Origin of the sequence: Marinobacter sp., from assembly GCF_041686475.1 — a bacterium.
Classification (GTDB): domain Bacteria; phylum Pseudomonadota; class Gammaproteobacteria; order Pseudomonadales; family Oleiphilaceae; genus Marinobacter.
Genome location: NZ_JAWLDU010000001.1, coordinates 1 through 115,343, shown reverse-complemented (window position 1 = coordinate 115,343; position 115,343 = coordinate 1). Strand labels below are relative to the sequence as shown.

The 115,343-nt window shown below is 56.7% G+C and carries 95 protein-coding genes and 4 tRNA genes (1 of these 99 running past the window's edge); 48 read left to right on the top strand and 51 right to left on the bottom strand.

Features of this window, described 5'->3' with window-relative positions; genetic code table 11:
- The 5 genes from mnmA to ACESMB_RS00475 all read left to right on the top strand — a co-directional run.
- Window positions 1–351: the 3' end of a tRNA 2-thiouridine(34) synthase MnmA gene (mnmA, locus tag ACESMB_RS00495; protein ID WP_372925746.1), read on the top strand. The gene continues 810 nt to the left of window position 1, outside the view; 351 of the gene's 1,161 nt are visible here — the last part of the coding sequence; its start codon lies off the left edge, out of view; it ends in the stop codon at window positions 349–351.
- The gene (hflD, locus tag ACESMB_RS00490; protein WP_372925745.1) at window positions 348–992 is read left to right on the top strand and encodes a high frequency lysogenization protein HflD; all 645 of its coding nucleotides are present in this window, start codon (window positions 348–350) and stop codon (window positions 990–992) included. The genes mnmA and hflD overlap by 4 nt, the downstream gene beginning before the upstream one ends.
- A gap of 73 nt (window positions 993–1,065) precedes the next feature.
- Window positions 1,066–2,433, top strand: coding sequence for an adenylosuccinate lyase (purB, locus tag ACESMB_RS00485; RefSeq protein ID WP_372925744.1), 1,368 nt, complete (start codon window positions 1,066–1,068; stop codon window positions 2,431–2,433).
- A 3-nt stretch (window positions 2,434–2,436) separates the two neighbouring features.
- Window positions 2,437–3,597 (top strand): JmjC domain-containing protein, encoded by a 1,161-nt coding sequence (locus ACESMB_RS00480; protein WP_372970688.1) that lies wholly within the window; start codon window positions 2,437–2,439, stop codon window positions 3,595–3,597.
- A 23-nt stretch (window positions 3,598–3,620) separates the two neighbouring features.
- On the top strand, window positions 3,621–4,586 hold the full coding sequence (locus ACESMB_RS00475; protein ID WP_372970687.1) for a GNAT family N-acetyltransferase: 966 nt from the start codon (window positions 3,621–3,623) through the stop codon (window positions 4,584–4,586).
- Here ACESMB_RS00475 and ACESMB_RS00470 read toward each other — a convergent pair.
- Complete coding sequence (locus ACESMB_RS00470) at window positions 4,575–5,585, bottom strand: LysR family transcriptional regulator (RefSeq protein WP_372925741.1); 1,011 nt, start codon at window positions 5,583–5,585, stop codon at window positions 4,575–4,577. The two genes, ACESMB_RS00475 and ACESMB_RS00470, sit on opposite strands and share 12 nt — an antisense overlap.
- Before the next feature lie 259 nt (window positions 5,586–5,844).
- Between ACESMB_RS00470 and ACESMB_RS00465 the strand changes: the two genes are divergently transcribed.
- On the top strand, window positions 5,845–6,618 hold the full coding sequence (locus ACESMB_RS00465) for a hypothetical protein (protein WP_372970686.1): 774 nt from the start codon (window positions 5,845–5,847) through the stop codon (window positions 6,616–6,618).
- A 126-nt stretch (window positions 6,619–6,744) separates the two neighbouring features.
- Window positions 6,745–9,015, top strand: a complete 2,271-nt coding sequence (locus ACESMB_RS00460) for an ATP-binding protein (protein WP_372970703.1) — start codon at window positions 6,745–6,747, stop codon at window positions 9,013–9,015.
- Here the strand turns inward: ACESMB_RS00460 and ACESMB_RS00455 are convergent.
- Window positions 8,975–9,445, bottom strand: a complete 471-nt coding sequence (locus tag ACESMB_RS00455; protein WP_372925739.1) for a MarR family winged helix-turn-helix transcriptional regulator — start codon at window positions 9,443–9,445, stop codon at window positions 8,975–8,977. The two genes, ACESMB_RS00460 and ACESMB_RS00455, sit on opposite strands and share 41 nt — an antisense overlap.
- A gap of 3 nt (window positions 9,446–9,448) precedes the next feature.
- Window positions 9,449–9,934, bottom strand: coding sequence for a glutathione peroxidase (locus tag ACESMB_RS00450; protein ID WP_372925738.1), 486 nt, complete (start codon window positions 9,932–9,934; stop codon window positions 9,449–9,451).
- A gap of 215 nt (window positions 9,935–10,149) precedes the next feature.
- Between ACESMB_RS00450 and ACESMB_RS00445 the strand changes: the two genes are divergently transcribed.
- From ACESMB_RS00445 to htpX, 3 genes are all read left to right on the top strand, one after another.
- The gene (locus tag ACESMB_RS00445; RefSeq protein WP_372925737.1) at window positions 10,150–11,364 is read left to right on the top strand and encodes a pyridoxal phosphate-dependent aminotransferase; all 1,215 of its coding nucleotides are present in this window, start codon (window positions 10,150–10,152) and stop codon (window positions 11,362–11,364) included.
- A 9-nt stretch (window positions 11,365–11,373) separates the two neighbouring features.
- Window positions 11,374–11,835, top strand: a complete 462-nt coding sequence (locus ACESMB_RS00440) for a hypothetical protein (protein WP_372925736.1) — start codon at window positions 11,374–11,376, stop codon at window positions 11,833–11,835.
- 97 nt (window positions 11,836–11,932) lie between these two features.
- The gene (htpX, locus tag ACESMB_RS00435; protein ID WP_372925735.1) at window positions 11,933–12,814 is read left to right on the top strand and encodes a protease HtpX; all 882 of its coding nucleotides are present in this window, start codon (window positions 11,933–11,935) and stop codon (window positions 12,812–12,814) included.
- Between the two features lie 10 nt (window positions 12,815–12,824).
- On the opposite strand, the gene pdxB is transcribed toward htpX, so the two are convergent.
- The 3 genes from pdxB to ACESMB_RS00420 are packed head-to-tail and all read right to left on the bottom strand — an operon-like array spanning window position 12,825 to window position 15,870.
- A complete protein-coding gene (gene pdxB, locus ACESMB_RS00430) occupies window positions 12,825–13,979 on the bottom strand; it encodes a 4-phosphoerythronate dehydrogenase PdxB (protein ID WP_372970685.1) in 1,155 nt (384 codons plus the stop codon).
- Window positions 13,980–13,998: 19 nt separating this feature from the next.
- Window positions 13,999–15,285: a DEAD/DEAH box helicase gene (locus ACESMB_RS00425; RefSeq protein WP_372970684.1), complete on the bottom strand. Its 1,287-nt coding sequence runs from the start codon at window positions 15,283–15,285 to the stop codon at window positions 13,999–14,001.
- 6 nt (window positions 15,286–15,291) lie between these two features.
- Window positions 15,292–15,870: an elongation factor P hydroxylase gene (locus tag ACESMB_RS00420; RefSeq protein WP_372925732.1), complete on the bottom strand. Its 579-nt coding sequence runs from the start codon at window positions 15,868–15,870 to the stop codon at window positions 15,292–15,294.
- Window positions 15,871–16,021: 151 nt separating this feature from the next.
- Between ACESMB_RS00420 and dsbD the strand changes: the two genes are divergently transcribed.
- On the top strand, window positions 16,022–17,926 hold the full coding sequence (dsbD, locus tag ACESMB_RS00415; RefSeq protein WP_372970683.1) for a protein-disulfide reductase DsbD: 1,905 nt from the start codon (window positions 16,022–16,024) through the stop codon (window positions 17,924–17,926).
- 9 nt (window positions 17,927–17,935) lie between these two features.
- On the opposite strand, the gene tusA is transcribed toward dsbD, so the two are convergent.
- A complete protein-coding gene (gene tusA / locus ACESMB_RS00410; RefSeq protein WP_372925730.1) occupies window positions 17,936–18,175 on the bottom strand; it encodes a sulfurtransferase TusA in 240 nt (79 codons plus the stop codon).
- 87 nt (window positions 18,176–18,262) lie between these two features.
- On the opposite strand from tusA, the gene ACESMB_RS00405 reads away from it, so the two are divergent.
- Window positions 18,263–18,550, top strand: a complete 288-nt coding sequence (locus ACESMB_RS00405) for an antibiotic biosynthesis monooxygenase family protein (protein WP_372925729.1) — start codon at window positions 18,263–18,265, stop codon at window positions 18,548–18,550.
- A 16-nt stretch (window positions 18,551–18,566) separates the two neighbouring features.
- Here ACESMB_RS00405 and rlmM read toward each other — a convergent pair whose 3' ends face one another.
- The gene (gene rlmM, locus ACESMB_RS00400; RefSeq protein WP_372970682.1) at window positions 18,567–19,643 is read right to left on the bottom strand and encodes a 23S rRNA (cytidine(2498)-2'-O)-methyltransferase RlmM; all 1,077 of its coding nucleotides are present in this window, start codon (window positions 19,641–19,643) and stop codon (window positions 18,567–18,569) included.
- Here rlmM and ACESMB_RS00395 point away from each other — a divergent pair.
- Window positions 19,568–19,825: a 7TM-DISM domain-containing protein gene (locus ACESMB_RS00395; protein ID WP_372970681.1), complete on the top strand. Its 258-nt coding sequence runs from the start codon at window positions 19,568–19,570 to the stop codon at window positions 19,823–19,825. The two genes, rlmM and ACESMB_RS00395, sit on opposite strands and share 76 nt — an antisense overlap.
- Here the strand turns inward: ACESMB_RS00395 and ACESMB_RS00390 are convergent.
- On the bottom strand, window positions 19,770–20,468 hold the full coding sequence (locus ACESMB_RS00390) for an alpha/beta fold hydrolase (protein ID WP_372970680.1): 699 nt from the start codon (window positions 20,466–20,468) through the stop codon (window positions 19,770–19,772). The genes ACESMB_RS00395 and ACESMB_RS00390 overlap by 56 nt on opposite strands.
- Window positions 20,469–20,691: 223 nt before the next feature.
- Between ACESMB_RS00390 and ccoN the strand changes: the two genes are divergently transcribed.
- The 9 genes from ccoN to ACESMB_RS00345 all read left to right on the top strand — a co-directional run bounded on the left by ccoN (window position 20,692) and on the right by ACESMB_RS00345 (window position 29,378).
- The gene (gene ccoN / locus ACESMB_RS00385; protein WP_372970679.1) at window positions 20,692–22,122 is read left to right on the top strand and encodes a cytochrome-c oxidase, cbb3-type subunit I; all 1,431 of its coding nucleotides are present in this window, start codon (window positions 20,692–20,694) and stop codon (window positions 22,120–22,122) included.
- Between the two features lie 15 nt (window positions 22,123–22,137).
- Entirely contained in the window at window positions 22,138–22,746 is a 609-nt protein-coding gene (ccoO, locus tag ACESMB_RS00380) for a cytochrome-c oxidase, cbb3-type subunit II (RefSeq protein WP_372970678.1), read from the top strand.
- Window positions 22,747–22,751: 5 nt separating this feature from the next.
- The gene (locus ACESMB_RS00375) at window positions 22,752–22,937 is read left to right on the top strand and encodes a cbb3-type cytochrome oxidase subunit 3 (RefSeq protein WP_372970677.1); all 186 of its coding nucleotides are present in this window, start codon (window positions 22,752–22,754) and stop codon (window positions 22,935–22,937) included.
- Window positions 22,934–23,824, top strand: coding sequence for a cytochrome-c oxidase, cbb3-type subunit III (gene ccoP / locus ACESMB_RS00370; protein ID WP_372970676.1), 891 nt, complete (start codon window positions 22,934–22,936; stop codon window positions 23,822–23,824). The genes ACESMB_RS00375 and ccoP overlap by 4 nt, the downstream gene beginning before the upstream one ends.
- Window positions 23,825–23,957: 133 nt before the next feature.
- The gene (ccoG, locus tag ACESMB_RS00365) at window positions 23,958–25,391 is read left to right on the top strand and encodes a cytochrome c oxidase accessory protein CcoG (protein ID WP_372970675.1); all 1,434 of its coding nucleotides are present in this window, start codon (window positions 23,958–23,960) and stop codon (window positions 25,389–25,391) included.
- 42 nt (window positions 25,392–25,433) lie between these two features.
- Window positions 25,434–25,949 (top strand): FixH family protein, encoded by a 516-nt coding sequence (locus tag ACESMB_RS00360; RefSeq protein WP_372927648.1) that lies wholly within the window; start codon window positions 25,434–25,436, stop codon window positions 25,947–25,949.
- A complete protein-coding gene (locus ACESMB_RS00355; RefSeq protein ID WP_372970674.1) occupies window positions 25,946–28,393 on the top strand; it encodes a heavy metal translocating P-type ATPase in 2,448 nt (815 codons plus the stop codon). Before ACESMB_RS00360 ends, ACESMB_RS00355 begins: the two co-directional genes overlap by 4 nt.
- Window positions 28,394–28,425: 32 nt before the next feature.
- Entirely contained in the window at window positions 28,426–28,680 is a 255-nt protein-coding gene (ccoS, locus tag ACESMB_RS00350) for a cbb3-type cytochrome oxidase assembly protein CcoS (protein WP_372970673.1), read from the top strand.
- Complete coding sequence (locus ACESMB_RS00345; protein WP_372970672.1) at window positions 28,680–29,378, top strand: sulfite exporter TauE/SafE family protein; 699 nt, start codon at window positions 28,680–28,682, stop codon at window positions 29,376–29,378. The genes ccoS and ACESMB_RS00345 overlap by 1 nt, the downstream gene beginning before the upstream one ends.
- 26 nt (window positions 29,379–29,404) lie before the next feature.
- On the opposite strand, the gene ttcA is transcribed toward ACESMB_RS00345, so the two are convergent.
- Window positions 29,405–30,316, bottom strand: coding sequence for a tRNA 2-thiocytidine(32) synthetase TtcA (ttcA, locus tag ACESMB_RS00340; protein WP_372970671.1), 912 nt, complete (start codon window positions 30,314–30,316; stop codon window positions 29,405–29,407).
- Window positions 30,317–30,438: 122 nt separating this feature from the next.
- On the opposite strand from ttcA, the gene ACESMB_RS00335 reads away from it, so the two are divergent.
- From ACESMB_RS00335 to malT, 3 genes are all read left to right on the top strand, one after another.
- Window positions 30,439–31,101: a DNA-J related domain-containing protein gene (locus ACESMB_RS00335; protein ID WP_372970670.1), complete on the top strand. Its 663-nt coding sequence runs from the start codon at window positions 30,439–30,441 to the stop codon at window positions 31,099–31,101.
- A gap of 35 nt (window positions 31,102–31,136) precedes the next feature.
- Window positions 31,137–32,168 (top strand): polysaccharide deacetylase family protein, encoded by a 1,032-nt coding sequence (locus tag ACESMB_RS00330; protein ID WP_372970669.1) that lies wholly within the window; start codon window positions 31,137–31,139, stop codon window positions 32,166–32,168.
- 155 nt (window positions 32,169–32,323) lie between these two features.
- Window positions 32,324–35,080 (top strand): HTH-type transcriptional regulator MalT, encoded by a 2,757-nt coding sequence (gene malT / locus ACESMB_RS00325; RefSeq protein WP_372970668.1) that lies wholly within the window; start codon window positions 32,324–32,326, stop codon window positions 35,078–35,080.
- A gap of 29 nt (window positions 35,081–35,109) precedes the next feature.
- On the opposite strand, the gene ACESMB_RS00320 is transcribed toward malT, so the two are convergent.
- Complete coding sequence (locus ACESMB_RS00320; RefSeq protein ID WP_372926486.1) at window positions 35,110–36,573, bottom strand: SLC13 family permease; 1,464 nt, start codon at window positions 36,571–36,573, stop codon at window positions 35,110–35,112.
- A gap of 20 nt (window positions 36,574–36,593) precedes the next feature.
- Window positions 36,594–36,914, bottom strand: coding sequence for a TraR/DksA family transcriptional regulator (locus tag ACESMB_RS00315; RefSeq protein ID WP_372926485.1), 321 nt, complete (start codon window positions 36,912–36,914; stop codon window positions 36,594–36,596).
- 143 nt (window positions 36,915–37,057) lie between these two features.
- Here ACESMB_RS00315 and ACESMB_RS00310 point away from each other — a divergent pair, with 143 nt between their 5' ends.
- The 3 genes from ACESMB_RS00310 (at window position 37,058) to malK (ending at window position 41,494) form a co-directional block, all read left to right on the top strand.
- Window positions 37,058–38,422, top strand: a complete 1,365-nt coding sequence (locus tag ACESMB_RS00310) for a sodium:solute symporter family transporter (protein ID WP_372926484.1) — start codon at window positions 37,058–37,060, stop codon at window positions 38,420–38,422.
- A gap of 249 nt (window positions 38,423–38,671) precedes the next feature.
- A complete protein-coding gene (locus tag ACESMB_RS00305; RefSeq protein ID WP_372926483.1) occupies window positions 38,672–40,288 on the top strand; it encodes an alpha-glucosidase in 1,617 nt (538 codons plus the stop codon).
- A gap of 90 nt (window positions 40,289–40,378) precedes the next feature.
- Window positions 40,379–41,494, top strand: a complete 1,116-nt coding sequence (malK, locus tag ACESMB_RS00300) for a maltose/maltodextrin ABC transporter ATP-binding protein MalK (protein ID WP_372926482.1) — start codon at window positions 40,379–40,381, stop codon at window positions 41,492–41,494.
- Window positions 41,495–41,693: 199 nt separating this feature from the next.
- Here malK and malG read toward each other — a convergent pair whose 3' ends face one another.
- From malG to malE, 3 genes are all read right to left on the bottom strand, one after another.
- The gene (malG, locus tag ACESMB_RS00295) at window positions 41,694–42,584 is read right to left on the bottom strand and encodes a maltose ABC transporter permease MalG (protein ID WP_372926481.1); all 891 of its coding nucleotides are present in this window, start codon (window positions 42,582–42,584) and stop codon (window positions 41,694–41,696) included.
- Between the two features lie 10 nt (window positions 42,585–42,594).
- On the bottom strand, window positions 42,595–44,088 hold the full coding sequence (gene malF, locus ACESMB_RS00290; RefSeq protein WP_372926480.1) for a maltose ABC transporter permease MalF: 1,494 nt from the start codon (window positions 44,086–44,088) through the stop codon (window positions 42,595–42,597).
- A gap of 164 nt (window positions 44,089–44,252) precedes the next feature.
- Entirely contained in the window at window positions 44,253–45,467 is a 1,215-nt protein-coding gene (gene malE, locus ACESMB_RS00285) for a maltose/maltodextrin ABC transporter substrate-binding protein MalE (protein WP_372926479.1), read from the bottom strand.
- Window positions 45,468–45,729: 262 nt separating this feature from the next.
- On the opposite strand from malE, the gene ACESMB_RS00280 reads away from it, so the two are divergent.
- Genes ACESMB_RS00280 through ACESMB_RS00265 form a run of 4 tightly spaced genes read left to right on the top strand, consistent with a single transcriptional unit; the run spans window position 45,730 to window position 49,304 of the window.
- Complete coding sequence (locus ACESMB_RS00280; RefSeq protein ID WP_372970667.1) at window positions 45,730–47,556, top strand: alpha-amylase; 1,827 nt, start codon at window positions 45,730–45,732, stop codon at window positions 47,554–47,556.
- Window positions 47,557–47,558: 2 nt separating this feature from the next.
- The gene (locus ACESMB_RS00275; protein ID WP_372970666.1) at window positions 47,559–47,726 is read left to right on the top strand and encodes a hypothetical protein; all 168 of its coding nucleotides are present in this window, start codon (window positions 47,559–47,561) and stop codon (window positions 47,724–47,726) included.
- On the top strand, window positions 47,727–47,996 hold the full coding sequence (locus tag ACESMB_RS00270) for an aldo/keto reductase (protein WP_372970702.1): 270 nt from the start codon (window positions 47,727–47,729) through the stop codon (window positions 47,994–47,996).
- Between the two features lie 57 nt (window positions 47,997–48,053).
- Window positions 48,054–49,304, top strand: coding sequence for a substrate-binding protein (locus ACESMB_RS00265; protein ID WP_372970665.1), 1,251 nt, complete (start codon window positions 48,054–48,056; stop codon window positions 49,302–49,304).
- A 1-nt stretch (window position 49,305) separates the two neighbouring features.
- Here the strand turns inward: ACESMB_RS00265 and ACESMB_RS00260 are convergent, their stop codons facing one another.
- The 10 genes from ACESMB_RS00260 to ACESMB_RS00215 all read right to left on the bottom strand — a co-directional run bounded on the left by ACESMB_RS00260 (window position 49,306) and on the right by ACESMB_RS00215 (window position 61,643).
- On the bottom strand, window positions 49,306–50,934 hold the full coding sequence (locus tag ACESMB_RS00260; RefSeq protein ID WP_372926475.1) for an NADP-dependent glyceraldehyde-3-phosphate dehydrogenase: 1,629 nt from the start codon (window positions 50,932–50,934) through the stop codon (window positions 49,306–49,308).
- A 15-nt stretch (window positions 50,935–50,949) separates the two neighbouring features.
- The gene (tpiA, locus tag ACESMB_RS00255) at window positions 50,950–51,747 is read right to left on the bottom strand and encodes a triose-phosphate isomerase (RefSeq protein ID WP_372926474.1); all 798 of its coding nucleotides are present in this window, start codon (window positions 51,745–51,747) and stop codon (window positions 50,950–50,952) included.
- 33 nt (window positions 51,748–51,780) lie between these two features.
- Complete coding sequence (gene eno / locus ACESMB_RS00250; RefSeq protein ID WP_372926473.1) at window positions 51,781–53,082, bottom strand: phosphopyruvate hydratase; 1,302 nt, start codon at window positions 53,080–53,082, stop codon at window positions 51,781–51,783.
- A 399-nt stretch (window positions 53,083–53,481) separates the two neighbouring features.
- Window positions 53,482–55,500 carry a methyl-accepting chemotaxis protein gene (locus tag ACESMB_RS00245; RefSeq protein ID WP_372970664.1) on the bottom strand — a complete coding sequence of 673 codons (2,019 nt, stop codon included), beginning with the start codon at window positions 55,498–55,500 and terminating at the stop codon, window positions 53,482–53,484.
- Window positions 55,501–55,697: 197 nt separating this feature from the next.
- Window positions 55,698–57,425, bottom strand: coding sequence for an ABC transporter substrate-binding protein (locus ACESMB_RS00240; protein ID WP_372926471.1), 1,728 nt, complete (start codon window positions 57,423–57,425; stop codon window positions 55,698–55,700).
- Window positions 57,426–57,483: 58 nt separating this feature from the next.
- Window positions 57,484–57,756 (bottom strand): DUF2160 domain-containing protein, encoded by a 273-nt coding sequence (locus tag ACESMB_RS00235; RefSeq protein WP_372970663.1) that lies wholly within the window; start codon window positions 57,754–57,756, stop codon window positions 57,484–57,486.
- Between the two features lie 11 nt (window positions 57,757–57,767).
- Complete coding sequence (locus ACESMB_RS00230) at window positions 57,768–58,523, bottom strand: carbohydrate ABC transporter permease (RefSeq protein ID WP_372970701.1); 756 nt, start codon at window positions 58,521–58,523, stop codon at window positions 57,768–57,770.
- 55 nt (window positions 58,524–58,578) lie between these two features.
- Window positions 58,579–59,457 carry a carbohydrate ABC transporter permease gene (locus tag ACESMB_RS00225; protein WP_372970662.1) on the bottom strand — a complete coding sequence of 293 codons (879 nt, stop codon included), beginning with the start codon at window positions 59,455–59,457 and terminating at the stop codon, window positions 58,579–58,581.
- Complete coding sequence (locus tag ACESMB_RS00220) at window positions 59,450–60,553, bottom strand: ABC transporter ATP-binding protein (RefSeq protein ID WP_372927329.1); 1,104 nt, start codon at window positions 60,551–60,553, stop codon at window positions 59,450–59,452. Before ACESMB_RS00220 ends, ACESMB_RS00225 begins: the two co-directional genes overlap by 8 nt.
- Before the next feature lies 1 nt (window position 60,554).
- Window positions 60,555–61,643, bottom strand: a complete 1,089-nt coding sequence (locus tag ACESMB_RS00215; RefSeq protein WP_372927330.1) for an ABC transporter ATP-binding protein — start codon at window positions 61,641–61,643, stop codon at window positions 60,555–60,557.
- A 397-nt stretch (window positions 61,644–62,040) separates the two neighbouring features.
- Between ACESMB_RS00215 and ACESMB_RS00210 the strand changes: the two genes are divergently transcribed.
- Window positions 62,041–63,915, top strand: a complete 1,875-nt coding sequence (locus ACESMB_RS00210) for a sigma-54-dependent Fis family transcriptional regulator (RefSeq protein WP_372970661.1) — start codon at window positions 62,041–62,043, stop codon at window positions 63,913–63,915.
- A gap of 25 nt (window positions 63,916–63,940) precedes the next feature.
- Here the strand turns inward: ACESMB_RS00210 and glpK are convergent, their stop codons facing one another.
- Window positions 63,941–65,437: a glycerol kinase GlpK gene (gene glpK, locus ACESMB_RS00205; protein ID WP_372927332.1), complete on the bottom strand. Its 1,497-nt coding sequence runs from the start codon at window positions 65,435–65,437 to the stop codon at window positions 63,941–63,943.
- Window positions 65,438–65,651: 214 nt separating this feature from the next.
- On the opposite strand from glpK, the gene ACESMB_RS00200 reads away from it, so the two are divergent.
- Both ACESMB_RS00200 and glpD read left to right on the top strand, forming a co-directional pair.
- Window positions 65,652–66,410 (top strand): DeoR/GlpR family transcriptional regulator, encoded by a 759-nt coding sequence (locus tag ACESMB_RS00200; RefSeq protein WP_372927333.1) that lies wholly within the window; start codon window positions 65,652–65,654, stop codon window positions 66,408–66,410.
- A gap of 201 nt (window positions 66,411–66,611) precedes the next feature.
- On the top strand, window positions 66,612–68,141 hold the full coding sequence (glpD, locus tag ACESMB_RS00195) for a glycerol-3-phosphate dehydrogenase (protein WP_372970660.1): 1,530 nt from the start codon (window positions 66,612–66,614) through the stop codon (window positions 68,139–68,141).
- A 324-nt stretch (window positions 68,142–68,465) separates the two neighbouring features.
- Here the strand turns inward: glpD and ACESMB_RS00190 are convergent, their stop codons facing one another.
- Window positions 68,466–69,635 carry a porin gene (locus tag ACESMB_RS00190; RefSeq protein ID WP_372970659.1) on the bottom strand — a complete coding sequence of 390 codons (1,170 nt, stop codon included), beginning with the start codon at window positions 69,633–69,635 and terminating at the stop codon, window positions 68,466–68,468.
- A 389-nt stretch (window positions 69,636–70,024) separates the two neighbouring features.
- Between ACESMB_RS00190 and ACESMB_RS00185 the strand changes: the two genes are divergently transcribed.
- Complete coding sequence (locus tag ACESMB_RS00185; RefSeq protein ID WP_372970658.1) at window positions 70,025–71,779, top strand: ABC transporter substrate-binding protein; 1,755 nt, start codon at window positions 70,025–70,027, stop codon at window positions 71,777–71,779.
- A 23-nt stretch (window positions 71,780–71,802) separates the two neighbouring features.
- Here the strand turns inward: ACESMB_RS00185 and ACESMB_RS00180 are convergent, their stop codons facing one another.
- Window positions 71,803–72,402 carry a uracil-DNA glycosylase family protein gene (locus ACESMB_RS00180; protein WP_372970657.1) on the bottom strand — a complete coding sequence of 200 codons (600 nt, stop codon included), beginning with the start codon at window positions 72,400–72,402 and terminating at the stop codon, window positions 71,803–71,805.
- 139 nt (window positions 72,403–72,541) lie between these two features.
- Between ACESMB_RS00180 and ACESMB_RS00175 the strand changes: the two genes are divergently transcribed.
- Window positions 72,542–73,276 carry a nitroreductase family protein gene (locus ACESMB_RS00175; RefSeq protein ID WP_372927492.1) on the top strand — a complete coding sequence of 245 codons (735 nt, stop codon included), beginning with the start codon at window positions 72,542–72,544 and terminating at the stop codon, window positions 73,274–73,276.
- 14 nt (window positions 73,277–73,290) lie between these two features.
- On the opposite strand, the gene ACESMB_RS00170 is transcribed toward ACESMB_RS00175, so the two are convergent.
- Both ACESMB_RS00170 and edd read right to left on the bottom strand, forming a co-directional pair.
- Entirely contained in the window at window positions 73,291–74,256 is a 966-nt protein-coding gene (locus ACESMB_RS00170; protein WP_372927493.1) for a glucokinase, read from the bottom strand.
- On the bottom strand, window positions 74,253–76,073 hold the full coding sequence (edd, locus tag ACESMB_RS00165) for a phosphogluconate dehydratase (RefSeq protein WP_372970656.1): 1,821 nt from the start codon (window positions 76,071–76,073) through the stop codon (window positions 74,253–74,255). The genes ACESMB_RS00170 and edd overlap by 4 nt, the downstream gene beginning before the upstream one ends.
- 169 nt (window positions 76,074–76,242) lie before the next feature.
- On the opposite strand from edd, the gene gap reads away from it, so the two are divergent.
- On the top strand, window positions 76,243–77,250 hold the full coding sequence (gene gap / locus ACESMB_RS00160) for a type I glyceraldehyde-3-phosphate dehydrogenase (RefSeq protein WP_372927495.1): 1,008 nt from the start codon (window positions 76,243–76,245) through the stop codon (window positions 77,248–77,250).
- 73 nt (window positions 77,251–77,323) lie between these two features.
- Window positions 77,324–78,772, top strand: coding sequence for a pyruvate kinase (gene pyk, locus ACESMB_RS00155; protein WP_372970655.1), 1,449 nt, complete (start codon window positions 77,324–77,326; stop codon window positions 78,770–78,772).
- Between the two features lie 397 nt (window positions 78,773–79,169).
- Here the strand turns inward: pyk and ACESMB_RS00150 are convergent, their stop codons facing one another.
- Genes ACESMB_RS00150 through zwf form a run of 3 tightly spaced genes read right to left on the bottom strand, consistent with a single transcriptional unit; the run spans window position 79,170 to window position 82,037 of the window.
- Complete coding sequence (locus ACESMB_RS00150) at window positions 79,170–79,817, bottom strand: bifunctional 4-hydroxy-2-oxoglutarate aldolase/2-dehydro-3-deoxy-phosphogluconate aldolase (protein WP_372926123.1); 648 nt, start codon at window positions 79,815–79,817, stop codon at window positions 79,170–79,172.
- A gap of 38 nt (window positions 79,818–79,855) precedes the next feature.
- A complete protein-coding gene (pgl, locus tag ACESMB_RS00145; RefSeq protein ID WP_372970654.1) occupies window positions 79,856–80,575 on the bottom strand; it encodes a 6-phosphogluconolactonase in 720 nt (239 codons plus the stop codon).
- A complete protein-coding gene (gene zwf / locus ACESMB_RS00140) occupies window positions 80,562–82,037 on the bottom strand; it encodes a glucose-6-phosphate dehydrogenase (protein WP_372926121.1) in 1,476 nt (491 codons plus the stop codon). Before zwf ends, pgl begins: the two co-directional genes overlap by 14 nt.
- 215 nt (window positions 82,038–82,252) lie before the next feature.
- On the opposite strand from zwf, the gene ACESMB_RS00135 reads away from it, so the two are divergent.
- From ACESMB_RS00135 to ACESMB_RS00120, 4 genes are all read left to right on the top strand, one after another.
- Window positions 82,253–83,122 (top strand): MurR/RpiR family transcriptional regulator, encoded by an 870-nt coding sequence (locus ACESMB_RS00135; RefSeq protein WP_372926120.1) that lies wholly within the window; start codon window positions 82,253–82,255, stop codon window positions 83,120–83,122.
- A 222-nt stretch (window positions 83,123–83,344) separates the two neighbouring features.
- Entirely contained in the window at window positions 83,345–84,670 is a 1,326-nt protein-coding gene (locus ACESMB_RS00130; protein WP_372970653.1) for a carbohydrate porin, read from the top strand.
- Between the two features lie 246 nt (window positions 84,671–84,916).
- Window positions 84,917–88,072: a pullulanase-type alpha-1,6-glucosidase gene (pulA, locus tag ACESMB_RS00125; RefSeq protein ID WP_372970652.1), complete on the top strand. Its 3,156-nt coding sequence runs from the start codon at window positions 84,917–84,919 to the stop codon at window positions 88,070–88,072.
- A gap of 32 nt (window positions 88,073–88,104) precedes the next feature.
- A complete protein-coding gene (locus ACESMB_RS00120; protein ID WP_372970651.1) occupies window positions 88,105–88,530 on the top strand; it encodes a hypothetical protein in 426 nt (141 codons plus the stop codon).
- A 71-nt stretch (window positions 88,531–88,601) separates the two neighbouring features.
- Here the strand turns inward: ACESMB_RS00120 and ACESMB_RS00115 are convergent, their stop codons facing one another.
- The 10 genes from ACESMB_RS00115 to ACESMB_RS00070 all read right to left on the bottom strand — a co-directional run bounded on the left by ACESMB_RS00115 (window position 88,602) and on the right by ACESMB_RS00070 (window position 97,930).
- The gene (locus ACESMB_RS00115; RefSeq protein WP_372970650.1) at window positions 88,602–90,455 is read right to left on the bottom strand and encodes a SurA N-terminal domain-containing protein; all 1,854 of its coding nucleotides are present in this window, start codon (window positions 90,453–90,455) and stop codon (window positions 88,602–88,604) included.
- Window positions 90,456–90,626: 171 nt separating this feature from the next.
- Window positions 90,627–90,899 carry an HU family DNA-binding protein gene (locus tag ACESMB_RS00110; RefSeq protein ID WP_372970649.1) on the bottom strand — a complete coding sequence of 91 codons (273 nt, stop codon included), beginning with the start codon at window positions 90,897–90,899 and terminating at the stop codon, window positions 90,627–90,629.
- A 238-nt stretch (window positions 90,900–91,137) separates the two neighbouring features.
- The gene (lon, locus tag ACESMB_RS00105; protein ID WP_372970648.1) at window positions 91,138–93,555 is read right to left on the bottom strand and encodes an endopeptidase La; all 2,418 of its coding nucleotides are present in this window, start codon (window positions 93,553–93,555) and stop codon (window positions 91,138–91,140) included.
- A gap of 159 nt (window positions 93,556–93,714) precedes the next feature.
- Window positions 93,715–94,998, bottom strand: a complete 1,284-nt coding sequence (gene clpX / locus ACESMB_RS00100) for an ATP-dependent Clp protease ATP-binding subunit ClpX (protein ID WP_372926112.1) — start codon at window positions 94,996–94,998, stop codon at window positions 93,715–93,717.
- Between the two features lie 77 nt (window positions 94,999–95,075).
- The gene (gene clpP / locus ACESMB_RS00095) at window positions 95,076–95,711 is read right to left on the bottom strand and encodes an ATP-dependent Clp endopeptidase proteolytic subunit ClpP (RefSeq protein ID WP_372926111.1); all 636 of its coding nucleotides are present in this window, start codon (window positions 95,709–95,711) and stop codon (window positions 95,076–95,078) included.
- 172 nt (window positions 95,712–95,883) lie between these two features.
- Complete coding sequence (tig, locus tag ACESMB_RS00090; protein WP_372926110.1) at window positions 95,884–97,191, bottom strand: trigger factor; 1,308 nt, start codon at window positions 97,189–97,191, stop codon at window positions 95,884–95,886.
- 214 nt (window positions 97,192–97,405) lie between these two features.
- Window positions 97,406–97,490, bottom strand: a tRNA-Leu gene (locus tag ACESMB_RS00085).
- Between the two features lie 83 nt (window positions 97,491–97,573).
- Window positions 97,574–97,649 (bottom strand) — tRNA-His (locus ACESMB_RS00080).
- A 94-nt stretch (window positions 97,650–97,743) separates the two neighbouring features.
- A tRNA-Arg gene (locus ACESMB_RS00075) sits at window positions 97,744–97,820 on the bottom strand.
- Window positions 97,821–97,853: 33 nt separating this feature from the next.
- Window positions 97,854–97,930, bottom strand: a tRNA-Pro gene (locus ACESMB_RS00070).
- A gap of 164 nt (window positions 97,931–98,094) precedes the next feature.
- Here ACESMB_RS00070 and folD point away from each other — a divergent pair.
- Window positions 98,095–98,952, top strand: a complete 858-nt coding sequence (gene folD / locus ACESMB_RS00065; protein WP_372970647.1) for a bifunctional methylenetetrahydrofolate dehydrogenase/methenyltetrahydrofolate cyclohydrolase FolD — start codon at window positions 98,095–98,097, stop codon at window positions 98,950–98,952.
- A gap of 76 nt (window positions 98,953–99,028) precedes the next feature.
- Here the strand turns inward: folD and ACESMB_RS00060 are convergent, their stop codons facing one another.
- From ACESMB_RS00060 to ACESMB_RS00050, 3 genes are all read right to left on the bottom strand, one after another.
- Window positions 99,029–101,209 (bottom strand): malate synthase G, encoded by a 2,181-nt coding sequence (locus ACESMB_RS00060; protein WP_372970646.1) that lies wholly within the window; start codon window positions 101,207–101,209, stop codon window positions 99,029–99,031.
- 149 nt (window positions 101,210–101,358) lie between these two features.
- The gene (gene cysS / locus ACESMB_RS00055) at window positions 101,359–102,741 is read right to left on the bottom strand and encodes a cysteine--tRNA ligase (protein ID WP_372970645.1); all 1,383 of its coding nucleotides are present in this window, start codon (window positions 102,739–102,741) and stop codon (window positions 101,359–101,361) included.
- Window positions 102,742–102,914: 173 nt separating this feature from the next.
- A complete protein-coding gene (locus ACESMB_RS00050; protein ID WP_372970644.1) occupies window positions 102,915–104,591 on the bottom strand; it encodes a glutamine--tRNA ligase/YqeY domain fusion protein in 1,677 nt (558 codons plus the stop codon).
- A gap of 138 nt (window positions 104,592–104,729) precedes the next feature.
- Here ACESMB_RS00050 and ACESMB_RS00045 point away from each other — a divergent pair, with 138 nt between their 5' ends.
- The gene (locus ACESMB_RS00045) at window positions 104,730–105,239 is read left to right on the top strand and encodes a peptidylprolyl isomerase (RefSeq protein WP_372926105.1); all 510 of its coding nucleotides are present in this window, start codon (window positions 104,730–104,732) and stop codon (window positions 105,237–105,239) included.
- Window positions 105,236–105,982 (top strand): UDP-2,3-diacylglucosamine diphosphatase, encoded by a 747-nt coding sequence (locus ACESMB_RS00040; protein ID WP_372926104.1) that lies wholly within the window; start codon window positions 105,236–105,238, stop codon window positions 105,980–105,982. The genes ACESMB_RS00045 and ACESMB_RS00040 overlap by 4 nt, the downstream gene beginning before the upstream one ends.
- A 126-nt stretch (window positions 105,983–106,108) precedes the next feature.
- On the opposite strand, the gene ACESMB_RS00035 is transcribed toward ACESMB_RS00040, so the two are convergent.
- The 5 genes from ACESMB_RS00035 to ACESMB_RS00015 form a co-directional block, all read right to left on the bottom strand.
- A complete protein-coding gene (locus tag ACESMB_RS00035) occupies window positions 106,109–106,876 on the bottom strand; it encodes an amino acid ABC transporter ATP-binding protein (protein ID WP_372926125.1) in 768 nt (255 codons plus the stop codon).
- A gap of 41 nt (window positions 106,877–106,917) precedes the next feature.
- Window positions 106,918–108,003: an amino acid ABC transporter permease gene (locus ACESMB_RS00030; protein ID WP_372926103.1), complete on the bottom strand. Its 1,086-nt coding sequence runs from the start codon at window positions 108,001–108,003 to the stop codon at window positions 106,918–106,920.
- Entirely contained in the window at window positions 108,003–109,190 is a 1,188-nt protein-coding gene (locus ACESMB_RS00025) for an amino acid ABC transporter permease (protein WP_372970643.1), read from the bottom strand. Before ACESMB_RS00025 ends, ACESMB_RS00030 begins: the two co-directional genes overlap by 1 nt.
- Before the next feature lie 92 nt (window positions 109,191–109,282).
- The gene (locus ACESMB_RS00020) at window positions 109,283–110,272 is read right to left on the bottom strand and encodes an amino acid ABC transporter substrate-binding protein (protein WP_372926124.1); all 990 of its coding nucleotides are present in this window, start codon (window positions 110,270–110,272) and stop codon (window positions 109,283–109,285) included.
- Window positions 110,273–110,589: 317 nt separating this feature from the next.
- Window positions 110,590–111,435, bottom strand: a complete 846-nt coding sequence (locus ACESMB_RS00015; RefSeq protein WP_372970642.1) for a hypothetical protein — start codon at window positions 111,433–111,435, stop codon at window positions 110,590–110,592.
- A gap of 99 nt (window positions 111,436–111,534) precedes the next feature.
- Here ACESMB_RS00015 and ACESMB_RS00010 point away from each other — a divergent pair, with 99 nt between their 5' ends.
- Together ACESMB_RS00010 and ACESMB_RS00005 are read left to right on the top strand one after the other, a co-directional pair.
- Window positions 111,535–113,391 carry an LTA synthase family protein gene (locus tag ACESMB_RS00010; protein ID WP_372970641.1) on the top strand — a complete coding sequence of 619 codons (1,857 nt, stop codon included), beginning with the start codon at window positions 111,535–111,537 and terminating at the stop codon, window positions 113,389–113,391.
- A 7-nt stretch (window positions 113,392–113,398) separates the two neighbouring features.
- On the top strand, window positions 113,399–115,195 hold the full coding sequence (locus ACESMB_RS00005) for a glycerophosphodiester phosphodiesterase family protein (RefSeq protein WP_372926099.1): 1,797 nt from the start codon (window positions 113,399–113,401) through the stop codon (window positions 115,193–115,195).
- The last annotated feature ends 148 nt before the right edge of the window (window positions 115,196–115,343 follow it).

Below are 115,343 nucleotides of genomic sequence, written 5' to 3'. Positions count from 1 at the left end.
TCCCGCAACGTACTGATCGCTGTGCAGGGCAAGCACCATCCCCTGCTATTTTCCCGTGGCCTGCTCAGCGGTCCGGTTGACTGGATTGCCGGTGAACCGCCTGCCGCAGAATTCCGCTGCAAGGCAAAGACCCGCTACCGCCAGCCGGACCAGGACTGCGTGGTTACTGCCACCGGCAGTGGATTCAGAGTCGTCTTTGACGAAGCCCAACGGGCTGTAACGCCGGGCCAGTCAGTGGTCTTCTATGACGGTGAGGTCTGCCTCGGCGGTGGGGTCATCGAGCAAACCTGGCGGGACGGCGAACAGGAAACGGCAGCGACGATCAACAAGCTAGAGGGAGCCGGCGCATGAGCCGATCGATTCACGACCAGAGTCTTGCCCTGGCAGGGGTTTTCCAGGCTTCGGCACTGGTCCAGCAAGTGGCTCATTCCGGGCAGTGCGCAGAATCCAGTTTCGAAACCTGCATGCGTTCCCTGTTCGCCACACAACCCGAAACCACCCTGGACGTATACGGCGGGGAACTGAAAGACCTGCGCGAGGGACTGTCGACACTGTCCAGCGTTCTCAGCCAGCAGACCAAGCAGCAGGACATTGAAGTGCTGCGTTATGCCCTGAACCTGATCAACCTGTCCTCTAAGCTTCGCCGCAGTGGCGATATGCTGGACGTGATTGGCAACCGCATCGACCAGGCCCGGCACACCGCCAGCCATTTCGGCTACAGCCATCCCAACCTGGTTGCCAACCTGGCATCCATCTATGCGGACACCATCAGCACCTTCCGCCAGCGCATCCAGGTTGCCGGAGAACCCACCATCCTCCAGCGCGAGGAAAATGCGGCCAAAGTACGCGCTCTGTTACTCGCCGGCATTCGCTCCTCGATACTCTGGCACCAGACCGGTGGACGTCGCTGGCAGCTCATTTTCAACCGCCGTAAGGTCATCATGACGGCACGGGAACTGGCCGAAAAGGCAAACCGCTCGGTTTACGACTGAATCCCGACCGTCGCTGGTGTATCATGTGCGCCTTTTCTTTTGACCGATTCTTTGATGACTTGAGAGGTTTTCGATGGAACTCAACGCCCTGACTGCCATTTCCCCGGTGGATGGACGCTATGGCAGCAAAGTCAGCGTTTTCCGTGACATTTTCAGTGAGTATGGCCTGATCAGGAACCGCGTGACCGTCGAACTGCGCTGGCTGCAGAAGCTGGCTGCCCATCCCGGGATTACAGAGGTACCGGCGTTTTCTGCCGAAGCCAACCAGTTCCTGGACAACATGGTCTCCGGCTTCAGCCTGACAGACGCGGAGCAGATCAAGGGCATCGAGCGCACCACCAATCACGACGTAAAAGCCGTGGAGTACTTCATCAAGGAAAAGATCGCCGGGGTTCCGGAACTTCACGCCGTCACCGAGTTCGTCCACTTCGCCTGCACCTCTGAGGATATCAACAACCTTTCCCATGCTCTGATGCTTCGTGAGGGCCTCGACCACGGCCTGTTGCCAGCCATGGAACGGGTAGTGGACCGGTTGGCCGAACTGGCCCACGAACATGCCGAACAGCCCATGCTGTCCCGCACCCATGGCCAGACCGCATCGCCGTCGACGGTGGGCAAGGAGCTGGCCAACGTGGTTTACCGCCTGCGCCGCCAGATGAAACAGATTCGTTCAGTTGAGCTGATGGGCAAGATCAACGGCGCCGTGGGCAACTACAATGCCCACCTGTCTGCCTACCCGGCCATCGACTGGGCACAGAATGCCAAGGACTTCATTGAAGGCCTGGGGCTGGACTGGAACCCCTACACCACCCAGATCGAGCCCCACGATTACATTGCCGAACTCTATGATGCCATTGCCCGCTTCAATACCATCCTGATCGATCTGGACCGGGATATCTGGGGCTATATCTCCCTGGGATATTTCAAGCAGAAAACCGTGGAAGGCGAAGTGGGTTCGTCCACCATGCCCCACAAGGTCAACCCCATCGATTTCGAGAACTCTGAAGGCAATCTGGGGATCGCCAATGCCCTGTTCAGCCACCTGTCTGCCAAGCTGCCAATTTCACGCTGGCAGCGCGACCTGACTGACTCTACCGTGCTGCGCAACCTCGGTGTGGGTTTCGCCCACAGCCTGATCGCCTATGAAGCCACGCTGAAAGGCCTGAGCAAGCTGGAAATCAACCCGGCACGGCTGGACGAAGACCTTGACCACGCCTGGGAAGTCCTGGCAGAGCCCATCCAGACCGTCATGCGCCGCTACAACATCGAGAAGCCCTACGAGAAACTGAAGGCTCTGACCCGTGGCAAGGCCATGACCCCGGACGTGATCAAGGCCTTCGCCGACTCCCTGGACATTCCCGAGGCCGCCAAGGCGGAACTTATGGAACTGACGCCGGGCACCTACATCGGCAACGCCACCCAACAGGCACGGGATATCTGAACCATGAAACTGCCCGGCGGAATGCCCGCGGAAAAATTCCTGCGCGAGTACTGGCAGAAAAAGCCGCTGGTGGTTCGCCAGGCGTTTCCAGGCTTCGAGTGTCCGGTATCTGCCGACGAACTGGCGGGTCTGGCCTGCGAGGAAGCGGTCGAATCCCGCATTGTGATCGAAAACGACAACGGCAAACCCTGGCAGTTGCACAACGGCCCCTTTGACCCCGAGCGTTTCGGCAAGCTGCCGGAAAGCCACTGGACGCTGCTGGTGCAGGGCCTCGATCACTGGGTTCCGGACATCGCAGACCTGCTGGACGAGTTCCGCTTTGTGCCCAACTGGCGGCTGGACGACATCATGGCCAGCTATGCCCCACAGGGCGGCAGTGTCGGGCCTCATTACGACCAGTATGATGTGTTTTTGCTGCAGGCGCAGGGACACCGGCGCTGGACCTTTGGCGGCCACTGTGATCATACCTCCCCCAGGGTGGACGGCACTCCGCTGCGGATACTCAGCAGCTGGGATGGTGAGGAGACCGTGACTCTGGCGCCAGGGGACATGCTGTACCTGCCACCCGGCATCGGCCATCACGGCGTGGCCGAGGATGACTGCATTACCCTGTCCGTCGGCTTTCGTGCGCCCACCATCGACGATGTGCTGACCGGTTTCACGGATTTCCTGTGCAGCCAGTCCGATGCCTCCGAGCACCTCAATGATCCGGACCTGCAGGTGCAGGATAATCCGGGAACCATTGCTCCGGACGTGATCGACCGCCTCGATGCCGTCATCCGCGAAAAGCTCACCGACAAACGCCAGCTGGCGCTCTGGTTTGGCCAGTATTCCACACTTCCCAAGAGCCTGGATATTGTCGTACCGGCGGAAGAACCCGTGACGCCGGAGCTGCTCGGTGGCCTGGTGGCAGGGGGCAACCCGCTGCGCTGGAACGAAGGTTCCCGTTTCGCATACCATGAATTTGAGGACGAAACGGCCTTGTTCGTGGATGGCGAGCAATTCCTGCTCCGGGGCGATGCAAGACCTCTGGCGCCCCTGCTCTGCGCTGGTGCCAGACTTGATATGGAAGACCTGGCCTCATTTGTCGCCGGCGACGATACCATCGCGGGGCTGTTGAGCACCCTCGTTAACCAGGGTTCGCTGTATTTCGAGCAAGAGTAAGGGCACGGCTGAGAGAGAACGGCATGAACGTACGGATTCGCAAATACAGCTGGCAACTGGCGCCGGCCGACATCCGGAATATACGCCAGACCGTGTTTGTGGAAGAGCAACGGGTTCCGCCAGAGCTGGAATGGGACGACACCGACGAGATCGCCGACCATTACCTGGTCGTTCTGCCCGACAACACCCCCGTGGGCGTTGGCCGGGTGTTCTCCACCCTTGAGGAAACTGCTCACATAGGTCGCATGGCCATCCTTCCGGCTCATCGCGGCAAGGGGATTGGCGAGGCCCTGTTGCGGCACCTGGTGTCCCGGGCCGCTGGCCAGTTCAGCGAACTGCAGCTTTCCGCACAGGAACACGCCATTCCCTTTTATCAGCGGTCCGGCTTCCATGTCTGTTCAGACCTCTACGACAACGCGGGCATTCCCCATGTAGACATGCGCTGCCTGGCTCCGGAGCTGGTCCGTAACGCGTTCGAAACCCGCCAGGCCCCCATGCTGTTGGGACAAGATCACGACGCCTGGCTTTTTGACAGCGAACGCACTATGACGGAACTGATGGACTCCGTGGTCGGCCAGACCCGCCAGCGGCTCTGGCTTTATGACCGGCTGCTGGATCACGATCTCTATGACCGCCTGCGATTCCGGGAACTTATCTCCACCCTGGCCCGTCGCCACCGCCTCAGCGAGGTACGCCTGCTTATTCACGATGACAAACCGCTGGTGAAACAGCGGCATCAGATCGTGGAACTGATGCGCCGTCTGCCAAGCCGGATAGAGCTGAGACTGGTCAACGAAGACTACCCGGTAGAAAACCAGCCATTCATGCTGGCCGACCGGGAAGGTGTTGTTTACCGGCATGATTTCTACAAGCCGGAAGGTTTCGCAAAGTTTGCCGACAGTGGCCGCGTGAAGCTGCTTGCCGAATCCTTCCAGCGCATGTGGGATGCCGGCAGGAGTTCACTGGAGTTGCGGGAACTACCGCTCTGAATGATGAATGCCGGGAACATCGGCGGACTCGAACTGTGCCCCGAACGGCGCAAACTCCATGTCCACCTCTTCCGCCACTTCGGCAATCAGCTTGCGTAGCCACTGGTGATCCGTATTGTGTTGCAGCAAGGGGCTCCAGGCCATTTTCAGTTCGAACGGCGGAATCTCGAACGGCGGAACCTTGACCACCAGGTTGGGGTTGTCTTTCTGCAACCAGGCGGCCCGGGACGGTAATGTGGCTATCAGGTCATGCTGTTCCGCCAGTAGCATCGCCACCTGGTAATGCCGGGTAAACACCGAGATCTGCCGTTTACGCCCCATCCGTGACAGTGCCTCATCCACCCAGCCCAGGCGCTGGACATCTTTCGGGTTCACCCCTACCCCGACACCGAAACCGGTCTTGCTGACCCAGATATGGCTGGCATCCAGATAGGTGTCCAGGGTAAAAGGTTCCTTCAGTATAGGATTGCGGGCATTCATCAGGCAGGCGAAGTATTCCGTCCACAGGGTTTTCTGGTGAAATGACTGGGGAATCTTGTCGAAACGGTTGATGGCCATGTCCAGCCGGCCCTGCTCCACGTCCAGAAAACTAACGTCACTGGGTGTCAGCACATCCAGAGTAACGTGGGGAGCTTCCTGCCGAATCCGCCGCAGCACCCGCGGCATGAGGCAGGATTCGGCGTAGTCACTGGCCATGATGCGGAAAACCCGCTGGCTCTCCATGGCGGCGAAGGCGGTTTTCTCATGAACCGCCTGCTCAATATCCGACAGGATACCGCGTACCAGAGGCTGAAGCTCCGTGGCGCGCTCGGTCGCAGTCATGCCCTCACTGGTCCTGACCAGCAATGGATCACCGAAAAGGTCCCGCAAGCGCCGCAGGCCGTTGCTCATGGCAGGCTGGGTAATGCCCAGATGAGTCGCAGCCTTGGTGACATTCCGTTCCCTCAGAAGCACATCAAGGTAGACAAGCAGATTGAGATCGACCCGGGAAATATCCATACACTGGCACCTGTAAAAGCCCGGCAATTTCCGACAAGCAGACTCTGCCGCGAAAGGTTCACACCGGCTTATTCACCGGAATAATACCGCGAAGACTATCAATTCATGGAAATGATATAAAGCCATAATCTTTCACATTTCAAAACGGAATCGTTTCCCGTTTTCTGCTAGTCTTCCGGATACTTGCTGGATTACTCCGGTCTATTTGTGTCGCCGGAGCCACCAGTGGCCGCCCATAACCCGGAGCCTTTGCTATAGAATGGATACCACAATGATTGTGCTGCTGCTGGCAGCTGTCGTCATCATATCGATCATCATTATTGTGGCCAGCCAGATGCGGGAACGGGCCCGTATAGAGCGTGTGCGAAAAACCACTGCCCTGGAAGATACCTACAACCGCGCCAATCGCCTTCTTTCCGAGATCCCCGGCCAGTACCTGACTTCCGATCTCAAACTGTTGCTGATCAAACGTATGGAGGAGTCCTGCCGGGAACTCAAGGCCCTCAAGTCCGAGCAGCCAGTCAGCGAATGGCTCAGTACCACCCAGCAGTTGAAAAAGCAGGTTATGGACAACGAAGACCGGCGACCACCCGTCAAGATTGAGTCACCGGAAAAGTCTTCCTACGTCAAAGAGCTGCTGCAGAATCTTTTCAAAATGATTGAAGGTATGCACAAGGCGGGGAAAATCGACAGCGCGACCGCCAAGAAGAACCTCAAGTTTGTGTTATTCCTGGTTCACAAGACCCATGCCGACCTTCATGTGTTCCAGGCCCGTGATTATGTGAAGCAGAACCAGATCCGCAAGGCCATTCATGCCTATCACCTGGCCAGTACCGAAATGGGCAAGTCCAGGGACAACCCCATGGCCATGAAAGCAGTAAAAAGCTTCAGCACCCGGATCAAGGAACTGGAAGCCATGAAAGTTGGCGAAACATCCGGCAGCACCGCCGACGGCCAATCGCGGCTGGATCGCGAATGGGATACTTTCCTCCATGACGATGAGTGGCGCAAGAAAGCCGATTATGACGGTTAGCTATAGGATTACGATTCGTCATCGCCACCCGTAACACTGACAGACAGGGACTGTGGATACACTGTGACAACTCCATTCAAAAAACGGCTTTCCTATCGCCTGACCCGGGACACCGTTTTGATTGCAATGGTCCTGGGCCTGGTGCTCAATGTTGTCCAAGTCACTCTTGACTATTTCAGTGCCCGGGACTCCATGGAGCAGGAGATCCGCGCCCTGATTGAAATCAGCCACAGCCCTGCCTCCCAGATTGCCTATAACATCGATATCCGCCTGGCCGAGGAATTGCTGGATGGCCTGCTCCGCCACCCCGCTACCATCGACGCGCGCATCATTGATAACAATGATCAGACCATGGCTGCAGCCAGCCAGAGCAGCCCCGAATCCCGCTACCGCTGGATCAGTGACCTGCTGTTCGGCGACAGCCGTGTTTTCAGCGAAGAACTGATGGTGCCGCAGCTGAGCGACCTTTCCCTTGGCAACCTGACGGTCACGATCGATACCTACCACTATGGCCTGCTGTTCCTGCAAAGGGCCGCATACACCCTGGTTAGCGGACTGCTCAAGAGCCTGGTGTTGACGGCGGCCCTGCTCACGATCTTCTATTTCGTGCTGACCCGCCCCATGCTCAATGTTATTGGTGCATTGAGCCGGGTTCGCGCAGAGTCCCCGGAGAAGGTCCGGCTTCCGGTGCCTGCCAATCATCGTGAAGACGAAATCGGCCAGATGGTGGGCATTATCAATCAGCACCTGGAAACCATAGAAAACAGTCTCGCGCAGACGCGACATGCAGAAAGTGCCATCAAAAACTACTCCACCCAGCTGGAACAGGAGGTGAAAGATCGCACCCGGGAGATATCCGAGAAAAACGAGGCACTGCAGCGGGGTAATCGTGCTCTGGTTCGAGCCAAGGAAGATGCGGTACGCAGGGCGCGCTCCCGGGCCAACTTTCTGGCCAGCATGAGCCACGAAATCCGCACACCACTCAACGGGGTGCTGGGCATGCTGGGCCTGTCCCTGGAAGGTGACCTGGAACCTGCACAGCGCAACCGTCTGGAGATCGCACTTAACGCGGGGCAGAGCCTGCTGGGCCTGCTCAACGATATCCTCGACATTTCCAAGGTGGAAGCCGGTAAACTCAGCCTTGAGAACATTCCGTTCAGTGTCCGGAACCTGGTAGAGGAGTGCGCGACTCTTCATGCCCAGCAGGCTCGCCACAAGCACATAGACGTAGTGACCGATATCGAGTGCGACCTGCCGGAAACCTTCCTTGGCGACCCTACCCGCACCCGGCAGGTTCTCAACAATCTGCTCAGTAATGCCATCAAATTCACTGATCAGGGCAGCGTTCGCATTCGCACAACCCGTTTCAACGGCAACGTGCGTATCGATGTGATCGACACCGGTATCGGCATGTCCAAGGAAGGGTTGCACCGGATCTTCTCACCGTTTTCCCAGGCAGATACCGACACCACACGGCTGTATGGAGGAACCGGGCTGGGCCTGACCCTTTGCAGGCAGTTGGTGGAACGCATGCACGGCCAGATATTGGTGGACTCGGAAGAACACCGGGGAACTCACTTCACTGTGAACCTGCCACTGCCTGTCCATGACCAGGACGGAGCGGGAATCCTGTCTTCAGATATACCGGAGATCCTCAGGAAATCCGGTGTGGATATGGCCATTCCCCAGGAATACCCGCACCGCCTGCCCATCGAGGGCCAACTGAGGGCGTGGAACATCCCGGTACGTGATGCCGCCCGCAACGGCAGGGGCATACTTATGGTCGCCGCAGACGATGGGAATGAAGCAAGCCAGCAAATGGCCGCAAAATGGCCCGGAACCGGGGTGATCGTGGTGGACAGGAACGGAACAACTGTGGCTTCCGACAACCAACAGATTCTGTCCATGCCCCTGCGGCGAGACCAGCTGTACCGGACACTATGCGCCGCGGCAGGCCTGCAGCAGGCTACAACAGGCGAGACAACGGATACGGAGCAGGGCCAGGCTTCCAGGAGAACGCTGAACCTGTTGCTGGTAGAGGACAACCAGGTCAACCAGGTGGTTGCCAGCAGCATGCTTCGCAAGCTTGGTCACAGGGTTACCCTGGCGGAAAATGGCAAGCGCGCCCTGGAAGCCCTGAATTCAGGGGAGTTCGATATTGTGCTGATGGATTGCCAGATGCCGGTGATGGATGGCTACGCAGCCACACGCAGAATCCGGGAGAACCCTGCCTGGCGCGCCCTGCCGGTTATTGCCGTAACGGCCAACGTGATGCAGGGGGACAAGGACGACTGCCTGAAATCCGGCATGAACGATTACATCACCAAGCCCTATAATCGGGCCGACCTGAAGTCCGTTATCGATCGCTGGGCTCCCCCTCCGCCTCCAGCAGGCTGAGAACCGAGCGCAACTCGTCACGCAAAGCCACAATGCGCTCCTCATCAATCCCTGTACCACACAGCAGCCGACCAGGCACGTCGCTGGCTCGCTTGCGCATGGCAATCCCCTCCCCGGTCAGGGCCACCGTCACAACACGCTCATCGGTCGTATCCCGCTGACGAATAACGAGCCCCCTTTCAGCCAGGCGCTTCAGCAACGGCGTCAGTGTGCCAGAATCCAGCCGCAAACGTTTACCCAGGTAGGAGACTCTCACGCTGCGACCGTCCCTGTCGGCCTCCCACAGCACCAGCATGACCAGATACTGTGGATAGGTCAGGTTGAGTTCTGCCAACAATGGCCGGTAGCGGGCAGTAACCGCACGGTTGGCCGCATAGAGTGCAAAACAGAGCTGGTTGTCGAGCGCCAGGATATCGTCTTCGGACTTCATGGCTTACAGCAACTTTTCAATGTCAGTGCGGATGGCCGCCGGTTTGGTGGTGGGTGGGTAACGGCGCACCACGTGTCCTTCGCGGTTGACCAGGAACTTGGTGAAATTCCACTTTACCGCCTCGGATCCAAGCAGGCCCCTGGCGTTATGCTTAAGATACTCGAACAGGGGATGGGCATCGGGGCCATTGACTTCGATCTTGGCGAACATGGGGAAGTCCACGCCATAGTTCAGGCTGCAGAATTCGCTGATGGCCTTGTCATCTGCCGGGTCCTGATTACGGAACTGGTTGCAGGGAAAGCCCAGGACTTCCAGCCCTTTTTCGTTCAGATCCGTATAAAGGGACTGCAGCCCTTCAAACTGAGGTGTGAAGCCACATTTGCTTGCTGTGTTGACAATCAGCAGCACCTTGCCACGGAACTCATCGAGGGAGTGCTCTTCGCCACGAATATCCGTTGCCTGGAAATCGTATATGCTCTGGTCGCTCATCGTTTTTCTCCTTTATATTTTTCACCAGTATATTGTGCACAATACTATTTACAACCATATCCGGCATCCTGGCAGTCCCGGTTCATGGAATCTGTGAGCTTTGGGCGCTAAATCTCCGCGTCTATGCCACAATTCATCACAATTGGCCTGTTGTCGCTGGCCTTTGCTCCGCTAGAATACGAGCTTACGTCTTTAACTGAGGAATAACCGGGCTTATGCAGAACTATCTCAAATCCGCCAAGCTGGATAACGTGTGTTACGAGATACGTGGCGTGGTTCTGCGCGAGGCCCGTCGCCTCGAAGAAGAGGGCCATCGGGTTCTCAAACTGAATATTGGTAATCCTGCCGCTTTCGAACTGGACGTTCCCGAGGAAATCCAGCAGGACGTGATCTACAACATGCATCTGGCCCAGGGTTATGTGGAATCCAAGGGCCTGTTTTCCGCCCGCAAGGCGGTGATGCATTACTGCCAGCAAAGGGGCATCGACAAGGTCGATATCGACGATATCTTCCTTGGTAACGGCGTCAGCGAGATGATCGTGATGTCCATGCAGGCCATGCTCAATACCGGCGACGAAGTGTTGATTCCTGCCCCCGACTACCCACTGTGGACGGCGGCTGTAACCCTGTCCAGCGGCAAGCCGGTGCATTACCGCTGCGATGAAGCCCAGGACTGGTTTCCGGATATCGATGATATCCGCAAGAAGATTACACGCCGTACACGGGCCATCGTACTGATCAACCCCAATAACCCCACGGGGGCAGTCTACTCCCGCGAGTTACTGGAACAGGTGATTGAACTGGCCCGACAGCACAACCTGATCGTGATGTCCGACGAGATCTACGACAAGATTCTTTACGATGGCACTGAACACATTCCCACCGCCTCGCTAGCGGACGATCTGCTTTTCCTGACCTTTAACGGGCTGTCCAAAAACTACCGGGCTGCAGGCTACCGTTCCGGCTGGATGATCATCAGTGGCGCCAAACACCGTGCAAGGGACCTGATCGAGGGCATCGAAATGCTCTCCAATATGCGGCTGTGTGCCAACGTACCGGCCCAGCTTGCCATCCAGACTGCTCTCGGCGGATACCAGTCGATTGATGACCTGGTGGCGCCGGGCGGCCGTCTGTTCGAGCAACGGGAAACCGCCTGGAACCTGCTGAACGACATTCCGGGTGTCAGCTGTGTGAAACCCAAGGGCGCACTCTACCTGTTCCCCAAGCTGGACCCGAAACGCTTCCCCATCGTCAACGACGAGAAGCTGGTCCTGGACCTGCTGCTGCAGGAACGCATCCTTCTGGTCCAGGGCTCGGCCTTCAATATCGACGACAAACAACACCTGCGTGTGGTATTCCTGCCCCGGGAAGATACACTGGAGGACGCCATGAAGCGCCTGGCACACTTCCTGTCTTCCTATCAGCTGTAAGGGGGTTGCATGGCGGATATTCATATTGAAGAGTTCTACAAGGACGCCGCAATCGCCCTTGTGCAGCTCTACAACGCGTTCCCCCGCCGGGTAAATCTGTTCGTGGAGGATATCGCAGGTTCCGACGAACCCGATGAATTCGGCCTCCACAGCAAGCGGCATATGGCGTGCTTCGGTACCCTGCTCTGGCTGGCAGAAGAAGGGCTGCTGCGCTACGTGGATACCATTCGCCAGGAAGCGCTCGACCAGGCTGTGCTCACCCAGCGGGCTTTCGTACGTATGAGCTCTCCCGCCAGCCCGGACCTGCAGGAAAAGGACATACCGCAAACTGGCCAGGATCTGCCTCCCGCCATCCGGGAAGACTTTTCCACCCACATCCATATGCTCCGCACGGCACTGCGAAGTGGCAGCTCAGCCAGGATCAGCCGGGTGATGCAGGCGACTTTTTTTCGCGATAAAACCGATCATTAAATCAGCGTAAACCTGTTGAACAAGGCATCACTGGCCACATATAAAGGCTCAGGTGCAAACCGTTGTTTGCGGCGGATCATTCAACAAGGAATTCAAGATGCGTATTCTGCTTTTTCTTGCCACCAACCTGGCAGTCATTCTCGTTGCCAGCTTCACCCTGAAGCTGCTGGGTGTCGACAGTTATCTGGCCCAGAACGGGATTCAGTATGGCTCGCTGCTGGCCTTTGCCGCCGTTTTCGGCTTCGCCGGTGCGATCATCTCGCTACTGATTTCCAAGAAGATGGCCAAATGGAGCACCAAGGCCAGGGTGATCGAATCACCGCGTACCCCTGCAGAACGCTGGTTGATGGATACTGTGCGCGAGCTGGCGAAGAATGCCGGCATCGGCATGCCAGAAGTAGCCATCTTCCCGGCGACCCAATCCAACGCCTTCGCGACCGGCTGGAACAAGAACAACTCCCTGGTGGCAGTCAGTGAGGGCCTGCTGCACCGCTTCAACAAGGATGAGATCCGCGCAGTACTGGGCCATGAAATCGGCCACGTTGCCAACGGAGACATGGTGACACTGGCCCTGATTCAGGGCGTGGTGAACACCTTCGTGATTTTCGCATCCCGGGTAATCGGCTCGTTCGTGGACCGCGTGGTATTCAAGAACGAGAGCGGCCACGGCATCGGCTTTTTCGTGGTGAGCATTGCTGCGGAGATCGTGCTCGGCATCCTCGCCAGTACCATCGTGTTCTGGTTTTCCCGCCGCCGGGAATTCCGGGCTGATATTGCCGGGGCCCAACTGGCAGGCCGCGGCGCGATGATCAACGCACTGGCGCGGCTGAAACAGGAAAGTGAGGTGCCGGACCAGATGCCGGACAGTCTTCAGGCGTTTGGTATTAACCGGGGCGCACGTGGCGGGCTCAGTGCGCTGTTCATGACCCACCCTCCTCTCGATAAACGGATCGAAGCTCTGCAAACAGCTCAGCTTTGACGACGGGGAACTAGAGTTTCAGCTTGAAGCCAAGGGCCCGGAAAGTATCCTGCATGGACTTGCTGGTGCCCTTGAGCTGGATCTTGACGCTGGAGAACTCCCGCCGGACCGGATAGTCCCGGCGCAGCCGATCAAACGCCGGCGCTTGTTCGTCGGTGGGCAGTGACATCGCCAGACGCATGCGGGCATCGTCCCGGCGCGGATCGTAGCAGGAGCGGATGGCAATGTTCGACGAGTCCATTTCCTCGGCTGCGCTGGTGAACGAGAGCTTCGCCAACGCCGGCTCCGGCAGGAACTGCCCAGCCTGCTTACGGGCAGGCAGTCCCATGTAGCGGCTCAGGGCCTGGTACACCATTTCACTACCCTGCACCTTGCCTTCCAGGCTGTAGCCGGCAATATGGGGCGTTGCCAGCCATACCCTGTCGAGCAACCCTGCGTGGATCCGCGGCTCGTGCTCCCAGACATCCAGCACAACAGCAGGCGCATTGGGCTCCTCCAGCCGCCCCAACAGGGCAGAGCCATCAATCACCTCGCCACGACTGGTGTTAATCAGCAACTGATGCTCCCTCAGCGCTGCCAGCCGCTCCCGCCCAAACAGGTGCAGCGTGGGATAGTCGCCCTCACGTGTCAGGGGAGTATGCAGGGTCACCACATCACAGGCCATGGCGTCTTCCAGGCTGACGAATTCCTGCCCGTCGCCATTTTCCTGTTCAGCACGTGGCGGGTCGCAACACAGCACGTCAAAACCCAGCCGGTCCAGCTTGTGGGCAAGTTCGCCACCCACGTTACCGGCACCAACGATACCGACACTGAGTTTTGACCAGTTAGCCACACCGCGCCTTTCGGCATGCAGGGAAATCACCGACAGCACGTATTCAACCACGCTGTTGGCGTTGCACCCGGGTGCTGCCGAGAATGCAATGCGGTTGGATGACAGCCATTGCCGATCAACGTGGTCGGTGCCAATCGTGCAGGTGCCAACAAAACGCACCCGGCTGCCTTCCAGCAGCGCCTGGTTGACCCGGGTCACTGAACGGACCAGCAATATGTCTGCGTTCTGCACATCGGCTGCCGTCATTGTGCGCCCGGACACCCGGCAAATGTCGCCGATGTCGCCGAAGAAGGAATCCAGCAAAGGTATGTTTTCGTCTGCTACTATCCGCATGATCCTGCTTCCCGACCCCTTAATTCCTGCGCTGGCGCTGGCCACCACTCCGGCCACCCTGGCTGCGATTGCCCTGGGGGCGGCGGCCACCGCGCTTTCGACTGATGGGCGGTTTTTCCAGCGCTGTCATCAGTTCTTCATCAGGTACGGCGGTGGTGAGCTTCTGGCTGATGTAGGATTCAATCGCCGGCAATGAATAGGCATCATCCTCACTGGCGAAGCTGACAGACACACCATGCTTGCCGGCCCGCCCTGTCCGCCCGATCCGGTGAACGTAATCTTCCGCATTATCAGGAAGATTGTAGTTGAAAACATGGGTCACACCGTCCACGTGAATACCGCGCCCGGCAACATCGGTTGCCACCAGCACCTGAATGCTGCCGTTCTTGAACTGCTCCAGGGTCTTGAGGCGTTTGTTCTGGGCAATTTCACCGGACATCAGTGCAACCTTGACTCCCTGGTTACGCAGATCCTCATCCAGATCACGACACTGGTCACGGCGATTGGCGAACACCAGGGCTTTGTCGACTTCCGGACGCTTGAGATAGTTCACCAGCACCGGCAGCTTCTCGTCCTCACCCACCAGGTAGACGGTCTGCTTCACCCTTTCGGCGGTTTTCTGTTCCGGCTCGATTTCCACGAATTCGGCGTTGCGGGTCCACATGGAGGCCAGGTTAAGCACGTCCTGGTTAAAGGTGGCACTGAACAGCAGGGTCTGGCGCTCTTCCTTGGGTGTACATTTGCGGATAATGCGCTTCACATCCGGAATAAAGCCCATATCGAGCATCCGGTCAGCTTCGTCCAGAATCAGGATGTCCAGCTGGTCCAGAAAAACGTCCTGGGAGCCAAGGAAGTCGATCAGGCGCCCCGGTGTAGCCACGAGGATATCAACGATCTCATTCTGCAGCTGATCACGCTGCTTGTCGTAGTTCATACCCCCCACTACGGTAACCACGTTGTGGCCGGTGTAACCACAGAGTTGTTCCGCATCTTTTGCAATCTGCATGGCCAGCTCACGGGTGGGCGCCAAAGCCAGCACCCTGGGCTCGGACGCAAATCGGTCCTGTTCCGGAATGGGAGTTTCCAGCATGCTCTGGATAGCGGTGATCAGGAAGGCTGCAGTTTTACCGGTGCCGGTCTGGGCCTGGCCAATCAGATCCTGGCAGGCCAGTGTCCACGGCAGCGTTTCCGCCTGAATCGGCGTACAATGTTCGAAGCCGATATCGGTAATGGCATCAAGTACTCGCTGGTCCAGGTTCAGATTCTTGAAAAGTGTTTTGCCGGCTTCTGGTGCGTCAGATGTCATATTGCTTCAATTTACCTCGGTTTCTGTGGCGGAACATTCGGGCATCAGGCGCCTGGTCTCTTTTTTCCAGACTTTATTGAAGCCAGCCTCTGTTCCGTAAAATGTCCTGAGCTTATGGAAAAACAGGCCAGCGCGCGCCGGCATGCCTTGCTTCAGGTAATCGTTGGCCTGCGCCGTGACGTTCCTGCGGAAGGCGCCTTCGTCCCATGCCCCGCTACCGGACAGGTTGTCGACGCTGACGTGAAAGCGGGCACCTGCTGCAACCGAAAACAACCATTCCAGAGCCTGTGGTTTGATCTCTGCTTTCTCAAAGGCCCGCTGTTGCTCCGCGCTGCGACCATCAGGGCAGTACCAGTAACCAAAGTCCCGTAGTGTGCGCCGGTACTCACCGGCAATGCACCAGTGGCTGATTTCATGCAGCGCGCTGGCATAATAGCCGTGAGCAAAGATAATACTGGCGCAGCCGTCAGGCTCTGTTGCCGGCAAATACTCGGGTTCATCGCTGCCCCTGACCAGAACAGTCCGGTGTTTTGCCCGGAACAGGTCATTAAACAGCATGATAAGATCATCTGGATCATGTTTCATGGGACCGGTATTGTGCGACTTTAGACGATTCAATACCAGAGGGAACTTTTGCCCGACAACTGTGTCCATTGCAACCTGAATCGGCGTGATTTCAACCTTTCGGGGCACGGCGCCAAACACTCCCGGATTCACCAACGGTACGCTATCGACTATGACAGGCAGCACAACAACCTCATGCAGTATTGCCCCCGCCCGGGTTTTGAGCCGCTTTCTCCTGTTTCTGGCATTGTCCTTCTTCTCCGTTCTTGCCGCTGGAGCTGGCAACTCCCTGTTCGGAAACAACAACGATTTCCTGCCCGTTGATGAAGCCCTGCCCTTTAGCTCTTCCACAGAAAACGGCGCTGTGGTGCTGTCTTGGGACATTGCTCCGGACCACTACCTGTACCAGGGCCGTGTCGACGTCAGCAGCAGTACCGAGGGCGTCGAACTGGGGGAACCGGAATTCTCCTATACCGGTACCGACACAGAAGACGAGTTTTTTGGCAAGGTCACCGTATTCTACGAGCCGGTCGAGGCCCGTGTTCCGGTAACGCTGCCCGAGGGCGTCCGTGAGGCAGAACTTCAGGTAACCTACCAGGGTTGCGCCAATGCCGGGCTCTGCTACCCGCCCCAGACCCGCGATGTGCTCTATTACGCCGGCGCTTCCGACGACTCAGTGCCTGCAACAGCGGGCAGCTCGGGAAACCCTGCCTCAACCGGCAGCAGTCAACCGCCTGAAGACACGTCAACGGCAACCGGTCTGGCGGGTTTTCTCGCCAACCAGTCCATGCTGGTTATTGCCGGCCTGTTTCTGCTCCTGGGGCTGGGGCTGACGTTCACCCCCTGTGTGCTGCCAATGGTACCGATCATTTCATCACTGGTATCATCCCGTAACACCAGCACAACCGGCCATGCGCTGCTGCTGTCCGGCAGCTACGTACTGGGCATGGCTCTTACCTATGCAGCGGCGGGCGTTATTACCGGCCTGCTCGGGGCCAGCTTCAATCTTCAGGCGCAACTGCAATCTCCCTGGGTTCTGGGCGTGTTCGCAACGCTGTTTGTAATCTTTGCCCTGTCCATGTTCAATCTGTTCGAGATCCAGCTGCCGCGCTTCATACGCGAACCGCTCAACGATGCCAGCCATCGCCTCACCGGCACCCGCGTGGCCAGCATCTTCGGTATCGGGGCGCTGTCGGCGCTGATAGTGTCGCCCTGTGTTTCTGCACCACTCGCCGGCAGTCTGTTATACATCAGTACCACTCAGGACGCGGTGATCGGCGGTGTTGCCCTGTTTGCCCTTGGCCTGGGCATGGGCATTCCGCTGATACTGGTAGCCGTTGGCGGCCGCAAACTGTTGCCCTCGACAGGCCCCTGGATGAACGTTGTCAAAGCCTTCTACGGCGTCATGTTGCTGGCAGTTGCCATCTGGCTGATCGAACGAATGGTACCCGGTTGGGTGTCACTGACGCTTTGGGGACTGCTTGTCGCCATCACCGGTGTACAGCTGGGAGCATTCGACGCCGCCAGGGCTGGCTGGGAACGTACCCGCAAGGGTATGGGACTGGTCATGTTTGCGTATGGTATTGCACTGCTGGCCGGTGCTGTATCCGGCGCCAATGATCCCCTCAAGCCTCTTGCAGCCTTCACTGCAGCAAACCAGCCGGCAAGCGGAAGCGCCTCGGCCGGGACAGCAACCAGCCATGCAGAGTTTACCCGGCTGGAATCACCACAGGAGATTCGTGATGAACTGGCACAGGCCAGTCGCAGTGGCACACCGGTGATGCTGGATTTCTATGCCGACTGGTGCATCTCCTGCAAGGTTATGGAGCGTAACGTGTTCAGCGACGGCACCGTTATTCAGGCGCTGTCGCCCTACCGGCTGCTGCAACTTGATATGACCGATAATACCCCCGAGCAGCAGGCGCTGATGGATGAGCTCGGTCTGTTTGGCCCTCCGGCTATCCTGTTCTACAACGAAAGTGGAGCGGAGCTGGAGACAGCCCGCGTTCTGGGCGAAATGGACCGCGACCAGTTTCTCGGTCACCTGGATACGCTGGAGCTTTCTGGCGAATCCTGACGATCGCGTTCAGCTACCCCTGCGGATGAAGAACACGAAATCTTTTCCATCTTCACCGCTGTGCACCAGCTCATGGTTGAGAAACTGACAGAATCTCGGGATATCCCTGGTTGTCGATGGGTCCGTTGCCACCACCTTCAATACGGCCCCCGGGCTGATCTCCACAATCCGGTTATGTAACAACATCACCGGTTCCGGACAAAACAGCCCCCGGGCATCAAGCTCTGCATCATATTCCGGGTATGCCAATGTCGTTCCTCCTGAAATTCCAGCTGAAATTTGAAAAAAACGTGCTAAATTATTGTTTATAGCTGTCAAAACAATACGAGGTAAACAATGATCCGGGTGCTGATTGAACGCCATATCGCCGAATCACTCGAACCTGTCTACGAGGAGAGGTCCCGCAGGGTTCTTCAGAACGCTGTGGCCGCCCCGGGCTTTGTGTCCGGCGAAACCCTGGTGGATACCCACGATCCGAACCATCGCTTTACGCTCGCCAACTGGCGCTCGGAAGCAGACTGGCAACGCTGGTTTCTGTCCGAGGAACGCCGTGAACTGATGGCCCAGCTGATTCCGATGATGGACCGTGAAGAAATCATCACGGTGCTTCGCCACAGCGACTGATTCCGGAGACCGGCGCTCAGTCCAGGCGTTCGATAAAGCAAGTGATCTCCTCACGGTCATGATAGAGGTGACGGGCCCTGATACGGAAGTTCATTTCTGTCAGGGCCAGGCCCTGGTCCAGAATGTCCCGGCAGATCAGCCACTCGTCATATCGTTTCTTCATCGGCAGCTTAAGGTTGAAGACGGTATAGCGGCACAGTTTCTGGTTCAGCCATTCGACGGCCATTGCCGCGGTGCGGCGCGGATGATCGACGATATCGCAGACCATCCAGTCCACACCCCGCCTGGGCCGCCACTGGTACCCGTCTGCCCCGATGTGGTGAACATGCCCCGATGCCATCAGCTCCGCATTCATTGGCCCGTTATCAACCGCCGTTACCATCATGCCCTGCCGGACCAGTTGCCAGGTCCACCCGCCCGGTGCCGCCCCCAGATCCACCGCCTGCTTTCCACCACCGAGGTAGGCAAGCTCCTGTTCCGGGGGCAGGAACACTTTCCACGCCTCTTCCAGCTTCAGAGCTGAGCGGCTGGGAGCCGAAGCCGGCAGGCGTAAACGGGGAATACCGCTGACGAAGCGGGCCCGGTTACAGGCCAGACTGACGCCGGCAATCACCCTGTTGAATCCGAGCAGCAACAGTTCAAGACGGGCCGGCGATTGTGCCTCGCGATCCGGTTGCAGTATGCCCGCCCCTCTCAGCCCTTTTGAAAGTGGCGACACCCATTTGCGGGCAAAGTTGCCAAGGTCGGGGTCGCTGTTGTTTTCAGGTAACCGGATTTCAACCCTTGCACAGGCCGGGAATTCTGAATCCAGCGACTTCAATGCATCTATGACAGCGCCCACACGGTCAGTAGGTGGTAGCGAGACCTCTGCCAGAACGACAAACCAGTCCCTGACAAACACCAGCGTATGAACGGACAGCGTCGCCAGCAACGTGTCTGCCGAAGCAGGCCCGGGCAGGTTGAAGACCACAAAGCCCTGGGCGCTACCGGGCTCAAAATAGCCGTAAATCCCGTTTAATGCCGCCGCATCAGTCAGCTCGCGACCGGCCTCGATTTCGAAGCCCGGCCGGCAAAAGACAATCAGTTGTTCCATCCACCACCTCAACTGGGCCCGTTTCAGGAACCCTCAAACGCAACTACCCGCTTCTTGACCAGATCACCTTCTGGCAATCTGGCCAAGACAGCCCCGCGGCCGTCATCACTGGAGACCAGCACCCGTTCATGTCGCGGGAAATAGACTACCGGTATTTCCTGACTCACCGGGGCTGCGCATAAAGTCTGCCGCCAGGCCTGCTGCCCGCCGGATCAAATCGTCATGCCTCTGCGATTGCCTTGCCAGCGGTCGGTAATCATGGTCTCCGCCTTCCAGCCAGGACAGACTCACACTCCCCAATGAACCTATACCCTGCTCTTCTACCTCGTTCTTTCGGCCAAACGGATCCCTGGTGCCCTGAATAACCAGGAATGGGCGTTGAAGATCCTCAAGGTGCCCGGTTCGCCAGCGATCCTGCTTGCCAGGCGGGTGAAACGGATACCCGAAACAGACCGCACCGCGAATTCCAGCCTGAATCTCCCCCCCGGCAATCATGTAGCTGGCCATTCTCCCCCCCATGGACTTGCCGCCGACAAAGACAGGGCCGTCGTCGGCCGACTCAGCCAGTACACAAGCGACAGCCTCACGGAAATATTCCAGTAACACTGGCTGGCGATCCGGGGGCCTTTTGCGGCCGTCCTGCCGGCGCTTTTGCATATAGGGAAATTCAAAGCGCAGCACGGTTACACCCTGTTCAGCCAGTGCTGAAGCCAGGCTTTCCATGAAGCCGGAATCAGCAGGGGCACCGGCTCCGTGGGCAAGCAATAGCCTGGGCGAACCGGGGACCTTTTTTGCTTCAGCCCGGAAAAATATTACGGGTTTCACAGCATCTCCAATTAATGTCTATGATTAGTTGCGTGGGTAACGGTATATCCGAAGGTTTCCGGCCTTGTCTTTTGCATTAACAATTACTCTAATATATTCGCCATGTTACTGATTTAGACGCATTTGACAGGGCCAGCAAGTTGATCTGCGTCATTGCAAACAGCTAATGCTTTCTCCATACTTGCGCCCGCATATTCCCCACTCTAAACCCATTGGTAAGGCTATGAGCACAGTAAATGCAAACCTGACATACAACTACAAGGTGGTAAGACAGTTTGCCATCATGACAGTGGTATGGGGGATTGTCGGTATGGCCCTGGGCGTGCTGATTGCAGCACAACTGGTCTGGCCCGCCCTCAATCTCGACCTGCCCTGGACACATTTCGGCCGTTTGCGGCCGTTGCATACCAACGCCGTTATCTTCGGCTTTGGTGGAAGCGCGCTGTTCGCTACAGCCTACTATGTGGTGCAACGCACCTGCCAGGCCCGTCTGTTTTCAGACGCACTGGCGGCGTTTACCTTCTGGGGCTGGCAGGCCATTATCGTGGCTGCAGCCATTACCCTGCCAATGGGACTGACTACTTCCAAGGAATACGCCGAGCTGGAATGGCCCATCGATATTGCCATCACGGTGGTCTGGGTCTGCTACGCGCTGGTGTTCTTCGGAACCATCATGAAGCGCAGCACCCCCCACATTTATGTGGCCAACTGGTTCTATGGCGCATTCATCATTACGGTCGCCGTGCTGCATCTCGGTAACAGCATGGCGCTGCCGGCAACGGCCTTCAAGTCCTATTCGGCCTACGCTGGTGTAACCGATGCGATGATCCAGTGGTGGTACGGCCATAACGCCGTTGGTTTCTTCCTGACTGCTGGCTTCCTGGGCATGATGTACTACTTCGTGCCCAAGCAGGCCAACCGTCCCGTCTATTCCTATCGTCTGTCGATCGTCCACTTCTGGGCACTGATCGCAACCTATGTATGGGCCGGCGGCCACCACCTGCACTACTCCGCCCTTCCTGACTGGGCGCAGACTGCAGGCATGGTAATGTCCCTGATTCTGCTGGCACCCTCCTGGGGCGGCATGATCAACGGCATGATGACCCTGTCAGGTGCCTGGCACAAACTGCGCACTGACCCCATCCTGCGCTTCCTGGTGGTCTCCCTGTCGTTCTACGGCATGTCCACTTTCGAAGGCCCGATGATGTCCATCAAGACAGTGAACGCGCTGTCCCACAACACTGACTGGACTATCGGGCACGTTCACTCCGGTGCGCTGGGCTGGGTTGCCATGATCAGTATCGGTGCTGTGTACCACTTGATCCCCAAATTGTGGGGCGTGCAGGCGATGTACAGCACTGCAATGATCAACGTGCACTTCTGGCTGGCAACGGTCGGTACCGTACTGTACATCGTCGCCATGTGGGTGAACGGCATCATGCAGGGCCTGATGTGGCGTGCTGTCAACGAAGACGGCACCCTGACCTACAGCTTTGTCGAGGCACTGGAAGCCTCCTACCCGGGCTACTTTGTGCGTTTCCTTGGCGGCGTGATCTTCCTGGCCGGCATGCTGGTAATGGCCTACAACGTCTACATGACCGTGCGTCAGAAAGATGCGGTTGCTCAGGACAACACAGCAGCGCAAGCGGCGTAACGGGAGAGATTGCAGATGAAACACGAAATTATCGAGAAGAACATCGGGATAATGATCGTACTGATTATCCTGACCATCAGTGGCGGTTTCCTGGCAGAAGTTGTGCCTCTGTTTTTCCAGAAGAGTGTTAATGAACCGATAGAAGGTCTTGAGCCACTGTCGGCACTCGAACTGGAAGGCCGGGATATCTACGTTCGTGAGGGCTGCCACGTTTGCCATACCCAGCAAATCCGACCGTTCAGGGCCGAAACCGAGCGCTACGGCCACTACTCCGTCGCGGGCGAATTCGTTTATGACCGCCCGTTCCTGTGGGGCTCCAAGCGTACCGGTCCTGACCTGGCGCGTGTCGGTGGACGCTACTCCGACGCCTGGCAACGTCAGCACCTGTACGATCCCCGTAGCGTAGTCCCGGAATCCAACATGCCTGCTTTTCCATGGCTGTTTGAGGACCGGATAGATCACACTGACACCGAAGCCAAAATGAGGACGCTGCAGACGCTGGGCGTTCCGTATACCGACGAGCAGGTCGCAGAGGCTGCGGACGAAGTGCAGGACAAATTCGAAATCGAAGCTCTGGTCGCGTACCTGCAACAACTTGGTACCGTGATTTCAGAAACACGGTGATAGCAATGGATTTAAACGACTTACGCGGCATTCAAACGCTGATCATCATGGCCATGTTCTTTGGCATCATCTGGTGGGCCTACAGTTCTCACCGCAAGAAAGCCAATGAAGAAGCGGCCCACCTGCCTTTTGATGATGATGAGGTGGAGAAGCGTACTGTAGAACAGGAAAAAACGGAGAAAAAACGATGAGTACCTTCTGGAGCATCTGGATCAGCGTGATCGTGCTGGGTACTGTGTTTGGTTGCTGGTGGCTGCTTTATGCCACCCGCAAGAGCCAGACGTCTGATACTGAAACCGACAGGACTATGGGCCATTCTTTCGACGGCATCGAGGAGTACGACAACCCCCTGCCGAAGTGGTGGTTCTATCTGTTCCTTGCTACCTGTATTTTTGCGCTTGGATATCTGGCCCTCTATCCCGGACTGGGTAACTTCAAGGGTCTGCTGGGTTGGACATCCACCAACCAGTGGGAAGCCGAAGTTCAGCAGGCTGATGCGAAGTACGGTGAGCTTTACGCTGAATTCGGTGAGACACCGGTGGAGGAACTGGCGGAAAACGACGATGCCATGAAAATGGGCCAGCGGCTGTTTGCCAATAACTGTGCTACCTGTCATGGTTCCGCTGGCCGGGGTTCCCTGGGTTTCCCGAACCTGACCGACGATGACTGGCTCTATGGCGGCGACCCTGACTCGATTCTGACCACGCTTCACGAAGGCCGCAACGGCAACATGCCCGCCATGGGTACCATGCCGAACATGACCAGCGAACAGGTCGACCAGGTTGTAAACTTTGTACTGAGCTACAGTGGCCGGGAAAAGGATGCCGAGGCGGCAGAGAAGGGTGAAGAGGTCTTTGCCCAGGCCTGCGTTGCCTGTCATGGCGATGACGGCAAGGGAAATCAGGACCTTGGTGCCCCGAACCTGACCGACGATACCTGGCTTTACGGCTCAACCTATGACTGGATCAAGGAAACCGTTGTCAATGGCCGTCAGAACCAGATGCCCGCACAGGGCGGCCGGCTCACTGACGACCAGATCCAGATTCTGGCCGGGTACGTCTACAGTCTGGCCAACTGAGCATCCAGCCGGGGCCTCTGGCCCCGGCCCGGTCTGCTCAACCCTGTGTCTGCCCTTGCGGGCACAGGCTTGAGAAGATCCCCTGCCCCACAGGTCCCTGTGATATGGGCACCACATCATCGGGAGGTTAACGATGAGCAGTGAGATTCCGGTTAAACAGGTTGACCCATCCTCTGACGCCTCCGATAACAAAAACAAAAACACCGGAACTGTCGAGTTATACGCCAGCCGCAAGAAGATCTACGTAAAAGAAGTCAAGGGCTTCTTTCAACGCATCCGCAATGTCAGCCTGACGGCATTGATGGGCATGTATTTTCTGTTTGTCTGGATAACTGTGGATGGTCAGCCGCTAATCCATTTTGATCTTCCGGCCCGGGAATTCCACCTGTACGGTGCTACCTTCTACCCTCAGGATTTCATCCTGCTATCCGGCATGCTGATTATCTGTGCCTTCGGCCTGTTTTTCATTACGACTCTGTTCGGCCGGGTATGGTGTGGTTACACCTGTCCGCAAACCGTATGGACCTTTATTTTCATGTGGGTCGAGGAGCGTATCGAAGGCGGCCGCAACAAGCGGATGAAGCTGGACAAGGCTCCGCGTTCGGCTGAAAAAATTGCCAAGAAATCGGCAAAGCACACGGCATGGCTGTTGATTGCGCTCGCCACCGGTATCACATTTGTGGGTTATTTTTACCCCATCCGCGAGCTGATCACAGACCTGTTTACCGTGCAGGCCAATGGTTGGGCCTACTTCTGGGTGGCCTTTTTCACCGTGGCGACCTACCTGAACGCAGGCTGGATGCGCGAGCAGGTATGCCTTTACATGTGCCCGTATGCCCGCTTCCAGTCCGTAATGTTCGACCCCAATACCCGGATTGTGTCCTACGACCCCAACCGGGGCGAACCGCGAGGCAGCCGCAAGAAGGGCGTTGATCCCGCCGAACTTGGGCTGGGCGACTGCATCGACTGCGGGCAATGTGTTCAGGTCTGCCCCACCGGCATAGACATTCGCGATGGCTTGCAATACGAGTGTATTGGCTGCGCCCTGTGCATCGATGCCTGTGACGAAGTCATGGACAAGATGAATTATCCACGGGGGCTGATCCGCTATACCACAGAGAACGAGCTGGAAGGCAAAACATCCAAGCTCCTGAGGCCTCGCACATTTGGTTACGGACTGGTCCTTGTGGCAATGATGGCGGCCATTACTGTTACCATCATGACGCGTGTTCCCGCGCAAATGGATGTGCTCAAGGATCGCGGCGCACCCTTCGGTTACAATGGCGACGGCCGCGTTGAAAACAGCTACACCCTTAAAATCGCCAATATGACCGAGGTACCGCACACCTTTACGATTTCGGCTTCGGGTCTTGAAGGCATCCGGGTGTTAACCCAGGACACTGTCACCGTCGAAAGTGGCGAGAATCGCTCTGTGCCAACCGTGGTGGACGTCGATCCCGAAATCATATCAGAAAGCAACAATGCGATTGTGTTCCGGGTTGAATCACAATCGGACGAATCTCTGATACTTGAAACTGAAAGCCGTTTTGTCGGTCCTAATCGCTGATCGCGGATTCGTCGTCCGCGAACAGCAACGAGAGATACAACTATGACTGAAAGTACTTCAACAGGCCCCTGGTATCGCCAGCCCTGGCTTCTGTTTCTGCTGATCTTCCCGGGAGCCGCGATTGTCTGGTGCACGATTGCCATCACGGTGGCACTCAACAGCCAGAATTCCATGGTCACCGATGATTATTCCAAGGAAGGCCGTGGCATCAATATGGAAATTGCCCGGGATGAAACTGCGAAAAATCTGGGTCTGAGCGCGGAAATGGCCTTTGAAGAACGGCAGATTAACCTGTCGGTGGATACCTCAGACGGTCGCGCTGATTTTCCATACCTGATCCTCAATCTTTTTCATCCAACCATCGCCGAACGTGACCGGACCGTCCAGTTCCGCGCCATTGGCGAAGGTCAGTATGTGGCGAACCTGAACCAGTCCATCGAGGGCCGCTGGTACTTTGATCTTCGGGGCCCGGACAACGACTGGCGGCTGAAAGGTGAGTCCAGTCTGCCATCTGATCGCCCATTGACACTCGGCGTGGGCGCTGAAGACCGCGGGTGACCCCCTTGGACTGTTTCCACTGTGGCGAGCCCGCGCCCGGCAGACCCGCCATCACGCTCGATCTCGAGGGTGAATTACGCCACTTCTGCTGTCAGGGCTGCAAAGCCGTTTGTGAGACTATCCGTGCGGAAGGTCTCGATGGTTTCTATCAGTTCCGTACCGAAAATGCGGTAACACCCAGGGAGCTGACAGCCCCGGAGCTCGACCGGATACGAGAACTGGACCACCCGCTGGTCCAGAAGTCATTCGTTTCGCCTGTAAAAGCCGGTCAGGAAGCAACACTGTTAATCAGCGGCATCACCTGCGCCGCCTGCATATGGTTACTGGAAAACCATATGGCAAAACAGCCCGGGGTGATCTCCTTTTCCGTCAACCACAGCACTCAACGCGCCCGGCTGGTCTGGAACCCGGAACAGGCCAGGCTCAGCCAACTACTGATCGCCATCCACGAACTGGGTTATCGCGCCCGCCCCTATCAGGCCGACGAAGCCGAACAGGCGCTGAAAGCTGAACACCGTTCGATGCTGATTCGACTGGCCGTTGCCGGTATCGGCTCATTTCAGAGCATGATGCTGGCTTTTCCATTATATTTTGAACTGATCAACGATCTTTCCGACGATTTCATCGGCTTCTTTCGCTGGTTCGGTCTTCTTGTCGCTACGCCGGTGGTGCTCTACAGCGCCAAACCCTTTTTCCGCAATGCCTTGCGGGATATCACTTCCCGGCAGTTCACCATGGACCTGCCTGTGGCCATTGCCATTGGTATCGCCTACGTGGCCAGTGCCTGGGTCACCGTTTTCGGGGGTGACGAGGTTTATTTTGAATCGGTGTGTATGTTTACCTTCTTCCTGTTGCTTGGCCGCTACGTTGAAGTCCAGGCCCGCTATCGGGCCGGCCTGACCGGCAACGCCCTCGCGGGTTTCCAGCCTTCGGTTGCTTCGCTGGCGCGCGATGGCGAAACCGATATCGTGCCGGTCCACGACATCAAGCCCGGTGATATTGTCCAGGTTCGCCCCGGGGAAACCCTGCCGGTGGACGGGGAAATCGTGTCCGGGGAATCCACACTGAATGAAGCGGCTCTTACCGGCGAATATCTGCCGGAAACCCGCCGGCCGGGCGACACCGTGCATGCCGGTAGCGTCAACGGGGAGAACCCGCTCAACGTTCGCGTTGTGCGCGCCGGCGCCCAGACTCGCCTGTCGGGCATTTTGCGGGTGCTTGACCGGGTACAGGCCGAAAAACCGCCCGTGGCTCGCCTGGCAGACCGCATTGCCGGCAAATTCATCAAGCAGGTACTGATACTGGCCCCCGTTGTCTGGGGCGGCTGGTGGCTGGCAGGCGCCGACAATGCCTTCGACATTGCCCTTGCCGTACTCGTGGTAACCTGCCCCTGTGCTCTTTCCCTGGCAACCCCAACAGCCATCACTGCTGCCACAGTCAGGCTGCGCAAGCTGGGGTTCCTGCCTACCCGTGGCCATACGCTGGAATCCATGAAAACCATCGATACCGTGGTGTTCGACAAAACCGGCACCCTGACCCGTGGAGAGCTGTCATTAACCGATAGTCTGGCTTTCGGTGATACGGACATCGACCACTGCCGGAAAATCGCGGCAGGGCTGGAAAAACATTCGGAACACCCCATTGCCAAGGTTTTCCACGAACAACCCTCGGTAACGGTCACCGACGTTACCAATCATCTTGGGGGTGGTCTGTCCGGAAAACTGGATGGGCGGAACATTTATATCGGCCATAAGGCCTTTGTCGCTGGCAAGACTTCGGCTCAACCACCGGAAACCGAGCAGCCGCCCGGCATGGAAATCTGGCTGGCAACCGACCAGCAATGGCTGGCCAGCTTCCGGATGGACGACCAGATTCGTGACGACGCAGCCGAAGCAGTCACAGCCTTGCAGCAAGCCGGCGTGCAAACCATCCTGCTCAGCGGCGACCGATCCGGCCATGTGCAACAGGTTGCCGAACAACTCGGTATCGACCGTGCGATTGGTGAGGCCTCCCCCGAACAGAAACTGGAGGTGCTGAACGGGTTGCGTGAACAAGGGCACCGGGTAATGATGGTCGGCGACGGTCTGAACGACCTGCCTTCTATGGCCGGCGCCGGTATCTCGGTCGCCATGGGTGCCGCTGCCGACCTGACTCAGCTCAAGGCTGATGCCGTGTTGCTGAATGGCCAGCTAATGCAGCTGCTGGAAGCCATGAAAACCAGCCGCCAGACCCGGGATATCATCCGGCAAAACATGGCCTGGGCGCTGGTTTACAACCTTCTTGCCCTGCCCCTTGCCGCCGCCGGCTTTGTAACGCCCTGGCTGGCTGCCATTGGCATGTCAGCCAGTTCCCTGATTGTGGTGCTCAATGCGCTGCGTCTCAGCAAACCACCTGGCAAGAGCAAGCCTTTACAGGTACAACAGACACTTGCAACCGCAGCGTGACGCACAACCGCTCTGCTTTTTGAGGAGGTAGCGTGAAAATTGTCTTTATACTCGTGCCATTGATGCTGATTCTCGTCGCATTGGGGTTGGTTCTGTTCTCCTGGGCTGTGAAAAACGGCCAGTACGACGACCTGGACGGGCCTGCCCATCGCATTCTCTACGATGATGACAAGGACAGGATTCCGGACGACGCGAAGCAGCCGAAGCAGGAAACCGCTTCCCGCGTTAAGCGGCCCTCCGGAGATGAAACCGAAGACAAAGACGCCGGAGAAGACAAGAAAGCCTGATGGGTGAAGAACTATACCTGAGTTACTCCAGCGCTTTCCTCATCGGACTGCTCGGCAGCACCCACTGCCTGAGCATGTGCGGGGGGATCAGCGCTTCATTGTCCATGGCGCTGCCTGTGGGTCGAGGGTTCCGCCTTCGACAGACCATCATGCTGCTGGCCTTCAACGGAGGCCGTATCGGCAGCTATGCCATCATTGCTGCACTGATTGCCCTGCTCAGTACCAGTGCCACGGGCTACTGGACACAACTTGGCCCTGTACTGCGAACCCTGGCAGGCGTACTGCTCATTCTGATGGGGCTTTCCATGGGACAATGGTGGCAGGGAATCCGTTACGTTGAGCGCATAGGCGGGCCTGTCTGGAAACGTCTCTCGCCCCTGACCAGCCGCGTTCTGCCGGTGCATCATGTGCGCCAGGCGCTGGCGCTGGGAGCTCTCTGGGGCTGGCTACCCTGTGGTCTGGTCTACAGCACGTTGGGGTGGGCCGCGCTGCAGCCCACCGTCGGCAGCGCCGCCACGACCATGCTGTTTTTCGGCCTGGGCACCCTGCCCTCCATGCTGGCAACCGGATATGCGGCCACCTGGATCCGCAGGCTCAGGGAGCAGAAACACTTTCGACAGGTGGCGGGTCTACTCCTGATCGGCTTCGGTATCTGGACCCTGCCGATCACCGCAATGATGCATTCGGGGCATGGCTAGAGCATCAGCCGGCGCCACAGGCGCAGTCAGATATTGAGCACGTCCAGTCTCCCGAAATCCTCTGTTTCCGGCTTAACGTTGCCAACGGCCTCGCCACCAACGGGTCGCCGGGAGCCTTCGCGGAAATCGTAGAGGCCCGTGTCGGCAAGGTGTGAGGGCTCCACGTTGCACATGGCCCGGAACATGGTTTCCAGCCGGCCCGGGTGCTGATTGTCCCAAGTCTGGAACATATCCTTGATCACCTGGCGCTGCAGATTTTCCTGGGAGCCACAGAGATTGCACGGAATAATCGGGAATTCCCGCATTCTTGCATAGCGCGCAATGTCTTTCTCACGACTGTAGGCCAGCGGCCGGATCACTGTATTGCGGCCATCGTCACTGTGAAGCACCGGTGGCATGGACTTGAGTTTGCCGCCATAGAACATGTTCAGGAACAGTGTTTCCAGCAGGTCATCCCGGTGATGGCCCAGGGCAATTTTTGTGACACCGTGTTCCTCAGCAAAATTATAGAGAATTCCACGACGTAGACGGGAACAAAGTCCGCAGGTGGTCTTCCCATCCGGCACTTTTTCCTTAACAATACTATAGGTGTCCTTCTCGATGATGTGATATTCGATGCCCAGGGCCGCCAGATACTCGGGCAGCACTTCCTCCGGGAAGCCCGGTTGTTTCTGGTCCAGGTTCACGGCAATCAGTTCAAAGTGAACCGGTGCGCTTTTCTGAAGGTTCATCAGGATATCAAGCATGGCATAGGAGTCTTTTCCACCAGAAAGGCAGCACATGACTTTATCGCCCGCTTCAATCATCGAGAAATCAGCAATCGCCTGTCCCATTTCCCGGCGCAGGCGTTTCTGCAGCTTGTTGAATTCCAGTTTCTGCCTGCGCTCTGCTTCAGAGGCGGGGACAGTTTCGGGGTTGGCAGTCATTGCTTCGGACATAGATCAACGTCGTTCAGAGGGTCAGTGAGAGTGGGATTATACGCGTGCAAATGTTCCAGGGACAGGCCTGGCTGCAGGGACCCCCTCTTCCGTAATGGAGCCCTGTCACCTACCATAACGGAATGAAACAACCCGATCTGGCAGCAAATGCCAAACCAACCTCCGGTTACGGCTCTCAGGATGACCGACTGAACTTACAGATTCAGCATCTGCTGATTGCCACCGAGCATATACTCCGGCAGAACCCTGCGGGAATGAACGAACTCGCAATGATAAAAACTCTACAGAAGGCTCCCTGGGAACTGTTCGGCAGCGTTAATTTTGCAGAACCGGACAAGCTCTATCCCGTCCATTTCCTGCTTTTCCATGTGCTTTACCGCCTTCGCGATCAACTTGCCAGCGGCGGGGAGACCCTCACAATCTCACCCCTGGTGATTCGGCTCCGAAAGACCGCCATTGTGGGCGGCACCGGGCTCCCGGACCAGGCGGACGAACTGAGAAACTTCTACCTGGACCTGTCAAAATACACTTTGCCCGAAGAATCCATTAACAGAATGATGGACGACTTCTGGGCAGGGCGCAGCGGTTACCGCCCGGAACCCCTGGAAACACGGGAGGCCGCAGCCACGCTGGGCTTCGACGATATGCCGGCAGGATTTGAAGAAGTAAAGCAGCGGTTTCGCCGGGCGGTGATGCGTGCCCACCCGGACCGCGGTGGCGAAACCGAAGCCATTCAGCACCTTAACCAGGCCTTCTCTGTTCTGAAGGCCCATTTCAGAACCTGACTGTTCCGGAAATCCTGATCACATAGGACGACACAATGGCCAAACGAATAACGACCCAAACACTACTGGCAGTATCGCTCGCCGGCTTTGCCCTGGCCGCAAAGGCTGATCTTGTGGTGTTGCAATACCACCATGTCAGTGATTCCACGCCGCCTTCCACCAGTACCTCGGTCTCCCTTTTCGAAGGGCAAATGGAAATGATTGGGGAACTTAACATCGAGGTTGTGCCACTGGAGTCGGGAACCCGCGATGCGCTGGATGGCAAGCTGGACGATCGTAAACAGGTCGCCATTACCTTCGACGACGCCTACGAATCTGTCTATTCCACTGCCATACCGGAACTCGAGGAACGCGGTTACCCCTATACGATTTTCGTGAACACTGACGCCATAGGCAGCAACGGCTATATGACGTGGGAGCAGCTCGAAAAGGTGCGTGACCGCAGCGGCGTTACCATTGCCAACCACAGTGAGGATCACGGTCACCTGGCAAGGCGGCCGGACGAAAGCCGGAATGACTGGACACAACGGGTGGAAAACAGCCTGGATACCGCCCAGGAAACCCTGGCAGACAGGCTTGGCATCGATGTTCCGATGTTTGCCTATCCCTATGGTGAATTTGACGAGGCCCTGGAGCGCAAAATTAAAGAACGCGACTGGCTGGGCTACGGCCAGCAGTCCGGTGCTATCGGCGCCACTTCCGGCGATACCCGTCTGCCCCGCTTTCCCATGGCCAACGCCTACGGGCAACTCAACAGCCTGAAGGACAAACTGCGCAGTAAGGCGCTACCAGTCGATGCCAGCGAACTGCCGGACGGCGTTATCGATGAAAATCCGCCAACCCTGTCGTTCACCGTGCCTGATTCCATCAGCGTAGACCGGCTGACCTGTTTTGCATCCGGACAGGGACGGGTTGATTTTGAAGTGTCCGGCGACGAATTAACCCTGAAAGCACCTGAGAGCTTTGATAGCCGTCGTTTTCGCTATAACTGCACACACCCTGCATCAGATGGCAGCTATTACTGGCTCTCACAACAGTGGCTGGATCTGAGCAAACCGGAAGACTAGTGTGCCGTCTGGGAAAGACCGGAAGAAACTCAAACCACCTGCGAGCGAGTAGTAACCACGGCCGGTTGAACCACACCAGAGAGAAGTTGACGCAGAAGATGAAAGCCGGTATCAAGTCGTGTGCCACTGTCTGACACCCATTACTGAAGATCCTGATGACAACAACACTGAAGCCAGGACGACTGACGTTCCTAGCCGCCAAAAACCAGAGCCCTCAGCCGCCACCTGCCCTGCTACACCGGGAAAAATTCAATGACCTTCTCCATGGCCTGGACCCGATCAGCCTGCTGCTGGTCCATGCTCCCGCAGGCTACGGCAAGACCACCACGGTGGCCGACCGCCTTGAAGCCCTTGAGGCAACCACGGCCTGGTATCGGCTGGAAGCCGGAGACAACGATCCGGCAAGATTTGCAGGCTACCTGGCTAATGCTATGGAAACAGCAAACCCCGGCTGCTGCACTGCGACGCTTCGAAACCTGCAGGATAAGGGATATGACGATCTGGAGGGCGTTCTCACGGACCTTCTGGCAGAGCTGCCACAGGATGAGGACCCGCTTTACCTGGTGCTCGATGATTACCACCTCATCGATAACCCCGATATCCACAACGCGCTGCGCTTCCTTCTCCGGCATCAGCCAGCGTGCCTGACCCTGGTGCTGATTACCCGGACCATTCCGCCTATCGGTGTAGCCCAGATCCGCATGCAGGGCCGGATGTCGGAAATTACATCCCGTGACCTGGCTTTCGGGGCCGACGAGGCGCAACACTACTTTGACAGCCGGTTGCCGTTCGAGATCTCACGGGAGAGCATCGAGCGAGCTGTGCGACGTGTTGAGGGCTGGGTATCTGCGCTCCAGCTATTGTCCGCCTCGGCGCTGACCAGCCTCGAGTTCAACGACTTCGTGGACCAGCTGGAATTTGGCAACCAGCATATTTTCGATTATTTCGACGAACTGGTTGGCCAAGGTCTGACCGAGCAGCAACGGACATTCCTGCTGCGCACCAGCATACTGGACCGTTTCAACGCGCGGATGGTGATGCGGGTCATGGATGACAGCGACGGCCAGGCGTTACTCAGCAGCCTGCTCGCAATGGGACTGTTCATTACGCCCGTGGACAACTCCGCCCTCTGGTTCCGGTATCACCCGCTGTTCTCTGTTTATCTCCGGCACTTGCTGAGCTGCACAACCGAGGAAAACAGGCAACAACTGCACCGGCGTGCCTGTGATGCCTGGCTGGAGCTGGACCATGCGGAGGAAGCCGCGCGACACGCAATTGAGGCGGATGACCCGGAGCGGATTACCCGGGTTCTGACCCTTCACGGGCGCAAATTCTTTACCGAAGGACAGTTCATTCTGCTGCAACGGTGCCTCGACGCCCTGCCACAGGATGTCATTGCCCAGGATCCCACGCTGACCCTGCTCAGGGCCTGGGTCGCCCAGGGGCAATACCAGTTTGATGACGTTGAAAGCTGGCTGTCCGCCGCCGAATCCAGGCTGGCGGCGTCCATGACCGAAGAGACCCAACGGGCCGTGTACGGGGAATTCAGTGCCATCCGCGCCCAGGTCGCCATGAATTATGGTGACGGCGAGCGGGCATTGGTGCTGGCAAGGGAGGCCATAGACCAGGAAGCCCGCTATCTGCCCACCTCCCGCGTAGCCGCTGCTTCGGTCATCGGAGAAGCTCTGTTCGTGCAGGGTGAACTTGCGGAGGCGCTGGTTCGCATGCAGGAAACCGAGCACCTGGCGCGGGCCCACCAGGCCCACCAGAACGTGATCTGGGCCCTGTGCCAGCAGTCTGAAATCAGCGTTGCCATGGGGTTATTGCAGAAGGCCTATAATATCCAGGAACGCGGCTTCCAGTATGCCGAAGAAAACAATCTCAACCACCTTCCGATCCTGGAGTTCCTGTTCCGCATCCGCAGCCAGATCATGTGGGAATGGCACCATCTCGAAAACGCTGAACGCTGTGCCCTGCAGGGTATCGAAATCCTGGAAGCACAGGGGGAGCGCTGGTACGTGCAGAGCTATACGTCACTGGCCAAGGTCGCCCATGCCCGTGGGCGCCAGAGCCTCTGTGCCGACTATATAGCCAAAATCCAGAAAATGCTGGCCTCCGGTGACTATCACCTGGACTGGGTTGCCAATGCCCATGCCACCATGCTGGCCTACTGGGATGCCGTGCGGGACCACGACGCCATTCAGCGCTGGCTGACCATTGCACCACCCGTTGACCCTGAAACCGCAACCAACCATTTCAACCAGTGCAACGGCCGCAACCGCGCACGGGCGTATATGAGCCTTGGCCTTTACCGCAAGGCGCAGCCGCTGCTGTCCGGGTTGCAGACTACTGCCGAACAGGTGGGACTGAAAACTGATCTGAACCGCAACCATATTGCACTGGCGTTGCTGTACTGGAATACCGATGACCGGGAGAATGCTCTCAGGCACATGGTGACCGCGCTTCAACTGGCCAGCACCACCGGCGCCGTGGGCAGCTTCCTGCGCATGGGTAAGGTACTGATTGTCATCCTCAAAGCGCTGATCAACGACGAAGCCATCGACGGCATGGAGCTGCAACGGGCCGAACGGCTGATACAGCTGGCACAACAGCAACGGGATTTCAGCCGCGCCATTCGAATCTCGCTTGATGAAGCGATCATTCAGGACATCATTGACCGCCCCGACGTGCCCGAGTTGATCCGGACGTCACCGCTGACCCGCCGCGAATGGCAGATTTTGAGCCTGATCCACGCAGGCCTTTCCAATGACCAGATTGCAGAGCACCTGAAGGTAGCCTCGACAACGGTCAAAACCCATATCCGCAGCCTGTACCAGAAGCAGAACATCAGCCACCGGTCCGAGGCCATTGAACTGGCAAAGGATCTGCTCAGCAAGATTCAGGGAGAATAGAACCGGGGCAGCCGTAACTGCCCCTCCGGTTACAGGGTGAAGACAAACCCCAGCAGCAGGTAACTCAGCGCCGTTACCACGATAATTCCGAGGATATTCAGAGCAAAGCCGGCGCCTATCATGTCCTGGATTCGCATGTGGCCGCTGGAGAATACGATGGCGTTGGGCGGAGTCGCCACCGGCATCATGAAGGCGCAACTGGCGGCAATGGCGGCCGGAACGGTCAGCAACAGCACTGACATATCCTGCGACATGGCCAGCGCCCCCAGTAACGGCAGGAAGGCTGCGGCGGTTGCTGTGTTACTGGTGACTTCGGTGAGAAATATGATGACAGCCACAACCAGGGCAATCATCACCAGTGCTGGCAAATTCCCCGCCACCGACAGACTCTCGGCAATCCACTCTGCCAGGCCCGAGCTACTGATAACGCCTGCCATTGCAAGGCCACCACCGAACAGCAGCAACACCCCCCAGGGAATACCCTGAGCCGTCTCCCAGTCGAGCACGAACACCCGCTCTTTCAGGTTGACCGGAATCAGGAACATGGCAATCGCCGCTGCAATGGCAATGCCGGTGTCACTGAGCCAGGGCATCAGCCCGTCCGACAGTAATGGCCTGAAAATCCAGGCCGCCGCAGTCACCAGGAACACCAGGGCAACCAGCTTTTCCGCTTTCTGCAGAGGGCCAAGGGCCTGCAACTCCTCCTGAATCATGTCACCACTGCCAGCCTGGCTATCCAGCCCGAAATCCCTGCGGGTCAGCCACCACCAGGTCAGCGCCAGCATCACCAGCGACACCGGTACGCCCAGTAGCATCCACTGGGCAAAACCAACCGATATGTCCTGATTTTCGCTCAGATAGGCCGCCAGCAAAGCATTGGGTGGAGTGCCGATCAGGGTGGCAATGCCACCGACGCTGGCAGAATAGGCAATGGCCAGGAGCAAGGCTGTGGCGTAGCGACGCACGCCTTCCGGGTTGGAAGAGTCCATCATTGCGATAACCGACAGGCCAATGGGCAGCATCATGATCGATGTGGCGGTATTGCTGACCCACATACTCAGAAATGCAGTGGCAATCATGAACCCGGCAATCTGGCGACGTGGTTTGTCACCCACACCTCTGAGGGTCAACAGCGCAATACGCCGATGCAGATTCCACCGTTGCATGGCCAACCCCAGCGTAAAGCCACCGAGAAACAGAAAGATGATGGGGTTGGCATAGGGCGTTGTTGCATCTTTTATACCGCCCAGCCCGAGGGCCGGTATCAGCACTATCGGAACCAGTGCCGTTGCCGGAATAGGAATCGCTTCCGTGGACCACCAGGTGGCCATCAGCAGCATCAGCCCCAACGCCGCCCATGCTTCCGGCCCCATTCCTTCGGGGGCCGGAATGACAAGGGTCATGAGCAGGAACAAGGGGCCAAGAATCAGTCCTATTACCCTGCTCTTTGGCAGCCCTTCGGATCTGTTGCCGGAACTGGCAGTTTCAGACATCGGATCTCCTTGTCAGCGAATCATTCTTCCGCGCATTTCACACAGACCGTGGTGTAGGGCAGTACCTGCAACCGGCGCGGGTCTATTTCTTCTCCGCAGCCTTCACACTCATCTCCCAGGCCATTTGCCAGCCTTTCCAGCGCATGCTCTATCTGGGCCAGTTCACTTCGGGTTTCAGTTTCAAGTGAATCCACCACCTCATCATTCTGGGTCTGCACCGCCTGTTCTTCAAAGTCCTGCTCCAGGGCACCACCCTGACGGTGCTGATGGGCTTCGTACTTTGCCAGCCGTGCCTTCAGATCGGCGCGCAGGGTTTCAAGTTCCGACTTGCGATTACTCATAAGGACCTCCTGTACCAGGGTTCTCCCCGGATAAACACCGCATACAATAAAGCATAAGCCTGACAGGCATTTGATGCTTGTCAAAATTGACTCAATGCGGATCTGTGTCACTATTCCCGGCTTGATAACTGGCGGAGACCAACATGCTTTACACCACAGTAGCTGCGCTGGCGGCAGCCCTGATCCTTTTTACCTGGCTGGGGCTGCGTGCCAGGCTGGCCGATGGTGGCCTGGACGATTATGTCACTGCCCGAAACAGTCAGGGCGCCCGGGCCCTGGGGTTTTCGTTCCTGGCATCCGGCATGGGGGGCTGGATACTGTTTGCGCCCCCGGAGGTGGGCGCACTGGTAGGCCCCGTTGCACTGGCAGGTTATGCGCTGGGAGCGGCGTTGCCGTTTATTGTATTTGCGTTCTGTGGCCCGGCCATCCGCCGCTATCTCCCCCAGGGCCGCAGCATCGGAGAATTTGCGCAGGCCTGCTATGGCAACGCCGTTCGCCGCTACGTATCGCTGATCTCCGTGCTTTACATGCTGTGTTTCCTGACCGCGGAACTGACGGCCATCGGTGCTATCACTTCTATGCTTTCCGGCGTCAACGGCAACCTCGCGGTAATGGGTGTAGCCATCGCCACGCTGATTTACACAGCCTGGGGTGGCCTTCGTGCCAGTATTGTTACTGACCAGTGGCAGGCATTTCTGTTGATCGGCCTGCTTGCGATCGTGGGCTTTGTCGCGATGGAGCGGCTGCCAGAGCTGGACACCGCCAATGCGCCATCGGCACCTGTTGGCAGCGCGCTGGGCGTTGCCCTGACTCTTGTCATTGCAGTAACAGCGGCCAACCTGTTTCACCAGGGATACTGGCAGCGCCTGTGGTCGGCTCGTGACACCTCCGCACTGCGTCAGGGAGCGTTATTTGGTGGCGTCATTACCATCGCCGTGGTGGCCGTGGTGGGTGCCCTGGGAATTGCCGCCGCTATGGGTGGCGCGGACCTGGGCTCACCACCCATTCCCTTCTTTGCCCTGCTTTCAAACGCACCTGCCTGGCTGACCATTCCTGCCCTGGTACTGGCTTTGACCCTGGTGGCATCATCCGTGGACACCCTGCAGAATGCCCTGGCATCCCTGGCCGTTACTGAAAAACAGGGGCTATCCATCACCTCGGCACGGTGGATAACCGTCATGCTGATGATTCCGGTGGTCATTGTCTCCCTGCAGGGTGTTTCGGTGCTGAGATTGTTCCTGATTGCAGACCTGCTCTGTGCTACCGCCGTGATACCGGTACTGCTGGGGCTATGGAAAAGAATGACCACGACAGCAGCTGTGCTGGGGGGCCTCGCCGGCCTGGTGGGGGCAATCATCCCTGGATGGGTTAGCGGTGGAAGCCTGATGGCAGGGCTGGAACTTGCAAGTTTCCCGGGTGGCATCCCGACCCTGCTGCCGTTTGTTGGCGCGCTGCTCGGATCCACCCTCGTAAGCCTCGTGCTCGCTCTGGCGGCCCGTACGCGATAAACCTTCCTCACCCCGCTGGCGCTTCGTTCCTGTAACAGCGTCAGTGGGGTCACAAAACCCTTTCTTGCTCTCCTGTTTTTATCTCCGCCCCTCTACGCCCCCCTCATCCCCCCGGGCTACGCCAACAAAAAGTCCGGCAGGAGGATGAACGACCCGTTGCGTGATCGCACTATGCATGAAAGCGATTAACACGGAAATCTTCCGTTCCCGACAATAACAATCTTTCACCGCCAGGGTGTTAAGCGAGGCATGATGATCAAGAACCCCGACTGGTGGCGTGGCGCCATCATTTACCAAGTTTATCCACGCAGCTTCTACGATTCCAACGGCGATGGTATCGGTGATCTGCCCGGGGTTACCGCCAAGCTGGATTACATCGCCAGCCTAAATGTAGATGCGATCTGGCTGTCGCCATTCTTTACATCACCAATGAAAGACTTTGGTTACGACGTTTCGGACTATCGCGACGTGGACCCGATATTCGGCACCATTGCAGATTTCGACGAACTGATTGCCGAGGCCCACAAACGCGACCTCAAGATCATGATTGACCAGGTTCTCAGCCATTCCTCGGACCAGCACCGCTGGTTTATTGAAAGCCGCGCCAGCCGCAACAACCCAAAATCAGACTGGTACGTGTGGGCAGATCCCGGAAAAGATGGCACACCGCCCAACAACTGGCTGTCAGTGTTTGGCGGCTCAGCCTGGGCCTGGGACAGCCGGCGCAAGCAGTACTACCTGCACAATTTCCTGGCCAGCCAGCCGGATTTGAACTTTCACAACCCGGAGGTGGTGGAGCAAGTGCTGTCAGACGTGAAATTCTGGCTGGACCGGGGCGTGGACGGTTTCCGCCTGGACGCCATCAACTTCTGCTTCCACGACCCGAAACTGCGTGACAATCCCCCCAGCGATGCCGTTGCCGAAGGCTCCATTGGCGTACGCAAGGAAAACCCCTACGCCTACCAGTTGCACAAATACGACAAGACCCGCCCCGAAAACCTGGCCTTCCTGCAGCGCCTGCGCGCCCTGCTTGACCAGTACCCGGGAACCACCACCGTCGGTGAAATCGGGGATGACAATTCTCTGCAGACCATGGCGGAATACACCAGTGGCGGTGACAAGCTGCACATGGCCTACTCCTTCGACCTGCTGACCGAGCAACGGGGCGCCGACTTTTTCCGCAAGACCGTCGACTCCATCGAGAAGAAGCTCACCGACGGCTGGCCCTGCTGGGCCATCGGCAACCATGACGTAGCCCGCGTGGCAAGCCGCTGGGAAGCCGGTTCAGCCCAGCAACTTAAGGCCTACATGGCCATGCTGCTGACCCTGCGTGGCAGCGTCTGCATCTACCAGGGCGAGGAACTCGGCCTCACCGAGGCAAAGCTTGAATACCACGACCTGGTCGACCCCTACGGCATCAACTTCTGGCCTGAATACAAAGGCCGGGATGGTTGCCGCACACCGATGGTCTGGCACCATCGGGAAACCCACGGCGGTTTCTCCAATGCACGCCCGTGGCTACCGGTTTATGATGAACACTACAACGCAGCGGTTGCTGTCCAGCATGACGAAGAGAACTCCATCCTAGAGGCGTACCGCGCTTTCCTGGGGTGGCGAGCGCAGCAGCCGGTTCTGCTCAAGGGTGATATCGAGTTCCGGGAAAGCCCGAAAGAAACCCTGATGTACACCCGCAGTTACCAGGGTGAAACCCTGCTTTTAGCCTTGAACCTGACTGAAAAGCCGGCCCGGATCACCATACCTGCTGCCGGTCAGCCAGTCAGAGGTACGCCGGACTTCGTTGGGGGTACATGGAACGGCAGGCAACTGGAGCTGCAGCCATGGGGCGTAGAAATTGCAACTCTCTGACCTCCGGCACTGAATAAACCGGCCCGGTAACGCCCCACGGAGGTTACCGGGCTTTTGAGCTTCCATAGATCAAACAAGAAGACATACGTTATGGCCAGCGTCACACTACGAAACATCTGCAAGAGTTATGACGAGACCCAGGTAACCCGCGACGTTAATCTGGATATCAATGACGGCGAGTTTGTGGTCTTTGTCGGCCCATCCGGGTGCGGCAAATCCACCCTGCTGCGAATGATCGCAGGCTTGGAAGACATCACCTCCGGCGACCTGTACATCGGCAACGACAAGGTCAACAACCTACCGCCCAAAGAACGGGAAGTGGGTATGGTCTTCCAGTCCTACGCCCTCTATCCTCACATGAATGTGGCGGAGAACATGGCCTTCGGCCTCAAGCTGGCCAAGACCAACAAGGCCGAGATCGACCGCCGCGTGAACGATGCCGCAAAGCTGCTTCAGCTGGGCAACCTGCTGGAACGCAAACCCAAGGATCTTTCCGGCGGCCAGCGCCAGCGCGTCGCCATTGGCCGCACCATCGTGCGGGAGCCCACGGTGTTCCTGTTCGACGAACCCCTGTCCAACCTGGACGCCTCCCTGCGGGTACAGATGCGCATCGAAATCTCACGGCTGCACAAACGCCTGGATGCCACCATGGTGTACGTGACTCACGACCAGGTGGAAGCCATGACCATGGCCGACAAGATCGTCGCCCTGGACAACGGCACCATCGCCCAGGTGGGCAGGCCCATGGAGCTGTACCACTACCCCGCTACGCGGTTTGTGGCCGGGTTTATTGGCTCTCCAAAGATGAACTTCATTGATTGCACTGTTGAGAAGGCCAGCAGCCAGTCCGTTACCATAACCCTGCCAGGCGAGCACTCTCTGGAAGTCGCCATTAATGGCCATGAACTGTCTGCCGGTGAGCCCGTCAGCCTTGGCGTGCGTCCCGAGCACCTGACCACCGGTGACGAAGCGGACATGTACATGGATGGTGAAGTCACCGTGGTTGAACGACTGGGCTACCAGACCCTTGTCCACATGGATGTCAACGGTGTGGACGGCGTTATTACCATGCGTACAGACGGCAGCGACCCGATCCAGGAAGGTACCAGGGTCACACTGGGCTTCAACGCCATCAAATGCCACCTGTTCCGCCAGGACGGCAATGCCTGCCCCCGGCTCTACCATGAGCCCTGCATTGATTTCTGATCTGCTCTGACACCTTTCCAGGGGCCGGTTCGTCACGTACTGGCCCCCTTTTTTGTGTTCATTAGACTGTTCAAAGGGCTGCCCCGCCTGTTCAGCGGTCAGGTCAAAAAGCAAAAAAGCCCGGTCAGCAGGGGGAATAGCCTGACCGGGTCGCGAAGTGCAAAAGGAAGGCGCAATACTCGCGGAAAGGATGGTGGCGTCAGCCTTTGACGCCACCGGCAGTAAGCCCGCCAACAATCCATTTCTGGCAGTAGAGGAAGATCAACGTGATGGGCAGCCCCGAGAGCACCGCGGCAGCAGCAAAGTCGCCCCAGAGATAGTTCTGCTCGTAAAGGTACTGTTGCGCCCCCACCGCCAAGGTCAGCTTGTCGGTGTCCACCAGCAGAACAGACGCCATGGGGTATTCCATGATGGTCATGATGAACGCGAGAATGAACACCACCACCAGGATCGGCACAGACAGTGGCAGCAAAATGTAGCGGAATGCCTGCCAGGTTGTTGCCCCATCCACGATAGCAGCCTCCTCCAGGGAGCGGTCGATGGAATCGAAGTAGCCCTTGATGGTCCAGATGTGCAGCGCCATGCCCCCGAGGGACGCGACGATCACCGCACCGTGGGTATTCAGCCCCAGCCAGCTGACGTGATTGCCGATCTTGTCGAACAGGGCGTACAGCGCCACCAATGACAGCACCGGCGGGAACATTTGGAAGATCAACATGGACTTGAGCACGAAACCCTTGCCGGCAAACCGCATGCGGGCGAAGGCATAGGCGCTGGTGGTGGACAGTGCCAGGATCAGCACCGCGGAGACCACCGCGATCTTGATGGAGTTCCACAGCCACAACAGCACCGGAAACGGTGGCTGGGTAACGGTGCCATCTTCCCCGGTATAGGGAATGCCCAGCGCCAGGTACCAGTGCTCCAGCGAGGGGTTCTCCGGCAGCAGGCTGCCGGAGGCGAAGTTACCACTGCGGAAGGAGATGGAAATCACCATCAGCAGCGGGAAGAGAATGATCGCGATGAATCCCAGCATCCCCAGATGGGATGCCAGAACGCGATACTTGGTGGAGCGGGGTTGAACCATTGCCATGGGTAGCTCCTTACACTTTTACTTTGGACAGTTTCAGGTTGATCAGCGACAGGGCGCCAACCACCAGGAAGATGGCTGTGGCGATAGCAGCCGCCAGGCCAAAGTTCTGTCCGGAATCCTGGAACGCAATGCGGTAGGTGTAGCTCACCAGCAGATCCGTGGTACCTGCGGGTGTGCTGGCCCCGATAATATCGGGTGCACCACCGGTCAACAGGGCGATCAGGACGAAGTTGTTGAAGTTGAACGCGAAGCTTGCAATCAGCAGCGGCATCAGCGGCTTGATGATCAGCGGCAGGGTGACGTTGAACAGGTTGTTCACCGGCCCTGCCCCGTCCATGGCCGATGCCTCGTACAGATCCCGTGGAATCGCCTGCAGCAGCCCCATGGTGAGCAGCATCATGTACGGGTAGCCCAGCCAGGTATTGACGATCAGGATCATTGTCCGGGCCAGTGCCGGGTCGCTGAACCAGTCCGGCCTTATTCCGAACAGGCCTTCCAGCACCAGGTTGATCTCACCGAAGTTCTGGTTGAACAGGCCCTTGAACACCAGGATCGAGATAAAGGCCGGCACTGCATAGGGCAGGATCAGCATGGTGCGGTAGAATCCCTTGCCGCGAATCTGGTCCCACTGCAGGAGGTTCGCCAGTAGCAGCCCAAGCGCCAGGGTGAACACCACCGTCGCCACTGCAAAGGACAGCGTCCACACAAAGATCTCGAAAAACGGCCCGCGAATACTCGGGTCGGATACCACCTTGAGGTAGTTATCCCAGCCAATGTTCACGGTCCAGCCCGGCGAGAGTGCGTCCCCATCGGCACTGCGGTAGAAACCGGTTTCGTGATCCGGGAAATAGGTCACATCGGTCTGGTTGTTAGTAATACTGCCATTATCATGAAGCGTGAACTGGTCGCGAATCGCCGCGAAAGAGCGCAGGCTGGCCATGCTCAATTCGCGGCCATCCTCGGTCTGCAGATCCAGCTCACCCAGTTCCGAACGCAGCTGGATAATTTCCCGCATCACCAGGGCAAGGCCCGCCGGTCTCTCTGAGGCGGGAAGAGCCGGCACGCTGGTTTCCGAACCGTCCAGCTTCAACGGTGCCGTCGCCAGGTCCTGCTGCTCCCCTTCCAGGTAGATCACGTAACCGGCTTCCGTCTGATAGAGGCCATAGTCGTAGCGGATGGAATCAGACTGATAGCTCCTGTCAAGCAGGTTGTCCTGCACCTGCTCGAAGCTCAGCAGGTTACTGGCACTGTAGTTGGTAAAGCCAATGCCTACGGTGTACATCAGCGGAAAAATCACAAACAGCCCCATGCCAGCGACAGCTGGAAAGATATAGCGATGGGCGTAAAGCTTCTTGTGAACGAAGACAAACACCGCCGATGCCGTCAGCACCAGGAACAGCATTGCGAACACGAATTCCTGCTGGGCATAGAGTGCCAGTATCAGGTAGAGCGCCATTGCGACCAATGCAGCCAGGGCGCCCCACTTAAGAACCATTCGGATCATTGGAGGTCTGCTTTCGGGTCCGTAGAAGGACAGGGATTCCGTTATCATTGTAGTCAGCCCGTTTAAAGCCGTCGCCGCAACCGGCGACGGCAGAGTTGCAACAACAGGTCAGCGCAGCGGGAAGCACCGCCAGCCGGTTGGCTGACGGCATTTCCGGGCCGGTCTTACCGGGTAATGCGCTGCGCTGCCGAGTTCAGGGCATCTTCAACGGATTGTCTTCCAGAAGTGATGTTCTGCAGGGCTGGCCCCATGGATGACCAGAATGCACCCATGGCGGGTACACTCGGCATCGGCTCACCCAGCTCGGCGTTTTCGAAGGTAGCCGCAATGTTGGGGTCGGATGAAAGCTCGTCCATGAATTCCCTGTTGGCAACGGCACCCAAGGGTACATCGTCATTCACCATTTTCAGGCCCTTGACCGACAGCGCGTAATTCTCCAGGAACTCAACGGCCAGATCCTTGTTGGGGCTTGCGGAATTCAGGGTCGCAGCCATCACGCCAACCATTGGCTTGCTGGGTTCGCCATCAACCGTGGGCAGAGTGGTAACGCCAAAATCGATTCCGCTTTTTTCAAGGTTACCCCAGGCCCAGGGACCACTGATCATCATGGCCACCTCACCCTTGTTAAAGCCCGACTCCATGGCGCTGTAGTCGGCACCACGGGGCATGACCTCTTCTTCAACCAGCGTGGCCAGCATGTTGGCGCCTTTCATGGCACCTTCGTTGTTCACGCCCGTGTCCTTGACGTCATAGGTGCCGTCTTCATTCTGGTCGAATATATAACCACCGGCTGCGGCAATCATCGGCCAGGTGAAGTAGGTATTGTTGTAGTCCCACAGAATGGCGCGCTTGTCATCTTCCGCCAGTTTCTTGTGAATCGCGGGGATATCCTCGAAGGCTTCTGGTGGCTCGGGAACGAGGTCCTTGTTGTAGATAAGGCCGATGGACTCCACGGCCATGGGGTAGCCGTACATTTTACCTTCGACGGTCACCGCATCCCAGGTGAAATCGAAATTGGCGTCAACCACGCTTCCGGAGGGCTTGATCTCTGAAATGATGCCGCTCTGCGCCCATTCGCCAAAGCGGTCGTGGGCCCAGATAAAGATGTCCGGGCCGTTGCCGGTAGCAGCGGACTGCTGGAACTTGTCGGTGGCACTGTCCGGGTGAGCCACTTCTACCGGAATGCCGGTTTCCTCGGTAAACCAGTCGCCCACTTCCTGCAGCCCGTCGTAGCCCTTGTCGCCATTGATCCAGATCAGGAGTTTGCCCTCCTCGATCTCGGCGTGGGCGGGGGCGGACAGACCAAAAGATGCTGCAACAATGGAAGCGGCCATGACACTGCGGCCGAGAGTGCTACGGATAAAAGTTCGACGATTCATCAGGTGTTTCCTCTGCTTGTGCTTGCCTTGTTCTTGTTGTCCGCCCCGGCACGAGGGTGGCCGGGCGGGCTGAACGCAAATCTTTTTATTGCGAGTAACCGAACTGTGTTGCAATTTGCCGTCGCTGGCATCAGCCCTGTTTTCATTCCCTGAGGCGTAGAACGGGGGAGTAGGCAGGCGTAGTGAATTCCGTCTACCACCCACCCTCCAGGTCTGGTTTGATTGCGGTACGACAACAATAAATGGAACCGGAGCCCATTGCATGAACCCATACCCGAAAAACCTCAGGTTAACCGCCAGCCTTGTGACGTGCCTCTCCCTTGTCGGCTGCGCCAGCGGCCAACTCGATACGGCCGCCCCACCCTCAGGCAACCAAAGTGCAACAGTCAACAACGGCCAGTGTACGGCTACCCGCTCTGAAATGACCGTGCCTGTGGGCGACACGTTTGCCGAGGGTGAGTGGGTGCGGGATTTCTACAGCGGCGAAAAGGCGCGGGTAGCCAACGGTGAGATCACACTGACGCCCAGCCCCGAAGCCGAGGGCCTGCTGCTGCTCGAGGCCGTAGATGCTCCGCAGCAAAGCTTCAACTGGGCCGGAGCCACCGTCTATTTTACCGTGACTGACCGTTTCGCCAACGGCCGGACCGACAATGACCGGAATTACGGCCGCAAGCCCGACAGCAAAGACGAAATCGGTACTTTCCATGGCGGCGATTTTGCCGGTCTCACTGAAAAACTGGATTACCTGGAAGAGCTGGGGATCAACGCCGTCTGGATAACCCCGCCCTTCGAGCAGATCCACGGCTGGGTTGGCGGTGGCGACCGGGGGGATTTCCAGCACTACGGTTACCATGGCTACTACGCTCTGGACTTCACCCGACCCGACGCCAACTTCGGCACCCGCGAGGAATTCCGCACACTGGTGGAAGAAGCCCACGCACGCGGCATTCGAGTGGTGATGGACGTGGTCATGAACCACCCGGGGTACGCCACGCTCCAGGACATGCAGACCTTCAAGTTCGGTGGGCTACGTGACGGTTTCGAGAAGCATCTACCGGGTCGGTGGGGCGACTGGCAGCCCGAGTCCTGGGAAGACTTTCACGCCTACCACGCCCTGATTGATTACGATCACCCGGACTGGAACCACTGGTGGGGCAAGGACTGGGTTCGCGCCGGCATCGGCGACTACGATTCCGCCCCACAGGCGTCTATTGATCCGGTAAAAGGCTCTCTGGCCTTCCTGCCGGACTTCAAGACCGAATCCGGAGACGCGGTTGACCTGCCGCTGTTCCTCCGAAACAAGGAGAATACCCGAGCCAGACAGCTTGATGACGCCACCGTGCGGGATTACCTGATTACCTGGCTGACTGACTGGGTGCGTGAATTCGGCGTAGATGGTTTCCGGGTAGATACCGCCAAGCATGTGGAGCCGGAAGCCTGGCAGGAACTGAAGGCGGAAGCACAAAAAGCACTGGAAACCTACCGCGCGAACAACCCCGGGCAAGCGCTGCCAGCAGAAGACTTCTGGATGGTGGCGGAGGTGTTCCCCCACGACGTTACCCGCAGCAGCTACTTTGATGCCGGTTTTGATGCGGTCATCAATTTTGACCTGCAAGAAGAGGCACGTGCCGGGGCCGCTTGCCTGCCGGAGATGGAATCCATCTACAGCAATTACGCCGGGAAGATGAATGGCGATACCCCCTTCAACGTAATGAGTTATATTTCGTCCCACGACACCCAGTTGTTCAGCCGCATCGTCGATAACGATCCTGCCATGCAGAAGCGCGCAGCCGGCGCCTTGCTGTTTACGCCGGGCACCAGCCAGATATTCTACGGCGACGAATCCGCGCGGCATTTCGGCCCCACCGGCTCAGACGGCCACCAGGGCACGCGCTCCGATATGAACTGGTCAGACATTGCAAACGGCACCGTGGCGCCGGTCCTGTCCCACTGGCAAAAGCTCGGGCAGTTCAGGGACCGGCACTCTGCCATTGGCGCCGGTGAGCACAGACAGCTAGCAACCGAGCCCTATGTTTTCTCAAGAACCCATGGTGATGACCGCGTGGTCATTGCCTTCGGCACGGAATGACCATGGAACGCGCACGGGCAACCGAATTCACACCGGAAGCACCTTTGATCCTGGGGATGATGCGTCTACACGATTATCCTGAACTCACCAGACCTTCGAAACTGGCAGAATGGATAGCGGCCCGGCTGGATGAGGGTCTGAACCTGTTTGACCACGCCGAAGCCGGCTAACTGGAGACTGCTATCGACCGGGCTCTTGCCGCACTGGCCATTGAACAGATAGACACTTTTCTGATTCACCGGCCCGATCCGCTGATGCAGGCAGAGGATGTTGCACGGGTACTCGAGAACGCCGCATCCGCGGGTAGGGTGCGCCAGATTGGCGTATCCAAGTGCCGGAATCGTGACCGCCACCAACCTCTGACAAAACGTTACACAACCTTCCACTTAAGTACGATTGTTGCCTTCACAGTCACCCGCGACACTGTCTCCGCTTCATAAAAACAATATCAAGGGCCTGTTTTTGCCGGCCCAGCGCTACCACGGAGGCATTCGTCGATGCACTGCAAGAAGCTTTTTGTTTTCCTGTTACTGACGCTGCTGGTGACCACGACTGTGGCGGCGGAAACCCTGAAGATAGGACTGAATTACCCACAGACCGGACGCTATAAGGACCAGGGCCTGCAACAACGGCTCGGAGCGTTTCTGGCGGTGGATGAGATTAACAAAGCCGGCGGTATTATGGGTCGTGACGTGGAGCTGGTGATCAGAAACACCTCAGGCGACCCTGAGAAGGGCGCCAGGAATACCGCGGAACTGATCGACAGCGAAGGTGTACAGATGGTGTTTGGCGGTGTCTCCAGTGCTGTCGCCATATCATCCGGAAGAGCCGCAAGAGACAGGGACAGGATCTACTTCGGAACCCTGACCTACTCCAATGCCACCACCGGCGCCGCCGGACATAGCCACATGTTCCGGGAACCCTACAATGCCTGGATGACAGCCAAGGCGCTGAGCCAGTACCTCAATAGCCAGCATGCCGCTGACGAATATTTCTACATCACCGCAGACTACACCTGGGGCTGGTCAGTGGAAGAGTCAGTGAGAAAGTTCACCAACACCGATGACACCAGCGCACACCAGGGCGTCAAAACACCTTTTCCACGCGCCCTTATTACCGACTTCCGCAAAGCGCTGGAGCAGGCTGAACAGAGCGATGCCAAAGTGCTGATGATGGTACTGTTCGGAGACGACATGGTTCGGGCGCTGAACGTCGCCTATGAAATGGGGCTGACAGAGAAAATGCAGATTGTCATTCCCAACCTGACGCTCGGAATGGCTCGCCAGGTCGGCCCAACGATTATGGAAGGCGTTATCGGTGGTGCACCGTGGGTATGGAGTGCCCCTTATCAGTATGACTATCCCAGGGGCAAGGAATTCGTTGAGGCCTTCTCCACACGCTATGAAATGCGCCCATCCACCGCGGCGGCGTCCGCCTATAGCATTGTCTATCAGTACAAGGACGCCGTTGAACGTGCTGGCACCACAGACGCCAGCCGGGTCATTCGCGCGTTGGAAGGCCACAGGTATACTTTCCTGAAGGATGAACAGTACTGGCGGGAATTCGACCACCAGAATGTGCAGACTGTCTACGTGGTGCGGATAAAGCCCCGGAACGACATCATGGCCGATGACTACTCCAGTGACTATTTTGAAATCATCGATTCCATGCCGGGAAAGGAAGCAGCCCAGACACGGGAGGAGTGGGAGGCCCGCCGCAAGGAGGCAGGCCAGCCAACCTCGCTCTAGTTCAGAGAATGTAGTCGGTGCTCAGAAATCCTGAGTGCCGGCTCTTTACAATATCGTTGATCAAGTCCTTGTTGCGCTCTGTTGCCTTGGTAGCAACCGTGGTGCGTATGGAGAAAACTCTCAGAGCATCTGTCACCGACAGCGTTCCCTCCGCTGAATCCTTGCGGCCGTTGAAAGGGAGTGTGTCCGGCCCCCGCTGGCACTGGGCATTGAGGTTGATCCGGCCTACCTGGTTGGCAAGTACGTCAACCAGACGGGCGACCTGCTCCGGGTCCGACCCGAAAATACTCAACTGCTGACCATAGTCAGACTGCCGCACGTGGTCGACGACCTCGTTAATGTCCGAATAACGCACAACCGGAACCAACGGACCGAACTGCTCTTCCCGAAAAACCCGCATGGCAGGGGTCACCGGATACAGCACGGCCGGCTGGAAATAAGTGCCATGGACGTCTCCCCCGTTCCGGTTACAGATCTTCGCTCCACCATTCACTGCATCTTCCACCAAGGCCCCCAGGAACTCTGTCTTGCCCGGTTCGGGAAGCGGGGTCAGTTTGACGTCAGGTTCCCAGGGCATACCCGATACCAGTTCGTCCACTGCTACGCCCAGCTTCTCTACGAACGAGTCGGCAACACTTTCATGCACGAACAGAAGCTTGAGAGCTGTGCAACGCTGACCGTTGAAGGACAGCGCACCGGTAACGCATTCACTGACAGCCGAATCCAGGTCCGCATCTGCCATGACGATCCCCGGATTATTGGCATCCAGCCCGAGTACCGATTTCAGGCGATGGGGTTTGGGGTGCATCTGTTTGAGCGCGGCGGCGCCCCGGTGAGTGCCGATAAAGGCAAAAAGGTCGACCTTGCCACTTTCCATCAGCGGCCCGACCGTATCCCGGCCGCGGCCGAAGATGATGTTGATAACGCCCGGGGGAAAGCATTCCTGGAATGCCGGCAGCAGGGGCCCCATCAGCAGAACGCCATACTTGGCGGGCTTGAACACTACTGCGTTACCCATGATCAGTGCAGGAATCAGGGTAGTAAACGTTTCGTTCAGGGGATAGTTGTACGGCCCCATGCAAAGAGCCACTCCCACCGGCAGTCGGCGGATCTGGGCCACCACGCCGCCAACCAGCTCAAACCCGTTGGAGCGACGCTCCAGATCCTTGAGCTCATGGATGGTATCGGCGATGTAATCACAAGTGCGGTCGAACTCCTTGCAGGAGTCGTTATAGCTCTTGCCGATCTCCCACATCAACAGTTCGACCACAGCCTCACGCTGTTCGCGCATGGCCGACAGGAACGATTGCACATGGCCGATACGCTCTTCCACAGACAGGCTCGGCCAATAACCACTGCCTTGTCCATAAGCCTCGACCGCGCCATCAAGCGCAGCCAATGCGTGTTCCCTGTCCATGAGCGGTGTCCGGCCAATGGCCAGCGCCTGGGGCTTGTCGTTATCGCCGCGCAGGCAAACCGGGCTGACCACATCAGCGTAGTCTCCCTGCCAGGGTTTCAGCAGACCAGACACCAGATAGTGGTCCAGGGTAATACCCTTGCCGGGCCGGAACTTCTCGGGAACATCCCCGATAACCGGGAAAAAATCCCGCATGCGTGCTGCCATATCCAAAAGCATATCCTCCAGTTAATCCAGGGTGTCGCACTCGCTGTCGGGTTCGGCGACGGTGTTCGCCAGCGCAGTACCAATGTCAGAAAATTCGTCGGCCTGTAGAGAGGCCCCACCGATCAGCCCACCGTCAACCTGGGAAGACTGGAACAGTTCTGCTGCGTTGCCCGCCTTGACACTTCCCCCATAAACAATTCGAGTGGATTCTCCCAGACCCGCCTCGTGGCGCTCCAGAAACTGACGGATAGCGCGATGCGTGTCCGAAACCTGTTCCGGAGTCGCTGTCCTGCCGGTACCGATGGCCCAGACTGGCTCGTAAGCGATAACACTGTCACTAAGGCCTGCCATTCCGGTTTCATCAATAACCGCCTGCAACTGGCTCTCGATTGCGGCCATTGCCATCCCCTGCTCGCGCTCTTCCAGGGTTTCTCCCACACACAGCACCGGGGTCATCCCGGCTGAACGCACCTGCCTGAAACGGGCGCCGACTACGCCATTGGATTCGTGATACAGCGACCGCCGCTCTGAATGACCGACCAGAACATAACGGCACCCCATTTCCTGAAGCATGGTTGCACTCACCTCGCCGGTGTGCGCGCCGGAAGTGGCAGCACTGGCGTTCTGGGCACCAAGGGATATGCCGGTATAACCCAGAAGATCCCGAACCTGAAAAAGGTAGGGAAACGGCGGGCAAATGGCCATATCGACGGCTTTTCGGAAAGGTCTCAGCCTGGCCAGCATTCGTACCAGCAACGCCTGGTTGGCATGCAGGCTGCCGTTCATTTTCCAGTTCGCGATCAGAATCGGTTTTCTCATGGTCTGCCTCCTTTAATTCCGTACGTTGCTGACTCAGGTATCCAGGGCACAACGAATCGCACCCACACCGGGATAAAAGGCATGGACACCCAGGTCCTGCTCGATACGAAGCAAACGGTTGTATTTGGCAACCCGGTCCGATCGACAAAGGGACCCGGTCTTGATCTGGCCGGCCCTGGTCGCTACCGCCAGGTCAGCAATGAAGGTATCTTCGGTTTCACCACTGCGGTGGGAGATCACCGCGGTGTATCCCGCATCCTGAGCCATGCCAATGGCTTCAAAGGTTTCCGAAAGAGTTCCGATCTGGTTGAGTTTGATGAGCACGGAATTGCCGACTTCCCGGCGGATACCTTCAGAAATGAGCCCGGTATCTGTAACGAAAAGATCATCCCCCACCAGCTGGACACGCTCACCAAGTTTCTCCGTCAACTGCTGCCAGCCGTCCCAGTCATCTTCGTCCATGCCATCTTCTATTGAAGCAATGGGATACTTCTCGGCCAGCGAAACGAGATAGTCTGCAAACCCTGTGGAGTCGTAGTTTTCTCCCGCGCCGACCAACTGATAACGGCCATCCCGGTAGAACTCGGACGCTGCACAATCAAGCGCCAGCACAACATCGGTGCCAGGGCGATAGCCAGCGCTGACCACAGCCTCCAGGATAAGTTCAAGCGCCTCTTCACTGGAACGCAGGTCCGGGGCGAAACCACCCTCATCGCCGATGGCGGTGGAAAGGCCGTTTTTCTTGAGCAGGGACTTCAGGGCATGGAAGACCTCGACGCCCATACGCAGCGCTTCACTGTAGCTGGGCGCCCCCACCGGCTGAATCATGAATTCCTGCAGATCCACGTTGTTGTCGGCATGGGCACCACCGTTGATGATGTTCATCATCGGCACCGGCAGGACACAGGGACCGATACAACCGTAAAGCTCCGCAAGGTAGCGGTAGAGAGGCTGCTGGCGGTAGTTAGCGGCTGCGTCGGCAATGGCAAGAGAAACGGCAAGGATCCCGTTGGCGCCAAAACCGGCTTTGTTCTCAGTGCCGTCCAGATGACACATCAGCCGATCCATCACCAACTGGTCGAAAACTACCCTGTCCTGCAGGGCGGGGGCGATATAGCGGTTTACTGATTCAACCGACCCCAGAACACCCTTGCCGTTATAGCGGGAAGCATCACCGTCTCTTTTCTCCAGAGCTTCTCTAGAGCCCGTTGATGCACCGGATGGCGACCGGCCGTGTCCGATCACACCGTTTTCCAGGGTGACATCCACCTCCACTGTGGGAAATCCCCGGGAGTCAAGAATTTCCCGGGCGAGCACTGACTGAATTCGCTCCATAAAGATAAGCCTGCCTGATCTGTTGTTTTTGTTGATGCACCGCATTCGTGCACTATCGAACAGTTAAGATGATTGTAATATTCGTTTTCGAACTTTAACAAGCGAAAAGGAAATATTTTTCAAGATGATTTTGTTATATCGAAAATCAGGATGCGGCTTTTTGGTTCAGAGAACCCGCCAGAGCGTGTCGGAGTCAATCCAGGATGAAAAAAGGGCCGGCAGGGTTTTACCCGCAGATCACGGGGAGAACACCTGAAATGCTATTAAGGGGGGGATATGAAAGCAACCGGCCAAGACCCACCGACCTTACGGTGTAAGAAACCGCAAATACTATAATATTCGCAAACGAACTTTGTCAATCGATTTCGAACATTGTGTCGGTGCGCCGGGAATGGATCGCTACTCAACTACCCGGAAACGTGCCACCAGCTCACTGAGACTCCTGCTAAGCTCATCCACATCGCGACAATAGCGCGCACTTTCCCGCGCCTCTGCCAGCGTTTTCCGGCTTACAGATTCCACCGTTCGAGTACGCTGAATCACCTTCTCGGCAAGATCACCCTGGCGTTGGGCCGCATCAACGATGGTGCTATTGGCGCTCTCTACCCGGGCAATCGCTTCAACCATCAGGGTGAGCTGCTCCCGGGCCGAACGGGCGCCTTCAAGAGCGGCCTCGCTTTTTTCCTGGCTCGCCTTCATGAATCCGGTTGCCCTGGCCGAACCCTTATGCACACGCTCGACCAGTTGTTGAATGTCCCCGGTGCTCTGCTGTGTCCGGGAGGCCAGCGACCGCACTTCATCGGCAACCACCGAGAAACCCCGCCCGTGCTCACCGGCCCTGGCGGCCTCAATGGCGGCGTTCAGAGCCAACAGATTGGTCTGTTCAGCAATCGAATTGATTACCTCAAGGACGGAATCAACCTGTGAAATATCGTTCGCCAGTTCCTGGATCAGTCCCGCTCCGGTACCTACATCGTCGCCAAGAGCCTCAAACGACGCGATCGCTGCCGTCACCTGTTCGTGGGTGTGACGCCCCGTCTGGATGGTTTGCGCAGCACTTGCAACCGATTCACTGGCAAGACTACCGACTTCCTCCACCGACTGGTCCAGAATGGCCATGTCCCCGGTCAGGGCTTCAATATCCTCTCGCTGCTGCTCGTTGTAAGCGAAAGTTGTTTCGGCCCGCTCGCTCAGCAGTCGGCTGTGCTCGCCCAGCTTCCGGCTGACATCAAGAATCCGCAATATCATGTCCTGGATGCGGCCGATGAATACGTTGAAATAACCCGCCAGCAGGCCAAGTTCGTCCTGGCGACCACTGTCGATACGCCGGGTCAGGTCGCCCTCACCTTCAGCGATATCGAGAACCCGCTTGCTGAGCCCCCTTACCGGTTGCGTGACAAGCACACGCAGCATCCACAAAAGTCCGACAAAACCCAGAACCACCACCACTGCCCCGACGTTCATGGTGGCGGCCACCTGGCTGGCTATGTTCTGTGACTGGTCACGAGACTTTGCCGTCCAGCTTTCTGAACGCGCTTGTACGGCTTCGATGCGCTCACCGAACTCGTCAATCGAACCCTGCACTTCGCTGACCAGGCTCAAAGCCTGATCCCTTGCTTCCAGTTGGTCCAACCGGGTATCGAGCAGCGCCGGAGTGACCAGGGTTGTTTCCAGCCAGTCATTGTATCGCTGGTGCAACTCCCTGAAATCCTGTTCGGTTCCGGGATCGTCAATCATCAGAAACAGACGGTCGAACAGCGTCTGAGCCTGCTGTGTCAAATCTTCAATGGCCATCCGCAGTTGGTCGAGACGATCCTCATCCTGTTCCGCCATGTAGTTAATCATCGACAACTCCAGGGTAAGAATTGCACGCTCGATGGTCTGGGCCTCAATCACAATGGGATAGTCACTGGCAAAGATACTGATCATCTGGATCAGCTCGGAAAACCCGTCCGCCAGTTCCGCTGCCCCGGAGCGAAAAGCCACCATGGCTTGCTGGTTGGAGTCTCTGAGATCCAGGGTTCGAGCCTGCAGACGCGCAATTTCGCCAATCGCATTATCCAGGCGCTCCCTTTCACTCCTCAGGGCTCTGACCTCCTGCGCTGAACCCGGCAATGACTCGTCAAGATCACGGGTAATCGCCTCGAACTGGGGCTTCAGCGCATTAATCTGTTCGTGTTTGTCACGTACCTGCTTGCTGCTGGTGGCAGACGCGAGCGTACCTGCACCGTTGGAGGTGAGCAGGAAATTCGTGGTTAACTGCTTGAGTCGGTCACTGCTCTGATTGATATCGGCTACGAGATGTTTATAGCGGTCACTTATCTGTTGAAGGCCGGATTGGGAAAAGACGAAGACACCAACAATGATGCAGGCCACCGCGACGGTAACCAGTGACACCCGTGTGCCAATTGCATTCATCCGGGAACTCTTTTTCACTGTATTGCGTTCCGGTTTTTTCTTTTTATTCACGTGTGCACCTCGCTGGACGTAAGGTTTGCATCCGTGCGATCAAGGATTGTTTACGGACTCAATAGGGGATCGGCTAAATACAGGCAAGGCCTCAGCCAGCCCGCAATAACGCGGGCTGGCAGGGTCAGTGGAAGGTTGAGTCGGCTTTATTCGGCCATCCACTCTTCCATCATTTCGTCATACGGCTTGGTCTCACCCTGGGGCTTTTCGTTTTCCAGGGCCGGCTTGGGGGCGCCGGGTTGATCCAGCCAGTATTGCTCGTCACGAGGATCGTTGAGGATTGGCTCGTAGTTTGCGAACACATCCGCCCGTGCCAGTCGTGACATGGTGCGGTCTATCGCCTCAGCGAGGTCATCCAGCGCTTCCTTGGGGCTGACTTCGCCATTCACTGCCGGTGCCAGGTTCTTCCACCACAACGGCGCAAGACGCGGATAGTCCGGCACGTTGGTACCTGTCGGCGTCCACATGCTTTCGTTCTCACTGCGGTAGAACTCAACCAGGCCGCCCAATTTCGGCGCCATCTCGGTCATTTCATCCGAGAAGATGTCTGAACGACGAATCGGCGTCAGGCCGGCGATGGTTTTTTCCAGCGACACAGTCTTGGAAACGGTGAACTGCGCAAACAGCCACGCAGCCGTGCGACGGTCTTCAGGTGTGGAATTGAAGAAAGTCCAGGAACCCACGTCCTGATAACCGACTTTCATACCTTCTTCCCAATAGGGACCGGCCGGAGATGGTGCCATGCGCCACTTCGGATTGCCTTCATCGTCAGTGACCGGAAGGCTGGGATCGGTCATGTCAGCCGTGAACGCTGTGTACCAGAAGATCTGCTGGGCAATCTGGCCCTGGGCAGGGACCGGACCGGCCTCGCCAAAGGTCATGCCACTGGCGCTTTCCGGTGCGTAATCACGCAGCCAGTCAACCATCTTGGTAACGGCGTAGACTGAAGCCGGAGAGTTGGTCGCACCACCACGGCTTACACTGGCACCCACAGGGTTGCCGTCTTCATTGACTCGAATACCCCAGTCATCAACCGGGTTGCCGAAAGGTACGCCCTTGCTGCCCATACCGGCCATGGAGAGCCAGGAGTCGTGGAAGCGCCAGCCCAGGGACGGATCGCGACGACCATAATCCATGTGACCATAAACACGCTCGCCGTCGATTTCCTTGACATGAACACTGAAGAACTCGGCGATGTCCTCATAGGCGGACCAGTTCAGGGGCACACCCAGGTCGTAGCCATAACGCTCCTTGAACTGCTCCTGAAGGTCTTCACGATCAAACCAGTCAGCGCGGAACCAGTAGAGGTTGGCGAACTGCTGGGTCGGCAGCTGATACACCTTGCCGTCAGGGCCGGTTGTATACTGCAGACCGATGAAATCGTCCAGATCCAGGTCCGGGTTGGTGAAATCCTTCCACTCGTTATCTATCGCATCAGAGATCGCAATGGTCTTGCCGTAGCGCAAATGCGTACCGATGGCATCAGAATCGTTAACGAAACCGTCGTAGATGTTCCGGTCGGACTGCATCTGCGTTTGCATGGTGTCCACGACATCACCTTCACCAATGATGTTGTGCTCCACCTCGATGCCGGTGATGTCCGTGAACACTTCCGCCAAAACTTCGGCCTCGTAGGTATGAGTGGTCAAACCCTCAGCCACGGTCTTGATTTCCATGCCACGGAAAGGCTCAGCGGCTTTAATAAACCACTCCAGCTCCTTGAGCTGCTCTTCCCTGTTCAGTGTGGACCGGGGAAAATGCTCATCCAGCGCCTTCTCAGCCGCCGCCCTGTAGTCCTGCGCGTATACCTGGGATGATGCCAGGAGTGCTCCCGAGATCATCAGCGACAGGTAATTGAATTTTTTGTTTTTCATACAGACCTCATTTAGCTTTGTTTGCTTCCTTGCAAGAAGGTAAGTCCTTTTATTTGGATTAACCCCAGCGCATCAGGATGATCATCCAGACAACAGACACTGCGGTTGCTACCAAAACATTGAGTTCAGTCGCTCCTATAAAAGCGAGGTGAATGAACGCACTGGTCAGAAGACCAATGAATAGCCGGTCACCACGGGTTGTAGCGATCGGCAGGAAGCCTTTCCGCTCTATAGAGGGCGAAAAGTACTGCCATACAGTCATACCCGTCAGAATCAGGGCAATCGAGATAAAGAATCCTGCCGTCGGGCCGGTCCAATGCATCCAGCTCATAACAAGCCTCCTCAGGTACGGCCCAGGGCAAAGCCCTTGGCAATGTGATTGCGAACGAAATAGACCACGGCGATACCCGGCACGATGGTAAGCACACCAGCCGCTGCCAGGGTGCCCCAGTCAATCCCCGAGGCCCCCGCTGTGCGGGTCATGATGGCCTGGATGGGCTGGGCACCGGTCGATGTCAGGGTTTTAGCCAGCAGCAGCTCGATCCAGGAAAACATGAACAGGAAGAAGGCGGTGACACCAATGCCCGAACGGATCAGCGGAATGTAGATCTTCACGAAGAACTTCGGAAAGCTGTAACCGTCGATATAGGCGGTTTCGTCGATTTCCTTGGGAACACCACTCATGAAGCCTTCCAGAATCCACACCGCCAGGGCGACGTTAAACAGGGTATGGGCCAGCGCCACGGCAATGTGGGTGTCGAACAGCCCAACCGAGGAATACAGCTGGAAGAACGGCAGCGCGAATACTGCAGGCGGCGCCATCTTGTTGGTCAGCAGCCAGAAGAACAGGTGCTTGTCACCGACGAACTTGTAGCGGCTGAAGGCATAGGCGGCCGGCAGGGCGACGGCCAGGCTGATGGCCATGTTCATGAATACATAGGTCATGGAGTTCACATAACCCATGTACCAGCTGTCATCGGTCAGAATCTTGATGTAATTGTCCAATGTCAGATTCACCGGCCAGAAGCTGAGGTCACCGAGGATCTCCGAGTTGGTCTTGAGTGACATATTCACCAGCCAGTAAATTGGCAGGAGCATCAAGACAATATAAACGATAAATGCGATGCGTGATTTCACGTCTGTCCCCTTGCTTTTATTGTTGGGCTGACTTGTCTTTCTGCGCGTTCATGATGGCGGTGTAGAACACCCAACTGACGGCAAGAATGATCAGGAAGTAAATGATGGAGAACGCAGCTGCCGGGCCCAGGTCAAATTGCCCCACTGCCATGGTGGTCAGCGCCTGACTCAGGAAGGTTGTTGAGCTGCCCGGGCCACCGCCGGTCAGTACGAACGGCTCTGCATAAATCATGAACGAGTCCATAAACCGCAGCAGAACACCGATCACCAACACGTTGCTCAACTTGGGCAACTGGATGTAGCGGAATACGGCCCAGCGGGAAGCCCGATCAATACGCGCGGCCTGGTAGTACGCCTCGGGGATTGCCCGCAGGCCACTGTAGCTGAGCAGGGCAATCAGTGGCGTCCAGTGCCACACATCCATGAGAATGATCGTAAACCAAGCATCCACGGCGCTGGAGTTGATGTTGTAGTCAACGCCCAGACCGCTAAGGGTCCAGCCCAGAAGGCCGATATCGGTGCGCGCGAGGATCTGCCAGATGGTGCCAACCACATTAAGTGGTATCAGCAACGGCATGGCCACCAGCACCAGCGCGGCTGAGGCCGCCCAGCCTTTTTTGGGCATCAACAGTGCAATACCGATACCAAGCGGCACCTCAATGGCGAGGATCGCAAAGGAGAAGGCAAACTGGCGCAGCAAAGCAGCCTGCAACCCGGAATCGCGGAGCGTTTCCTTGTACCATTCAGTGCCCGCCCAGAACGCGGAATTCGAACCGAATATATCCTGGACCGAATAGTTGACAACGGTCATCAATGGGACCACGGCTGAGAAAGCCACAACCACGAAGACCGGGATAACAAAAAACCATGCTTTATTATTCTCTATCTTATTCATGATCGGCCTCCACTAGCCGCTCGTCGACATACACTTTCAGCCAGGGGTCCGGGAAGCCGATGCTGGCTACTTCTTTTGGAACCGGCTGGTCTTCCGGGATACGCACTTTCACGGTGACCGCACCAAACTCCACATCAACCAATCGATAGGTGCCGAGATCCTCAACACCAACAACAGTCACCTCAAAGCGCTGATCACCGGTGTCACTGCCAAGCGTTACAAACTCCGGGCGGATACCCAGCTTGATATTGTCCGAACCACTGCGGCGTACCTTTTCGAGGATGTCCTCGCTGACAGGAATGTGTTTGCCGTTGAAAACCAGACCCTCGTCGGTCAGCTTCGGCTCGAAGAAATTCATCCCGGGACTGCCAATGAAATACCCTACAAAGGTGTGGGCCGGGCGTTCGAATAACTCCTGCGGTGTGCCGAACTGGACAATCTGCCCTTCGTACATAAGCGCAATCTTGTCGGCGAAGGTTGAGGCTTCCAGTTGGTCGTGGGTTACATAGACCATGGTGATGTCAAAGCGCTCATGGATCTGCTTGAGCTTTCGACGAAGTCGCCATTTAAGCTGCGGGTCGATAACCGTCAGCGGCTCGTCAAAGAGAATGGCGGTGACATCCTCCCGGACCAGCCCGCGCCCCATCGACACTTTCTGCTTCTGGTCTGCGCTGAGATTCTTGGCCTTGCGCGACAGTTCTCCGGCAAGCTCGAGAACGTCCGCCACCTCATGAACCTTTTTACGTATCTTCTCCTCCGAGAATCCGCCCCGGTTGCGCAGGGGAAACGCCAGGTTGTCATACACGGTCATGGTGTCGTAGATCACCGGGAACTGGAAAACCTGGGCAATGTTGCGTTTCTCCGGTGGCAGCTCATTCATGCGCTTACCATCGAACAACACATCCCCTTCCGACGGCGTCACCAGCCCGGAAATAATGTTAAGCAACGTTGACTTACCGCAGCCTGACGGCCCAAGCAGCGCATAGGCTCCGCCCTGCGCCCAGATGTGTTCCATCTTGCGGATTGCGTAATCCTCCGGGCCCGACGGCTTTTTGCTGTAAGAGTGGGCCAGCGTTTTTAGTCTTATTTCTGCCATGTCAGAGACCCTCCGCCCGGCCGGGCACAAGAATTGTCCTACCGTCAGGCGCAAATGCGTAGAGTTTATGGGTAGGGAAGTACACCTTGATCTGCTCATCAGGCCGGTACTGATAGATACCCTGCAGGTGAAGTACCAGTTCGAAGGATTCACTGTGCACATGCAGAAAGGTTTCGGAGCCACTGATTTCGGCCAGGTCTACCGTTACCGAGACTTCCAGATCGTCATCGGCGTGGGGTACCAGACCAATGTGCGAGGGACGAACGCCGAATGTATAGGGGCCGGGCTCGAGGGATGCCAGGTCCGCATTGAGCTGGAAATGCACCTGCTCATCGAAGGTTACTTCATTTTCGGTGACTTTCCCCGGCACGATATTGATGGGCGGTTCGGAGAATATTTCAGCCGTCTCGATATCCTGCGGACGGTGATAAACCGTTGGAGTAGGCCCTTTCTGGAGCAGCCGCCCCTCATGCAACACCGCGGTTTCGCCCCCGAGCGCCAGCGCTTCCTGGGCTTCGGTGGTGGCGTAGACAGCGATGCAGTTGCGCGCCTCGAAAAGGTCTTTCAGTTCGCTGCGCAGCGCCTCCCTGAGCTTGTAATCCAGATTCACCAGCGGCTCATCGAAAAGCACCACATCTGCATCTTTTACCAAAGCGCGAGCCATGGAGACCCTTTGCTGCTGACCGCCGGAAAGCTCTAGCGGCTGGCGGTCCAGCAGATTGTCTATCTTCAACAACTCTGCGGTTTCCCGAACGCGCCTGTCGATCTCTTTCTGGCTTTTCTTGGCCAGCCTGAGGGGGGAGGCGATGTTTTCGAACACAGTCATTGTGGGATAGTTGATGAACTGCTGGTAAACCATGGAGATATTGCGCTTCTGGACCGCAACACCGGTCACGTCCGCGTCATTCATCAGGATCTTGCCGCTTGTTGGCTTGTCCAGGCCAGCCATGATGCGCATCAGAGTTGTCTTGCCGGCAAGCGTCCGGCCAAGGAGGACATTAAAGGAACCCGGCTCCAGCGTCATGGTGACATCTGATATCCAGGTCTCTCCGTCCACAACGCGCGATACATTCTGCAGCGTTAGAGACATGCTTTTTCCCTTTCGGTTGTTGTTTTGAATTGAAGATAGTCTACAAGAGCTATGCCAAAACGAAAAGATACGAAAATAATTTTTTTCAAGTCCCAGTTTTCAAGGGTTTCCGCAAGGGGCTTTGGTTTCAGACACTTGGGAACCGACTGTTCATATTGTTCATTTTGTTAAGCCTTCCATTTTGTTCTGAACACTTTTAATAATTCACTAAAAATTCTTTTATTTCAACCTATTATCTGCCAATAAAAGCAAACAATTCAATAAATACCGTGCACAATCGCAAACGAATATTGACCGTGACCGCTTCGATCAACAATACTTCCGGTGTTCGCAAACAAATTTTTTTAAGCGAATCGAGCACCAATCTCACCATAACGAACACCATAGGGTGATGGACATGGATTCTTTTTCCAGCATCAACGCCCCGACCGGAGATTTCCCGGAGGCAGCAGAAGACCCAATCGAAGCATCGTGGCGTCGCTGCCGGAGTCTTGGCCTGCAATCCGGCCAGCAGCCAGGATTCTCGGCTCTTGAAACCCCGGAACTGGTCAGCCTTCAGGCACTGCATACTGATCTGATAGCGACAACTGAAAGCGAAGTCGTGCCCTATTTCGACAGCATGCTGCACAACAACCGTTGTGTGGTCGTGCTGGCAAACACCGACGGCGCCATCCTCGAGACCTGGCACCCGACGGGACAGCCGGTGGCCGCATTTGATGGAGTCCTACCGGGCAACGTGTGGGACGAGGCTTCAGCTGGCACCAATGCCATTGGCACGGGCCTGACCAGCGGGATTGCAGTCCATATTCGCGGCGATCAACACTATCTGAAAAGCCATCAGCACCTTGCAGGTTCTGCCATACCCGTCTGCGGAGCGGATGGCCGCCTTGCGGGTATCCTCGCCCTGTATTCCACCACAAAAATGTCTGGCGATTATTCCCTGGGCATCGTCAAACTCCTGTCACACGGCATTGAGAATCGTCTGATTTTCCAGACTTATCAAGGCAGATCCCATATTCTGGTCTTCAATACCAGTGCCTCCGGCCTCGATAGCAGCTGGGCAGGCTTGCTGGCCCTGGATACCGAAGGAAATATTCTGGCTGCCAACCGACGCGCCCAGACTGTGCTTGGGGAACGCCTGTTAAACAGTAACCTACGGCAGGTTTTTGATCTGGACCTTGCCGAGCTCTCTTCAATTGCTACTGCAGGGCCTACCCGGCTACAGACAAGCGGCAACTACCAGATCTTCGGCCAGCTCATACTTCCCCGGGAGCCATCCCCTCCCCACAAGGACAGCAAGGATAAGAAGATTCCGGAGAAACCCGCGACAGCAGGTCCTGCGGATATTCCCGTTGATGTAGTTGCTCCAGAGGATCTGGAACACGGCGACACCCGGGTAAGGCGGCTTGTGGGGCAGGCTCGCAAGATGATGGAGAAGGACATTCCGATTCTTGTCTATGGAGAGACAGGTTCCGGCAAGGAAATCCTGGTTCGCAGTCTGCATTATTACAGCAGCCGCGCTCCGGGCCCACTGATCGCGGTGAATTGTGCAGCCATTCCCTCGGAACTGGCCGAATCGCAGCTATTCGGTTACGAAAAGGGTGCATTTACCGGCGCCCATAACAAGGGCTATGTCGGCCTTATTCGGCAGGCCGATGGCGGTACTCTTTTCCTGGATGAGATCGGTGAAATGCCGCTGATGCTCCAGTCCAGACTGTTGCGGGTGCTGCAGCAGCGGGTGGTAACGCCACTGGGATCAACAGAGAACTATCCGGTGGACATCAAACTGGTTTCCGCGACCAACCGGAATCTACGCGAGGACATCGCCCAGGGCCACTTCCGCCAGGATCTTTATTACCGGATTGCCGGGCTTAACGTGGAGCTGCCTTCACTAAGGGACAGAACGGACATCAAAACGCTGATCAACTTCGTTCATCAGCGCCTGTTACAGGCGGAACCCGGGCCACCCCTCAGCGCAGACATGCTGGATCTGCTGGCCCGCCACCGCTGGCCCGGCAACATGCGCCAACTCGTCCACGTCCTCAAGGTCGGCATGGCCATGGCGGATGGCGACCTACTGGAGGAAGATCACCTGCCCGACGACTTTTTCGCAGCCGCCACCGAACCCGTCAGTGTTCAGACGGAACCGCTCAGTGAATTGCTTCCGCGGCTCTACCGGGCCAATGGCGGTAATATTTCCAGGACGGCACGGGCGGCTGGTGTCAGCCGCAACACCGTTTACAAGTATCTCAGGCCACTGGCCGCCGGCTGAGCCCTTTTGCGGGCCAGCAATACGATCATGTGGGGTTCTCAGGACTGCTTTGCAGCTTCGCCACAGCGGAGCACCAGCCATTGTAGAGTTCGTCCCGTTTCTGCTTGGTCATCTCCGGCTCAAACCGCCGGTCGCACTGCCATGCATCCTGAAGCGCCTGAAGTGATTCGTATATTCCAGCCTGAAGTCCGGCCAGATAAGCAGCACCGAGTGCTGTGGTTTCCACCATTCTGGGGCGATCCACAGTAGCACCGAGAATATCGGCCAGGAACTGTAGCACCCAGTTGTTAGACACCATTCCGCCATCAACCCGTAACGCAATCGGGCGCAGACCATCTTTCTGCATGGCTCTCTGCAGGTCTTTGGTCTGATAACAGACTGACTGCAAACCCGCAGTGACGATCTCCTTTATACCGGTATCCCTGGTCAGCCCGAAGATTGCCCCGCGGGCATTGGGATCCCAGTAGGGCGCACCCAGCCCGGTAAATGCCGGTACCAGATATACCCCGTGATCAACCGGAGTTCCTTCCGCCAGGGGCTCGGTTTCACAGGCGCTTCTGATCAGCTGCAGGCCATCCCGCAACCACTGGACGGCCGCGCCGGCTATAAAGATACTGCCCTCCAGTGCATAGACCGGTTTGCCGTTGAGGCGGTAGGCAACGGTCGTCAGCAACCGGTGCTCCGAAGTCAGAGCTTTCTCGCCGGTATTGAGCATCAGAAAGCAGCCGGTTCCATAGGTGCTTTTTGCCATGCCGGTTTCAAAGCAGGTCTGGCCAAACAAGGCCGCTTGCTGGTCACCGGCAATGCCCATCACAGAGGCGCCATCCAGTCGACCATTACCCACTATCTGTCCGAAATCTGCTGCTGAGTCCATCACTTCAGGCAACAGGGCCTCGGGAATGCCGAACAGGTCCAGCAACTCCTGATCCCACTCCTGGCTGTGGATGTTGAACAACATGGTGCGGCTGGCGTTGGTGGCATCAGTGCGATGAACCTTACCGTCAGTCAGTCGCCAAAGCAGAAAGCTGTCGATGGTTCCGAATGCAAGCTCGCCGTTTTCGGCCCGCTGCCGGGCACCCGGCACGTTATCGAGAATCCAGCGAATTTTCGTCGCTGAAAAGTAGGGATCAATCAACAGTCCTGTCTTGTTGTTCACAGAAGGTTCCAGGCTCTGTTTTTTCAGAGCTTCGCACCACTCTGCAGTTCTTCGATCCTGCCAGACGATAGCCGGATACACCGGCTCACCAGTGGCACGATCCCAGAGCACTGTGGTTTCCCTCTGGTTGGTTATTCCAACGGCAACGACCTCATCGTGTTCGCCACATCCTTTCTCCATGACGTCATCGCAGACCTCTCTCACCGTGCGCCAGATGTCTTCCGGGTCATGTTCCACCCATCCACTGGCGGGAAAATGCTGGGTAAATTCCTGCTGGCTGGTGGCGTGTATGTTGGCATCCAATGTGAAAAGAATCGCCCGGGAACTGGTCGTTCCCTGATCAATCGACAGAATATACTGGGTCATAGTTTTGGCCTCGGGTGTTCTTATTTTTTCGTATTTTTACTTTTTTGAAAACAAAAGCCAACCCTTTTTGCGAGCGAAAACTGACCCTCTGGCCGCATCTCACGCTCAACTCCCTAAAAAGGCTGCACAAAGAGACAAAACACTCTAAACTGAAAAAGGAGTTGGAATCGCTATTTCGTTCGTTACAGAAAAACCGGATGCCGGAGGAAATTGAATGGCACAGCGACGCAGGCAGGATCTGATCATGGAGCTGATCCAGCAGAACGGCTTTGTGACTACAGAACAGCTGGTAGACCAGTTCAAGGTCACGCCGCAAACCATTCGTCGGGATCTGAATGAGCTGGCCAGCCAGAAAAAGCTTCGTCGTCATCACGGCGGTGCAGGGATCGACTCCAGCACGGTGAACACGGCCTACCAGGCTCGTAAAATCATGGACCTGGAAGCGAAAGAACGTATCGCCGAAGCCCTGGTGGAGATGATCCCGGATAATTCCTCCATGTTCATCAACATTGGCACCACCACAGAAACCATTGCAAAGGCATTGCTCGAAAAAAATAACCTTCAGATCGTAACCAATAACCTGCACGTGGCCTCGATTCTCTCGGCCAGGGAGGATTTCCACATAATCATCGCCGGCGGGGAAGTCCGGAACCGCGATGGCGGCATTGTGGGTGAAGCCACCCGGGACTTTATCAACCAGTTCAAAATGGACTTCGGAATCATCGGCATCAGCGGCATTCATACCGATGGCTCACTGCTTGATTTCGATTACCGGGAAGTTCGTGTTGCCCAGTCTATAATCGAGAATTCAGGCCAGGTTCTCCTTGCAGCCGACCACTCCAAATTCGGCCGCAACGCCATGGTCCGCCTTGGCAGTATCGCCCAGGCTGATCACGTGTTTACGGACGAGGCACCGCCTGTCGAGATCCGCCAGTTACTGCGCGAAAACAACGTGGAACTGCACCTGGTCTGATCTTTCCCGCCAGAAGACTTTTTACTCCCTGAGGCCCGGTCCTGCGAACTCTCTGATCACTCGCTCACATTTTTTCGTTTTTTTTCTTTATTTTCCTTTACGAATATATTTTGCTTTCGCATAATATGGGAATAAGTTTCTGCAAAAACCGGAAAGAGCGCCCGGAAGCGTCCTTTCATTGGCGTCAGGAGATGACACAAGATGACCGAGGAGAACAACAAATTTGACGTTGTCGTGGTAGGCGGCGGCGTGAACGGTACGGGGATCGCAATGGATGCCGCGGGCCGTGGTCTGAAAGTGTTGCTGTGCGAAATGAACGATCTCGCCTCTGCGACATCTTCCAACAGCAGCAAGCTGATCCATGGCGGACTTCGCTACCTGGAGCACTATGAGTTCCGACTGGTACGCGAGGCCCTGGCAGAAAGGGAATCGTTACTGAGAAACTCGCCGCATATCATGTGGCCCATGCGTTTCCGTCTGCCTCACCGCCCTCACCTGCGCCCGGCCTGGATGATCAGAATGGGACTGTTCCTTTACGACCATCTCGCCAAACGCGAAGTCCTGCCCGGCTCGCGGTCCATCAAGTTCGATGAAAAGGATCCGCTAAAGTCTGACATCACCAAGGGTTTCGAATATTCCGACGGTTGGGTGGACGATGCTCGCCTGGTTGTATTGACTGCCAAGAAGGCACAGGAGTGTGGCGCCACAATTCTGACCCGAACCAAGTGCATCAATGCTGAACGAGGCGAGAACTCATGGGATGTCTCACTCCAGGATATGACCGATGACAGCGTTCATAATATTTCGGCGAAGGTGATAGTAAATGCTTCCGGGCCGTGGGTAAGCCGCCTGTTCAGTGAAAGTCTTGCGATGAAAGCACCAAAGAACATTCGCATGGTCAAGGGCAGCCACATTGTAGTTCCACGAATGAACCGGGAGACCGAGGCCTACATCCTGCAGAATGAGGATGAGCGCATCGTGTTCGTTATCCCCTATGAAGACGAGTTCTCCCTGGTTGGTACTACGGATGTGGACTACGAAGGTGACCCGAAGAAAGCGAAGATTTCTCCGGAAGAAACCGAGTACCTGCTGGACATCGTCAACTCCCACTTCAAGCGTCAGTTGACGTCCAGCGACGTGGTCTGGTCCTACTCCGGCGTGCGCCCGCTGATGGATGACGAGGAAGGCGACGCCAAGAAGGCCTCCCGCGACTATTCATTCGAAGTGAGTAGCGAGCAAGGCAAGGCACCGGTGATTTCCGTCTTTGGCGGCAAGATCACCACTTACCGAAAACTGGCGGAGGCCGCTACAGACAAGCTGTGCCAGTTTTTCCCTCACGCACGCGGGCCCTGGACCAAAAAGGGCATTCTGCCCGGTGGCGAATTCGAGAATCACGATACGCTTGAAGCCCGCATATCGGGGGATTATCCCTGGCTACCCGAGGCGGTCTGCAGCCGGTATGTGCGCACTTATGGTACCCACGCCTACTACATCCTGGACGATGCCAGTTCTGTTCAGGATCTGGGCTATCGTTTTGCAGGAACCCTCTACGAGCGGGAAGTGGAATACCTGGTCAATTACGAATGGGCCATGACCTCGGAAGATATTCTCTGGCGCCGCACCAAGCAGGGCCTGTACGCCACCGAAGAAGATGTCCGTGAGCTGGACAGGTACCTGTCTGCTCAGGCAACCCCGCAACCTCAGACTGTTGCTCTCCACCACAGCGCCTGAACCACTCTCTCAGGCATTTGCTCCGGCCGGTTTTACCGCCCGGAGCTTTTTTACATGCAATGTGTGAAATCTTCAGCCGACTGATACTTACCTGAGGCGTCTTACCTGGGGGCTGGCCACGGGGTGGGGGCACCTTTTCTTATGGGAAAAGAACTCGCTTTGCTCAGACACCTTTATCCCGTCAGAAAAGCTGCCCCCACCCCGCGGCCGATCTGACCATTCGGGCTTGAAAGCGGTAGGCGGAGCTTAAAAACAAAAAAGCCAGATGCCCATGGGCACCTGGCTTTTTGCCCTCCAGGAGAGGGCAGGAACGTCACGATCTGTTTAGAAGGTGAGCTGTGAGCCTACGATAAGAGCACTGTAGTCACTGTCAGGAGCGTCAGTAGAGAATTCCTGGATCTCAGCCAGCACAGTCCAGGCATCGGTAGCCCTGTACCGGGCGAAGACCATGGTCAGGTCGGTATCAACATTGCTCAGATCATCGGAACCTTCACCGTAGCTGACACCCAAAGTTGCACGACCAATTCCATAAGTGCCTTCAACGTACCACTGATCGGCATCTTCCTCCTGGGCGCCGCCCGCAAAACCGTGTCCACCGACAACAGCATTGCCCGTACCCTGTGTGGTCGCATAGTTGGCTCGCAGTCCCAGATCTCCCAGTGCAAGCGCGCCACCAAAATCGATACCGCTCATGGTGAAATCATCCACGGCAGGATCATTGGAGTCGACTGACTGCGTGAAACCGCTGGACCACAGGGTGACCATATCACTGGACCAGACAACGTTTGCCTCAAGGCGGGGCGTCTCTGTCAGTGCATCGGTATTACCGTCTGGCTTTTCAGGCTGGAAAGCACCTACTTTGAACTGCAGACCACCCATATTCGGAGAGGTATAGGTGACACGCGGGTTAAAGTTCGCATAGAAGTAGCCATTACCAATCCGGCCCGCGGTTGCATCTCCATTATTGGGCCCGAAAAGGCCGACGCCCATTCCACTGCCGTTATCGCCGATGGCTGGCACACCGAATATGCCGAAGCCCTTACCAATATTGACGGTACCGAAGTCACCGGCAACAGCAATTTCGGCAACCCGGCTTTCAACTCCGGAAACACGCCCGAAGCCTTCACGACCGAAACCGGAGTTCTGAACCCCGTCTGCACCGGCAAGGTGGCTGTTCAACTGGAAATGACCGGACACATCGAGTCCGAACTGAGAGGGCGCGTGCACGTTGAACTGGGCCGTAGCCGGATTAAAGCCGGTTGTGATGCGGAAGGCATCTTCCTCCAGATCGTCATTGTCACTCATGATGGCGAAAACAGGGATATGACCATTAACGCCAAATTTCCATCCACTGTCTGCCTCAAATGAAAGCTCTGCCGCCGCTGGAGCAGAAAGACCACCCGCAAACAGCGCAACACCGATAGCAAGTGCAGAACGCCGCATCAGAGTTGCAGAAACCATTGTTGTATTTGTGCGATGTTTATTTTCGATCATGATAGCTTCCTATTATTGTTTGAGATTTTCCGGTCCATCGATACTGTCTCTCGTTGGCAGCCGGATTGCTCGTTAAATCAGTAATTTAAGACGAACCTCCGGTTTGATGGACACTGTCATCCCGAACATTTATTGCGGTCGGAGACCGTTTTTCTGTTTTCGAGACACGACAAATTTAGCGCGCCAGAGAAAAAATGGAAAGTTTTAGAACATAATTTTTTCGATTTTGTTACAAGATTAATGTCGGATTTTTCCTATTAAGATTTTAATTTATTGTTTTATTTGGATTTTATCCTGTTACAGAACTACTTATATATTTTCGTTGACGAACTACATAGCGAACATTAGGCTCGTTTGTGTAGGTAAACAAACAACAAAAAAGGTGTCACATGACAAATTGGCCGGTTATCGCGGGAGTCTGCTGCCTGCTCTCCATCAGCTCTGTCAGTCACGGATCCGACACATTCAAAGAGCTGCACGAGGCTCGCCAACAGGTGATCGAGCAATGGATTTCGGAACACTTGCAGGCTTCCACCCTCTCCCCCGAAGAACAGGCAGAAGAGCTGGCCTGGTTTGCCAGGGCAGCTGAACCACTTGAGGGCCTGGAAATCTCTGTGCTTTCCGAAGATCTGGCGACCCATCGGTACGAGTCCGATGTTCTTGCAAAGGCGTTCTCGGAGATAACCGGTATAAAGGTCACCCATGACCTCAAGCCGGAAGGCGAGGTAATCCGGCAGGTCAATCTTCAGCGGATCATGGCCGCAAAAGGCCGTTACGATGCCTTCGTCAATGACTCTGACCTGATAGGTACTCATTCCCGCACCGGCTGGGCACTCGCCCTGAGTGACTACATGGAAGGCGAAGGCAAGGCCTTTACTCTCCCCACCCTGGACCTTGACGATTTTATCGGCCTCAGCTTTGTAACCGGCCCGGACGGCAAGCTCTACCAGTTACCGGATCAGCAGTTCGCCAACCTCTACTGGTTCCGCTATGACTGGTTCCAGCGCCCGGAGCTGCGCGCGAAATTTCTCGAACGGTACGGTTACGAACTGGGCGTGCCACTGAACTGGTCCGCCTATGAAGACATCGCCGAATTCTTTACCGTTCATGTTAAAGAGATTGACGGCGAGCGGATCTACGGGCACATGGACTACGGCAAGCGTGATCCGTCGCTGGGCTGGCGTTTCACAGATGCCTGGCTGTCCATGGCAGGCGCCGGCGATCCGGGCCTGCCCAATGGACTGCCGGTGGACGAATGGGGCATACGAATGGAGGAATGCCACCCCGTGGGCTCTTCTGTGGAGAGGGGCGGTGCAACAAACGGGCCGGCGGCTGTCTACGCACTGCAGAAATACATTGACTGGCTAAAAGACTATGCCCCGCCGGAAGCACCAGGCATGAACTTCTCCGAAGCCGGGCCAGTACCCGCCCAGGGGCAGATCGCCCAGCAGATTTTCTGGTATACCGCGTTCACCTCCGATATGACAGAGGCAGGGCTGCCTGTGGTTAACAAAGACGGCACTCCGAAATGGCGAATGGCACCCTCCCCTTACGGCGCTTATTGGTCTGACGGTATGAAACTGGGTTACCAGGATGTGGGAGCCTGGACAATTCCACGGGTAATGAGCGACCGCCGGCAGAAAGCCGCTTGGCTCTATGCCCAGTTTACGGTTTCCAAGTCCGTCTCGCTGCAGAAAACCCTCGTGGGTCTGACTCCAATAAGGGACTCCGACCTGAATTCACCGGAGATGCAGGCGAAAAGCGAGGCACTGGGTGGGCTGGTGGAATTCTATCGCAGCCCCGCTCGGGAGGCCTGGACACCCACCGGCATCAACATTGCCGACTACCCCAAGCTGGCAAAATTGTGGTGGCCAAACATCGCTGACGCCATGTCCGGAGAACGCACGGCACAGCAGGCGATGGACAAGCTGGCCGAAAGTCAGGACAGGGCGATGGCTGTTATGGAAAGAAACTTCTCGGTAAACAACTGCCCGCCCCGCATAACCCCGGATAGCGAGGCCAAAGGGCGTGACTGGTGGCTGGCTCAGCCCGGCGCGCCAAAACCACAACTGGAGAACGAGAAACCTCCGGGGAAAACCATCCGCTATGAAGACCTGCTGTCCCGCTGGGAAGAAGCCCGCTGATCAAGGCCGGGCGGTAACCGGGGTTACCGCCCCAGAATAGCCCGCACTCGTTGCTGTAACTCGGGAACCACCTCTTCCTCAAACCAGGGATTACGCCGTAACCACAGATTATTTCTCGGGCTGGGATGGGGCAAAGGCAGCATCTTCGGCCACACTTCCCGCCAACGTCTCACTCGCTCCGTAACCGGGGCTTTTCCGCCCGGCAGATGCCAGGCGTGGGCGTACTGGCCGATAACCAGCGTCAGCTCTATCTGCTCCAGGCGATCAAGCAACAGGTTGCGCCAGGCGGGCGCGCATTCCGGTCGTGGCGGCAGGTCACCGGATTTTCCGGTACCGGGGTAGCAGAAACCCATGGGCAGGATGGCCAGCTGATTTTCGTCGTAAAAGGTATCACGGCCTATCCCCATCCAGTCGCGCAGGCGGTCGCCACTGGGATCATTAAACGGCAGGCCGGTTTCATGGACCCGGCGGCCAGGCGCCTGGCCGACCACCAGAATCCGGGCATCCCGGGAAATCTGAATAACCGGACGGGGGCTCAGGGGAAGCTGAGACTCGCAGATTCTGCACTGGCGCACTTGCGCTACCAGTTCCTCGAAGGGCAGACGGGATTCAATACTGGTCATTTGTGCCAACCACTCCTGAAGAAAAGGCCATTGCATAAACAGCCGGCTACCGTAACCTTAAAGTCTGAACCCTTTACCGACAAATAAGCCACTTTGAACCCGGCAACCTTTTCAAGCCCGACAACAAGGACGGCCCTCCATGAATGCAAAGTCAGACATTGCGCCAAATCCGACCCTGGACGAATTCCGCAAAGTAGTGCGCAGCAGACGCTCGGTGCGAAGGTTTACCGATGAGGCCGTACCAGACCACGTACTGGATGACTGCCTGGAACTGGCCATGCTGGCACCCAACTCCAGCAACCTGCAGCCGTGGGAGTTTTTCGTGGTCAGGACACCGGAACTGAAAGCACAGCTTGCCGAGGCATGCCTTGGACAGAACGCCGCAAAAACCGCACCGGTACTGATTGCAGTGGTTGCCAGAACGGATACCTGGCGCCGACACGCACGTATGGCTCTTGAGCAATGGCCAGAGGAAAAACTGCCGGGGATCGTGGAGAAGTATTATTCGAAAATCGCCCCTATCCATTACAGCCAAGGGCCTTTCGGGTTATTTGGCACGGTAAAAAAAGCCGCGGGGTTATTTGTAGGCCTTACGCGGCCGGTTCCCCGGGGGCCGTATTCTCTCAATGAAATGAAAATCTGGGCTACCAAATCCACCGCCCTGGCTGCCGAGAACCTGATGCTGGCACTTCGGGCGCACGGTTACGATTCCTGCCCCATGGAAGGGTTTGATGAATGTCGGGTACGTCGGCTGCTGAAGCTGCCGAAAAAAGGCCTGGTAACCATGGTACTCGCAGCGGGCAAACGCTCTGAAAAAGGGGTTTACAGTCGCCAGTACCGCTTCGACAGGAATGAGCTGGTTCACTACCTGTAAGCAGCGTCGGCTTTCTAGACTTCCGGGTTCTTCAGCGCTTCCGCTGCGCCCAGAAGACCGGTGTAGCCGTCGGTAACGATATAAACCGGCGTTGCCTCCAGCAACGGGCGCATCCGTCCCTTGTCCTCAAAGCCTTTCTGGAAAGGACTTTCCAGGAAGAAGTCGATGAATCGCGGCAGTATACCGCCACACAGGAAGACACCACCGGTGCCTCCCAGGGTCAGCACGCCATTACCGGCAACCCGCCCCAGAATTTCACAGAAGTGACGGAGAGTCTGACGGGCAAGCGCATCGGAATTGTCCAGTGCTGCGGCAGTGATCTTCTCGGGTGCGTCCAGCGGCGCTGCCACATCCTGTATCTCTGCGTGAGCCTGATACAGGTTCAGCAACCCCTGGCCACAAAGAATTCGCTCCACCGACACCCGGCCGAACCGTGCCTTGAGAATCCGCAGAATGGCCATTTCGATGTCGTCCGTGGGTGCAAAATCCACGTGCCCGCCCTCTGTCATCAGGGGAACCCAGCCATTCTGCAACGGCACCAGTCCGGAAACACCCAGACCGGTTCCTGGGCCGATCACCAGTCGCGGCCGTCGGGCATCGCCCGGACCGCCACAAACATGAACCAGCTTCTCGGCAGCAACATGGGGAACCCCGAGGGCCATGGCCGTGAAATCGTTGATAACCTTGAACTCGCCCCAGCCGAACTGGCGGCGCACCTCTTCACTGTCAAAGCGCCAGTGATTGTTGGTCATCCTCACCTGGGTACCTGAAACAGGAGAGGCAACTGCCAGGCAGACATCCCGCACTTCCCCAACGCCTGAGCGTTGAAGGTAATCACTGATGGCGGAATCAAGGTTGTCGTACTGGCTACACGCCAGAACCTCAACGGCCTCCGGCGTTACATCACCGGAATGCACGAGCGCAAACCGGGCGTTAGTCCCGCCGATGTCTCCGACCAGTGAGTAATGGGTTGTTGTCATGCGTCATGATTCCAGAAAAAGCTGGCACCTTCTTCCGGGGTGCTGGCCGCTCTGCGCATCCAGCCAAACAGCTCCCGGCCCAGACCATGATGATAACTGCTCAGGTCTGCTTTTTCCGTATCACGTTGGGCAAATTCATTCTCCGGCAGATCCACTTCCAGCTTGCCGGACACCGCATCCAGGGTAATGACATCGCCACTGCGAACCCTGGACAACGGGCCGCCGTTGGCAGCCTCGGGATACACGTGAATTGCAGCCGGGACCTTGCCGGAAGCCCCGGACATGCGGCCATCCGTTACCAGGCCCACCCGGAAACCGCGATCCTGGAGCACTCCAAGATAGGGTGTCAGCTTGTGCAACTCCGGCATGCCATTGGCCTTGGGCCCCTGGAAGCGAACCACAACAATACAGTCCTTATCCAGGTCACCGGCCCCGAACGCTGCCTTGAGCTCGTTCTGGTCGTTGAAAACCACAGCCGGCGCCCTGACGGTACGGTGCTCCTCGGCAACCGCCGAAACCTTGATAACACCACGACCGAGGTTGCCATCCAGAACCCGCAGGCCACCATCAGGCGCGAAGGGCTCTTGCGCCGTGCTGAGCACATCCGGTTTGGCACTTTTCTCGGGGGCCGGTTTCCAGACCAGCCTGTCACCTTCCATCTCGGGCATACGGGCATACTGTTCCAGTCCGTAGCCCATCACCGTTTCTACGTCATTGTGCAGGTAGCCGGCATCGAGCAGTTCCCGGATCAGGAAAGGTGTGCCGCCAGCTTCGTGGAAGGCGTTCACATCTTCCTGGCCGTTGGGATAGATACGGGTCATTGAGGGTACTGCTGACGACAGCTCGGAGTAATCATCCCAGTCGATGATAATCCCGGCGGCCCGCGCAATGGCAATCCAGTGAATGGTGTGGTTGGTTGAACCACCGGTGACCAGTAGCGCCACCAGGGCATTCACTATGCTTTTTTCGTCAATCATGTCACCCAGGCCAAGCGTGCCGCCATGGGGCTTGGACAGACGAATCACCTGCTCGGTGGCCGCGCGGGTAAGTTCGTCACGCAACGGTGTCCCGGGGTTCACGAATGCCGCACCCGGCAGATGCAGACCCATCACTTCCACAAGAAGCTGATTGCTGTTGGCAGTGCCATAGAAGGTGCATGTACCCGGGCTGTGGTAGGACTGTGACTCCGCCTCAAGCAGTTCATCCTTGCCGATCTTGCCTTCGGCATACAGCTGACGGATGCGCTGCTTTTCCTTGTTGGGCAATCCGGAAGGCATCGGCCCCGCGGGAACCAGCACTGTCGGCAGGTACCCGAAACTCAGGGAACCGATCAGCAGTCCGGGTACGATCTTGTCACAGATACCCAGCAGCATGGTGGCATCAAACATGTTGTGGCTGAGCGCAACCGACGTGCTCATGGCAATGGTGTCACGGGAGAACAGGCTAAGCTCCATGCCCGGCTGCCCCTGTGTCACACCATCACACATGGCAGGTGTACCACCGGCGAACTGGGCCACCGAACCCATGCCATGGGCCGCCTGTCGAATCACATCCGGGAAGTCTTTATAAGGCTGGTGGGCTGACAACATATCGTTATAAGCCGATACGATAGCCACATTGGCCTTGTTCATCAGTTTCAGGGTGTCTTTGTCTGACTGGTCGCAGGCCGCAAATCCATGGGCCAGGTTGCCGCAGGAAAGCGTGCTGCGCTGGGGCGATTGCGCCTTGAGCTCTGCCATCCTGCCCAGGTAGTCCTGGCGGGTATTACGACTGCGCTCGATGATGCGCCGGGTTACCGCGTCTACGGTCGGGTGCATAGTGGGTCTCCTGAAATCACGTTATTTAATTGCTTTTTTAATTCCCGTAAGTTTACTGTCTTTTTTTACCGCTTTCACCCGCATATCATTCATTTTTCCAATTTTTGTTGTTATATTTACTACATCACCAACAGAGACAAACAATAAACAACCGAATTTGGAGCCAAACATGACTATTCGCATCGCAATTAACGGCTTCGGGCGCATTGGCCGCAATGTTCTCCGCGCACTTTACGAAAACGACTACCGCAACCAGATGCAGGTTGTCGCCATCAATGACCTGGGTGATGCCGAAACCAATGCACACCTGCTCAAATACGACAGTGTGCACGGCCGCTTCAGTGGCATTGTAAACCACGACTCAGAATCACTCTCGGTCAATGGTGACCGCATCGCAATTACCGCCATCCGCAACCCTGAAGAGCTGCCGTGGGAAGACCATCACGTGGATGTGGTCTTCGAGTGCACAGGCCTGTTTACCTCCCGTGGGAAGGCAGAAGGCCACCTCAAGGCCGGCGCCCGGAAGGTCATCATTTCAGCGCCCTCACCTGACGCGGACGCCATGGTGGTTTACGGTGTCAACGAGGGCATACTGAGCGCGGAACACGACATTATCTCCAACGCCTCCTGCACCACCAACTGCCTGGCACCGGTGGTAGAAGCCCTGCACAACAGGATTGGCATAGAGAGCGGTTTGATGACGACAATCCACTCCTACACCAACGATCAGAATCTGAGCGATGTCTATCATTCCGACCTTTACCGCGCACGCTCTGCCACCCAGTCCATGATTCCCACCAAAACCGGCGCTGCTGCAGCCATTGGCAAAGTGATACCGGAACTGGCCGGAAAACTTGACGGGTTGGCTGTTCGGGTTCCTACTATTAACGTTTCCCTGGTGGATTTCGGCTTCATTGCCAGCCGTGACACCACCGTTGAGGAAATCAATGAAACCGTCAGGGCCGCAGCCGAAAACAGTCCAGTGCTGGGCTATAACGCCGAAAAACTGGTCAGTGTCGACTTCAATCATAATGCCCTGTCCAGCATTTTCGACGCCAACCACACCCGGGCCATGGGCCGTCATGCAAAAGTCATGGCCTGGTACGATAATGAATGGGGCTTCTCCAACCGGATGCTCGATAATGCCTCTGCATTGATGAAAAAGGCGAGCCAGTAATACGCGCCGCCTGCCCGGCATTTATCGGCAAACATCGGCAAGCTTCACCGAAAAACAGAAGGAAACAGGAACCATGCTAAGGCGTACCAAGATCGTCGCCACCCTCGGCCCCGCCACCGACTCGCCGGAATCACTGTCGGCCATAATTGCTGCCGGCGTCGACGTAACCCGGCTGAATTTCTCCCACGGCAGTGCGGAAGATCACATGGAACGCGCCCGCCGGGTGCGCGAATGCGCCGCTGCGAACGGTCGCTTCGTGGCGCTGTTGGCGGATCTGCAGGGCCCGAAACTTCGAATCGCCCGCTTCTCCGATAACAAGGTAACCCTGAAGGCCGGCCAGCAATTCGTACTGGACGCTGCCATGGACAAGGAAGCCGGTAACGAAGAATGCGTCGGCATCGACTACGAACAGTTGATCGAAGACGTCAAGCCGGGTGATATCCTGGTACTCGACGACGGCCGCATCGAAATGGAAGTAGAAAAAGTCGACGGCACCAGCATCTCTTCCCGCGTTCTGATCGGGGGGCCCCTGTCCAACAACAAAGGCCTCAACAAGCGCGGCGGCGGCCTGTCGGCGGAAGCACTGACCGAGAAAGACAAGCAGGACATCAAGACCGCTGCCCGCCTGGGCGCGGACTATGTGGCCGTGTCTTTCGTGCGAACCTCCGAAGACATGCACGTTGCCCGCCGCCTTCTGAAAGAAGCCGGCTCGGAAGCACGCCTGGTTGCCAAGATCGAACGCGCGGAACTGGCCCACGACAACGCAGCCCTGGATGCCGTTATTGATGCTTCCGACGCCGTGATGGTCGCCCGCGGCGACCTGGCCGTGGAAATCGGCGATGCCGAGCTGGTGGGTGTACAGAAACACATCATCAACCGCGCACGGGCACTCAACACCGTGGTCATTACCGCCACCCAGATGATGGAATCCATGATTGAAAACCCCATGCCTACACGGGCAGAGGTTTCGGACGTGGCAAACGCAGTCATGGACTACACCGACGCAGTCATGCTGTCTGCAGAAACCGCTGTTGGTGATTATCCGACGGAAGCGGTGGAAGCGATGGTTCGCATCTGTATCGGCGCTGAGAAACAGCCGTCAATGCACCAGTCAAAACACCGCATCCACGAGAGCATGGAACATGTGGACGAGGCCATTGCCCTCTCTGCCATGTACGCGGCCAATCACCTGAAAGGTGTCACCTCGATCATCTGCATGTCGGAAACCGGCGCCACTCCCCTGCTGATGTCCCGCATCAAATCCAGCCTGCCGATTTTCACTTTCTCCCGTCATCATTCGACCCAGCATCGGGTGACGATGTTCCGTGGCGTGCAGACGGTTCCGTTTGATTCTGCAGCAATTCCCCCCGAGCAGACGAACGCCCGCGCCGTGGCTGAGCTGGCTCGGATGGGTGTGGTGAAGGAAGGTGATCTGGTGGTGATTACCAAGGGTGATTACGTGAATGCCCAGGGTGGCACCAACACCATGAAGATTGTTCGTGTCGGGGCGGATATTCGCTGACCTTTGCCTTCTGTTTAGGTAGCTTGGGAGTTTCGTCTTCTGTAGCCTGCTGGTTTGGTGCCTGGAGGCTGCGGGGCGGGGCTTCCCAAAAACGCTACAAGCACATCCCTGTGCGCTTGGGCTCCGCCATCCATGGCTCCGCACATTTTGGGAAGCCCTGCCCCGCAGCCTCTGATTAAACATTTCTGATATCGCTAGATAACACTATTTTTGCAGGTAAAGCACCCAAGGCGTTTTCACTGGAGCCCGATCAAGCGGTTGGTGGGCCGGTCTTTCGGGAATGTAATTGGCCATGGATGGCCAATTTCAAGCGCACAGGGACGTGCTTGTAGCGTTTCCCGAAAGACCGGCCCACCAATTGCGTTAGCACCAACAAAACAGGCTGCAGAGAAAAACCTCAAAGGTCGCGAAGACTCCCCCGGACAATCTCCGAAATCTGCTCCCAGTCACCGGAGTCAACCGCTTCACCCGGAGTCAACCAGGTGCCACCAACAGCAGCCACGTTCTCCAGTGCCAGGTAGTCCTTGGCAGTGTTGCGGCGAATGCCACCGGTTGGACAGAAGGTGACGTCCGGGAATGGGCCGGAGAAGGCTTTCAGGGCCGGGATGCCTCCGGAGACCTCGGCCGGGAAGAATTTGAATTCCCGGTAGCCAAGGTTGTAGCCCACCATCAGCTCGGAAATGGTGGCAATACCCGGTAGCAGAGGGGCTTCCGAGGTAACGCCGAATTCCAGGATGGATTCGGTGACGCCCGGTGTGATAACGAACTGGGCACCGGCGGCTTCTACCTGGCGATACTGAGCAATACTGGTGACCGTTCCCGCGCCCACCCATGCCTCCGGGATGGCTTTTCTTACCTGCTCGATGGCTTTTACGCCGTGAGGTGTACGCAGGGTGATTTCCAGAACGCGTATACCACCGTCAACCAGCGCCTGGCACAGCGGCAACGCCTGATCAGGATGGTTGATGGTGATAACCGGAATCAGGGGTGAGGCGCTGAGCACAGACTGGACCCGCTCGCGGTGAAAGTCAGACAGTTGATTCATAATCTTCTCCGGTATAACAATTCGGTAGCCAGCGGCGCTCAGGCGCTCCAGTAAATCTGCAGGCCAGGTTTGAGGAAAGCGCGGATAGGCATTTCCTTTACCTGGGCGATGTCACTGCAGGCCGTCTTTAACGTTTCCAGCTTGTCATCGCCTTTCAGGTGTAAAGCCGTGAAGCCTGCACGGCGCAGAGCACGCAGTGTCAGTGTGATGCGCTTCTGGGCCTGGGAAGGCGGAGTCATCGGTACCACGATAACGGTCGAATCGGTGTCCAGGGCCTCGTTCAGCTCCGGCGCATCCGGAAACAGGGACGCGGTATGGCCATCACTGCCCATGCCCAGAATCAGCACATCCAGCGGCAGAGGCAGCTCGGCAAGTGCCTGCTCCACGCCAGCAAGGCCATCGGCCGGAGTATCACCGGGTTGTTTCAGTGACAGGTAATTCGCCTCCGCTGCAGGGCCCTGCAACAGGTTCTCTTTGACCAATCGGGTATTACTGGCAGCATCGTCCTCGGGGACCCAGCGTTCGTCTGCCAGCAGCACGTCAATTCTTGCCCAGTCCAGTGTCTTTTCCCGAAGCGCCTTGAAAAACGGCAAGGGTGTTGAGCCGCCGGAAACTACAAGGCTGGCCCTGGGCGCAATCAACAGCCGTTCGGCTAGATGTCTGGCAACGGCATCCGCCAGAGCCACCGCAGCATCATCAGGGGTGTCGAAAAAGTGCGCGTCTACCGCATCCGGCAGGTTCAGGTCATGCATCTTCATACCAGCTCCTTCCGTCCCGTGTGATCATCGCGATGGAGGCTACGGGCCCCCAGGTGCCAGCCGCGTAGCGCTTCGGTGGCTGACCGCTGTCATCCCAGTTTCCAATGATCTGATCAACCCACTGCCAGGCATGCTCCACCTCGTCCCGGCGAACGAACAGGTATTGGTTGCCCTTCATGATTTCCCACAAAAGCCGTTCGTAGGCGTCGGGAATACGATCGGTTTCGAAAGTTTCCGAGAATGTCAGTTCCAGCGGCCCCTGGCGCAGGCGCATTCCCTTGTCCAGGCCCTGATCCTTGGTCAGGATCTGCAGCGACATGCCTTCGTCCGGCTGCAGGCGAATGATCAGTTTGTTGTTGGCCAGGTGCTTCTGGTCCGGATCAAAGATGTAGTGCGGTGCCGGCTTGAAATGGATGATGATCTGGGAAAGCTTTTCCGGCAGGCGCTTGCCAGTACGGATATAGAAAGGCACACCAGACCAGCGCCAGTTATCAATCTCGGCCTTGAGGGCCACGAAGGTTTCGGTCTTGCTTCCTTTTATCGCGCCCTCTTCTTCCAGGTAACCGGGGACCGGTTTGCCGTCACTGGTACCTGCGGTGTATTGGCCCCGAACGACATGAGTGTCCATCAGGTCCGGCGTAATGCGCCGCAGCGCCTTCAGCACCTTGACCTTTTCGTTACGGATACTGTCCGCGGAAAGGTCTGAGGGCGGGTCCATGGCGATCAGGCACAACAGCTGCAGCAGGTGATTCTGCACCATGTCGCGGACCTGGCCGGCTTTGTCAAAATAACCCCAGCGGCCCTCGATACCCACGCTCTCGGCCACCGATATTTCCACGTGGGAGATGTGGTTCTGGTCCCACTGTGAGGCGAACAGGTTATTGGCAAAGCGCAGGGCGATCAGGTTCTGGACAGTTTCCTTGCCCAGGTAATGATCAATACGGAACAACTGGTTCTCGTTATAGACTTCACCCAGTTCGTCATTGATAACCTTGGAGGATTCAAGGTCGTGGCCGATGGGTTTCTCAACCACCACCCGTGTGTCACGGTCGCAACAATCATTGCTGCGCAGGTTGCGGGCAATAATGCCGTACATGGCAGGTGGTGTGGCCATATACACAATCAGGTTACTGGATTCGTTGCTGCGCCAGTCGTTCAACGCACCAAAGCCCTCCGGGTTGGTAAAATCAAGAAACTGGTAATCCACCCGCTGCAGGAACCTGTCTGCCACATCAGCATCGAACTCGAGTTTCTTCACGTGTTCCCGCAGCTTTTCGCGCAGGATGTTGCGGACCTCAGCGGAATCGGCCTTGTTCCTGGCAATCGCCAGAATACGGCTGCCCTGGTGAAGAAGCCCGGCACGCTCGAGCTGGTAGAGCGCAGGGAACAGCTTACGTTGCGCCAGGTCACCCAGCGCTCCAAACATCATCAGGTCACAGCGGGTATTTATCAGGTCGGCCATGGGTTCCTTCTCTCTATGTTTTCGTGCAGAACTGCACAGCTTGCACGACTCGAGGCGTCAATGTAGTAATTTTATGAAAATAATGACACCTAAAATGAAATTTTCAAAGGATATTTTCCGATTAATGACACTTTTACTACCACAAATCACCACAAAACACGCTATAATCAGCGCGGATTTTCATAAGAATGCCGATAATTCAGGGAGTATCCTCAATGGCTGCCAATCAGGCGCAACGCGATGACAATCTGCTCGAAGATATCCAGCTAAGGCTGGACACTCTTAACAAATCCGAGCGCAAGGTTGCCGAGGCGATTCTGCGAGACCCCAGCGCCGCAACCCGTTACAGCATTGCCGCACTGGCCCGGGCGGCTGACGTCAGCGAACCCACGGTCAACCGGTTCTGCCGTGGCTTTTCCGCCACCGGCTTCCCTGACTTTAAAATACGCCTGGCCCAAAGCATAGCCACAGGCACACCCTATATCGGGCAGAACGTCGAACCTGACGATACCGTGGCAGAGTTTGCCGACAAAATCATGCTAAGCACAATTGCCAGCCTCGACAAGGCACGCCAGGCGCTTGATCCCAAGGCACTGTCTTCAGCCATTGATTATCTGATCCAGGCCAAACAGATCAACTTCTTTGGCATGGGCGGGTCAGCCCCCGTCGCCATGGATGCCCAGCACAAATTCTTTCGCTTCAATATCCCGGTCATGTCCTATGACGACGCCCTGATGCAGAGAATGGTTGCTGCCGGCTGCACAACGGGCGATGTCATCGTGCTTATCTCGTACACCGGGCGTACCCGCGAAACGGTTGAGATAGCCCAGCAGGCACGGGGCAATGGCGCCACGGTTATCGGCATCACCATGCCCGGTTCGCCGCTTGCCGAGGCCTGCACCGTGGTTATCGAGGTTACGGCCCCGGAAGATACCGAAGTCTACATGCCCATGTCGTCGCGAATCATTCATCTTACCGTGATTGATATTCTGGCCACCGGCGTGACCCTCAAGCGCGGCGCCGATTTCCTCGGGCACCTGAAAAAAATCAAGGAAAGCCTGAAACCGACCCGGTTTCCAGTTTAGTCGATGCCCCTGGTCGGTCCCGAAAGCCAATGACTGACCAACTCACCCTTCTACGCCCCTCCTCCCCCTGAGAACTCACCCCCCTTTTTCTTCAGGGCGGAGGATGTACTCATCTACCGGTTACAGGACTATGAAATCCGGTTTCCCAATGTCTGATTGGCAGAAGCCAGGAAGTCCGCTTCCCTGACATTCAAAAAAGACAAAAAGCACAGGACACAGACCATGCAAAACAATAAGCGCTATTTCCCGAACAAACTCCCGCTGGCTGCGGCCGTAACCGCAGCCATTCTGGCCACTCCGGCCATCGCAGTTGATTTTCACGGCTACTCCCGCGCAGGCGTTTCGACCAACATTGGCAGCGGTGGTGAGCAGACCTGTTTCGGCAGCGGTGCCACCGGCCACTATGTTGGCCGGCTCGCTGACGAGTGCGACACCTACGCAGAGCTGGGCCTGGGCGACGAACTGTTCAGCCAGGACGGCAAGACCTTCCGTTTCGACTCCATGCTGGCCTACAGTGCTGATCGTCAGGGTAACGATTACCAGGCCCTGAACGGCGCCAACAATATCAACAATGTTAACTTTGACGACAACGAAGTCGATCGCAACAGTTCCGACCCCTACGGGGGTGGTGACATAGCGCTTCGCCAGCTTTACGTGTCCGCCAATAACGTCATCGAATCCCTGCCTGGCGCAACACTGTGGGCCGGCAAACGCTTCTACAAGCGCAAGGACATCCACCAGCTGGATCTTTTCTACCTCAGCAACTCCGGCTACGGAGCAGGCATCGAGAACATCCAGGCAGGCCCAGGCCAGGTGTCAGTAGCCTACACCAACTCCGATACCAGTGATGGCGACGACCTTGTGCAGAACAACAAGGTCGACGTTCGCTATGCGTTCCCGGTTGCCGGGGATCACACCCTGGAGCTGATCGGCATCTACGCCATGGCTGACCTGACAGACGCGCAGCAGGACGCCGGCATTGACGACGAAGACGGCTATTTCGTCATGGCAGAGATCTCGTCCGGCGTGATGGGCGGTTTCAACAAATTCGCCCTGCAGTACGGTGCTGACTCCATGGGCTTCACCAACGCCGAAAATGCCAGTGGCGGACGGGTTGATAATGCCAACGTCGCGGGCTACTTCGAGTCCAGCTGGCGCATCCTGAACCACGGTGTAGTCAAGCTCGGTGGTGACTGGGAGCTTGGCCACTCTGTGGTGTATGAAGAAGCCGAGTCCCACGATCCCGCTGCCAAAGACGGCGAACGCCTGAGCATCGTCGCCCGCCCGACCTTCAACTGGTCGCCGGTCATGAGCACCGCCATTGAAGTGGGCTACAGCGATACCGACCGTCCATGGTTCGCGGAATCCCAGGATCTTGGCAAGTTCGCTGTGGCACAACAGTGGCAGGCCGGCCCGGGTTACTGGGCGCGTCCGGTTATTCGCGCATACGCTGCGACATTCTTCGGTGACGAAGCCGAGAATGCACGCGGTGGTGAAGGCATCGATGGTGATATTCAGGTCGGTGCCCAGATCGAAGCCTGGTGGTAAGGCTCTAAACTCCACACACTCTCTCGTTGGACCTCTTTGGGCCGGCTCTTAAGCCGGCCCTTTTTTGTGACTTCCCACTCTTTTCCCACTCCCCATACTCCCCCCGAACTACGCCTGCAAAAGTCTGCTGCCGAAGGATGTGTACAGTCCGGGTTCGCGCAACCATGAAACCGTGACCTTTATGCACAGGCATTGCCGGTGCACAGGTTGCTTTCAAACAACAACAATGGAAAAAGGATATCCGTTATGCCTGACCATAGACTGGTTGCAGGCGGCTGGGTTCTGGCGCTTTCGCTGGCCCTTGCCGGTTGCAACTCCGGTAGCAGTTCCTCTTCGGATACCGATAATTCCGGCGGTGGTGGCGACTCGACCGCCCTGCTGGAACCCGGTGAGAACGAAGCAATCCTCTATTACAAACGTCCGGAAGGTGAATACGACGGCTGGGGCCTCCACCTCTGGAACGACTCGGCGTCCGGATGCGACGGACTGGCCGAGGATGTACCCACAGAGTGGAGCGATCCACGCAGCCATGATGGCGTTAACGATACTTACGGCGCCTATTACATCATACCTATGCGCGATGGCGGAGACTGCATGAACTTCATCATGCACAAAGGCGATGAGAAAGACCTGGGCGATGATGACCACCGCTGGCACTTCGGCGCCCTGGGCAACCGCATTTTTACCCTCAGCGGCAGCGATTTGCTGTCTTCCGAACCGGTCGTGGCCGGGGGACTGACTATCGATGGCGCCAAAGCCCACTGGCTGGACGCCACCACCCTGGTGTTTGCGGACACCGATAACGCAACCCGGGCAGAACTTCGTTACGATGCCAACGCAGGTATCAGCGTTGATGACGCCGGTGATTCCCTAGAAGGCGGGGCGACCATCGAACTGAGCGCCACAACCCTGTCGCCCGAACTGGAGCAGGCGTTCCCGCACCTGTCAGACTGGCCGGCGTATTCGGTGGATACCAACACCAGGACCATCAAGGAAGCTTTGCGTGGGCAGTTGGTAGCCGGTGCCTATAACAGTGATGACGAACTGATATCCGCCACCCGCCTGCAGATCCCCGGGGTACTGGATGACCTCTATGCCTTCGATGGGTCCCTGGGCGCCACGGTCAACGGTGCTGATACCGACTTCGCGGTCTGGGCGCCAACGGCCCAGAACATGCGCCTGCATGTGTTCGATGCCGACGGCAGTATGGTCAGCGACTACCCCGTTGACATGACGCGCAACAACGGTGTCTGGGAACACACTGGCAACACAGCGGATGTCGACCGCAAGTTCTACCAGTACGAGGTGACGGTTTTCCATCCGCGCACTGACGCCATCGAAACTACGATGACCTCCGACCCCTATGCCGTCAGCCTGTCTGAAAACGGCGTGTATGCGCAGGTGGCCAACCTGGACGACAACGACCTGAAACCGGCCAACTGGGACAGCATGGCTACCCCACCGATGCTGGCCCCGGAAGACGTGGTGGTCTATGAGACCCATATTCGCGATTTCAGTGCCACCGATGAAACGGTGGCTGTGGACAATCGCGGCAAATACGCGGCATTTACCGAAACCTCAAGCGATGGAATTGCGCACCTTGAGTCCATGGCCAATGCCGGAATTACCCACCTCCACCTGCTACCAGCCTTCGATATCGCTACCGTTAACGAAGACCCGGCGGACGTTGTGAACATTGACGACGACTTCAGCCGGCTTTGTGACCTGTCAGATGAGGCTGCGGAAAACTACGCCAGCCATTGCAGAAGTGGCAACACGATCCGTGAGGTACTGGAGTCATTCGATCCCGCGACCGGGGACGCACAGGCCCTGTACGGGGCATTCCGTGGTCTGGACAGCTTCAACTGGGGTTACGACCCTGTTCATTACACCGTTCCGGAAGGCAGCTACGCCTCTGATGCGGACGGCGTAGCCCGGATAGTCGAGTTCCGCCAGTTGGTACAGGCCGCGACGGGTCTGGGCCTGAATGTGGTCCTGGACGTGGTTTACAACCACACCAATACCTCCGGCCTTGCCGACAAGTCGGTTCTGGACAAGCTGGTGCCGGGCTACTATCACCGCCAGAACCCGGAAACCGGAGTGGTCGAGCAGTCTTCCTGCTGTGAAAACACCGCATCCGAGCACCGGATGATGGAAAAGCTGATGATTGATTCCCTGGTGACCTGGGCCTCCCATTACAACATCTCCGGTTTCCGCTTCGACCTTATGGGACACCACATGCTGGCCAACATGGAGAAAGCGCTGGAAGCGGTAGAGGCCGTCGATCCGGACACCTACTTCTATGGTGAAGCCTGGAACTTTGGTGAAGTCGCCAATAACGCCCGTGGCGTCAATGCCATTCAGACCAATATGGCGGGCACTGGTATTGGCTCCTTCAACGACCGGTTGCGTGATGCTGTCCGCGGAGGCGGGCCCTTCGACGGTGGTGACGCCCTGCGGGCCAATCAGGGTTTTGCCAATGGCCTGTTCAGCATCCCCAACGATCGCAACAGCGGCAGTGATTCCGAAAAAGAACGCCTGCTGCAGATCAGCGATTGGGTACGCATCGGTATTGCCGGCAGCCTGAACGACTACGCCCTGGTGACAACGGACGGCTCCACGAAAACCGGAGCCGAGATCGATTACAACGGCCAGAACGCCGGCTACACCAGCGACCCCCAGGAAATCGTCAACTACGTCTCCAAGCACGACAACCAGACGCTCTGGGATAACAACCAGTACAAGGCGGATTATGCCACCACACCTCAGCACCGCGCTCAGATGCAGGTAGTGGGTCTGTCAGTACCCATCCTCAGCCAGGGAATCCCGTTCATCCACATGGGCTCGGAACTGCTGCGCTCCAAATCCATGGAGCGTGACAGCTATGACTCTGGTGACTGGTTTAACGAGGTCGATTTCAGTTATCAGGACACCGCCTGGAACCGTGGCCTGCCTCGTCAGGATAAGGACGGCGCCAACTGGGATCTGATTACCGAGATCATCAGCCAGTTCGAAACCGGGCCCACTGCAAGGGAAATTAACTATACCCGGGAACAGGTGGAAAAACTGCTCTCCGTTCGAAACGAGAGTGAGCTGTTCCGGCTGCAGACCGCCGAGGAGATCGGAGAGCGACTGAATTTCCATAACACCGGGACAGACCAGCTGCCCGGCGTAATCCTGTTCAGCCTGGATGACGGCCCGGATAACGGAATGACCGATCTTGACAGTCATGTTGACCAGATAGTGGTAGTGATCAACAGCACCGGCTCAGAGCATTCCCTGGACACCAGTCTGACTGACAGCTTCACAGTCATGGCTGACACCTCACCGAACGAAAGCGCAGCAGTAACCAGCGGTACCTTTACCGTGCCCGGCCTGTCCGTTGCTGTGTTCAGCCGATAGTCGCGCTATTGCAACCAACAAAGGAGAAAACCATGAACAAGAAACTCACAACGCTGACAATGGCTTCTGTGCTTGCCATCACCGCCGGCTGCGCCACTTCGGGCGGAAGAGATTACAGTGACTCGCTTTATCTGCGGGGGCAGTTTGCCTGGTGGGATGCGCTTCCGGAATACAAGGTAACGCAGGTGGAGAATGGCCTGTATCGAACGGAGGTTGAACTCAAGGCAGACGGCCAGCCCTACGAGTTCAAGTTTGGTGATGCCAACTGGTCATCCGGGACCAACTGCGGCTACCAGTCAGAAGAGGACAAAGATGTAGAGCTGAACAATCCGGTCAAAGCTAACTGCTCCGCCGTGTACGAGAACTTCCGCTTCACCCCACCGGAAACCGCTACCTACGGATTCTATTTTGACACACGGGGCGAGACGCCGGAGATTTTTATTGAAGAGGCAAATTGAAAGGCCCGGGTAATTACCCGGGCCCGATAAAGCATTACAGCAAGGCACTCGCTGAAGGGTGCCTTTTTTGTTTACTGCCGCTCGACTTCCGCTTTGTCCCGCAGGAATTGCTGGTACGCCCGATACTCGCGCTGGCCCTCGAACTGTGCCAGGAAATTACGGAGCTGGTTGAACTCGCCTCCGTCGCGGTTTACTTCCCCTTCGTTGACAGCTTCCAAAGCGATGATCGCCATGCCGTTATCAGACATTACGGAACCATAGACTTCTTCATCGCCTTCAGGGCGCTGAAGGGAAAAGACACCGGCCATTACGGCACCGCCCAGAATGGGATTGCTTCGTGGCTGGTCATCATAGGACTCCCACTCACCGACACCGGTTTCTTCAATGTCCTTGCCGGACTCCAGATCAGCGATGACAGCTTCAGCACGTTCAGCCAGCGCTTCGCGGGTCTTCTGACGAGTCAGGGCGTCACGGATCTCATCCGTTACCTCTTCCAGGGGTTGCTGCTGGGCCTCCTGATACTGAGCCACCCTGGCAACTACCGACATGTTATCGCCAACGTCAATCAGCTCGGTATTGAAACCATCCCGCAGTACGTCTTCCGAGAACAGCTGGCGCACAAGCCCTTCATGGTCAAACGGCGCTTCACCACCTTCGCGGGTAATTCCGTCTTTCTCACGCACTTCAAGGCCGAGTTCCTGGGCCGGGCCATCCAGATCGTCTGCGGCGTAGGCAAGATCAGCAAGTTCTGAACGGACCTCGGCAAAACGCTCTGAGGCCTTGCTTCTTGCAAGCTCCCTGCGGAGTTCATCTTCCAGCTCTTCCAGCGGCGGCACCTCAGCCTTCTGCACATCCAGCAACTTGATCAGGTGGATGCCGAAGCTGGTGGATACCGGCTCTGAGACCTCACCCTTGTCCAACTGGAACAGTGCTTCTTCAAACGCTTCGTCATAAACACCACGCTCGGCAAAACCAAGGTCGCCGCCTTCTTCGGCTGAAACCGTATCTACCGAAAACTCTTCAGCCAGCTCGGAGAAGTCCTCTCCTGATGCCAGGCGTTCCTGAATGGTGGACATGGTTTCCTCTGCATCCTCGCCATCCTCAATCAGAATGTGAGCTGCACGACGCTCCTCGCTGGCAAGCTCGGAGGAACGTTCTTCATAATACTCACGAAGTTCTTCGTCACTGACATCGGTCGAATCGGCGAGCGCTTCCTGGGACAACGCAATGTACTCGGCGTCTACCTTCTCAGGCTGCTGGAACGCGTCCTCGTTATCCTGATAGTAGGCTTCGATCTCGGACTCGGTAACTTCTACCTGGTCACTCACCGAATCTTCAGAGAGGGTCACCACCCGAAAATCGCGGGTCTGGTTCTGGATTCGCAGCAACTGGGCGACGTTTTCATCGGTCACCGTGCCGCTCTGCGCTATACCTGCGCGAATCTGGTTCACCACATACTGCTCGCGCATGGTTTCCCGGAACTCACCAACGCCCATGCCCATATTTCTGACGGCCGACACAAACCGGTCACGGTTGAACGTGCCATCCACCTGGAACTGTGGCATCTGGGTGATCAGCGAATCAATGTCCTGGTCCGAGAGCTCAAGCCCCTGCTCCTCGGCATCCTGGGTCATGACCTTTTCCTGGATCAACGACTCCAGAACCTCACTGCGAACCCGGTCCTCATCAAGCATGGAGGGGTCCGGGTTGTCCATCTCGGAAAGACGGCGCTGGCTTTCCATCTGCACAACGCGCATGAATTCGCGCTCTGTAATGTCCTCGCCGTTAACTGTGGCAACCTCCGGCTCGCCAGAGAAACCACCGACAATCGCATCCATCCCCCAAATCGAAAGCGAAACAATCAGCAGACCAATAATTACTTTGGCAATGGTGCCCTGGGCATTATCCCGAATATCTTGAAGCATGTTTCTCCCGGATCCCTGATCAATATCTGTGAGGGTCTCTTAACGTAAAAAGGCGCATTCATACAGGAATGCGCCTTGAATTCATCGGAGCTGGCTGACTGCGGTATTGCCACCGGGCCAACCGCTCCGGCAACGCCCGGTGCTCAGGGTGTTACCAAATGAAAGCAGCCGTTACTTAACGGCGTCTTTCAGGGCCTTGCCTGCCTTGAACCCAGGCACTTTGGAAGCCGGGATCTTGATCTCGGCACCGGTCTGCGGGTTGCGGCCAGTGCGCGCGGCACGCTCTTTAACAGAGAAAGTACCAAAACCAATCAGGGTGACCTGATCGCCTTTTTTGAGGGCTCCGGTAATGGAGTTAGTCATGGCATCCAGAGCACGGCCAGCGGCGGCTTTGGAGATATCTGCGGATTCTGAAATTGCATCGATCAGTTCGGACTTGTTCACACTAAACCCCTTCGATTTCAGGTTGAAGATGTTATAGGTTGGTTTGTTGTTCCCTGGACGTTCCCGACTATCGCATAAGCGGTCAGAGAATTCCATTCTTCACTTTTTTTATTCCTTGCGGCTGCTAACCGATATACGGAATAGGCATTAACTGCGCGGGAGCCCTTGATATTGGCTGCTTCACGGCGAAACAGTTATACCAATGGGCTCTCTCGCATGTCAACAAGAGGCAGCGTGTTTAATGTGTATTTATGCGCTCTGCCGCTTCGCCGTCGTCATCCCTGGGCGTACCGGAAGCCTCTTTCGAAGACGACGCTTCGGTGAGTGGTTCAGGTGGATAAGCCAGCGCGATGTCCAGTACTTCGTCGATCCACTTGACGGGACGAATCTCCAGAGATTCCTTGATGTTGTCCGGTATCTCCTTGAGATCACGGGCATTTTCATCAGGGATGATCACTGTCTTGATACCACCACGGTGGGCCGCCAACAGCTTTTCCTTGAGCCCTCCGATGGGCAGCACCCGGCCCCGGAGAGTGATCTCACCGGTCATCGCCACGTCGGCCCTGACCGGAATCTGGGTCAATGCAGAAACCAGCGCCGTACACATGCCAACGCCGGCGCTTGGACCATCTTTTGGCGTCGCACCTTCCGGAACGTGAACATGGAGATCGTGCTTTTCATGGAAATCATCACTGATACCCAGGCCAAGCGCACGACTTCTGACAACGGTCAGTGCGGCCTGGATTGACTCCTGCATGACATCACCCAGTGAGCCGGTCTTGATGACCCTGCCCTTGCCCTTGGTCAAGGCACATTCCAGCGTCAGCAATTCGCCACCAACCTGGGTCCACGCAAGGCCGGTAACCTGTCCGACCTGGTTCTTTTCCTCGGCCAGGCCGTACTTGAACTTCTTCACGCCCGAGTAATCCTCAAGCATCTCCGGTGTCAGGGTCACAGCCGTCTTGTCACCGCTCTCTACATGATCCCGTACCACCTTGCGGCAGAGTTTGGCAATCTCCCGCTCAAGGCTACGTACGCCCGCCTCACGGGTGTAGTAACGAATCAGGTCGCGGAGTGTTTCCTGCGGAATTTCCAATTCGTTCTTGCGCAGACCATTGGCCTTGATCTGTTTGGGTAACAGGTACTTGAGCGCAATATTGACCTTCTCATCCTCGGTGTAACCCGGGATGCGGATGATTTCCATACGGTCCAGCAACGCCGGCGGAATATCCATGGAGTTGGATGTGCACACGAACATCACATCCGACAGATCGTAGTCCACCTCAAGATAGTGATCGTTGAAGGTGTGGTTCTGTTCGGGGTCCAGCACCTCAAGGAGCGCCGAAGCCGGATCACCTCGATGGTCCATGCCCATCTTGTCGATTTCATCGAACAGGAACAGCGGGTTTTTCACGCCCACCTTGGAAAGCTTCTGCAACAGCTTGCCCGGCAGTGCGCCGATGTAGGTCTTGCGGTGACCCCGAATCTCGGCTTCATCACGAACGCCACCCAGCGCCATACGTGTGTACTTGCGGTTGGTCGCGCGGGCAATGGATTGCCCCAGGGAGGTTTTACCCACACCAGGAGGCCCTACGAGGCAGAGCACAGGACCTTTTACCTTCTTCACCCGGCTCTGGACGGCAAGGTATTCCAGGATACGCTTCTTGACCTCATCGAGGCCGTAGTGATCTTCGTCCAGAATCTCGCGGGCCTTTTCGATGTCATGGCGCACGCGGCTGCGCTTCTTCCAGGGAATGGCCAGCATCCAGTCGATATAACCCCGTACCACCGTTGCCTCAGCAGACATGGGCGACATCATCTTGAGCTTGTTGAGTTCCACTTCGGTTTTCTTGCGGGCCTCTTCAGGAAGGCCGGCTTCTTCCAGCTTCTGCTCAAGCTCTTCAAAATCGTTATTACCCTCACCGAGGCTGCCCATTTCTTTCTGAATGGCCTTCATCTGCTCGTTAAGGTAGTACTCGCGCTGGCTACGCTCCATCTGCTTCTTGACACGGCCACGAATGCGTTTCTCAACCTCGATCAGGTCGATTTCACCATCCAGCTTGCCCAGCAGCAGATCCACACGTTGGCGGATTTCCAGCGCTTCCAGCAGTTCCTGTTTCTCTGGAATCTTCAGTTCCAGGTGAGCCGCCATGGTATCTGCCAGCCGCTCAACCTCGTTGATGCCGGTCAGCGCATTGGACACTTCCGAAGGTACTTTCCTGGAGAGCTTGACGTATTTTTCGAATTCATCCGTCAACGTTTTGACCAGCACTTCTTCTTCCCGTGCCGGCAGGGAATCTTCGTCCATTAACATGGCTTTGCCAGCCAGGTACTCACCATCATTAATGTTGGTAATGGTAGCGCGAGCATTACCCTCGACGAGCACCTTGACGGTTCCGTCCGGCAGGCGAAGCATCTGCAGCACGGTTGCTACCGTGCCCATTGCAAATACGTCATCGGGGCCCGGCTCGTCGGTGGACGCATCCCTCTGGGCAACCAGCAGGATTTCCTTGTTGCCCTCCATGGCCGCTTCCAGTGCCTGAATGGACTTTTCACGGCCTACAAACAGCGGCACCACCATGTGCGGGAACACCACCACGTCTCTCAGTGGCAACAGCGGGTATTCTTGCACAGATTCTTCAGGTATCAGGGTCATAGAAAATCCTCTGACGATGTTTAATTCAGCATATCACCCTTCATTGGGGCGACAGCAAAAATTGCAATCTTTTTACAGTTCGGATGCTGATCCTTCCATTGGACTCCAGGCATAAAAAAAGGGCGTCGCCGCCCTTTTTTACGTTCACAGCCGGAACACTCAGTCCTCGGGAACCGCCTTGGCGTGATCACTGCTGTCATAGATCTTGAACGGCTCTGACTGGCCGTTGATCACACTCTCGTCGATGACCACCTTGGACACATCATGCTCAGATGGAATCTGGTACATGGTGTCCAGCAGCGTCGCTTCCATGATGGAACGCAGGCCCCGTGCGCCGGTTTTACGGATCATGGCTTTGCGGGCAACAGCTCGCAGCGCGTCTTCACGGAAGTCCAGCTCCACCCCTTCCATGTCAAACAGCTTCTGGTACTGCTTGGTAAGGGCGTTTTTCGGCTCTGTGAGTATCTGGACAAGCGCGTCTTCATCCAGTTCCGTCAACGTCGCAACAACCGGAAGGCGGCCGACAAATTCCGGGATCAGACCGTACTTGACCAGATCTTCGGTTTCCACGTCCTTAATGATATCGCCGGTGTTCTTGTCGTCTTCCGGCCCTTTGACCGTTGCCGAAAACCCGATACTGCTGCGATCAGAGCGCTCCTGAATCACCTTGTCGAGGCCGGCGAAGGCGCCACCACAGATAAACAGCATATTGCCGGTATCCACTTGCAGGAACTCCTGCTGGGGATGCTTGCGACCACCCTGAGGCGGGACCGAAGCCACCGTGCCTTCAATCAGCTTGAGCAGGGCCTGCTGGACACCCTCACCGGACACGTCACGTGTAATGGAGGGGTTGTCGGACTTGCGGGAAATCTTGTCGATCTCGTCGATGTACACAATACCGCGCTGGGCCTTGTCGACATCGTAGTCGCATTTCTGCAGCAGTTTCTGAATGATATTCTCAACATCCTCACCGACATAGCCCGCCTCAGTCAGCGTGGTGGCGTCTGCAATGGTAAAGGGAACATTGAGCATCCGTGCCAGCGTTTCCGCGAGCAGCGTTTTGCCGCTACCGGTGGGGCCGATCAGCAGGATGTTACTCTTGCCAAGCTCTACTTCAGCCTTGCCCTCGCCATAACGCAGACGCTTGTAGTGGTTATAAACCGCTACAGACAGCACCACTTTGGCACGGTCCTGGCCGATCACGTACTCGTTGAGCGTATCGCGGATTTCGGCGGGTGTCGGAAGACGATCGCTGGCTTCTTCCTGGGCATTCTCCTGGATTTCTTCCCGGATAATGTCGTTGCACAGGTCGACGCACTCGTCGCAGATGAACACCGAGGGCCCTGCAATGAGCTTACGGACTTCATGCTGGCTCTTTCCACAAAACGAGCAGTACAGCAACTTGCCGTTATCGTCGCCTCTGCCGTTTCTTTCATCTGCCATTGAAATACCTCTGAGCTTGGTTTACCGGCGTAATCACCTCAATACGCCGGCAGGGAATGATGCGATTACCTTCAGTATTATTTATTCGGTACACGCTTATCAAGTATAGAATCAATCAGGCCGTAGTCCTTCGCCTGCTGCGGATCCATAAAGTTGTCACGATCCGTGTCTTTGGCGATGGTCTCCAGTTTCTGCCCGGTGTGGTGGGCAAGGATGGAATTCAGGGTGTGACGGATTTTCAGAATCTCACGGGTGTGGATCTCGATATCCGTCGCCTGACCCTGGTAACCGCCCAACGGCTGGTGGATCATCACCCGGGAATTCGGCAGACACGCGCGCTTGCCTTCAGCGCCGCCCGCCAGCAGGAAGGCACCCATGCTGGCCGCCTGACCCACACACAGCGTGGCCACGTCGGGCTTGATAAACTGCATGGTGTCGTAGATAGACATGCCGGCTGTTACCGAACCACCCGGGCTGTTGATATACAGATGGATGTCCTTGTCGGGATTCTCGGATTCAAGGAACAGCAACTGCGCCACAATCAGGTTGGCCATGTGGTCTTCTACAGGGCCCACCATAAAAATAACCCGCTCTTTGAGCAGGCGGGAGAAAATATCAAATGAACGCTCGCCTCGTGCGGTCTGCTCGATAACGATTGGCACCAGGCCGGAATTGGTAACCATTGCGGGACCATCAATTGGTTTCTGCGTCATGATGCGCGTGAACTCCTTCTGGACTATGAAGTGACGTTTGTCCGCCACAGCGTTGTTAATCGATTCCGCCTTCCATTACTGTGCCAGCACAGGGCCAAGATGAAAACAGCCGGGCGTACCGGCTGCTTCTCTGTCAGGCGTGCCGGGGACTGTCAAAGCGCCCCCGCACTCTCTAGCCTTGTTGCTGCTGGCCGGCCTGAATGGCTTCTTCGTACTTGAGCTTCTTTTCATTGACCTGGGCCTTATCCAGAACCAGATCAACGACCGCATCTTCAAGCACAGACGACTCGATCTGCTGCTTCTGTTCGGGGTTGCTGTTGAAATGCGCAACAACTTCTTCTGGTTGTTCATACGTTGATGCGATTTCCTGGATCTTTTCATCCACTTTAGCAGGATCTGCCTTCAGGTCATTCTGCTTGACCACTTCCTGGAACAGAAGACCGGTTTTCACACGGCGGCGCGCCTGCTCCTCAAAGATTTCCTTGGGCAGCTGCTGGAAGTCAACCTGACCACCGAAGCGCTGCACGGCGTCCTGGCGCAGACGATCGATTTCCTGGTCAACCAGGGCCGTGGGCACTTCAAGTTCGGTGCTTTCCAGCAACCCTTCAACAACGTCATTCTTGACCTTATTGGAGACTGCCTGCTTCAGCTCCCGTTCCATGTTTTTCTGTACTTCTTCACGGAAAGCAGCTTCGTCTTCCGCGTCAATGCCGAATTTCTTGAAAAACTCGGTGTCCAGTTCCGGCAATTGCGGCTCCTGAACTTCATGAATCTTGATTTCGAACTTCGCAGGCTTGCCTGCCAGTTCTTCGTTCTGGTAGTCCTCCGGGAAGGTTACTTCGATTTCCAGCTCTTCGCCGGCCTTGCCGCCAACGATGCCTTTCTCGAAACCGGGGATCATCTGACCGGAACCCAGGGTCAGCTTATGATTCTCGGCGGCTCCGCCTTCGAACTCTTCGCCGTCGACGAACCCTCTGAAATCAATCAGCACCACGTCCTTGTTCTTGGACTTACGCTTGACGGATTTCATGGTGGCCTGCTGGCGACGCAGATTGTCGATCATGGTATCGACATCTTTCTCGGTAATTTCGGCCTTCGGCTTTTCTACGGAGATGCTGCTGAAATCACCCAGCTCGACTTCCGGAAGTACTTCGAAGATGGCAACAAACTCGAGGTCCTTGCCTTCTTCCATGGTTTTCGGCTCGAACTTGGGCCAGCCTGCCGGATTGATATCCTGCTCCTGCAGTGCCTTTATGTAGTTATCGCGCATGACTTCGCCAACAATCTCCTGGCGGACGCTGGCACCGAAACGACGCTTCACCACACTCATGGGCACCTTGCCCGGACGGAAACCGTTCATTTTTACTGTGCGTGCGGTTTCCTGCAGGCGTTTCTGGACCGCCTGGTCAATTTCCTGGGCGGGCACACCAATCGTCATCCGACGTTCGATGTTGGAGGTCGTTTCAACAGACACTTGCATGGAAGATCCTCAAATTACAGGTTCGGTATGTGAATGAAAATAAAACCAAAAGTCCTGTTCTGGGCGAATTCCCGGAAAAGGACGCAAATTTAAAAGCGGGTAGTTTATCACGGTTTGCCATGCCGAGAGAATCACTCGATAAAGGCTCTTTTGCGACGGTAGATTACTGATGGGCCAGGAAAAGAAAACAGGGATTAAAACCGAAGGGTAAAAATGGTGCGAGCGGAGAGACTCGAACTCTCACGGGTTGCCCCACTGGAACCTAAATCCAGCGCGTCTACCAGTTCCGCCACGCTCGCACACGGTGCGCGAATCCACAGGCTTGAACACAAGCGTAGAATCCCGCAGGTGCAGAAATCAACCGTGAATCATTCGGGAAAATTGGGGTGGACGAAGGGGATCGAACCCTCGACCGCAGGAGTCACAATCCTGAGCTCTACCAACTGAGCTACGTCCACCACATCCAGACTACCGCCGGGACAGCCCCGACATGTGTTCCAAACTAACTTTGCTGATTCGGTGTCTCCGGGACGGTTCAAACCGTCTGCGGTATGGCGCGCCCGGCAGGACTCGAACCTGCGACCACCGGCTTAGAAGGCCGATGCTCTATCCAGCTGAGCTACGGGCGCATAAACCGTTCGCCCACCTGAATATCCAGAAAGTGGTCGGGGTAGAGAGATTCGAACTCCCGACATCCTGCTCCCAAAGCAGGCGCGCTACCAGACTGCGCTATACCCCGTCTGAACTGAACAACAGATACCTCAGCAAAGTTGGCGCGCATATTACCGGCGCCGGACCGGTCCGTCAACACGCATTTGGGCTTTTTCCTCACCGATTGGCGGCAGGTCCCAAGCATGAGACAATGCGACGCCTTTATTTTCGCACAACCGACAAGACAAAGACATGAGCGCCAAACTGATTAACGGAAAAGACATCGCCGCGACGGTTCGACAGCAGGTTGCGGCAGGAACCGAAGCCCGGAAACAGCAAGGGCTTCGTCCCCCGGGGCTGGCTGTTGTGCTGGTGGGCAATGATCCGGCCTCACAGGTGTACGTGGGCAACAAGCGCAAGGCCTGCGATGAAGCCGGTATCATGTCGCTTTCCTACGACCTGCCAGAGGATACCTCTCAGGAGGCCCTGGAGGCTCTGGTCGACGAGCTGAACGAGAACCCTGACATAGACGGAATCCTGGTACAGCTTCCGCTACCAGCTCACATGGATGCCGACCCCATTCTGGTAAAAATCCGCCCGGACAAGGACGTGGACGGCTTCCACCCCTACAACATCGGCCGCCTGGTCCAGCGCAAGCCCGCCCTGCGGCCCTGCACACCCGCAGGTGTCATTACCCTGCTGGATAGCATCGATACCCCGTACAAGGGACAGCAAGCGGTTATAGTGGGTGCGTCGAATATCGTTGGCCGGCCGATGACCATGGAGCTACTCCTCAAGGGCGCCACCGTTACCGTCTGCCACCGTTTTACCGATGACCTGGAAAAGTTCGTGAGAGAAGCAGATATCCTGATTGCTGCGGTTGGCAAACCGGGGCTGATCAAGGGCGAATGGGTCAAGCCCGGAGCGACCGTGATTGATGTGGGCATCAACCGGATGGCAGATGGCAAGTTGCGAGGCGATGTTGATTTTGCGACTGCCTCAGAGCGGGCTGATTATATTACGCCGGTTCCGGGCGGCGTTGGGCCGATGACGATTGCGACGTTGTTGCAGAATACGCTTTATGCGGCGAATGAGTTGCATAACGATTGAGTTGTATTGTCGGATTACCCCCAAAACCCCACTCACAAAAAACCCCGCAGCTGCGGGGTTTTTGATGTCCGGACGCTTACTGCCCGTACTTCTCCTTCGCCTTCAGACGATAGGCGTGCAGAAGCGGCTCGGTGTAGCCGTTCGGCTGCTCGCGGCCCTTCAGTACCAGATCCATGGCGGCCTGGAAGGCGATGCTGCCTTCGAACTGCGGTGCCATGTCGCGGTAGGTTGGGTCGTTAGCGTTCTGACGATCCACAACCGCCGCCATGCGCTTCATGGTCTCGTGAATCTGCTCTTCACTGCAGATGCCATGATAGAGCCAGTTGGTCAGCAGTTGTGAGGCGATACGCAGTGTGGCGCGGTCTTCCATCAGGCCAACGTCGTTAATGTCCGGCACCTTGGAGCAACCTACACCACTGTCGATCCAGCGCACCACGTACCCGAGAATACCCTGGGCATTATTGTCCAGCTCCTGCTGAATCTCTTCGGCGGACAGGGACTTGGGATCGTCCATGACTGGCACGGTCAGAATATCGTCCAGGTCAGCGCGCGTGCGGCTTTCCAGTTCTTTCTGGATATCGGCAACGCTCACCTGATGGTAATGGGTGGCGTGCAGGGTAGCCGCGGTCGGCGATGGGACCCATGCGGTGTTGGCCCCGGCCTTCGGGTGACCAATCTTGGCCTCGAGCATGCCAGCCATCAGGTCCGGCATGGCCCACATGCCTTTACCAATCTGGGCAACGCCACGGAAGCCGGTTTCCAGACCAATATCCACGTTCCACTGCTCGTAGGCCTGGATCCAGGCAGCCTGCTTCATCGGACCCTTGCGGATAAATGGTCCCAGCTCCATGGAGGTGTGGATTTCGTCACCGGTGCGATCCAGGAAGCCGGTGTTGATAAACACTGCGCGCTCTTTCGCGGCATGGATGCAGGACTTGAGGTTAACGGTCGTGCGACGCTCCTCGTCCATAATACCGACTTTCAGGGTGAAGGCCGGCAGACCCAGAGCGTCTTCCACACGACCGAAAAACTCGTTGGTGAACGCCACTTCTTCCGGGCCATGCATTTTCGGCTTGACGATATAGACGGAGCCCGCGGTGCTGTTCTGAAGCTTGCCAGTGCCCTTCAGGTCGTGAATCGCAATCAGCGAGGTCAACAGGCCGTCCATCAGGCCTTCCGGCACTTCGCTGCCATCTTTCAGCAGGATGGCCGGGTTGGTCATCAGATGGCCAACATTGCGCACAAACATCAGACTACGACCCTTCAGTACCAGCTCGCCACCGGCGGGCTTGGAATAGGCACGGTCCTCATGCATCTTGCGGGTCATCTGCTGACCGCCTTTCTCGAAGGTCTCTTCAAGATTGCCCTTCATCAGGCCCAGCCAGTTGCGGTAGGCCAGCGCCTTGTCATCCGCGTCTACGGCCGCAACGGAATCCTCGCAATCCATGATGGTCGTCAGCGCCGATTCCATCAGCACGTCTTTGACATGGGCACCATCATCTTTGCCGATCGGATGGCTGGCATCGATCTGAATCTCAAAGTGCATGCCGTTCTTCACCAGCAACACACCTGTAGGCGCATCTGCTGCACCGGTATAGCCGACAAAACCGGATTCGTCTTTCAAACCAGTGGACTCACCGTTCTGAAGCTTGACCACCAGCCTGCCATCCTCAACCAGATACTGCGCGGCATCCTTATGGCTACCGGAAGCCAGTGGCGCCGAGCTGTCCAACAGGTTGCGGGCAAATTCGATAACTCTGGCACCACGCACCGGATTGTAACCACGACCCTTCTCGGCACCATCTTCCTCGGAAATGACATCCGTGCCATAGAGCGCGTCGTACAGGCTGCCCCATCGGGCGTTAGCCGCATTCAGGGCAAAACGGGCGTTCATCACCGGAACCACTAGCTGAGGACCAGCCATGGTGGCCACTTCCGGGTCCACGTTGGAGGTGGAAATCTTGAAATCACTTGGCTCGTCGACCAGGTAGCCGATGTCTTTCAGAAACGACTTGTACTCGGCCATATCGAGCTTCTGACCCTTGTGGTCACGATTCCAGGAGTCCATCTTTTCCTGAATGGTATCGCGCTTGGCAAGCAGCTCTTTGTTGCGGGGAGCCAGTTCGTGAACAATCTTGTCGAACTCGCCCCAGAATTTATCAGCGTCGACACCGGTGCCCGGAATCGCTTCATTATTAACGAAATCGAACAGGTTCTTCGCGACCTGAAGGCCGCCGACTTGTACGCGTTCTGTCATCGTTGTCTGCCTCAGTGGGTTACTGTATTCCCTGCCCTCTCAGCGGGTTTCCCCGGAAGGGCCGTTGTAATTCGAGGGCGCCATTGTACGGGAATTTGCCTACAAGGTCATTCCCGCGCCTACCACCCCGACTTTCGATGGAGCTGAGTTTATCCCCGGCGCCAGCTGGTGCCTTCACGGCTGTCGTCCAGAATGACGCCCTTGTCCGCCAGCTCGTCACGAATGCGATCAGCTTCAGCGAAGTTCTTCTGCGTCCGTGCATCCGCCCTGGCCTGGATCATGGCCTCGATCTCGTCAGCACTGAGCTCACCGGCAGTATCGGCCTGGAAGAAAGCCTCCGGGTCCTGTTGCAGCAGCCCGAGGATACCCCCGAGCCGCACCAGTACGGCAGCCTGCTCGCTGGCCTCAGCGTCGCGACCTTCCCGACGGTGCTGGTTGATCTCGTTGGCAACGGCATGCAGAACCGAAATCGCGCCGGCGGTATTGAAATCATCATCCATGGCCTCTGCAAAACGCCGATCGTGCCCGGTTTGCGGTACATTCTTGGCAGGCACCAGACCGCGCAGGGCATGGTACAACCTGGTAAGGGTGCGGCCCGCTTCGGCCAGATTCTCTTCCGAGTAATCCACCTGGCTGCGGTAGTGACTGGAAACCAGGAAGTACCTCACCACTTCAGGCGCGTACTTCTCGAAGATCTCGCGAATGGTAAAGAAGTTGCCCAGGGACTTGGACATCTTCTCCTTGTTCACCCGAATGGCACCGGCGTGCATCCAGGTATTCACAAAGGTATGGCCGTTGGCACACTCGGACTGGGCAATTTCGTTCTCATGGTGCGGAAACAGCAAGTCCGGCCCGCCACCGTGGATATCGAAGGTCTCTCCCAGGCACCGGTTGGACATGGCGGAGCATTCGATGTGCCAGCCCGGCCTGCCGTCACCCCAGGGCGATGGCCAGCTCACCTCACCCGGTTTCGCAGCTTTCCACAGCACAAAGTCGGCGGGGCTGCGCTTGGCCTCCTGAACGTCGACTCGGGCACCGGCTACCAGGTCCTCCAGCTTTTTCTTGCTGAGCTTGCCGTAGTCCGGGTACGACTCCACAGAAAAGTAGACGTCGCCATTGTCAGCGGGATAGGCGTGGCCACTTGAGACCAGTTTGTGAATCATGGCAACGATTTCGTTGATGTACTCGGTAGCGCACGGCTCTTCCGTTGGCGAGAGAACTCCCAGCTTGGCCTCATCCTCGTGCATGGCTTTAATCATTCTGGCGGTCAGGTCCGAATACACCTCGCCATTCTCTTCAGCCCTGCGCAAAATCTTGTCGTCAATATCGGTGATATTGCGAACGTAGTGAACGTCATAGCCGCGATGACGCAAGTATCGAGTAATAACGTCGAACGCCACCAACACCCTTGCATGCCCCAGATGACAGTAGTCATAAACCGTCATGCCACAGACATACATGCGGACTTTCCCGGGCTCAATGGGTTTGAACTCTTCCTTTTTCTGACTAAGGGTGTTGTAGATTCTAATCACGCTACGCTCGTTAAAAGTTCAAATGAATGTATCACCGAAATTTGATGGACCAGTCGGGTAGGGCCTTCCGGGACCGTAAAAAACAGGGATGTTTTTTACGAGCCTACAGGGACGTATTCACGGCGTGTCCCGGAAGGCCCTACCCGACTGGTCCCTGCCCCCAAGGTCTAACCTTATTTACCCTTGCCCCAGGAATCCCTGAGGGTCACTGTACGGTTGAAGACCGGGCGGCCTGCCGTGTGGGTCAACTCCTGATCACAGAAGAAATAACCCTCACGCTCGAACTGATATGGCAGGTCCGTCCTGGGCGTGGCCAAGCTCTTCTCTACTCTGGCGTTTTTCAGAACAACCAATGATTCGGGATTGATGGAGTCGACGAAATCCGTTTCTTTGTCACTGTCCGGCGACTCGTGGTTAAACAACCGGTCGTACTGATTGATATCCGTTTCAACGCTGTCCGTCGCTGACACCCAGTGAACCACGCCGTTGGGTTTATAGCCTTCGGGGTTTACGCCCAGAGTGTTGGGGTCGTACTCACATTTGAGCTCAACAATCTCACCAGCCTGGTCGCGAATAACTTCGCGGCAGGTCATTACATAACCGCCACGCAGGCGCACCGCCTGATCTGGTGCCAGACGTTTCCATTTACGGGGTGGCTCTTCAGCGAAATCTTCCTGGTCGATGTACAGGGTCTGGCTCCAGGTTACTTCCCGCTCGCCCATGTCCGGGTTCTGGGGGTGGAGCGGCAGCACCAGGGTTTCGGTCTTGTCTTCCGGGTAGTTGGTCAGGGTCACCTTCAGCGGGCGCATCACGCACATGGCGCGGGGTGCGCGGGTGTTCAGGTCTTCGCGTATAGCGTGCTCCAGCATGCCCATATCCACGGTGCCGCCAGCCTTGTTGACGCCAATCATGTCGCAAAAAGTACGAATCGACTCCGGGGTATAGCCACGGCGGCGCATGCCGGAAATGGTGGGCATACGGGGGTCGTTCCAGCCGTCCACGAAGCCTTCATCCACCAGGCGCTTGAGTTTGCGCTTGCTGGTAATGGTGTAGTTCAGGTTCAGCCGGGCAAATTCGATCTGGCGCGGCTGGCAGGGGGCGGTGATGTTTTCCAGCACCCAGTCATAAAGCGGCCGATGGTCCTCGAATTCCAGCGTGCACAGGGAGTGAGTAATCCCCTCCATGGCGTCGGAAATCGGATGGGTGAAGTCGTACATCGGGTAGATGCACCACTTGTCGCCGGTCTGGTGGTGGTCAGCGTAGCGAATCCGGTAGAGGATCGGGTCCCGCATGTTGATATTCGGGGACGCCATGTCGATTTTGGCACGCAGTACCAGTTCGCCGTTCTGGTATTTGCCGTCGCGCATGTCCCGGAACAGCTGCAGATTTTCTTCCACCGGACGATCCCGGTACGGGCTGTTTTGTCCCGGCTCTTTCAGGGTGCCGCGGTATTCGGCCATCTGGTCGGCAGTCAGCGCGCACACGTAGGCCTTGCCCTTTCCAATCAGCTCAACGGCAAAATCGTAAATGGCGTCGAAATAATCCGAGGCATAGCGCACCTCGCCTGCCCATTCGTAACCCAGCCAGTGAACATCCTGTTTGATGGCGTCAATGTACTCCTGGGATTCCTTTTCCGGGTTGGTATCGTCAAACCGCAGAGTGCACACACCGTCAAACGTTTCGGCAATGCCGAAGTTCAGGCAGATCGACTTGGCGTGACCGATGTGCAGGTAACCGTTGGGCTCCGGCGGAAACCGTGTCACTACCTTGCCTGTGTGCTCGCCCTTGGCAATGGCGTCTTCAATCAGGCTCTGGATGAAGTTATGGGCTTTCTTTGACTCGGCGCTCATACAATCTCAATCATAGGGTGTGGGTCTGAAACCGCGTATTATACTCACAAATCCTTGCCTAACTCATGCACGCGTACAAACTCTTCAGTACAATAACGCCAACGACGCTTCTTATACCCATATGAACAGGAAACCCTGATGATTCTGCTGAAAACCACTCACGGTGATATCAAACTGGAACTGGATTACGACAACGCCCCGGAGACGGCCAGAAACTTTGAACAGTACGTTCGCGACGGCTTCTACGACGGCCTGATTTTCCATCGTGTCATCAGCAACTTCATGATTCAGGGCGGTGGTTTCGAGCCGGGAATGATCCCCCGCAAATCCGGCGAGCCCATTCGCAATGAAGCCAACAATGGCCTGAGCAACATGCAGGGCACCGTCGCCATGGCCCGCACCATGGACCCCCACTCCGCCACTGCGCAGTTCTTTGTCAATGTCGAGAACAACGGTTTCCTCGACCATACCGCCGAGAACGCCGAAGGCTGGGGTTACTGTGTATTCGGCAAGGTTGTGGAAGGCATGGATACCGTCAACGCCATTCGCTCGGTGCGCACCACCATGCGTTCAGGTCATCAGGATGTTCCTGCTGACGACGTAGTGATTGAGAAAGCCGAAGTTGTAGAGGATGGAGGCACGGCGTGACCACGCTGTTCATCTCGGATCTGCATCTGGAAGAGTCGCGGCCGGATATTACCAACGCGTTCCTGGCTTTTCTGGAAGAAAAGGCACGGGGTGTGGAAAAGCTCTACATCCTGGGAGACTTTTTCGAAGCCTGGATCGGTGACGACGAACGAACGCCATTACAGGAACAGGTGGCGGACGCCCTGCGCGCGGTATCGGCATCCGGCACGGAACTGTTCCTGATGCATGGCAACCGGGATTTCCTGATTGGCGAAGACTTCTGCGGCCGTATCGGCGCCACTCTGCTGGATGATCCCACGGTGGTAGACCTTTACGGTACACCCACGTTGCTGATGCACGGCGACAGCCTGTGCACTGCGGATGTGGAATACCAGAAATTCCGCGCCAACATGCGTGACCCCCAATGGCAACAGATGATTCTGCAGCGGCCCCTGGCGGAGCGTCAGCAGATGGCCCGCCAGTTGCGGGAAATCAGCATGGCCAAGAACAAGGGCAAGGAAGAGTTCATCATGGACGTAACCCCTGATGAGGTGGTTAAAGCAATGGAGGCTCACGGGGTGCAACGCCTGATCCACGGCCACACCCACCGCCCGGCGATTCATGAACTGGAAGCCGGCGGCAAGCCGGCCAAAAGAATTGTGCTGGGTGACTGGGATGAAAACGTCTGGTGGCTGGAGGTCAATCCGGATCACCCACCAACCCTCCAAAAGCACCGCCTATCAACAAAGGCTCCTGCACCATAGCTGAACCTTGGCCATGGGGCGGGGTGCCTTTTCTTCTGGGAAAAAGAACTCGCTGCGCTCAGACACCTTTGTTCCCGGCAGAAAAGGCACCCCGCCCCATGGCCAGCCTCCAAACCCAGCCCCAGGTTAATGCTGCAGAATCTGCTCCAGGAACTTCCGGGTTCTTGGTTCCTGCGGATTGGTAAAGAACTCCTCTGGCGGCGCCTGTTCAACAATTTCTCCGGCGTCCATGAATATCACCCGGTCTGCCACCGTTTTCGCAAACCCCATCTCGTGGGTCACGCAGATCATTGTCATACCGCTGCCGGCAAGCTCGATCATCACGTCCAGCACTTCCTTGATCATCTCCGGGTCGAGCGCTGAGGTGGGCTCGTCAAACAGCATGATTTTCGGCTTCATGCACAAAGCCCGGGCAATCGCCACACGCTGCTGCTGGCCACCGGATAACTGGCCCGGGTACTTGTTGGCCTGATCCGGAATTTTCACCCGCTCCAGATACTTCATCGCTGCTTCTTCCGCCTCTTTTCTCGGGGTCTTGCGAACCCAGATAGGCGAAAGACAGCAGTTCTCCAGCACGGTCAGGTGTGGAAACAGGTTGAAATGCTGGAACACCATGCCGACTTCGCGGCGCACCGTGTCAATATTGCGAATATCATCCGTCAGTTCGATGTTATCGACAATGATCCTGCCCTGCTGATGCTCCTCCAGCCGGTTGATACAACGGATAAACGTCGATTTTCCGGACCCTGAGGGGCCACAGATGACGATGCGCTCACCCTGCCGGACATCCAGATTCAGGTTCTTGAGGACGTGAAAATCCCCGTACCATTTGTTCATCCCTTCAACCCGGATGATGGCGGAACTGTCGTCTTTCTGACTCGGAACAGGCGTCATCGAATCTACAGTCTGAGTTTGCTCTGTCATAGTCGTACCCATCAGGTCTTATGACCGGTGTCTAGTTTACGTTCAAGGTTCTGGCTGTAACGGGATATGCCGAAGCAGAACACCCAGAAACAGAAAGCCACAAAGACATAGCCCTCAGTAGCTACATTCTGCCAGGCGGGATCAGTCACCGTTGACTGCACGGTGCCGAGAATATCGAACAGGCCGATTATCAATACCAGGGTGGTGTCTTTGAACAGCGAGATGAAGGTATTGACGATGCCCGGGATGACCATCTTCAGTGCCTGCGGCAGAATAATCAGTCCCGTCTTTTTCCAGTAGCCCAGCCCGAGCGCATCCGCGGCTTCATACTGACCTCTCGGGATGGCCTGTAGCCCCCCACGGATAACCTCTGCCATGTAAGCCGACTGCCAGAGCGTGATACCAATCAGTGCCCGCAGCAGTTTTTCAAAGTTCATGCCGTCCGGCAAAAACAGCGGCAGCATGACCGACGCCATGAACAGCACCGTGATAAGAGGCACCGCCCGCCAGACTTCGATAAACACGACGCTGATACCGCGAATGATCGGCATTTCAGAACGCCGCCCCAGGGCCAGCAGGATACCAATGGGCAGAGAGGCAATAATCCCGATATACGCCAGGATCAGCGTCAGCATCAGGCCGCCCCATTTGGAACTGCCTACTTCCTCCAGGCCAAAATTTCCACCCGGGATCAGGAAATAGCCGATAACCGGCAGGCCGGTCAGACCAAATATCCCGAACCATTTGCGCCCCGGAAAGCGTTCAATGAACTGCGGAACAAAGCAGACCGCCAGCAGCCCGAACATGATGTCGACCCGCCACTGGAGTTCATCCGGATAGAACCCGTAGATGAAAAAATTCAGCCGCTGACTGATAAACAGCCAGCAGGCGCCGGTTCCCGCGCAGTCGCTGGAATCGGTGCCCTGAAACGTCGCTTCGAAAAACAGCCAGCTGAACAGTGGGCCAACGCTGGTCACTAACAGGTAGCCCACGACAATGGTGAGCAGGCTGTTATACCAGCTTGAAAACAGGTTCTGGCGCATCCAGGCTAAAGGGCTTACGGCCACTTTCGGTGGTTTTAACATTGACTCAGCCATCATCGCTCCTTAATTGCCACGGCCCTGTTATAGATATTCATAAACAGGGAAATTGACAGACTGATGGTGAGATACACCGCCATGGTGATGGCCACCACTTCCACCGCCTGACCGGTCTGGTTCAGGGTTGTGCCCATGAACACCGCCACCAGGTCCGGGTAACCGATGGCGGTTGCCAGTGATGAGTTCTTTGCCAGATTCAGGTACTGACTGGTCAGCGGCGGAATGATCACTCGCATGGCCTGTGGAATCACTACCAGGCGCAGCGTAAGTCCGTTCGGCAGGCCCAGAGCTTTCGCCGCCTCGGTCTGGCCTTTACTGACCGCGACGATACCGGAGCGCACGATCTCGGCAATGAAACTGGCGGTGTAAAGAGACAGTGCAACCCACAGGGCGGCAAGTTCGGGGATAATGGCGATACCACCACCGAAATTGAACCCGCGCAGTTCGGGCATATCCCATTCCAGCGGAGCACCGCCAGCCATGTAGCCCAGCAAAGGTACAAGCACCAGGATCGCGACCCCCACCCGGAACATTGGGAATAACTGACCAGTGGCAAGCTGGCGCCTTTTGGCCCAGATCCGCAAACCGGTAACTGCGGCTATAGCCAGAATGATGGAGGCCCAGACCACGCCGAAACCTTCCTGAAGTATCGGTTCCGGCAGGTATAAGCCGCGACCGTTCAGAAACAGGACTCCGCCCACTTCAATGCTCTGACGGGGCGCCGGCAGGCTGCCAAGAACGGCGAAGTACCAGAAAAATATCTGCAGCAGCAGAGGAATGTTACGGATAATCTCGATATAGGTCAGTGCCAGCTTGGCCACCAGCCAGTTACTTGACAGGCGGGCCACACCAACGATGAAGCCGATAATGGTGGCCGCTACTATGCCCATGGCTGAGACCAGAAGGGTGTTTGTCAGGCCTACAACAAAGGTCCGCCCATAGGTCATGGTGGAATCGTAGGGCACCAATGACATGATGATACCGAAGCCTGCGGTCTCACCGAGAAATCCGAAGCCGGTACTTATGCCCCGGCTTTCCATATTGGAAAGCGTGTTATCAACCAGTGTCCACCCACCCCAGAAGACCAGAGCAATGGCAATAAACTGAAAGAAGATTGAGCGTACTCGGGGGTCGTACCACGGCTTGGGGGCCGCAGGTATCGAATCGATCGTTGGTTTTTTCATTGTGTTTCCCGGAAAGCTGAACCGCGATGAAACAGGTCACAAGCACAGCGGGCTGGCAGAGACCTGCACCACCCGCTGTAAGCTTTCAGGCTTTAACGAACCGGCGGAGCGTAGAGCACACCGCCGTCTGTCCACAAAGCGTTGAGACCACGGTCCAGCCCGAGCGGGGTGTCCGGGCCAACGTTGCGATCGTACATTTCGCCATAGTTGCCAACCAGCTTGATCGCCTGGTAACCGAAATCATCCGGCAATCCGAGCTTTTCACCCATGTCGCCATCGGTGCCCAGCAGACGCTGGATACCCGGGTTGTCTGACTTCAGCATATCGTCGGCATTGTCGCTGGTGATACCCAGCTCCTCCGCGTTGATCTGAACGGACAACACCCATTTGACGATGTTGAACCACTGATCGTCACCCTGACGGACGACTGGACCAAGGGGCTCCTTGGAAATGGTATTCGGAAGGATCTTGGCAGAGTCCGGATCCGACAGTTTTGAGCGCAGCGCCGCCAACTGGGACCGGTCAGATGTCAAAACGTCACAGCGCCCGGCTGAGAAGCCCTGGACTGTCTGCTCGGAGGTATCAAATACGATTGCCTGATATTCCATGCCCTCGGAGCGGAAATAATCCGACAGGTTCAGTTCGGTGGTGGTGCCAGACTGGATACAGATGGTCGCACCGTCCAGTTGGTTAGCGTCATCCACACCGATATCCTTGTTGATCAGGAAGCCCTGGCCGTCGTAGTAGTTGGTACCCGCAAAGTTGAGGCCCAGGGAAGCGTCACGGGTCAGCGTCCAGGTGGTGTTCCGGGACAGCATGTCGATCTCGCCAGACTGCAAAGCAGTGAAGCGCTCCTTCGCCGTCAGCGGCGTGAACTCGACAGCTTGCGCGTCACCGAAGATGGCTGCAGCTACGGCACGACAGGTATCAACGTCGATGCCTGTCCAGTTACCTTTGTCGTCTGGCTGTGAAAAGCCCGGGAGGCCGGTGGTCACACCACACTGAAGGTGGCCATTCTCCTTGACATCTTCAAGTGTCTTGGCTGCGTTAGCCGCTGACACACTAAATAATCCGCACAACATGACAGCGCCGACGGCAATCGACTTGGTATTATTCATTCTGATTTCTCCGAAATTCCGTTGGTTAGAGGAGCAACTGACCGCCAGCAATTTACGAGCCAGCCGCACTAACTCATTGATTTATAGTATTTGTTTTTCCATAAGCATTCCTCGACAACACCAACAGGCCACGATACGGTGCGATCAATGCCTTGATTCAGGGCACTGGCGCCAGCAAAGGCTCGGGAGCCGGCATTTCTGAACGCTCCTATATAAAATAGAAGTAGTTCAGAAAATGAACCAGTTTTCAGGACATTTTCTGTATCCTAAGCCGATACTCCCTACCCTGGCTCCCGATATGTATCGATCCGTGCCAACCAGCCCGGCAGCCATCTTTCGCGCTCTATGGCCCGAGGGGCAAGTTCTGCGCGCCGCGTAAGGGTAGTTTCTGCCGCCACTCTGAAGTTGGCCAGAACGGAATCATCGCTCTCAGGCATGGCAAGCAGCACCTGAAGAAGACCCCAACCCCGCCCCTGGTAGGTTTCCCGGGCTGACAGCCCTTCGCCCTTGAAATTGACATAATCAATAACCGCATACGCCCCGCCGGGCGTCGCTATCAATTGCCGTAACTGATTGTGAATTGTTTCCCTGCTGGACTCCGGAGCCGCTGCCACGACTCGCTCGAGAGCGCTTCTGGCGCGATCCACAATGAATTCCGCCTGGACCCCGCGTGTAGCCCATAAAAAACTTCTCAGCGAGGCAATCTTTGCCTCGAGCTCTTCATTGTTTAAATTTTCGTTATCTGCCCTCATGAAAGCGTCACGATCCGGCCATGGTGCATCGAACGGATCCAGATCGCCCAGCCATTCAGGAAGCGGCACCAATTGCTGCCGCATGAACTGGATCAGCTCCGGGAAACTCTCCACAAAACGCCCGTCCACGCCTGTGGGGTACCAGATGAAATGTCCGATTCCCAGCGATGGAAAGGCCTCGCCTTCGTTCCAGTGGACCAGGCAGGTTTTCCTGCCGGCACACTCATTGCGGAAAACCTGGTCGCCGATCCAGGTCAATTCGGCGGGCGAGAGCTCAACGTCAAGATCCGATCTATCACTGACATGCAGGCACCCCGTCAAAAGCAACAGGAGCATCAACCCGATTAACAGAGGTTCATATTTGAAGCGCGACATTGCCAGCCTCCAGCCGGTGGGGATACCCTGTTTTACAGTAATGTTGCCACGCACCAAAGCATTGGCAGCCGTAATTCGTGGCAACCATCGGAATACGCTATGACATTTTTTTCAGGACTCGCCTCCCGGCGCTTCGCACAGACTGTTTTCCTGGCGCTGAGCTGGCTGCTCGTCATCAGGGTAAGTCACATATTACAGAGTGGTATCTGGCCAAACCCGGCCGGCATGGTTGCAAGTGATATTGCCGGTGCGCTGGTGCTCGCTGTTCTGCTGAGTATATCGGCTGGCGTTTTCAGGACGCTGCTGGTAGTCCTGCTGGGCTGTGCGGCCTTCGTGGCCGGCATGCATCTGACCGTCCATGGCACTCTTTTCCAGCTGTCGCTTATCGGCAAGGGTGTGGACCCCACCTTTGTGACCGGAAGCCTGATCAACAAGCACTCTCTTCTGCTGCCGGTCTACCTTGTGCTGGCCTGGGTACTCCACAGGCTGCACCGCAGGCTGGTACCCGAGCCCCTGGCGGGCGGAAAGGGGCTGGTGGTGTTTGCCGTGCTGTTGGTATCAGCCTATGCCATTTCTTTTCAAAGCCTGACAACACCGACCAACAATCTTGTTGCCAGCTTTTTCTCCCAGATTCCCGGTGCTGTGGCCAGTCCGTTTACGGCCGGGGTGGGGGAAGATAATGAACAGGTGGAAAGCCCGCAGGACGTCCGGGATGACACCAACTTCTTTCACCAGCAGGTGGCAGCACCCGACGTTGAAAATCAGCCCAATGTGTTGCTGATCATGATTGAGGGCCTGTCAGCGGGCTATTTTCCAAGCGTGAGTGAGTATCACAACCTCGATCCATCCGTTGAACTCAACCGTCTCGAGGAGAATCTCGAACAGCATGGATTCCGCATTTACCGGAATGCCCTGAGCATGGAGCGGCAAACAGACAGAGGGACTTTTTCCATTCTCTGCGGTGAGTATCCCGATTTCCGCAGGCAATCCAAGAAAATGGTCGATGTGGCCGAAGACCGTGCCAGTCCCGACTGTATGCCGGCAAGACTTCAGGAAAACGGTTACAGCACGGCCTATTGGCAGGCTGCCCCGCTGGATTACATGAAGAAAGGCGATTTCATGCCGCGGGTTGGTTTCAGCGAAGTGACCGGGGCCGAAGTATTCGTTAGTGAGGGTGAGGAGGTAGAAGGATGGGGTCCACCCGACCCTGTCTATTTCAGCAACATCGGTAAGCGGATTCGCGAACTGGACTCCTCATCCTCCCCATGGATGGTGACTCTGCTGAACGTGGGCACCCACCATCCGTTCAATACCGGAGAAGAGCAAGCGGAGGGGGATTTCAACACTGAAAACCTTGGGGAACTTGCTCAGGCAGAACCCCAGGAAGCACGTCGAAAAGCCATGAAAACCATGGAAGAGTCGCTAAACGAATTCCTGGATATCCTTGCCTCCGAGGGGATCCTTGATAACACCCTGGTGGTTCTCACTTCCGACGAATCCGGCGGATTTATCAGGCAGGATCCGGAGTCCGTACCCCTGAACAGCAACGTCGGGGTCCTTGCGGTAAGGCCTCCCAGCGACGACTCCCTCGAGCAGTATGCCCCCGAGAACCAGATAGTGGCCCAGATAGACGTTCCTCCAACAATACTGGATATCACCGGGCTGGGCCGGAAAACCGGCGACATGATCGGCCGTAGCCTGCTTGTGGAGCAACAGGACGCTGAACGCGACCTGCTGCTTGCGGATACCTACACAGGGCTGAAATACTTCCTCAGGGAATCCGGGCAGTTGCTGAGCTGCAGTGAACTGATGACCAACTGCAGCACATGGAACTTCAATCCGGAACGTTTATTCGGCTCACTGGAACAGACAGATATTGATCCTTTTCTGACATTTGAGGAGCGTACAGCGCTGTTCAATAACGCTGCGTATATGAAACCTGTCGAGAACCCGTGAAGCAGAAATGAAGATTCTTGCCCTGCATACCCTGGCTTTTCTGCACACTCATCGCCGGAGTCTGCTAACGTTCTATCTGTTTTTCACCGGCCTGATCCTTGCCGCACTAACCCCTCTGTTTTCGGGTGCTTTGGCAACGCTGCGCCCGGTCACAGGCCAGGCCGCGATCAGTACCGGCGGCCTGGTGCAGTTCGTGCTCTCGCCAGGAGGCCTTTTCTGGCTTGCTGCCACGGCGACTATTGCCACACTATTGGTAATCCTGCAGCAGGCGGGTATGACGTGGATTGCGGCATCCAGAGGGCACCGGGAATACCGGATCGCGCTGTCGGCACTATGGGCAGTTGCCCGTCATTTGAGGAAGCTGTCGGCTCTTGCCCTGTTGCAGGTCACCGGCCACCTTATGGTAGCAATGCCGTTTCTGCTTGCCGTGATCATCGCCTATCAGTTTCTGCTATCACCCCACGATGTCTATTATCTGCGCCTGGAGCGGCCACCGGTTGTCTGGTGGTTCATGGGCATCTCTGCGATAGCCGCAATTGGTATCGCGGTGTGCAATGGCTGGCTGTACCTGCGATGGATTCTTTCTGTTCCCCTGGTGCTGCTGGATGGGCACGGCGCCAGAGAGGCACTCAAACTGAGCAATCATTATGTGCACGGTCAACGTCTGCCCGCCACAGGCGCGTTGATCGCAGGCCTTGCCGGGCTGGTCGTACTCCCGGTCCTGATCACTCTTGTGTTTCAGGGCATCGGCAGCCAACTGCTGCCCCGGTTACCGGAGCGGATGGACCTGCTCATGCCCGTCACTCTCGCCTTCGTGGCTCTGTATATCTTTTTGACCATAACACTGGCATTTGCCGGCATTGCCGCCTACAGCATGCTGATCTACAGCGTCTATCGCCGTGCAACCGGCCATCACCAGCGCGTTTCCATAAAGGGTCTGCCCGGGAAGGCAGGCCCCCTGGCCTGGACGGCTGAGATCCTGGTTATTGTTCTGGCCGTTGGCCAGGCCTGGCTGGTACTGCAATCCTTTGAACAACAGGACGAGGTCTCGATAACGGCCCACAGGGGCAGCGCCTTCAAGGCCCCGGAAAACACCATGAGCGCTATAGAGCAGGCCATTGAGGACGGAGCCGATTACATCGAGATTGATGTTCGCATGACCGCCGATGGCGTACCGGTGCTCTGGCACGATGCCGATATGAGGCGTGTATTCGGGCTGGATGGCAAAATATCCGATATTACCCTGGAAGAAGCCCGCGAGCGGGACGCGGGCTCCTGGTTCGGCCCTGAGTTCAGTAACGAGCGAATAGCCACACTCGAGGAGGTGATTACCACCACTCGCGGCAGAGCCAGCCTGTATGTCGACATAAAACCTGATCCGGCCACGCCGGAACTGACCAGCGAGGTTGTTCGCCTGCTACAACAAATGGACGCTGTTGACGGCACGGTGATCGCCGCCGCCGAGTGGTACGTGCTGGCGGAAGTGCGTAGCCTGGAACCAGCATTGAAAACCACATTGTTGGCGCAATTCATTGTCGGCCCGCTCTGGGAACAGAACTTCGACATCCTTGGCCTGCGGCAGAACAGGGTCACACCGACTGCGGTTGCAAGGACCCGCCAATCAGGCAACGAACTTCACGTGTGGACCGTCAACAACCCGGACGCCATGTCGCGTTTTATCGATATGGGCGTGGACAATATTATTACCGACAGGCCGGATGTCCTGGCGGAACTTCTTGCCCGCAGAGACGACCTGACAGACGCGGAAGTGCTTGTCGTCAAGCTGCGCAACTGGCTGCGGTAACTGCTGATTCCGGCAGATCATTCCTGCCCCGCCCTGAATAGGCTAATCTTAGGATGGCAACGGTCAATACGTTGGCAACGTCGGCCATGATCGTTTTGATAGCACTCTGTACGCATTCGCCAACAGCGTCCTGCTGGCACTGCCCGGC

Excerpts from the sequence above, each read along its gene's own strand:
- hflD (WP_372925745.1), top strand. The coding sequence starts at position 348 with ATGAGCCGATCGATTCACGACCAGAGTCTTGCCCTGGCAGGGGTTTTC.
- purB (WP_372925744.1), top strand. The coding sequence starts at position 1,066 with ATGGAACTCAACGCCCTGACTGCCATTTCCCCGGTGGATGGACGCTAT.
- ACESMB_RS00480 (WP_372970688.1), top strand. The coding sequence starts at position 2,437 with ATGAAACTGCCCGGCGGAATGCCCGCGGAAAAATTCCTGCGCGAGTAC.
- ACESMB_RS00475 (WP_372970687.1), top strand. The coding sequence starts at position 3,621 with ATGAACGTACGGATTCGCAAATACAGCTGGCAACTGGCGCCGGCCGAC.
- ACESMB_RS00470 (WP_372925741.1), bottom strand. The coding sequence starts at position 5,585 with ATGGATATTTCCCGGGTCGATCTCAATCTGCTTGTCTACCTTGATGTG.
- ACESMB_RS00465 (WP_372970686.1), top strand. The coding sequence starts at position 5,845 with ATGGATACCACAATGATTGTGCTGCTGCTGGCAGCTGTCGTCATCATA.
- ACESMB_RS00460 (WP_372970703.1), top strand. The coding sequence starts at position 6,745 with ATGGTCCTGGGCCTGGTGCTCAATGTTGTCCAAGTCACTCTTGACTAT.
- ACESMB_RS00455 (WP_372925739.1), bottom strand. The coding sequence starts at position 9,445 with ATGAAGTCCGAAGACGATATCCTGGCGCTCGACAACCAGCTCTGTTTT.
- ACESMB_RS00450 (WP_372925738.1), bottom strand. The coding sequence starts at position 9,934 with ATGAGCGACCAGAGCATATACGATTTCCAGGCAACGGATATTCGTGGC.
- ACESMB_RS00445 (WP_372925737.1), top strand. The coding sequence starts at position 10,150 with ATGCAGAACTATCTCAAATCCGCCAAGCTGGATAACGTGTGTTACGAG.
- ACESMB_RS00440 (WP_372925736.1), top strand. The coding sequence starts at position 11,374 with ATGGCGGATATTCATATTGAAGAGTTCTACAAGGACGCCGCAATCGCC.
- htpX (WP_372925735.1), top strand. The coding sequence starts at position 11,933 with ATGCGTATTCTGCTTTTTCTTGCCACCAACCTGGCAGTCATTCTCGTT.
- pdxB (WP_372970685.1), bottom strand. The coding sequence starts at position 13,979 with ATGCGGATAGTAGCAGACGAAAACATACCTTTGCTGGATTCCTTCTTC.
- ACESMB_RS00425 (WP_372970684.1), bottom strand. The coding sequence starts at position 15,285 with ATGACATCTGACGCACCAGAAGCCGGCAAAACACTTTTCAAGAATCTG.
- ACESMB_RS00420 (WP_372925732.1), bottom strand. The coding sequence starts at position 15,870 with ATGAAACATGATCCAGATGATCTTATCATGCTGTTTAATGACCTGTTC.
- dsbD (WP_372970683.1), top strand. The coding sequence starts at position 16,022 with ATGACAGGCAGCACAACAACCTCATGCAGTATTGCCCCCGCCCGGGTT.
- ACESMB_RS00405 (WP_372925729.1), top strand. The coding sequence starts at position 18,263 with ATGATCCGGGTGCTGATTGAACGCCATATCGCCGAATCACTCGAACCT.
- ACESMB_RS00395 (WP_372970681.1), top strand. The coding sequence starts at position 19,568 with ATGCCGCCGCATCAGTCAGCTCGCGACCGGCCTCGATTTCGAAGCCCG.
- rlmM (WP_372970682.1), bottom strand. The coding sequence starts at position 19,643 with ATGGAACAACTGATTGTCTTTTGCCGGCCGGGCTTCGAAATCGAGGCC.
- ccoN (WP_372970679.1), top strand. The coding sequence starts at position 20,692 with ATGAGCACAGTAAATGCAAACCTGACATACAACTACAAGGTGGTAAGA.
- ccoO (WP_372970678.1), top strand. The coding sequence starts at position 22,138 with ATGAAACACGAAATTATCGAGAAGAACATCGGGATAATGATCGTACTG.
- ACESMB_RS00375 (WP_372970677.1), top strand. The coding sequence starts at position 22,752 with ATGGATTTAAACGACTTACGCGGCATTCAAACGCTGATCATCATGGCC.
- ccoP (WP_372970676.1), top strand. The coding sequence starts at position 22,934 with ATGAGTACCTTCTGGAGCATCTGGATCAGCGTGATCGTGCTGGGTACT.
- ccoG (WP_372970675.1), top strand. The coding sequence starts at position 23,958 with ATGAGCAGTGAGATTCCGGTTAAACAGGTTGACCCATCCTCTGACGCC.
- ACESMB_RS00360 (WP_372927648.1), top strand. The coding sequence starts at position 25,434 with ATGACTGAAAGTACTTCAACAGGCCCCTGGTATCGCCAGCCCTGGCTT.
- ACESMB_RS00345 (WP_372970672.1), top strand. The coding sequence starts at position 28,680 with ATGGGTGAAGAACTATACCTGAGTTACTCCAGCGCTTTCCTCATCGGA.
- ttcA (WP_372970671.1), bottom strand. The coding sequence starts at position 30,316 with ATGTCCGAAGCAATGACTGCCAACCCCGAAACTGTCCCCGCCTCTGAA.
- ACESMB_RS00335 (WP_372970670.1), top strand. The coding sequence starts at position 30,439 with ATGAAACAACCCGATCTGGCAGCAAATGCCAAACCAACCTCCGGTTAC.
- ACESMB_RS00330 (WP_372970669.1), top strand. The coding sequence starts at position 31,137 with ATGGCCAAACGAATAACGACCCAAACACTACTGGCAGTATCGCTCGCC.
- malT (WP_372970668.1), top strand. The coding sequence starts at position 32,324 with ATGACAACAACACTGAAGCCAGGACGACTGACGTTCCTAGCCGCCAAA.
- ACESMB_RS00320 (WP_372926486.1), bottom strand. The coding sequence starts at position 36,573 with ATGTCTGAAACTGCCAGTTCCGGCAACAGATCCGAAGGGCTGCCAAAG.
- ACESMB_RS00315 (WP_372926485.1), bottom strand. The coding sequence starts at position 36,914 with ATGAGTAATCGCAAGTCGGAACTTGAAACCCTGCGCGCCGATCTGAAG.
- ACESMB_RS00310 (WP_372926484.1), top strand. The coding sequence starts at position 37,058 with ATGCTTTACACCACAGTAGCTGCGCTGGCGGCAGCCCTGATCCTTTTT.
- ACESMB_RS00305 (WP_372926483.1), top strand. The coding sequence starts at position 38,672 with ATGATGATCAAGAACCCCGACTGGTGGCGTGGCGCCATCATTTACCAA.
- malK (WP_372926482.1), top strand. The coding sequence starts at position 40,379 with ATGGCCAGCGTCACACTACGAAACATCTGCAAGAGTTATGACGAGACC.
- malG (WP_372926481.1), bottom strand. The coding sequence starts at position 42,584 with ATGGCAATGGTTCAACCCCGCTCCACCAAGTATCGCGTTCTGGCATCC.
- malF (WP_372926480.1), bottom strand. The coding sequence starts at position 44,088 with ATGATCCGAATGGTTCTTAAGTGGGGCGCCCTGGCTGCATTGGTCGCA.
- malE (WP_372926479.1), bottom strand. The coding sequence starts at position 45,467 with ATGAATCGTCGAACTTTTATCCGTAGCACTCTCGGCCGCAGTGTCATG.
- ACESMB_RS00280 (WP_372970667.1), top strand. The coding sequence starts at position 45,730 with ATGAACCCATACCCGAAAAACCTCAGGTTAACCGCCAGCCTTGTGACG.
- ACESMB_RS00275 (WP_372970666.1), top strand. The coding sequence starts at position 47,559 with ATGGAACGCGCACGGGCAACCGAATTCACACCGGAAGCACCTTTGATC.
- ACESMB_RS00265 (WP_372970665.1), top strand. The coding sequence starts at position 48,054 with ATGCACTGCAAGAAGCTTTTTGTTTTCCTGTTACTGACGCTGCTGGTG.
- tpiA (WP_372926474.1), bottom strand. The coding sequence starts at position 51,747 with ATGAGAAAACCGATTCTGATCGCGAACTGGAAAATGAACGGCAGCCTG.
- eno (WP_372926473.1), bottom strand. The coding sequence starts at position 53,082 with ATGGAGCGAATTCAGTCAGTGCTCGCCCGGGAAATTCTTGACTCCCGG.
- ACESMB_RS00245 (WP_372970664.1), bottom strand. The coding sequence starts at position 55,500 with ATGAATGCAATTGGCACACGGGTGTCACTGGTTACCGTCGCGGTGGCC.
- ACESMB_RS00240 (WP_372926471.1), bottom strand. The coding sequence starts at position 57,425 with ATGAAAAACAAAAAATTCAATTACCTGTCGCTGATGATCTCGGGAGCA.
- ACESMB_RS00235 (WP_372970663.1), bottom strand. The coding sequence starts at position 57,756 with ATGAGCTGGATGCATTGGACCGGCCCGACGGCAGGATTCTTTATCTCG.
- ACESMB_RS00230 (WP_372970701.1), bottom strand. The coding sequence starts at position 58,523 with ATGCTCCTGCCAATTTACTGGCTGGTGAATATGTCACTCAAGACCAAC.
- ACESMB_RS00225 (WP_372970662.1), bottom strand. The coding sequence starts at position 59,457 with ATGAATAAGATAGAGAATAATAAAGCATGGTTTTTTGTTATCCCGGTC.
- ACESMB_RS00220 (WP_372927329.1), bottom strand. The coding sequence starts at position 60,553 with ATGGCAGAAATAAGACTAAAAACGCTGGCCCACTCTTACAGCAAAAAG.
- ACESMB_RS00215 (WP_372927330.1), bottom strand. The coding sequence starts at position 61,643 with ATGTCTCTAACGCTGCAGAATGTATCGCGCGTTGTGGACGGAGAGACC.
- ACESMB_RS00210 (WP_372970661.1), top strand. The coding sequence starts at position 62,041 with ATGGATTCTTTTTCCAGCATCAACGCCCCGACCGGAGATTTCCCGGAG.
- glpK (WP_372927332.1), bottom strand. The coding sequence starts at position 65,437 with ATGACCCAGTATATTCTGTCGATTGATCAGGGAACGACCAGTTCCCGG.
- ACESMB_RS00200 (WP_372927333.1), top strand. The coding sequence starts at position 65,652 with ATGGCACAGCGACGCAGGCAGGATCTGATCATGGAGCTGATCCAGCAG.
- glpD (WP_372970660.1), top strand. The coding sequence starts at position 66,612 with ATGACCGAGGAGAACAACAAATTTGACGTTGTCGTGGTAGGCGGCGGC.
- ACESMB_RS00190 (WP_372970659.1), bottom strand. The coding sequence starts at position 69,635 with ATGATCGAAAATAAACATCGCACAAATACAACAATGGTTTCTGCAACT.
- ACESMB_RS00185 (WP_372970658.1), top strand. The coding sequence starts at position 70,025 with ATGACAAATTGGCCGGTTATCGCGGGAGTCTGCTGCCTGCTCTCCATC.
- ACESMB_RS00180 (WP_372970657.1), bottom strand. The coding sequence starts at position 72,402 with ATGACCAGTATTGAATCCCGTCTGCCCTTCGAGGAACTGGTAGCGCAA.
- ACESMB_RS00175 (WP_372927492.1), top strand. The coding sequence starts at position 72,542 with ATGAATGCAAAGTCAGACATTGCGCCAAATCCGACCCTGGACGAATTC.
- ACESMB_RS00170 (WP_372927493.1), bottom strand. The coding sequence starts at position 74,256 with ATGACAACAACCCATTACTCACTGGTCGGAGACATCGGCGGGACTAAC.
- edd (WP_372970656.1), bottom strand. The coding sequence starts at position 76,073 with ATGCACCCGACCGTAGACGCGGTAACCCGGCGCATCATCGAGCGCAGT.
- gap (WP_372927495.1), top strand. The coding sequence starts at position 76,243 with ATGACTATTCGCATCGCAATTAACGGCTTCGGGCGCATTGGCCGCAAT.
- pyk (WP_372970655.1), top strand. The coding sequence starts at position 77,324 with ATGCTAAGGCGTACCAAGATCGTCGCCACCCTCGGCCCCGCCACCGAC.
- ACESMB_RS00150 (WP_372926123.1), bottom strand. The coding sequence starts at position 79,817 with ATGAATCAACTGTCTGACTTTCACCGCGAGCGGGTCCAGTCTGTGCTC.
- pgl (WP_372970654.1), bottom strand. The coding sequence starts at position 80,575 with ATGAAGATGCATGACCTGAACCTGCCGGATGCGGTAGACGCGCACTTT.
- zwf (WP_372926121.1), bottom strand. The coding sequence starts at position 82,037 with ATGGCCGACCTGATAAATACCCGCTGTGACCTGATGATGTTTGGAGCG.
- ACESMB_RS00135 (WP_372926120.1), top strand. The coding sequence starts at position 82,253 with ATGGCTGCCAATCAGGCGCAACGCGATGACAATCTGCTCGAAGATATC.
- ACESMB_RS00130 (WP_372970653.1), top strand. The coding sequence starts at position 83,345 with ATGCAAAACAATAAGCGCTATTTCCCGAACAAACTCCCGCTGGCTGCG.
- pulA (WP_372970652.1), top strand. The coding sequence starts at position 84,917 with ATGCCTGACCATAGACTGGTTGCAGGCGGCTGGGTTCTGGCGCTTTCG.
- ACESMB_RS00120 (WP_372970651.1), top strand. The coding sequence starts at position 88,105 with ATGAACAAGAAACTCACAACGCTGACAATGGCTTCTGTGCTTGCCATC.
- ACESMB_RS00115 (WP_372970650.1), bottom strand. The coding sequence starts at position 90,455 with ATGCTTCAAGATATTCGGGATAATGCCCAGGGCACCATTGCCAAAGTA.
- lon (WP_372970648.1), bottom strand. The coding sequence starts at position 93,555 with ATGACCCTGATACCTGAAGAATCTGTGCAAGAATACCCGCTGTTGCCA.
- clpX (WP_372926112.1), bottom strand. The coding sequence starts at position 94,998 with ATGGCAGATGAAAGAAACGGCAGAGGCGACGATAACGGCAAGTTGCTG.
- clpP (WP_372926111.1), bottom strand. The coding sequence starts at position 95,711 with ATGACGCAGAAACCAATTGATGGTCCCGCAATGGTTACCAATTCCGGC.
- tig (WP_372926110.1), bottom strand. The coding sequence starts at position 97,191 with ATGCAAGTGTCTGTTGAAACGACCTCCAACATCGAACGTCGGATGACG.
- folD (WP_372970647.1), top strand. The coding sequence starts at position 98,095 with ATGAGCGCCAAACTGATTAACGGAAAAGACATCGCCGCGACGGTTCGA.
- ACESMB_RS00060 (WP_372970646.1), bottom strand. The coding sequence starts at position 101,209 with ATGACAGAACGCGTACAAGTCGGCGGCCTTCAGGTCGCGAAGAACCTG.
- ACESMB_RS00050 (WP_372970644.1), bottom strand. The coding sequence starts at position 104,591 with ATGAGCGCCGAGTCAAAGAAAGCCCATAACTTCATCCAGAGCCTGATT.
- ACESMB_RS00045 (WP_372926105.1), top strand. The coding sequence starts at position 104,730 with ATGATTCTGCTGAAAACCACTCACGGTGATATCAAACTGGAACTGGAT.
- ACESMB_RS00035 (WP_372926125.1), bottom strand. The coding sequence starts at position 106,876 with ATGACGCCTGTTCCGAGTCAGAAAGACGACAGTTCCGCCATCATCCGG.
- ACESMB_RS00030 (WP_372926103.1), bottom strand. The coding sequence starts at position 108,003 with ATGGCTGAGTCAATGTTAAAACCACCGAAAGTGGCCGTAAGCCCTTTA.
- ACESMB_RS00025 (WP_372970643.1), bottom strand. The coding sequence starts at position 109,190 with ATGAAAAAACCAACGATCGATTCGATACCTGCGGCCCCCAAGCCGTGG.
- ACESMB_RS00020 (WP_372926124.1), bottom strand. The coding sequence starts at position 110,272 with ATGTTGTGCGGATTATTTAGTGTGTCAGCGGCTAACGCAGCCAAGACA.
- ACESMB_RS00015 (WP_372970642.1), bottom strand. The coding sequence starts at position 111,435 with ATGTCGCGCTTCAAATATGAACCTCTGTTAATCGGGTTGATGCTCCTG.
- ACESMB_RS00010 (WP_372970641.1), top strand. The coding sequence starts at position 111,535 with ATGACATTTTTTTCAGGACTCGCCTCCCGGCGCTTCGCACAGACTGTT.
- ACESMB_RS00005 (WP_372926099.1), top strand. The coding sequence starts at position 113,399 with ATGAAGATTCTTGCCCTGCATACCCTGGCTTTTCTGCACACTCATCGC.